This window comes from Paraflavisolibacter caeni (assembly GCF_025628885.1).
Lineage (GTDB): Bacteria > Bacteroidota > Bacteroidia > Chitinophagales > Chitinophagaceae > Flavisolibacter > Flavisolibacter caeni.
On sequence record NZ_JAOTIF010000002.1, the window covers coordinates 115,343 to 230,685 of the forward strand.

The window sequence follows — 115,343 nt, forward strand, 5'->3', positions numbered from 1 at the left end:
CTTTTGGTTCTATTGCGCCTGATATACAGTTTACCAACACCAAAGCTGTATACTTATCTAAACGTGGCGGCGGAAATATAGAAGTGCGTATTACCAACGTTCCAAAAGTAAAACTGATTATATCCAAGATCTATGAAAACAATTTGCTGATGGCCGAAAGGAATGGCTATTATCCGGACGATGAATATGATGAAGAAGAAGAAAATGAATATAGTGAGAGTGAATACGCTAGCTATCGCAGCGAATCCATCCAACCAACAGCTGGCGATATCATCTACTCTAAAGAGATTGATACACGAACGCTGCCTAAATCAGGCGCAGGACGTATTTTAAATCTTTCCCAATTCGAAGACAGGCTCCCTGAAGCTGGCGGTATCTATCATGTGAAGATCCGTTCTGTAAAGGATTACTGGGTATCCGACAGCCGCTTTATTTCTCTCTCTGATATAGGCCTGATTGCCAAACAAGGTGCTGATAAAATGTATGTGTTTGCTAACTCCATTAAAACGGCAACTGCTCTTGATGGTATTACCATCAATGTATATGGCTCCAACAACCAGCTAATTGGAACTGGTGCTACCAACAGCGATGGTGTAGCCGAAGTGCAAGTGGAGAAAAGAGACTTTGCTGGCTTCAAACCAGCTATGGTCATAGCGAAAACAGCCAATGATTTCAATTACCTTCCTTTCAACAATACAAGGGTAAATACATCCCGGTTTGATGTAGGGGGAAAACGTGATAACCCAACAGGCTTCGATGCTTTCATTTATGCCGAAAGAGATATCTACCGCCCGGGTGAAAAGGTGAACTTTTCCGTATTGCTGCGCGACCGGAAATGGAAAAGCCCGGGAGCCCTCCCTATTAAAATGAAATTCTTACTTCCTAATGGCAAGGAGTTGAAATCTTTTAGAAAGAACCTGAACGAGCAGGGTTCTGTTGAGGGAAATGTAGATATTTCAACAGCAGCTATTACGGGTAGTTATTTGTTGGAAATATATAGCTCCAATGATGTATTGCTGGCATCTAAAAACTTTATGATCGAAGAATTTGTGCCGGATAGAATTCGACTGACTACCAAACTTGATAAACCTTATTTGCGGCCTCAGGATAAAGCTACGCTTTCCATCAACGCAGTCAACTTTTTTGGTCCCCCTGCAGCCAACCGGAACTATGAAACAGAAATACAGATCAAGCAGAAAAAGTTTATTGTAAAGAGTTTCAATCAATATGATTTTGATCTGGACAACCAGCAAACATTTTTTGACAAGGATGTGAAAGAGGGAAAGACAGACGCGAATGGGAATGCTATAGTTACCCATGAGATCCCAGGCATGTACGCAAACATCGGCCTCCTCCAGGCAAGTTTTTATTCAACTGTTTTTGACGAAACCGGCCGTCCCGTTAGCCGCATGGCTTCTGCCGACGTCTATACTCAGGATGTGTTCCATGGCATTAAAGATGATGGCTATTACTATTATGCCTTGAACCAGCCGGTAAAGTTTCAGATGATTTCTGTAAATCGTGATGGCGTTCCAACAACGGCAACAGCAAGAGTAAAGGTGATCAAACACGAATACAGAACTGTGCTGGCGAAAAGAGGTACTTACTTCCGTTACGATTCCCAGGAAGAAGACAAGCTTTTGGCTGATAAAGAAATGGTGATCGGCAATGGAACAGATTTTATTTATATACCCCGTTCGCCTGGCGACTATGAGGTCCGTATATATCGTCCGGGCGCCAATGCTTATGTAAGTAAAAAATTCTACAGCTATGGATCCTGGGGTGCTAATATTTCATCTTTTGAAGTGAATACGGAAGGACAGATCGATATCAGCTTGGATAAGGAAAAATACAATGCTGGTGAAACTGCAAAGGTGCTGTTCAAAACTCCATTCAGTGGACGCATGCTGGTAACAACAGAAACGGACGGCGTACTCACCCATCAATACCTCGACGTTGTAAAACGCATCGCTAGTATTGATTTAAAACTAACCGGTGAGCATGTGCCGAACGTTTATGTGACCGCAACACTGTTTAAGCCGCACGAAATTTCCGACATCCCGCTCACTGTGGCCCACGGTTTTCAGAATATAGCGGTAGAGGATAAGGGCAGAAAGATGCCGGTTGCGATCACCGCACAAAAATCTGTTCGTTCCAAAACACATCAAAAGGTAAGAGTAAAAGCTGCACCGGGCAGTTTCATTACACTGGCGGCTGTGGATAATGGGGTATTGCAGGTTTCCGATTTCAAAACCCCAGATCCATACCAGTACTATTATCAGAAGAAGGCTTTGTCAGTAGCCGCTTTTGACCTTTATCCATTATTATTCCCCGAAGTAAGGCCGAGACTAAGCAGTACGGGTGGCGACATGAGTATGGAAAAAAGAGTGAACCCTATGCCTGCTCGTCGCTTCAAGATTCTTTCCTATTGGAGTGGCATCAAAAAGGCCAATGGCAGCGGTGTTGCTGAATTTGAATTCGATATACCCCAATTCAGTGGAGAAGTGCGCCTGATGGCCGTTGCCTACAAGGACGAACAATTTGGTTCTGCCGAAGCGACAACAACGGTGGCTGATCCTGTAGTGCTAAGTTCGTCCCTGCCTCGTTTCTTAAGCCCGGGCGATACTGTCCTCATGCCGGTGACCATCAGTAATACAACTACCAAAGTTGCCAACGGCCAGGCGACTATTTCCGCCACAGGTCCCATAAAACCAGTACAAGGCAACATCCAAAACATCAGTCTCAATCCCAATAGCGAAACACAAACAATATTTAAAATTGTTGCAGATCAGGGCATTGGCGTGGCAAAGGTCTCAGTGAATGTATCTGCAATAGAAGAGAAGTTCACAGAAGAAACGGAAATCTCCATTCGTCCTCCTTCTACCTTGCAGAAAGTGGCCGGTAGCGGCTCGATGGCAGGTGGAAGCATACAACGGATAGCCATACCTGCTAATGACTTTCTTCCGGGCAGCTCCAGTTATGAATTGGTGGTCAGCCGGTCACCTGTAACCGAAATTGCCGATCAGATTCGCTACCTGGTTCAATACCCGTATGGCTGTACAGAGCAGACAATTTCTGCAGCCTTCCCGCAATTATACTTTGCTGATTTTTCTGACCTCCTGAACTGGAAGAACAATAGCGGCCGGAACGCCAACACAAATGTGATAGAAGCTATTCGCAGGATTAAAATGAGACAATTATACAATGGTGCTGTAACGCTCTGGGATGGGGAAGGTGCCGAGAATTGGTGGACGACTGCCTATGCTGCTCACTTCCTGATAGAAGCCCGGAAAGCCGGATTTGATGTCGATAACAGTCTTCTGGAAACCATGCTTGGTTACCTGACTGAGCGACTGAAGACAAAACAAACCTTCAACTATATCTACAACCGAAATCAGCAAAGAAAGATTGCACCCAAGGAAGTGCCCTATAGCTTGTATGTTCTGGCTCTTGCTAATCGTTCCCAGGTGTCGGCTATGAACTATTATAAGGCCAACCAGCAGTACCTGGCGCTCGATGGAAAATACCTTTTATCCGCTGCTTATTCAGTTTCAGGCGATAGAAGATCATTTACTGCTTTATTGCCTCGTTCTTTCAGCGGTGAGGAATCTGTTCAACAAACGGGCGGTTCTTTTTACAGCGCCACCAGGGATGAGTCCATAGCCCTCAATGCTCTGATAGAAGTGGATCCCGGTAATGCACAAATACCCGTCATGGCCAAACATATCACACAGCGATTAAAAACAGAACCTTATCTCAATACCCAGGAGCGTTCATTTGCTTTCCTCGCTTTAGGTAAGCTGGCTAGGAGTGATGCCAAATCTAACGTTACAGCTGAAATCAAAAGCAATGGTAAGACCATTGCCAAGATAAATGGCAATGACTGGCGTGGTGGTAAAGACTTATTAAAGTCTTCCTCTTTGGAAATTGCTACAAAAGGCTCTGGCCGTCTGTATTATGCCTGGCAGGCTGAAGGCATCAGTAGGAGTGGGGCTTACACCGAAGAAGATAATTTTATCAAAGTACGCCGCACATTCTTTGACCGCTACGGCAGGGAGATCACCGGCAAAACCTTTGCACAGAATGATTTGATCATTGTCGGCATTACCCTGGAAAAAGCCTATAGCAACACGATCGAAAACATAGTCATTACCGACTTGCTGCCCGCAGGCTTCGAAATAGAAAATCCCCGGACCAAAGAGTTACCAGGTATGGACTGGATCAAGAATGCTTCAGAGCCCTTAGCTCTTGATGTCCGTGACGATCGTATCCACTTTTTTGTCGATGCCCGTTCACCTAAACAAACCTATTATTACGCCGTCCGCGCCGTTTCTTTGGGGCAATTCAAACAAGGCCCCGTTAGTGCCGACGCCATGTACAACGGTGAGATCCACTCATACCACGGAGCCCAATCAATAACCGTAGTCAAGCGATAAGTAATAGTAATAATCATCTAATGCGTGATGAGTTCACATACTCATCACGCATTTCTCTTTAAAAGGCATAGTCGCTCTCTGTTTACTACCTTCTCTACCACCCCGCCCGTCTCCGCGTCACTACCTGCGGCTTTTTGGTAACAAAAAACTTGACAAGTATAAGCCCCGCAATAAAACCCCCTATATGGGCTGCATAAGCAATGCCTCCGGCCGCTTCAGTCCCGCCCAAAGCTCCTAGGCCATTGACAACCTGGAACACAAACCAAAGTCCGACAGCTAAAAAAGCAGGAACAGATATAATGCTCCACAAAAGCCACACATGCACCGCCCTGCCTGGAAATAGGAGTATGTAGCCGCCTAAAACGCCTGATATAGCGCCCGAAGCACCAAGGCTCGGTATAAGCGGGTTCTGGCCAAAAAATGCCGTAGCAAATACATGGCTTAGTGCTGCAAGGATACCACACAACAGGTAAAAAATAAAATAATTACGATGTCCCATAGCATCCTCCAGGTTATCACCAAATATCCATAAGTACATCATGTTCCCGGCAATGTGTGCAACCCCGCCGTGCATGAACATGGAAGTAATCAAAGTGAGATAAACAGGAATCGGCGTGGGTTGAAGTCCTGGCATTTCTACTTGCTGTCCGGTAATAGGATCTTTAATGATCTGCGAATCCGTAATAAGATCATTACCGGTCAGGATCTCTCCGGGAACCGTAGAAAATGCAAACGTGAAGTGCATATTCCGTCCTATTTCCTGCCAGAAAATAAATACGAAAATATTGATGGCTATAAGAAGGTAATTCACATAGGGAGTAATGTGTCGGTCTCTGTTATCGTCGCCAATTGGAAACACCATGCTTTTCTGATTTTTAGTTGAACAGCTGCATTTCTCATACCAAGGCCGATTGAATCAGAAATGATCTATTGAATCCCTCCAATCCATGGTCAAAAAAAAGTCTGGCTTTTGGCCAGACTTAAAATTATAAGATCAATATGTGTTTAGTAGCTATCTCTGTAACCGCCGCCGCCGCGATTGAAACCACCGCCGCCGCCTTTTTTATAGCCGCCGCCGTTTCCGCCACGGTTGAAACCGCCGCCACCGCCGCCACGGTTAAATCCGCCGCCGCCTTTTTTATAGCCGCCACCGGATTCTTCTTTTGGACGGGATTCATTAACGACTAGATTCCTGCCGTCAATTTCGCTTCCGTTTAATTGGTTAATTGCAGCTTGTGCTTCCTCTTTGTTGGTCATTTCAACAAAGCCAAAGCCTTTACTGCGGTTAGTAAATTTGTCCATTACAATCTTGGCTGAAGTAACCTCGCCGAAGGGTGTAAATAAGTCGGCTAAATCCTGATCTTTCAGGTTCCAACTAAGGTTTCCAACGTAAATGTTCATTGTGAAAGGTTTAAAGAAAACAAAAAACGCTAGTTTTTTAACAGCCAACAAGAAACAAGGAACAAAAGGTTCAATGATATTGCGAAACTGTACTGATGACTAGACGATAACGAAAATAAAGGAATTATTTTACAAAAAACCAAATTCTTTTTAAAGAAAAATTGTTCTTATTTGATTTTTGACAGGAAATCTAAGCGGAAATTGAATAAATGCGCATGAGAAAGCTTATATAGAAAACCTCAAAATCACCGCTGGAGCAATTAAATAACTTGATAGAATTCATTAAAAAGAAATTCTTTTACTTCACAAATGACACTTCTGACAAAAAAAGAGGGTGTCTCTTACTTTTGAGACACCCTCCATATAAAAAAGAAATAACGTTATTATTCAGCAACAACTTCAAATTCAACTTCAGCGGATTGTCCATTACCAAAGTCGATAGCTGCTTTATAAGTACCTAATTCTTTTACTTCATCATTGATAGAGATCTTTCTTCTATCAATAGTGTAACCTTTCTGATCTTTAATAGCACGGCTGATTTGCAAAGGCGTAACGCTTCCGAAAATTTTGCCGCTGGTACCAGTTTTAGCACCAATTTTCAGCGGAGATTCTTGCAGCTTGCTTACTACGCTGTTGATTTCCGCCAGCATTTTTTCTTCTTTCTTCTTAGCTTGCTTCAGACGCTCTTCCAGTTGTTTGCGGTTTGAAGGGCTAGCTTCCACGGCAAAGCCTTGTGGAATTAAGTAGTTACGGGCATAACCGTTTCTTACTTTTACCAGCTCGTTGCTTCCGCCAAGGTTATCAACGTCTTGTATTAATATTACTTCCATTTATAACCTCCTTTACTTTAAAAGATCTGTTACATAAGGTAACAAAGCCATTTGACGTGCTTTTTTCACTGCATCGCTCACTTTACGCTGGTATTTCAAAGAATTACCAGTAATACGGCGAGGCAATAATTTACCTTGTTCGTTTAAAAACTTTTTCAGGAACTCTACATCTTTATAGTCGATGTAGCGGATGCCATATTTCTTGAAGCGGCAGAATTTCTTAGGGCGCTTCTCGCTTTTAATGGCCGTCAGGTATTTAATTTCATTTGCTTTAGCCATGATTAAACCTCCGTAGCTTTTTCAGTTCCTGTAGGTACGCCACTTCTCTTCTTTGCATTGTACTCAACGGCGTATTTATCGAGTTTTGTAGCCAAGTGACGCAATACAGATTCGTCACGCAGAAGCTGTATTTTCAGCTTCTCATTGAAGTCGGATGGCGCAGTAAATTCCACAACCCAGTACAAACCAGTGGTTTTTTTCTGGATGGGATACGCCAGTGATTTTAATCCCCAAGGATTTTCAGCCACAATCTGACCACCGTTTTCGGTAACCAGGCTTGTGTACTTTTTCTGAGCATTTTTAAACTCGTCATCGCTCAGAACAGGGGTAAAAATCACCATCAATTCATAATTGTTCATTTCCCTGCGTATTTTGTTAAAAAATAAAAATTGGAGCGCAAAGGTAATAGGAAACGAGTATATGTAATATTTTATTTGTGATTTTAACCCTAGATTGGCAACAATAAACCCTTTACCATATCCCAATAAACCCTCTATCATCTCTCATCTACCATATTTTCTCCCCCAATCGTCATTCCACTCATTTACCTTATAGTAATCTTATAGGAAACTTACCGTAAAGTTATAGTAAACATATAGTAGAGTTATAGTAAACATTAGCCGTACATCCTAACTACATCCTCCCTATATACTCCTCGACCACTCCTATACTACTCCGGATCAACCCCGTATCTACCATATACCTACGCCCTACTATCCCCTTATCTAACCCACTCATACCTTCTGGATAGCTGAAGCATACCGGAAGCACACCTGAAGCATACTTACAGCATACCTGAAGCACGAAACAGATTTTTACTCCCCCAACCCCAAGCTTAGACATCATTCTCATCATCTTCCGGCGTTTCCCTGATATCCAGAACCTTAAGTTGCAGGTTCTTCTCGCCATTCCAGTCGTTCTCATCTATTTTAAAAACAATATCAACAGGGTTTCCTGTTAAGAGTAGGGGCATTTTGTCGGCCATGCCAAAACCAATGCCTGTAAAAGTGATGTTGTCCTGTTTGACAACAAAACGGAGGTGGGATTCTTTGACCACTTTACTATAGCCGGTATTATATATATATCTGGCCACAAAGGTGGGACGTACATTATCTGGCCCAAATGGCTCCATCTGGCAAAGAATATCATAAAAGGGCTGCCGGATGTCACTAAACTTGATTTCTGCATCAATGACAATTTCCGGGATCAGCAATTCAGGGTGTATGGAGGCCTGAACTACCTCTTCAAATTTTTGACAGAAGGCATCTACTTTATCGAGTTCCAGCGTCATGCCGGCTGCATAAAAGTGGCCGCCATAGCCTAAAAGCAGGTCTTTACACTGGTGGACAGCTTCGTAAACATTGAATCCGGCAACGCTCCTGGCAGAGCCGGATACATAATCCCCGGACTGGGTAAGGATAATCGTAGGCCGGTAATAATAATCTATTAACCGTGAAGCCACAATGCCAACCACCCCTTTATGCCAGTGTGGTTGAAATAGAACGGTACTTTTGCGGTTAACCAACAAAGCATCGCTCTCAATAAGAGTAAGGGCTTCTTCAGTGATGCTGCTATCAGCCTCTTTGCGGTGGCTGTTATCCACATGAAGTGCTTCTGCCCATTGCATAGCCTCATCCAGGCTTTCTGCTACAAACATTTGCACCGCTTTCCGGGCATCATCCATTCTGCCGGCAGCATTTACCCTAGGAGCAATGATAAATACAAGGTTTTGGATCTGGATAGTCTTTAAAAAACCACTCAGGATACTCAACGCCTTTATACCAAAATTCGGGTTGTCATTCGCCTTTTGTAAGCCATAATAAGCTAAAACCCGGTTCTCTCCGGTAATAGGGACAATATCCGCCGCAATTGCAGTTGCTACAAGGTCAAGAAAATGGAAGGCTTCCTCCTGGGGTAGCCCCATTTTTTGACAGAGGGCCGAAATAAGCTTAAAACCTACGCCACAGCCACAAAGATCCTTATAGGGATATGGACAGTTTAGTTGTTTGGGATTCAGAATAGCCACCGCTTCGGGCAGAATTTCATCCGGTAGGTGATGGTCGCAAACAATAAAATCAATGCCTAGTTCTTTGGCATATTGGATGAGGTCCACTGATTTAATGCCGCAGTCCAGCGAGATAATTAATGTATAATCCTGCTCAAATGCAAAGTCCACACCGGCCTTGCTAATGCCATAACCTTCCTTATAGCGGTGGGGAATATAAAATTCTGTATGGGAATAAAACTTTTTGATGAATTGGTACATGCACGCAACAGATGTGGTGCCGTCAACATCATAGTCTCCGAATACAAGTATTTTTTCTTCGTTAGCGAAAGCCTGCAAGATGCGGTCAACAGCCTTGTCCATGTCCTTCATGAGCCATGGATCATGCAAATCACTCAACTGTGGTCTAAAGAACTTTTTAGCCTGGCCAAAAGTTTCAATACCCCTCTGCACAAGGAGATTACACAAAACAGGGTGTATCTTCAATGCCTGGTAAAGAGCATCAACCTTTTCCTTTTCAGCGCCACTAACCCTCCATCTTTTTTGCTTGCTCATGATTAATATTTACGATCCGTAACGAAATTGACCAGGTCTTCAAAACCGTCCCTGATTTCTGAAGGTGGAAATGTATGCAATATTTGCAAAGCTTGCTGCTTATATGCGTTCATTTTATCAATTGTGTAAGAAATACCTCCGCTTTTGATAACCACATCAACCACATAATCAACTTTGGCCTTCCGGGTATTCTCATTCTTTATAATGTAAATCAACTCCCGGCGCGTCTTCTTATCAATGGTATTTAAAGTATATATGAGCGGTAAAGTGAGCTTCTTTTCTTTAATATCATTACCGGTTGGTTTACCAATGTCTTGAGCAGTATAATCAAAAAGGTCGTCCTTCATTTGAAAAGCAATGCCCACCTTTTCGCCAAATTCCCTCATTTTCTCCGTTTGCTCTTCATCCTGTGTCGATGACCATGTGCCAGCAGCGCAGGCTGCAGCTAATAAAGACGCAGTTTTATTGCGGATAATATCAAAATAGACATCTTCATCCAAATTCAATGATCTTGACTTTTCCATTTGCAGCAATTCCCCTTCACTCATTTGGCGAACAGCGTTAGATAATAGCTGCAGTATGCGAAAGTCATTATTGTCCAATGAAAGCAACAATCCCTTGGCAAGCAGGTAATCGCCTACTAACACGGAAACTTTATTTTTCCACAAAGCATACACAGAAAAGAAACCCCTGCGTTCCAAAGAATCGTCCACCACATCGTCATGCACTAAAGTAGCTGTATGCAATAGCTCTACTAATGAAGCTGCTCTATAGGTAGAATCGTTAACTTGACCTGATAATTTAGCGGCCAGAAATACAAACATAGGCCGCATCTGTTTCCCTTTACGCTTTACAACGTAGCGCATTACACGATCTAACAAGGGAACATTGCTGTTGACTGCATCTTTAAATTTATGCTCAAAGATGGCCAATTCTTTTTCTATTAATTTAACTGGTAATTCCATTCGTAAATTCTGGGAGCAAGTTACAACTGACTTTAATTAAAACAACCTGAAGTGTAATAATTGACTTGGCAGGATTTTTATTATATCTTTGATTTACGTGTAACCTTGTCAGTAATAATTTTAAAAATTTGGTAATTGTACGTCAATATTTATTTTTGCCTCTGATTAGGACATTGTTTTTCAAAAATCAATCAAAAGTTATGGCAAGCAAAAAGTACTCTTTTCTTCTGGGCATTTTATGCCTATTGGCTACGTACGGCTTCTCGCAGGAAGCGGGAGGTGGTTACTCAGCCTCAGATTCTTCTATTGTCCCCGACAAAAGAATGCCTCAGCACACCGAGTTTTTAAACGGTACATATAACTTCCCCGCAAAACCAAGAAACCAATGGGAAATAGGTATCAAAGGTGGTATGTTCAATATTAGCGGTGACGTATCCACTAAATTTGATGGCGGATTCGGAGTCCATGTTCGTAAAGCAATGGGTTATGTATTCTCAATGCGTTTAGAATATATGTATGCTAATGCTAAAGGTTTGAACTGGAGACCTTCAGGCAACTACAGTAGCAATGATCCTTGGATAGCAGCTGGCTATACAGGTGATATTTATTACAATTACAAAACAAACATTCAGGACCTGTCTTTAGAAGGTCTCATAACCCTGAACAATATCCGTTTTCACAAAGCTAAAACTGGATTCAACCTTTATGGTATCTTTGGTATTGGCGGTATGATCTACGATGCGAAAGTGAACGCATTGAACGGAAGTACCCCTTATAACTTCAGTGGTGTTTCCGGTGGTGTTTATGAAAACAGAAAAGATACTAAAAACGCTATTAAAGATCTGTTAGACGATTCTTATGAATCTTCTGCAGAAAACCATGGCGACACTCGTCCAAAACTGTTCGGCAGCACATTTAAGCCTGTAGGACATGTTGGTGCAGGGGTTGCTTTCAAACTGAACAACCGCTTCAACCTGGCTCTGGAAGATCGCTTCTCAATTACTAAAGACGATTTATTGGACGGTCAGCGCTGGTCTGAGCAAAGCAGCTCTCCAACAACTCCTGTTCTTACCCAAGACTACGATACTTACAACTTCTTATCTCTTGGCCTTAACTACAACATCGGTTCTAAATCTATTGAGCCTTTGTGGTGGGTTAATCCTTTGGATTATGCTTACAGCGAAATCCGCAATCCTCGCCTGATGCGTTTACCAAAACCTGTTTTACCTGATGCTGATGGTGATGGCGTAACTGACCAGTTTGACTTGGAACAAACTCCTCAGGGTGTTCCTGTTGATTCTCACGGTGTAAGCCGCGATACAGACGGTGACGGTGTTCCTGATGCTCGCGATAAAGAATTGGTGACTCCAACTGTTTGTCAGCCTGTTGATGCTGATGGTGTTGGTAAATGTCCTTGTCCAGAAGGTTGCGGAAGAATTGATTCTAATGCATGCGCTACTGCTTTGGGTGCTTTACCAAGTGTTACTTTCACTGGTAACTCAGTTCGCCTGACAGAAGATGCAAAAAGCCTGCTCGCTAGTGTAGCTAGCCGCCTTCGCAACAATCCTGAATGTCGTATTGTTGTAGTAGGTTACTGCGCTTCTACTAAATCTGAACAACAAAGAAGCTGGGATCGCGTAAATGCTGTGATCAACCATCTGGTAGAAAAAGAAGGTATCAGCGGCGACCGCCTGATCTTCCAATACGGTATGGAAGGTGGAGATTGCAACACTGTTGATCTGCGTGCTGCAGCTTCCGGTGAGCAAGGTCCAAACAACGTTCCTGCTCCTCACCCAAATCTGAGAAAACAATAATTTAGATTATATGAAATAAAAAACCCTCCAAAATGGAGGGTTTTTTATTTCTTGGATAAACATTAACTCAAAACTTTTAGAAAATTGAAAGAATTATAGAAATTTTGCTCCAACTGATTAATTTTGCAAACTTTTATGCGCTTTTTATTAATTGCCTTTATCTCGCTGTTTTTGGTTAGCTGTCAGGGGATCAACAAGGTTTTAAAAAGTAAGGATCCGGAGTATAAGCTGAGAATGGCTGAGCAATACTATGCTAAAAAGAAGTATACTTATGCCCAACAGCTTTACGAAGATGTGATCCCTTTCTTTAAAGGCCGCCCGGAATTCGAGGATATTTATTATAAATATGCCTATACCGCTTATAACCAGCACGATTATTTAAACGCTGAGAACCTCTTTAAAACCTATCTGGAAGCGTTTCCAAATAGCTCCAGGGCAGAAGAAATCGAGTTCATGCGTGCATATGCCTTTTATATGCAATCTCCAAAACCTTCACTGGACCAGACAAATACTTTGAAGGTGATAGGCATGATGCAAACTTTTATCAACACCCATCCAGGCTCAGAGCGCAACAAACAAGCTGCAGACATTATGGAAATATGTCGTAATAAGCTGGAAACCAAGGACTTCAGCGCTGCCCAGTTGTACTTCGATATTGGTCAGTTTAGGGCCGCTGCCGTTTCTTTCAGCTCGTTACTGAACTCCTATCCGGATTCTCCTAAAGGCGATGAATATAAACTGATGACAGTGAAGTCTTATTATCGCTTTGCTGAACTGAGTGTAGAAGAAAAGAAAGTAGAGCGCTTCGAAAAGGTAATTGAGGAGTGTAACGACTTTATGGACCGCTTCCCTCAAAGTCCTTTAGTGAAGCAAGTAGAGAATTATTTAACTTTGACCCAATCAAATATTAAAAACATTACAAATGAGCCGTCTAAGAAGACAACTTAGTACTAGCACTACCAATAATGTAGAAACACGTAATTTGAATGACCTGAAGGAAAGAACAGGGAATTTATATGAATCAATTTCCATTATTGCAAAAAGGGCTAACCAGATAAACATCACCATCAAAGAAGAATTACACAATAAACTCGAAGAGTTTGCTACCCATACAGATAGCCTTGAAGAAGTTCATGAAAATAAAGAGCAAATAGAAATTTCTAAGGCTTATGAACGTATGCCAAACCCTGCATTATTAGCAACCCAGGAGTTTTTTGAAGAAAAGATCCACTTCCGTAAAGGTGAAGAGGACCTGTTCCAATAAATTGTAACTGGTTGAATTATATCAGTTTATATTAATTTTAGCAACACCAAATAAACTATTGTTTATTTGGTGTTCTTTTTTAATTATAGGCTTAGGGCAAGCTTTTAAACCAAAACAATGTTAAAAGGAAAGAAGATAATAATTGGCATAACAGGTAGTATTGCTGCATATAAAAGTATATTGATTGTACGTCAACTGATCAAGGCTGGCGCAGAGGTAAAAGTAATAATGACACCTGCAGCAAAGGACTTCGTTTCTCCGTTAACATTATCTACACTTTCCAAAAACAAGGTTTTGATTGATCTTTTTAACGAAGATGCCTGGGAAAACCATGTTTTTTTGGGGCGTTGGGCTGACCTTTTTCTCATGGCGCCACTTAGTTGCAATACATTGGGCAAGATGGCTCAAGGCCTTTGTGACAGCTTACTGATGGCAGTTTACTTGTCTGCAACCTGCCCTGTAATGATTGCTCCGGCAATGGATGAGGATATGTGGCATCACCCCTCCACCCGCAGGAACCTGCAAACCTTGGAAAATGACGGTTGCCTGTTGCTCCCGGTCGAGCATGGAGAGCTCGCTAGCGGGTTAACAGGAGAGGGGAGAATGGCTGAACCTGAAACGATTATTCAGTTCATGAGCAGCTTTTTTCAGCAAAAAATGCAGTTAAAAGGTAAAAAGGCCTTAGTAACTGCCGGGCCTACATACGAAGCGATCGATCCGGTACGTTTTATTGGCAACCATTCTTCAGGTAAAATGGGATATGCGCTGGCAGAAGAGCTGGCAAACCGTGGAGCTGAAGTCGTTTTGATTTCAGGCCCTGTTTCCCTGAAGCCTAATTCGCAAAACATCCAGTTGATAAAAGTAACGGCCGCCGAAGAAATGTACAATCAGTGCATGAAACATGCTCAGGATTATGATATTGCTATAATGTCTGCTGCTGTTGCAGATTATACACCTTTGCAAAAGGCTGAAGAGAAAATTAAAAAAAGCAGTAGTGAATTGGAGATAAAGCTAAAGAAAACGAAAGATATACTCGCTAGCCTTGGGAATTTGAAAACTGATAAACAAATACTGGTTGGTTTTGCCCTGGAAACCGTTGACGAAGAGCAATACGCCTTAAAGAAATTGGAAGAGAAAAATGCAGACATGATTATTTTGAATTCTCTTAAAGACGAAGGGGCTGGCTTTGGAAAGGATACAAATAAAATTACACTCTTTAAAAAGGGGGGCGAAAAAATGACCTATCCCACTAAATCTAAAGAGTTAGTAGCGAAAGATATTGTTGATTCTATAATTGAAATGGTTCATTCCATCTGGCCAATTTGAAAAATGAAAATATTTCAGATGAAGAAGATCATTCTCTTTTTTTTATTGTGTGTATTGGTAAATAGCAGTTTCTCTCAGGAGTTGCAGGCTAGGCTAACTGTGGTATCAACTAAAGTAGGTACACAGGTAGATAAGAAAGTGTTTCTAACACTCCAATCCGCACTTTCTAATTTTTTGAACAACAGGAAATGGACTTCTGAAAATTTCTTGCCCCAGGAAAAGATTCAATGTAATTTTTTGATTAACATCGATCAGGTTCTTAGCGATAACGTCTATAAAGCTTCCTTGACAGTACAGGCTGCTCGGCCAATCTACAACACAATCTACCAGTCACCTATACTAAATTTTCAGGATAATGACCTGGTTTTTAAATATATCGAGTTCCAGCCAATAGAATTCAACGAAAACCGCATACAGGGTGCCGATCCCATAGTGGCAAACCTGACCGCAGTTTTGGCTTATTATGCGAACATTATTTTAGGATTGGATTATGACTCCTTTTCACCACGCGGCGGCGATCCCTTTTTTCAGAAAGCTTTCAACATCGTTAATAATGCTCCTGAGGCCAGGGAGATTTCCGGCTGGAAACCCTTTGATGGCATGCGCAACCGTTTCCGCCTAACTGAAAACTTTACAGATAATCGATTCAACCTTATTCATGAAGCAGTCTATTCGTATTATCGCCAGGGGCTGGACAAGTTTTATGAAAAAGAAGATTCTGCAAGAACTGGTGTTTTAAATGCCTTAAAAACTTTGAATACCTTAAATCAAAACAATCCCAATTTGATGTCAGTTCAAATGTTTTTCCAGGGAAAAAGCACCGAATTAGTAAACATCTTCAGTAAAGGCGATGCCAATGTTAAAGCCCAGGCGCGAGAGTATTTAAGTAAACTGGACGTTACCAATGCTGCAGCTTATAAAGAAATCAAATGAGTAGAATCTTAATATTAGCTTTTTTATTTTTAATCATTGGTTGTAATGCTGGCCCCGAAATCCCCAAAGGAATTTTACCTCCTCAGGAAATGCAATACATAATGTGGGATATGTTGCAGGCAGATGGGCTTGCTTCATATAGCCTGGATACCGTGATGCGGAGGCCTGCTAAACGAATGGAACTCTATAGCACAGTTCTGGCTACTCATAAAATGTCGCAGGGAACATTTCGCAAAAACATTCAATTTTACGAATCTCATCCCGATTTGCTTAAAATCGTGTTAGACTCATTACAGCAAATGGCTCTGAGAGATACTGCTACTATTGTTGTCAAACCTCAAAAAGTAACTACAGACACTGTAAAACGGGATACAACGAATAGACGGCTCGATTCGGTCAAATCTAGAATACTGCCGCCTATCGAAAAACTCAGAGCGCTGAAAAAAGAAAAGCCTGTGTAAAAACTTACTATCTAAACTGCAATAAAAATTATATGCCCCTCTTTACACCTTTGTAAATAAGCCATAAATTTAGTACATGAACAAGGTTTACAAGAACGCATTGGATGCAATGCACGATGTAAAGGATGGCTCAGTATTAATGTTAGGAGGATTTGGACTTTGTGGCATTCCCGAAAATTGTATTAAAGCCCTTGTGGAAAAAGGTGTCAAAGATCTAACCTGCATTTCAAATAATGCCGGAGTTGATGGCTTTGGCTTAGGGTTGTTGCTGCTCACCCGCCAGATCCGGAAGATGATGAGTTCCTATGTTGGTGAAAATGCCGAATTCGAAAGGCAACTACTCCACGGCGAATTAGAGGTGGAGTTGATGCCTCAGGGCACTTTAGCCACTCGTATTCAAATGGCAGGCATGGGAATTCCCGCTTTTTTTACACCGGCTGGTTACGGTACTGAAGTCGCGGAAGGTAAAGAGGTAAGGGAATTTAATGGTAAAATGTACCTCATGGAAACTGCTTTACTTGCTGACTTTGCCTTGGTAAAAGCATGGAAAGGCGATAAATATGGCAATCTTGTATTTAGAAAAACAACCCGCAACTTTTCTGTTCCCATGGCTAAGGCTGGTAATATAACCATTGCCGAAGTAGAGCATCTGGTTGAGCCCAGCGAACTGGACCCCGATCATATTCATGTAGCTGGTATTTATGTGCAACGCATCTTCCAGGGCCGCAATTATGAAAAAAGAATAGAACGGCGAACAGTACAAATGAGTAAATGAAATGAAACAATGTAAATGGGTATTTGAGAAATAGTAAATTGTAAATCTTAAATTCTTATGGCTTTAGATAAATATGGAATTGCTAAACGAATAGCACAGGAACTCCAGGATGGAATGTATGTAAATCTTGGAATTGGCATCCCTACACTCGTTTCAAACTACATTCCTGAAGGTGTTTCCATAATGCTTCAGAGCGAAAATGGGATGCTGGGTATGGGACCTTACCCTACAGAAGAAGAAATAGATGCAGATTTAATTAACGCCGGTAAAGAAACGGTAACTCTTTTACCCGGCGGAGCTTTTTTCGACAGTGCAGAAAGTTTTGGAATGATCCGGGCGGGCAAAGTAGACTTAACGGTTTTAGGAGCGATGGAAGTAAGTGAAAATGGAGATATTGCCAACTGGAAAATTCCCGGTAAAATGGTTAAAGGTATGGGAGGTGCAATGGATCTTGTGGCTAGCGCTAAAAACATTATTGTAGCCATGATGCATACCAACCCTAAAGGAGAGTCCAAACTGTTGCCCCAATGTACATTACCCCTTACAGGTGTGAGCTGTGTCAAAAAAGTAGTGACTGAACTTGCAGTCTTAGATATTACCCCAAACGGTTTTGAGCTGATCGAAAGAGCACCTGGAGTCAGTGTTGAAGAAATAAAGACCAAAACTGCTGGTAAGCTGATCATCCGTGGTGATATTCCGGAGATGAAACTCTGAATACTCAGAAAATTGAATGTAGCCTCTTCATCAACCACTAATCTTCTAAAGAACAAACGGCTTAGTCTACTAAATTATTCTTTACTGCAAAGAACACCAATCCTGCCGTGTTTTTACTGCCAAAACGCTCCATCAGGCGGTTCTTGATAGCTTCCACTGTGCGGGGACTGATATCCATTTTTTGGGCTATTTCCTGGGCTGTAAACTCAAGGCAAATGAGTTTCAATACGTCTCTTTCCTTATCATTAAGAGTGATTTCATTATTTAAGGAGGGAACTACCTTCTGTCTAGCATGTGACCGCTTGAGCAGTATTTTATTCACAAAGTTGTTGAGGTAATATCCCTTTTCATATACATCCATAATAGCCCGGCGTAGCTCCTGTGGTTCGGCATTCTTCAGCAAATACCCATGAGCCCCGTTTTCCATCATATGATAAACAAACCGCTCGTCTTCATACATGCTCAATACCAGAACGTGGATATGAGGATATTGTGTACTTAAAATTTTAGTGGTCTCAATACCATCTTTTTGAGGCATACGCAGATCCATTAAAACGACATCCGGCTCAGCGGAAGGGAGTCCTGCCAATAATTCATCTCCATTATCGGCTTCTAATACAAATTTTATGTTTGTATACGGCCGTAATGAAAGTATAACTCCTTTTCTGAAAATTTTATGGTCGTCTGCTATCGCTACTTTAATTACTTCCATAAGTTAAGCTCTGAAGCTACAATTGTTTTAAAAATCCTAGTGGATCATCAACTGGAACTTCAATGGTTATTTTATAATAAGATTGGTGGGTGTCTTTGTCAAACGCAATGCGACCGTTGGCAACCTGTATGCGACTGCTAATGTTTTTCAAACCTAAACCTGTTGTGCTTCTGTTTAATCTTTCAAAATCAGCTTGTGCTAGCCCTCTGCCATCGTGGTGAATCCTGATCACAAACCTGTCCCCTTGAACATTTTGTATCAGGTGAATAAAGCTGGCATTGCTGTGTTTTAAAATATTATTGACCAATTCCTGTATGACACGGAATATATTTAATTCCTTTTCAGACTTCATGCGCTCTTTATAATCATGGAACCGGCTGGTTGCACTAATACTCCCAGAAGCACTGATTTTTTGAAATAAGTCGTTTACAGCCGACTCTAAACCAAAGTTCTTTAAGGTCGGAGGCATCAGGCTATGGCTAATATTCCGGATTAGCTGAATGGTATCATCTAGAATTTGACGTACTTGGAAAATTGACTGAAGTTGGGTCGACTTATCCATGTTGACTAGGTTCTCACTCAGGTAAAGACGGGCTGTAGCTAGTAAAGGACCAGCATCATCATGCAGGTCTGCTGCAATGCGTTGTCTTTCTTCTTCCTGAGAATGTACTGATGCACTTAAAAGGATCCTCTGTTGTTCCTCCTCCATTGCTTTCATTTTCAACTGGTAGCGGATAACCTTTCTCTGGTGGAAAATAACAAACCCTACTAGGCAGCCAACTACCAATATCATACCCAGTGTGCCAAGAAGTATAAAGAACTGAATAGAAGCTGTATTAGTTGATTGCAGTAAAAACATTAGGCTTGCCGGGTAAGATTATGATGAAAGCGTTTAAATTTAGTTTTTTTAGATTCAAGTTGCAAAACAAATACAAGTATACCAATAGAAAAGAAGATATTTTTAAGAATTGAGAAAATATTAATAATAAGCCAAAATGATCTTAAATCTTTACGAGGTATATAACCTGCAAAAAGGTAGATAAAAAATGACCCCGACAAGTAAATGATGAAACCTGTAATGATCCAGAAATGATATGTATTATAAAGAAATGCAATCTCTGGCTTGTTGATCTGCTCGTAAAGAAAATAGAAGGAGAAAAAAAGGATGAGGATCGTTTCTATTCCAATGGATACAGAATCGAATTTCAAGTTCGGTGTAAAATAAGTAAAAATAAACTGGTATAAACTAAATCCTATAATAGAAAAAAGAATAATTCTTTTAATAGTATTACTTGTTACATTTAGAAAAATAAAATAGCTAAAAAGAGCATATTCAAAAACAGTAACGAAGCTATAGAAGTAAATCTTTTTATCAGAAGATGGAATTAATTCATATACATCTATTAACTCACTAAGGAAAAAAAATAGTGAATAAATAAGCAGCACTTGAAGAGATCTTTCCTTTTTCACTTTTTTGAAATGAAAAAATAAAAGACAAATAGGTAAAAGTTCAGAGAAAATAGCTGTATAAATAAAAAGGTTTTCTATAGTTGTATTATTTTGCCAAATATAGAAAACCTGAAATGCTCTTACATTATTTTTTTAGAGCTCCCACCAAGTTACTTCACCTGCAATATCGAAATCAGGTGGAACATTTCTAAAAGTTTTGTTGCGTACCATTTTCGTAAGTTTTAGTTATTTGATAGTGTAAATTTTATTCACCCGCTTTCCTTTACCAACAGGAAGCATGATCAGTGAAAACACTTAGAGGGAACTCAAATCTGTGCCAGTTAAATGTTTGAGGATTGAATTGCGTAAAACCGCGTATTGTAAAAGAGTAAAAACTCTTTTTGAAAATAGTAAAAATACTATGTTAGATTTGCGGCTCTGAAAGCTGGCGAGTGAATGAAGCTATATTTTTAGAATAGATTTAAAGATGTTGATATGTCAATATGGTTAATTATCAATGTTAAAACATCCGTTTCAAAAGAATGATATTGAAAACAACATACATTATACTATAAAAATAATTTAGTTTAAAAAAAGTAGAAATGCTGTAGGCTGATTTTAAAAAGAAAATGTATGGTTCGTAAAAATACGATGGGTGATGGTTAAAGGAATTTTGAGATTGTACACTTTTGATTTCCTTTGGAGATGTTATCTTTTATCTGTACAGAAGATTTCGCTGCTTAAAAACATTTAAATTTGTTGCCATTTAAATGTTCAGCTTTAAACTTTTAATTCCAATCTGACTGCATGAATGTCAATCAAATAAAAGTGGCTATCGCGGATGATCATAAAATTTTTCGCGATGGATTGAAAATGGCTTTAAAAGATAAAGATTATCTTAAAATGCTATGGGAGGCGGAAGATGGTAAAGACCTGTTGCACAAGCTGAGAATCAAACAGCCGGATGTGTTGCTGATGGATATAAGGATGCCAAAATTAGATGGCACCAATGCTATTAGCCTGATTCGGAAAGAGTTTGAAGGGATCAAGATCGTTGTGCTGACAATGTACGATCAACAGGAGATGATCACCAAAATGATGGAAATGGGTGCAAATGCCTATCTGTCTAAAACTACAGATCCTGATGAAATCTATAAAGCCATCTTGACCTGCATGAATGATGACTTTTATTTCAACGACTTGGTAAATAAAGCGGTATTATTAAAATTACAGCACAAAAGAACTGTACGTCAGTTTTACCCGATGCCGGTCAAGTTCAATGAAAAGGAACTGAATATTCTCAAACATATAGCCCTGGATAAGACTACTGAGGAAATCTCTAAAGAAGTATTCCTTAGCCCTCGCACAATAGAAACCATTCGCCAGAAAATGAAGGAGAAAGTGGGCGCTAAAACAATTGCTGGCCTGGTAATGTATGCATTAAGAAATAAATTGATTGATGAAGTATAAGAATATAGAATTTTAAATTTCAATTCATGTACCTACTGGGTTCAATTCCCAAATCTTGAATAATGAAACAGAATATTAATGATATTTTCTTTGGTGGGATTTATAAGGAAATTTGGCGGAAACTGATCCCCAAAGGCCTTACAGAGGCAGAGGTGGATTTTATTGAGGATATATGTAACCTTGAAAAAGGAAATCATGTTTTGGATTTGATGTGTGGTTATGGAAGGCATACCCTGGAGCTGGCAAACCGCGGATATAAGGTGACAGCCTTAGATAATTCATCCGACTATATTGCAGAAATTAATGGCAAAGTAAAAGATGGTGGTTTATCAATAGAGTGCCGCGAAGCCGACGTCGCTAATACCGTTTTTGAAAGAAGCTTTGACGCCGCCATTTGCATGGGTAACAGCTTTGCTTTCTTTGATGAAGAAGCTGCATTGCAATTATTGAAAAACTTGTCTGCAGCACTGCCTGTAGGTGCAATCTTTATTATTAATACTTGGACAATCGGGGAAATTGCCATCAAGTACTTCCAGGAAAGAACATGGATCAATGTAGAAGGTGGCTATAAATATTTAACTGAAAATAAATATCTATTTAATCCAACTCGGATCGAGGCTGAAAGTTTCATCGTTTCACCTGGGGGAACAACCTTAGAAGTAATCAACGGCATTGATTATATATTTACCATTTCTGAGCTTCAGACTTTGTTGAAAAAAGGTGGCTTTGAGCTGAGAGAGGTATTCAGCACACCCAGAAAGCGGAAATTTGTCCTTGGAGATGCTAAGGCATATATAGTCGCTGAAAGAGTGTAAATGGCTTGATCTTAAGAATTGTTAGAGCTAAACAAACCGGTTTATTAAAAGAAAACGTATTTATACGATTATTGATAGTAATTATCTGCTGCTGGTCGGTGATTTTATGCAGTGATAAATTCTGTAAAAGCTCAGTTGTTAATTCAGAATTTTACTGAGTAAAATACAAATGCTTATTCGCAATTTTGCAGTTGATAAGTTCGTGTTATAAAATTTCTGCTATGAAGAATCTTGATACTCCCATAAAAGTTATCATTACTGACGATCATGCGCTTTTCCGTACAGGCGTAAAAACTTCCTTGTTTGGCCGCAAGGACATACAAATGATCGGGGAGGCTGAAAATGGCATGCAATTGTTGAACCTGCTGAAACACATGAAGCCTGATGTGATTTTGCTAGATATCTCCATGCCTATAATGGATGGCATTACCACATTACCAGAGATCAAAAAAATCGATCCAGAGATAAAGGTGATCATGCTTACAATGCACAACGACCACTCCATGATCACTAAAATGATGGAAATTGGTGCTAATTCCTATCTTACTAAAGATTCTGATTCGGAAACAATCTATCAGGCCATCCGGACCTGTTTTGATGATGAATTTTATTTCAACGACCTCACGAATAAAGCGCTCCTTAAAGATTTGCGCAGTAAACGGGAACCGGAACCACAAGTGACCAGTTCTGAAATTCACTTGAACGAAAAGGAAACCTCAATTTTAAAGCTGATGTGCGAGGAAAAGAGCACAAAGGAAATCGCTGAAGCTGTTGAACTGAGTCCGCGCACGGTTGAAGCGATCCGTGATAAATTAAAAACAAAGACCGGCGCTAAATCTCTTGCCGGCTTGATCATGTATGCTGTAAAAGCCGGTATCGTAGAACAAAAGTAATCTCAAAGAAATTATAGTTTTGGGGTTGAACCATCATTGCTGCAACCTCTCCACATAAACTATAAATGATAAACTCTTTATGGTTTTTGTTTCTTTTAATGGTAAACTTTACCCGTCTGATGCTCCACTGTTTCTAGCCCAGAATAGAAGTTTTCGTTATGGGGATGGTTTATTTGAAACATTGAAAGTGCTTAATGGGCAACCGGTCCTTTCTGCTTTCCATTTTGACCGCTTGTGGCTAGGCATGCACATGCTGCAAATAAGTCAGCCTGTAGGTTTTACAAGGGAATTCCTGCTGGAAACAATAATCGGTTTATGTAAAGCAAATGATCTGCTGCAGGCCGCTAGAGTCAGGTTAGCTGTGTTTAGAAATGATGATAACATTGCAGAATTCGTAATAGAAACAATACCATTGCCCCCTGATGCAAACCTGCTGAATGAAAAAGGATGGAGTTTAGAACTTTACCCTTTCGCACGAAAGAGTTGCGATGCATTAGGAAATCTTAAAACAGCAAATTATTTGATTTATATATTGGCTGGACTCTATGCAAAAGAAAAAGCTGTTGATGAATGCCTGGTGCTGAACACAGAAAATAATATTTGTGATGGTTCAAAAGCAAATGTTTTTCTGGTGCATCATAATGAGGTTTATACACCCGCATTGCACCAGGGTTGTGTCAATGGTGTGATGAGACGCTATTTGGTCGAGCAATTAAAAGATATTGGAATTACTGTACACCAAAGGGAAATCAGTGAGCAGTTTTTATTAGAAGCAGACGAAGTCTTTGTTACTAATGCTATTACCGGCATGCGCTGGATCTCTTCTTACCGCAATAAGCAATACCGCAATGAAATAGTAAAAGATATCTACCAAAAAACCGTAGCAACTTTATTCAAATAACTTTTCCCTTCTTTAATTTTTAATCTTCGATGATGAAATGAACGCCTCTAAATGAAAGCCCCTTTCCTAAATTCGTCATTCGAATTATTCGTTATCCCAAAAACAGTTTTCCTTCCCATTGCCCCATATACACCTTATAAAGTTGCGTGATTGCTGCTTCCCCTTCTTCTCCTAATTGAAGTGAAAAGTTATTTACATAAAGATCTATATGTTGACGCATGACACTTTTATCCATTGCCTGTGCATGCGTTTCTACATATGCCGATATTTCAGGGTAATGGCTAAAAGCGTACTCTAGGCTCTTGCGGATCAATACATCCAGCTTTTGTTGAATAACTGGATGAATGCTTCTTTTCACTGCAATGCAGCCGAGGGGAATAGGCAAGCCTGTTTTGCTTTCCCAGTATGCTCCTAGGTCTAATACTTTATTCAGACCTTTTTGTTGATATGTAAAACGGTTTTCATGTATGATTAGGCCCAGGTCAGTTTTACCTTGCAGCACCGAATCTTCGATAGAAGAAAATAAAGTAGGTGTTCTATTTTGCGCTTGAGGAAAAGCAAAGCTGAGGAGGAAGTTGGCTGTAGTGTTTTCACCAGGAATAGCAATGCTTAAATTGGACACTTCTTTTGTTTCTACTTCCTCTTTTGAGATCAGGAGCGGACCAACACCTTTGCCTAATGCAGAACCGGATGATAATATGGTGTACTGTGAAACGTTGCGGAACAGCGCAGGAAAACTTAGCTTGGTAGCATCGAGCCGGCCTTCAATAGCCCATTGATTGAGAGTTTCTACATCTTCCAGGTATACCTCGAACTCAAGACCATCCGTATCGATCTTGTGATTGACCAATGCATCAAAAATGAATGTATCATTGGGACAGGGAGAGAATCCTAAGCGTAGTTTCATAGTTTTTTGGTTTTAAAGAATTTGTCCTCCGATGGCTGATAAATTACTCATTTCAATCATTGGCAAGATCCGTTGCAATTCTTTATTCAAATTAGAAATGGCTCCTTCAAGCATCCATTTGGACTTATCTCTTTCTCCTATATAGTTAGAGATCGTACGGATCTGAAGAAAGGCAACTTTTTCTTGTATAGCTACATAATGTAGGGCAGCTCCTTCTAACGACTCTACCTGTGCATTCCATTTTTCTTTATAATAATTAATACGCTGCACATTGGTCGATATTTCATTGACAGTAATTCCCTCTGCAAGTGAAAGCGTAGTCTTCGCCAGCAGCAGGAAAGAGGGATTTACCAATTTACCATGATTCCAGGGTTGACGATTCGCATCCGCTAGCTTAAGATCAAAAAGAGTTTTAAAGGAATTATTTTCCTCCACACCAGAGTCGGCAATACAATCACTGAGAAGGGCGAAAGTTTCACCTAGAGGGATGGTTGGATCCAATGAGCCGCCAATGCCAGCCTGGATGATCAGGTCTGGTTTGCTGGTTGAAAGATACTTGGCAAAACTATAGGCTGCTGGTAGGATTCCCGCACCCGTAATTAAAAAATCAAGCTTGTGATCTTTCAGTGGGTTTTCCTCAAAATATTGTTTAGAGGGCGCTATTTCAAATTCAGTAGCAGCACTAAGAAGAATTTGCATGTCGCAAAAATAAGGTCAGATCAGCCCAGATATTTCCAACTCGAAGTCTCAAATGCCTAATTTTGCACAAATTTCACCCTGAAATGGTGTACGTCACCCGTGTAGAACATTTTAACGCAGCTCATAAATTATTTAACCCTGACTGGAGCCGGGAACAAAATGATGCCGTTTTTGGAAAATGTGCCAATGATAACTGGCATGGGCACAATTACGAACTGTACGTAACCATTAAAGGAAACCCAAATCCTGAAACAGGCTTTGTGTACGATGCTAAAAAACTAAGCGATCTGATTAAAGAGCAGGTTACTGAAAAGCTGGATCATAGAAACCTGAATATAGATGTTGATTTCATGAATGGAAAGCTGTGCTCGACTGAAAACCTGGCCATAGGTATCTGGAACCAGTTGCAACAGCATCTACCACAGGATGTTTATCTTCACTGTATCAAACTCTATGAAACGCCAAGAATTTTTGTGGAGTATTACGGGGAATAAATCTAAATGAATCTATGAAGAGAGTGGCAGTTTACAGGAAGGAGCATTTTAATGCGGCTCACAGGTTGTTCCGTCAACAATGGAGCGATGAAGCTAATGCTGCAACTTTTGGCAAATGCAGCCTGCCACATTACCATGGCCATAATTATGAAATAGAGATCAAAGTTGTGGGCGAGCCAGATAAGGAAACTGGTTTTGTGATGGATATGAAGAAACTCTCCGACCTGGTACAGGAAAAAGTGATCAGTAAGTTCGATCATAAGAACCTGAACCTGGATACGGAAGAATTCAAAACGTTAAATCCTACAGCAGAGAATATTGCCATAATTATTTTTGAACTTTTGAGGCCTCATATCGATCCGTCTTTGGACCTGTTTATCAGGCTGTATGAAACACCAAGGAACTTTGTGGATTACCCGGCTTAAAGTAAAATGTAGTAAATCGTAATTTATAAATCATATATTGAATGGCTTATCACAAAAAAGAGGGTTTTGATAAAGAAGCAACAGAAGGTCTAATTGAAAACTATTCAAGCATTTTAAAGCTTTTGGGTGAAGATCCGGAGCGGGAGGGGTTGGTCAAAACTCCGGAACGCATGGCAAAAGCTATGCAATACATGACGCATGGATATCACCAGGATGGAGTAGCTATTTTGGATTCAGCTAAGTTTCGTGAGGATGTAAGTGAAATGGTGATCGTTAAAGACATCGAGCTTTATTCTATGTGCGAACATCATTTATTGCCATTCTTTGGTAAAGCTCATATCGCATATATACCTAATGGATATATTACCGGCCTGAGCAAGTTGGCCAGGGTTGTGGATGTATATGCCCGTCGGCTGCAAGTGCAGGAAAGAATGACCACCCAAATATTGAAAGCAATAAAGGAAAGCCTGAATCCTCTGGGGGCTGCTGTTGTTATAGAAGCCAAACACCTGTGCATGATGATGCGTGGTGTGCAAAAGCAAAACTCTGTTACGACAACCTCGGCTTTCGATGGTGAGTTTTTGAATAATAGCATTACCAGAAACGAATTTTTGAAGCTGATAGCTGCACGTTTGAGTTAGGTTTTTGATTATTTAATGAGTTGAACAAACCAAACACAAAACTTTTTAAATTCATATAATACATTGAATTCGGTAAACCTTTAATGAACCTATAAACCAAGCAGACTAACAACTAATAAACATTTTTACATGAAGCATGCATTTGTTTTCCCTGGTCAGGGTGCTCAATTTCCTGGAATGGGAAAATCATTTTATGAGAATAGCTCGTTTGCAAAAAAGATTTTTGAACAGGCCAATGAAATATTGGGCTTTCGAATTTCTGACGTGATGTTTACCGGTACAGAAGAAGACCTGAAGCAAACAAAAATTACACAACCTGCCATTTTCCTTCATTCTATTTTAGCTTATAAAAGTATTGAAAATGCAAGACCAGAAATGGTAGCAGGCCACTCTCTGGGTGAATTTTCCGCCCTGGTAGCCAATGGTACCCTTAGCTTTGAAAACGGTCTTCATTTGGTAAGCCTGCGGGCTCAGGCCATGCAGAAAGCTTGTGAGCAAAACCCGTCTACCATGGCGGCAGTTTTGGGATTGGCTGATGAAAAAGTAGAGGAAATTTGCCGCCAGGTACAGGAGCAAACCGGTGAAATAGTTGTTCCTGCAAACTATAACTGTCCGGGGCAATTGGTTATTTCCGGTAGCATCAAAGGCATCGAAGTTGCCTGCGAACAATTAAAAGCAGCTGGAGCTAAAAGAGCTTTAGTATTACCCGTAGGTGGTGCTTTCCATTCCCCACTGATGGAACCTGCTAGAAAAGAATTGCAAAACGCAATCGAAAACACCAATTTCCACAATCCTTCTTGTCCTGTATACCAGAACGTGGTTGCAAAAGGTGTGATCGATAAAGATGAAATCAAGCAAAACCTCATTGATCAATTAACAGGTGCAGTTAAGTGGACCCAATGCGTTCAGGCGATGATCGCTGATGGTGCTTCTAGGTTTACTGAAGCCGGCCCAGGTAAAGTACTGCAAGGATTGATTCAGAAGATCAATAAAGAAGTAAGCGTTGAAGGCGTAAGCTAAATGTTGAATGATTTAAATGACGAATAAGAAAGGTTTATCCAACCTGAGCTTATTCGTCATTCTATATTTGGATTATTTGTCATCCCTTCCATTTGTTATGGACACCGAACAGTTCACCCACTCCCCATCAAAACTGGGATTATACTTTTTATAGAAGTTGATGGCAGGCTCGTTCCATTCCAATACCTGCCATGCAATACCCGTAAAGTAGCGGCTTTTAGCTTCTTCAAAAAGCTGCTCGAACAGAAGTTTTCCTAATCCTTTTCCACGCATCTTTTCTGTTACATAGAAATCTTCAAGATACATTCTCTGACCCTTCCAGGTACTGAAGCGTATATAGTATAGGGCAAAGCCTTGCACAATGCCATCTACTTCGGCCACAAAAGCCCACCAAACAGGGTGTGCACCAAACCCACTATCTACAAAATGATCCATGGTAATAGTTACTTCATGCGGTGCTTTTTCATAAACGGCTAATTCATGCACCAACTCCATCATTCTTGGGCAGTCTTCTTTTACTGCTTTGCGTATTTTAACATCCATATTTTTCTAATAATTGAATATTCCCAATATCCAAATAAAACCCAATCCCAAAATCTCAAAATTTCGATATAGCAATACCTGGTCATCCCAACGCCTCTTCCAAATCTGCAATGATATCCACGGAATTTTCAATTCCTACATTCATGCGAATGAGACCATCGGTAATGCCATATTGTTCTCTTTGCTCTTTGGGAATTCCATAGTGCGTCATCGATGCTGCATGGCACAGGAGTGTGTCACAGGTACCCAACGATACAGTGCGCACACACATTTGAAGGCGATTCATAAACCGCACACCTGCGTTGAAGCCATCTTTTAATTCGAAACTCAACATGCCGCCGCCTAGCCGCATTTGCTTTTGAGCCAAAGCATAGTCCGGGTGAGAAGACAAGCCTGTATAGTTTACTCCAGACACTTTGGGATGCTGTGCCAGGTATTCTGCCACAGTCATTGCATTGCTGCAATGACGCTCCATGCGCAGTTCCAATGTCTTTAATCCATTGTTCAAAAGAAATGCATCAAAAGGATTGGCATTTCCTCCCAGTAGCTGCTGTGTTTTGGTCACTTTCGCTTTCATGAAATCAATATCTCTGCCCAGCAAAATGCCGCCGATCATGTTGCCATGCCCGTTCAGGAATTTGGTAGTAGAGTGAATCACAAAGTCAACACCATAACGGAAAGGTTGCTGCAAGTATGGTGTCGCAAATGTATTGTCGCAGGCCACCTTGATCCCGTACTTCTTGGCTAAGGTGGTCAATGCTTCTATATCCACACAACGGATAGTGGGATTGGCCGGTGTTTCCAGGTACATCAATTTAATACCCTTGTCTTGCTTCAGGATATGCTCAGCTGTCTCAAGGTCGCGTAGATCCGAAATAATGGCTTCAATACCAATCTGCGAAAGCACTTTAAGCACCAGTTCTTCTGTTCCGCCATAAAGAGAGTAATGGGTCAGTATCTTGTCGCCTGCTTTGAGATTGCTCAGCATTAGCGTGGTAATAGCTGCCATCCCGGATGCGTGAAGAAGGCCTTTTACATGCAGATTCAAACCGAAGGCTTCTAATACCGCTATTTTATTTTCTGCTTCTGTAAAAGTAGGATTGCCCCAGCGAGAGTAGATGTATCCTGGTTCTTCTCCGGTAAAACGCCTCATACCTTGTTCTGCCGTATCAAATCGAAAAGTGCTGGTTGCATAGATTGGGGTAACATGTGCATGACGCGGATCTTCTTCATGCCCGCCATGTACAGCTGCCGAACCAAAACCACTAAAAATGAATGGATGGTCTGCCATAGTAATAATTTGAATGAAAACGTGAGGCAAATGTAATAATGAATTGCCCGAACCGGTTTCTGCTCTTTACAAATACATTGGGAGGGCTTCTTTATTCATGTGGCATGAATAATAAAAAAAGGGATTATTTTATTGAATTGTGTACCAATTTTGCTTTGAATTTTAATCATGAAAGAATTACTCCTGCAATACGCTGCTTATAATACCTGGGCAAACCAGCAATTGATGGCTGTAATGAATACATTGCCGCCTGAAAAGCTGACTGCTATAATTCCCAGCAGCTTTAATAGCCTGCATCAAACTGTTCTGCATCTCTTGGACGCAGAAAGTATCTGGTGGCAACGATTGAAATTACAGGAGCGGATTGATAGACCGAGTGACACCTTTGATGGTAATACTCAGGAGGCGTTACAAGCCCTTTTACAGCAAAATACCCAATGGCAGCAATGGGTGCAGGATGCGACGGAACGAATGCTGGAACATGTTTTTCATTATAAGAACTCCAAAAGAGAACAGTTCAAACAGCCCGTGTATCAAATGCTGTTGCACCTCTTTAATCATGGTACGTATCATCGTGGGCAAATAGTTAATATGCTACGGCAGTTAGGCGTTGAGAAATTGCCAGCAACAGATTTTATTGTTTGGAGCAGGAAAAATGGCAGCAAGTAAACTTCCCCCAACTCCAAACTTCCAACTATAAACTCAAACTCCCTCTATCTTTGCGGCAAAAAATATGTCTTTCAGAATAGGATTTGGTGTTGATTTTCACCAGTTGGGAGAAGGAAGGGACTTAATGATCGGTGGTGTTCATATCCCACACGATAAGGGTGCAATTGGTCATAGCGATGCAGATGTTTTGCTGCATGCAATTTGTGATGCAATGCTGGGAGCTGCCTGCCTCGGTGATATTGGTGTCCACTTCCCGGATACGGATTCAACCTATAAAAACATTGACAGCAAAATACTCTTAAAAGAAACTGTAAGGATAGTAAAGGCAGAAGGTTACCAATTAGTAAATATCGACAGCTCCCTTTGCCTTCAGGAGCCTAAGATCAAGCCCTTTGTCCCTCAAATGCAGCAAACGATTGCTTCAATCACAGGCATTTCTGAAAAAGCAGTTTCTATAAAAGCGACAACCACCGAGAAAATGGGCTTTGTTGGACGCAAGGAAGGTCTGGTTGCATATGCTACTGTACTGCTTCAGGTAATTTAATTTTCACTCCCGAACTCTTTATCTTTGGCCGATGCCGATAGAAGTAAAGATCATCAACCGCTCAAACAATCCTTTACCCCATTATGCCACTGAGGGGGCAGCTGGTATGGATATTCGGGCATTCCTGGAAACGTCGATAGAAATGCAGCCATTGCAACGAATGTTGATACCTACCGGCTTGTTCGTGGAGATACCTGATGGTTATGAGGCACAGATCCGGCCCCGCAGCGGCCTGGCTATTAAGCATGGGATTACCTGCCTGAATACGCCTGGAACGATTGACAGTGATTACCGGGGAGAAATTAAGATTATCTTAATTAATCTTTCCAGCGAAAAGGCCGTCATTCATGATGGAGATCGGATTGCTCAGATGGTCATTCAAAAAGTAGAAAAAATAACGTGGACACCCGCAGAGGAGCTTTCTCAAACTTCAAGAAGCGAAGGCGGATTTGGTTCAACAGGAAAAATATAAATCATGATGCGAGTTTTAAGCGTTCTTTTAGCGGTATTGCTCTTAGCTTCCTGCCGGTCAACAAAAAAAATCCAAACAGCGATAGCCCAAAAAGATACAACGGAGGCCGTAAGGATAGCCCCGCCTGTGGAAACCTTCGATTCAGCTGCCTATATGAAAAGTCTTTTAAGCTCTATTGATTCAGAACGGATAGACTTTAAAACTTTTTCAGCCAAGATTAATGTAGACTACCGCGATGCCAGTGATAAAAAATACGACCTCAATGTAAATGTGCGCATGCAGAAAGACAGCGTTATCTGGATGTCGGTAAATGCCGTGTTGGGTATAGAAGCTATCCGTTTAATGGTGACTAAGGATTCGGTTAAAATGCTGAACAAACAGGATAAAGTATATACTGTACGTAGCATTGACTATTTGCAGGAAATAACTACACTTCCGCTTAACCTTACCGTTCTGCAGGACCTGATTATTGGTAATGTAATTTTTCTGGACAGCAACCTTGTTTCTTTTACCAAAGCAAACGACAATACTATTTCTTTGTTAAGCCTGGGCAAATGGTTCAAGAATATGGTAACTATAAATGAAAATGACAAGAAATTATTAAGAAGCAAGTTGGATGATGCCGATATTACCAGGAGCAGGACTGCAGATCTTACCTACAACAATTACGAAAACAAAAATGGTGTTTTGTTCGCTGAGAAAAGAAAAATTACTGTCGTGGAGAAAAAGAAACTCGATGTAGGGCTTGAGTTTAAGCAATATGAGTTTAATGGAGATGTAAATTTTCCATTCTCCATCCCCAAGAATTATAAACACAGTAAAATTTAAACTCAGTTATTACGTTATAAGATTCTGGTTTGAAAATTTGAGTTTAGAGTTGCCTTAACAACTTAAAAGAGTGCTCTGTGTAATAAAAATTTCAAATTTGTAGAAGGATCCAACTATCCACGATAAATAGAGACCAAACTTTATTAAATATATTTTGAATGAAAAAAGCTATTGTTCTAACTGCCAGTTTATTTGCTGTCCTTTTAAGCTTCGGGCAGGTGGCACAGGACAAAGCCAAAATGGAAAGGGAACGCCAGGCTATTCAAAAAGAGCTTAGTGAGATACAGTCTGTCTATGAAAAAGTGAAAGGACAGAAAAAGGAAACCATTGGCCAGTTGACCCTGTTGCAACGCAAAATGAACCTGCAGGGGCAGTATATTAATAACATCAACAAGGAAATCAGGATCATTACAGATGACATTTATCTCAGCAACCTCGAGATCAATCGCCTGAAAAAACAACTTGATACTTTAAAAACCCAATATGCCCGCAGCGTGGTGTATGCATATAAAAACCGCAGCAACTACGATTACTTGAATTTCATCTTCTCTGCCAGTAGCTTTAATGATGCACTAAAAAGGGTGACCTATTTAAAGTCTTACCGCTCTTATCGCCAACAGCAGGTAGCTAATATCTTGGAAACACAGAGGCTCATCGAGGATCGAAAAGACCAGCTTTTAGGGAAAAAGACCCAAAAGAACTCCGCCCTCCAAAACCAGACACAGCAAATGAGAGTTTTGGGAGACCAGAAGAAGGAGAAAGATGCTGTGGTGAGCAAACTGAAGTCCCAGGAAAAAGATCTGGCCAAACAAATTGCTACTCGTAAGAAACGTGATGCTCAATTAAAGGGTGCCATCGCAGCCGTAATCCGTAGGGAAATAGAATTAGCGAGAAAGAAAGCTGAGGAAGAGGCTAGAAGAAGGAGGGATGCTGAATTAGCAGAGGCAAGACGTTTGGCCGAGGAAAAAAGAAAAAGAGATGCTGATACCAAAGCTGCTTCTGGGGCCAAAACAGGTACAACAACCACTAAACCAACAACTGAAGAGCCTGCTGTCGAGAACCCGGTAACCACAGCGCCTGGTAAAACATCTGGTAGCTATTTGACGCTTAATGATAAAGACGTAAAGTTGGCAAACGATTTCGCTGGTAGCCGTGGCCGCCTGCCGTGGCCGGTAGATAATGGCAATGTTTGTATCCCATATGGTACCTATACTGTACCTGGTACTAAACTGACAGGCGACAATCCTGGCATTACGATTTGCACACCTTCCCCCGGAACAACGGTAAAAGCCGTGTTCGATGGTGAAGTGAGCTCGGTGGCTAACATGGGTGACGGTATGACAGTGATCATACGACATGGTAAGTATTTTACCATTTACAGTAGTCTGGGTTCTGTAAGCGTAAGTAGGGGGTCTACAGTTAGAACAGGCCAGACAATTGGCCGTGCCGGAACAGATGATGAAGGCGGTAGTGGCGGTAAAGTCGACTTCCTGCTGATGGTAGAAACGAGAAATGTAAATCCTGAGCCTTGGCTTAGATAGGCTTCTGAATAATTGATATTGAAAAAGGGTATGCTAACAACATACCCTTTTTTATGTACATGTTTTGCTTAAAAGATATCAATAAATAATTCAACTTACCGTGGCTTTCTCCAGGAAGCGTTCATATAGCTCTTCATAAAGAGGCACAATGTTATGGATATCGAATTTTTTAGCATGCTGGGCCGCAGCTTCCTTGAATTGCTGTAATATTTCATCATTTTGCAAAATAGAAATAGCCTGCTCACTCATGGTCTTTACATCGCCAACATCACCCATGTAGCCTGTTACACCTTCAACAATCACTTCTGGCAACCCGCCAGCATTGGTGGAAACAACAGGTACGCCAGCAGCCATGGCTTCTAGTGCAGCAAGTCCAAAACTCTCATATTCAGAGGTCAAAAGGAAAAGATCCCCAATAGCCAGTATGTCTTCCATTTGTTCCTGTTTACCCACAAAGCTGATGGATTCATAAATACCTAAACAACGGCTGAGGTCTTCGGCTGTTGGTCTTTCTGGGCCATCACCGACAAGCAGCAATTTGCTGGGGACTTGTTTATTTACCTCGTTAAAAATTTTCACTACATCCTGCACCCGCTTGATCTTGCGGAAGTTGGAGGCATGAAGCAAAATACGCTCCCCATTGGGGGCAATCACCTTGCGGAAGGCATCTAGTGGCTTCCGGTTGAACCGGTCCACATCCACGAAGTTGTGGATCACCTCGATGGGTTTTTTAATATTAAAGGTGCTATAGGTTTCATCGCAGAGATTCTTGGAAACTGCGGTAATGGCATCACTCTGGTTGATCGAGAAAGCAACTACCGGTGCATAGGTTTTATCCTTGCCCACCAATGTGATATCTGTTCCGTGCAGGGTGGTGATCACTGGTATGTCCAAGCCTTCCTGCTCCAGTATTTTCTTTGCCATATAAGCGGCAGAAGCATGGGGAATGGCATAGTGCACGTGTAATAGTTGGAGGTGGTTGTTTTTAATAACATCAACCATCGTGCTGGCCAACGCAGTTTCATATGGTGGGTAATCAAACAAAGGGTAAGTCGGCACTTGTACCTCGTGATAAAAGATGTTGGGGACAAAACCATTCAGCCTTACCGGTTGCTGGTAAGTAATAAAATGTACATGATGCCCTTTCTGGGCTAAAGCCTTCCCAAGCTCCGTTGCCAAGACTCCACTGCCCCCATAAGTTGGGTAACAAACTATCCCTATGCGCATAAATATATTTTTCGAGGGCTAAGGTAGTTCAAAATACCTCATACACACATGCCGGGTCGATCACTGTGAGGGCAGTTGGATGAAAAATCTGGCATACTCGCCCTCTTTAGTCTCAACGCTCAAGTCTCCTCCATGTTCTTTGGTAATAATATCATAACTCAAGGACAGGCCTAAGCCCGTACCTTGTCCTGTGGGTTTCGTGGTAAAGAAAGGCTGAAAGATTTTGTCTACTACTGTATCGGGTATGCCTGTGCCATTGTCCAGAATACTGATTTCGGCCATGCCGTTTAATTTCTTTGTACTGACGGTAACAGTTGGTTCATATGCCTCATTGATCTGTTTCTTTTTCTCATTTACAGAGTAAAAGGCATTGTTAAACAGGTTGAGCAACACTCTGCCTATAGCCTGTGTATTAATGTTTAAAGCTCCTAGGTGAGGGTCAAAAAGCGTCTCTACATTGGCATGAAAGACATTGTCTTTTGCTCTCATTCCATGATAGGCAAGTCTTAAGTATTCGTCCACCAAATCATTTACATCGGTGAGTTCTTTCTGTTCCGGAGTTGTACGGCTGTGTTCCATCATGCTTTTCACAATAGAGGCTGCACGTTTACCATGTTGATGGATTTTTTGTTCGTTAACTTTAATATTGGCAGCCAATGCTCCTAACTCGTTCGGGTCATTTACCCCTTTGGTCAATTCTTCAATCAGTTCTAAATTAATTTCCGAGAAATTATTGACGAAATTGAGTGGATTTTGGATCTCATGAGCAATACCGGCAGTAAGCTCACCCAAAGATGCCATTTTTTCCCTCTGGATCAAATATGCTTGCGTGGCTTTGAGTTCCGCATATGCTTTTTCAATTTCTTTTGCTTGTGCCAGTTCTCTTGCCCTGGTCTTTTCTCTCTCTTTTTGGATAAGCCGCTTACGCTGGTAATGATGCACAGCCAACACACCGCCTATAAACAATAAGCCATATAATGTATATGCCCACCATGTGCGCCACCAGGGCGGCGAAATGACGATACCTATACTTTTTTCTGCCCATATCCCATCACTGTTAGCAGCTCTGATACGGAAAGTGTAATGACCAGGAGGTATATTATAATAATATGCTGTTTTTTCTTCTCCTGCTCTGCGCCAGGTGTTATCCAACCCTTCCAGCATAAATAGGTGCTGGTTTGATTCAGGATCCCTGAAATGAATGCCCGCAAAGTCAAAAGAGAAAGTATTCTGATTATGATGAAGCTGAATTTCCTTTGTATGCCATAGCGGCTGCTTTAATGGGCTTTCTCCGCCGGGAATGATACTTTGATCACCCAGCCGGAATGCTGATAACACAACCTCCGGAGGTTGTGTGTTGCCTGTTAGTTGCTCGGGCAAAAAGGCATAGTAACCATTGGGCCCTGAGAAAAAAAGGTCCCCGCTCTTTCCTTTATAACAACCCGCTCTTCGGTAATCAAATAGTCCTTTATGCCTGCTAAAAGGTATTACTTTGTTTCTCGTGCGATTAAGTCGGTATATCCCATCGGATGCATTGATCCACAAGGCTTTTTGGTTGTCTTCCAAAATTCCATTTACAAATACATCTCCCCCTAGCTCGGCATTAGGGCCAGTAAATCGGGAAAAGCTATTCAAAGCAGCATTGCTTCGGTAAAGGCCGTTGGATGTTCCTAACCAAAGGATGCCATCCGAATCCTGAACTAGACTGCTAATCCAGACTCCGTAAAGAAATCTTTGGATACGATCAGCTTGTGGCGATAACAGGTTCAAGCCTCCCAGGTAGGTTCCGATCCAGATATTACCAGACCTATCCTCATAAATACAGCGAACAATATTATTACTAAGGCTATTAGTATCAGTAGGATGATTATGATAGTGCTTGAACGAACCATTCTGAGGGTTGATCCGAAAAACTCCTGCGCCAGCTCCACCAATGCCAATCAGTAACGATCCTTGCCGGCTTTCATAAATGGAGGTGATCGTACTGTTCATCAAACTGCTATCTTCATCGCTACTTGATACATAACGCTTGAATGTACCCGTCTTCCGGTCAAAACGATTTAAGCCTTTATCTGTACCAATCCACAGTTCTCCTTGTCGGCCTTCGCAAATAGCATTGACCCGGTTATTACTGATTGTTCGAGAATTGTGGGGATCAGAAATAAACCGCTTTTCAGTTCCGTTCTTTAGGTCTTTACGAATAAGTCCCTCAAAAGTGCCATACCACAACACCTTGGAAGTGTCTTCATAAATACTGTAAACCTGCCCTCCGGTAGCAAAGTAAGGAATACTCTTTTGCGATGGATCAACACGAAACAAGCCCTCCCAATAACCAATCCATAACACGCCTTCTCGGGATACACAAGCTGCTCCTCCGATAACATTGGTCATCACACCCGTTTCAGTATCCTTAAAATTCGGGAAGTAGGTTATTTTTCTGGTTTTCGGATCGTAACGGTTAATTCCGTTAGTCATCGAGCCAATCCATAATGCCCCGGTTCTGTCCTCTGTAATAAAAGTAACATGGTCATCCGCCCATGGAAAAATATTTCTTAGAGGTGGCCGGCTTATCTTTTCAGGATGTGCTGGATCGTAACAGTGCCGTTCAAAGGTCCCTTTATTTCTGTCCATCGTATGCAGTCCATCGCCGGCTGTACCTACCCAAAAAGTGCCGCGGCTGTCTTCAAACATGGCTCGTACGCGGTTATCAATAAGGCTTTGTGGGTTTTTCGCATCATGTAGATACCGGGTAAAGGTTCCCTTTTTCTGATCCAATCGGTTTAGACCTCCTTTTTTCATCTGGTTTTCTTCATTCCATATGCTTCCGCAACCTACCCAAATGGTTCCCTGCCGGTCCTCGTATAGGGCTCGCACTTGGTTACTGCTTAAAGTTGTTGGATCAATTGGGTTGTATTGAAATCGCTTAACTGTTTCTGTCTTTGGATCAAAGCGGTTCAATCCATTGTGTGTGCCTACCCAGATGATACCTTTTTGATCTTCTATGATGGCCGTAACTGTATCGGTACTCAGGCTGTTAGGATCTTTTGGATTATGGCGGTAATGAGTGAACTTGCCTGTTGCAGGATCTAAATGATCGAGTCCGTAACCGAACGCACTGACCCATATTGTCCCGTTTCGACTGGCACAGACGGCCTCCACCCGGTTATCCGGTAAAGAGTTCGGATTCATGGGATCATTGTAGTAAGAAGTATAGCGGTAGCCGTCGTAGCGGTGCAATCCGTAATTTCCAATCCACATATAACCCTGTGGATCTTGTACTATGGTAACGGCGGCGGTCGAAATTGCACCTTTGGGCGATGGCACATGATGAAAGGTCAACTGTCCATTCTGTGCTGAACTTATCTTTACCGATAAGAGGAAAAGGGAAATCATTATAAATAGCAGAAGAGCCTTCATGCACAATGATTTGAAAGAAAACTGAAGAGTTCCTCATCAAGCACGTCAAAACTGTTATAGCATAGTAGAAATATACTAAGGTTTGCTCAGATGTAGCGAAGAAACTTTCCTGTCAATAGGGTCTTTGTATATGAATCTAATGATCTCAAAGATTTCCTGCATACATCAGGAAGATGGCGGGCCTCTTATGCAACTGTGGAATGGCTGATTTCCATTGTTGGGCTGTTTTGGTTTGCACCATTTCGCTCGGAGCTGTCAGGTCAACTGCTACGCAGATCTTTGTTTGTGGATGGCAGGTCTTGGTAATGGTTTCGAGCAACTGGTTGTTGCGGTATGGCGTTTCAATAAAGATCTGTGTGCAGGATTTCTGACTTGATTCAGCTTCCAGGCTTTTGATCGCCTTTATTCGTTGCGCCGCATCTATAGGTAAGTAACCCACAAATTGAAACTGCTGTCCGTTCATGCCGCTGGCCATGAGTGCCAACAATATAGAGTTAGGTCCTACCAAAGGTTTTACGGTTATGTTCATCTCCTGTGCCGCTGCCACCAATACTTGTCCTGGATCTGCTACCCCTGGACAACCGGCTTCGCTGATAATGCCTACTGTCTCACCTCTCTTCAAAGTTTCTTTAAATGCCGAAATGGTCTCTGGCCCTGCTTCTTTCATGTTGTGCCAGGTGTATTGATCAATTACCATTTCCTTCCAAAGCAGTTTTAAGAAGCGTCGCGCTGTGCGTTCGTTCTCCACGAAAAAGGTTGTGCATTGCTTTACGGCATCTAAAATATAATGGGGTAAGCAGTCTGTTTGTCCTTCGTGTAAAACTGTAGGTATCAGGTAAACGGCCATTGATAAATGAAAATTAGGTGCACAAGGTACAAGTTTCAGGATACAAGGGACAACTTCTAACTTCTGGCTTCTAACCTCGTACTTGCCTCTGGAGTTAGTTTTACTTCATATAAGCTTAGTGTAGCAGCAACTACTGCATAGGCTGGCGCTAATACCCAGCCAACCAGGATAAACCCGTGCATTAGGTAAAATACCATTCCATTCCCAACAGCTAGGCCGCGGTGCTTGCTTATGAAGTCAATACTTTCGGCAGATGATAGCCTTTTGCGCTCGAAACTGTAGTCAAGCATGGAAAAGCCATAATAATAACATTCAATGAATAAGGCAATGGCGGGGGCCAGCCAGCCAAATACTGGAACCAGTGAAAGAATGATCAACGTGGTTGTATAAACGGTTTGCCAAAGCGAATTGCGAAGCGCCAAACTGATGCCGCGTATGATGTCCTTCATCAACTGTTTAAAACTGAAAGGAAAATCCCTTCCTTCAAGGATGCTTTCAGTTTTCTCGCTTAGATAGGCAAAGACCGGCGAGCCGATAATAAGGAAAAGAAACTTGAAGAGCGAAAAGTAAAATAATAGGAGCAATAATTGCAGCGCCACTCCTGCCATCATAAAGAGGAAGCTCAAAAACTCGCTGCGTTGCTTTTGGAGCCATGCCTGCAATCCTATCTGTCGACTCAGCCAGTCAACAGCTTCACTGGACGATACAATGAAAAAATACATGCCGACAATAAATAAAATGGTATAAATAATGCCGGGTATGAGTATCCACTTCCATAAGCGATGCTGCCGAATGAACTTGTGCGCTTCGAAATACGATTGAATGGCTATGATGATCTCTTTTAGCAAGCGGATAGTTTAATATAGTGATTAGTTATTCCCGCAATGCGGAACAGGTTGACCTGGTATTGTAATGTGAAAATAGGAAACTGAGGCTGTAAATTCTGAATTTCGTTGCAGTGAATTTTATTTTGGGAGAGTGGTCTAACAAAAATTATGAATCATAAATGAAGATTCTTCCTGTTTCGTTTTACCGCCGGCCGGATGTGCTGCAAATAGCCAGGGAACTGCTGGGCAAAGTTTTGGTGACAAACTGGAATGGAGAATATACTTCAGGACGGATTGTGGAAACTGAAGCTTATGCTGGAGAATTGGATATGGCCTCGCATGCTTACAGGGGTATAACACCTCGAACCACAGTCATGTTCGGCGATGGCGGCGTGGCCTATGTGTACCTGTGCTATGGCATCCACCAAATGTTCAACATTGTTACAAATATGAAAGGAACGGCACATGCTATTCTTATTCGAGCCGTTGAGCCAATGGAAGGTGTGGAGATCATGCTGGAACGTACTGGTAAAAAGGTATTGGATCATGCCCTCACCAGGGGGCCAGGCAATGTCGGAAAAGCATTTGGCTTTCATACCTCCCAATGTGGCTTGTCCTTGCAAAGCAAAGAACTCTTTATAGCAGATGATGGCCTTATTCTGGATCAAAAATTAATTGTTACTTCACCCCGGATCGGTGTGCATTATGCTGGTGATCATGCTTTGCTCGATTATCGCTTCTATATTAAAGGCAATCCATATGTAAGTGGAAAAAAGAAAACAGTTTGAATCATTCCAGATTGCTAAAGAATATATCCAGTAAGCTACCGCAACTCCAAACTTCAAACTTCCTATACCTTTGCCGCATGTCTCAAGATTCAACGCTTTGCCTTGACTTTGGCAATACAAGGCAAAAAGGCGCACTGGTAAATGGCGGCGATGTGCAAGAGGTTTTTTATTTCAATGAAGATCCGGTAAGCCAGCTCCAGGCCATTTTAGAGCAGCACAAACCTAAGGCTAGCATTCTTTCATCGGTCATTCACCACGATCCTGCTGTAGAAAGCCTGCTGCAAAGCAAAACGCGTTTCCACCTGCTCAATAAAGATTCTGTGCTGCCTTTTCGGGTCGCTACCAATAAGCCTGAAACAATCGGCGCCGACCGCCTGGCATTATTAGCTTCGGCGGTGCACCTTTTTCCAAACAGGAACACATTGATAATAGGTTTAGGCTCCTGTATTACCTATAATTTCATCAATAAGTTCGGATTGTTCCTTGGTGGTTCCATCTCTCCGGGTATGGAAATGCGCTTTAAAGCCATGCACCAGTTCACGGCCAAGCTTCCATTGGTAAAAGGCGACTGGAATGTGCCTCTGGTAGGATATGATACAGCTACCAACCTGCAATCGGGTGTCGTATATGGAATGGCAAAAGAAATAGACGGCGTGATTGATGAATACCGTAGCAGGTACACCAACTTTAACGTGCTTTTAACCGGGGGGGATATAGCCTTTTTTGAGCCCCATTTGAAAAATAAGATATTTGCAAGTTTTGATCTCATATTTAAAGGATTGTATGCAATCAGCCAAGTCAATAATGTTTAGCTCTATAAAAAGATACTCAGCCAAAATCATCTGTACCACGCTACTGTTCAGCGCCTTTCAGGCAAATGCACAGAACAATTCACCTTATTCGCGCTACGGTTTGGGCGATCTGGTGCCTACCACCAATGTGGTAAACCGTGCTATGGGGAACATCTCGGTAGCCTATTCGGACTTTTTGACCTCTAACTTCAACAATCCGGCTTCTTATTCTTCTTTCCGTACATTTCTTGAGGATAAGTCAAAAAAGCCTGTATCAGGCCGGGTATTGCTGGATGCAGGTATCAACATCGAAAGCCGTACCTTGCGTAACCCCAACCAGCCCGAAAAGTTTAGCTCCACATATGCTAACTTTTCTTACCTCCAGTTAGGTATTCCATTGAGGAATAACTGGGGCTTGAGCTTTGGCCTTCGTCCCGTTTCTAAAATCAAGTATAAAGTTTCACGGAGAGAGTTATTATTTGAAAATGAACTGAATGATAGTGCTTATACTGAATTTGATGGTGAGGGCGGCACTTTTTTGCCTACAATAGGTACTGGCTTTGCTATCAAGAATCTGAGCCTTGGTGTCAATATGGGATATATGTTCGGAAATAAAGAGTTTAGTTCCACGAGATCTGTGTTCAACGATTCTGCTGTTTATAATACTTCCAAACATTCGACATCTTCTTCTTTTGGCGATCTGTTTTTTAATGCCGGTGCTCAATATCTGGTAAAATTGTCCAAACAGACAAGTTTGCGATTGGGCCTGGCCGGCAATTGGAAGCAGAATTTAGGTGCCACCCAGGATATTACTGTACAAACAGTTGTCCCCAATGCTAACATTGGTGTGGCAATTCAGGACAGTGTTTATGAGCAAAAAGGCATCAAAGGGGATATTGTTTTTCCTTCATCTTATACGGCAGGTTTTGTGTTGCAGCGTACAAAGGCTAAGGGAGATGGATGGTTACTGGGCGCAGAGCTTATGCAGAGCAAATGGAGCGAATACCGCTTTTTCGGTCAGGTAGATTCTGTGCAGGATAGCTGGCAATTCCGTGTCGGTGGTCAAATCCGTCCGGAGCCTACGCGTAACTATTTTAGTAATGTTACCTACCGCGCTGGCTTTTACTTTGGTCCTGATTATGTCAATGTCGGCAGCGACCTGCCTCAATATGGTATCACTTTTGGCCTTGGCTTGCCGATTGCACCCAGCCGCCTGAGTCCTTACCAGTATACGATCATTAATCTTGCATTAGAATATGCTAAAAGAGGAAATAATGATAACTCGCTGAAAGAAAATCTCTTCAAAATTTCTTTAGGATTGAACTTCAGCGACCTTTGGTTTAACAAGAGACGTTATGAATAAGAAAGAGGGTAGGAACTTGTTGGCATTGCTGTTCATCAGTCTTTTCCTGATAAGTTGTGAGAATGATGAAAACCTGGTTCGTGCTTTGAATGAAAAGAGGGTAATGGTTGAAGAGGCTCGTAATGTTGTGAGTCTTTTCAGTCAGTCAGGCCGGATGAAAGCAAAGCTGTCTGCTCCTATCATGCTTCGTTATCAGGTGGATACTTCTTACATCGAGTTTCCCAAAAAACTCCATGTCGACTTTTACGACAGCACGGGCAAAAAGGAAAGTGAACTTGATGCCCTTTATGCAAAATACATGGAGTCGAGTAATAAGGTCTTGTTGCGCGATAGTGTAGTGGTGGCCAGTGTCAAAGGCGATACACTTCGTACCCCGGAACTTTGGTGGGATCAGAACACTAATAAATTCTTTACCGACAAACAGGTGCGTCTGAAGACCGTCGACAAAACTATCTATGGGGGCAAAGGCCTAGAAGCCCAGGAGGACCTTAGTCTCTGGACTATATTTGAACCAACCGGAACAGTGACCATGCCGGAAAACATGGCTCCTTAAGAATTTTATAGGTATATCAAACCATTAGCTGATAAAGCAAGTTCACCCAACTCCGACTTGCTTTATCAGCTAATTTTTTATCTACTTTCTCAAATCGCACTTCCTAAAATCTCCAATCCCCGCATTCATCCTACGTTGCTTAAGTGTACCTGCAGTATAGATACTCCATACCAAAGGCATATCAAAGGCATACCAAAGCCTAGGATAAAGTATGAAAATGGTAAATTTTACTCCCTCCAACACTCTATCAACTTCCAAATCCGAAATCCCAAATCTTCTCTCTTCCATAGGTCAAGTATAGATCAAGCATACTTACCCCATACTTACTCCCTACCTACTCCGTACTTGAGCCATACCTTAGCCGTACTTAAGGTTAGACTACTTCGACCATCCTTCGATCATCCTTCGACTATCCTTCGACTATGCTTCGATCTGAATGCAGCAAATGCTCATAAAGAAGGGGAAAACAACCTACAGGCAGAACGCCCTAAAAAGCCCAGAACGGAGGCAGTGGAACTGCGCCTAAAGGTACAACACAAACCCCCCACTTTCAAAGTTTTGACCCCCCTCACTTTACCTTTCTCCCATTCGTCATTCGAATCATTCGTCATTCCCTAAACCTGTTGTATCTTCCATTATAGAGCACTCATAAATCATAATTCGAAATCTTCATTGTATGGAATACAGACGCATGGGAAAAACTGGCTTGCAGTTGAGCGTATTATCTTTTGGCAGCTGGGTAACCTTTCATAAACAGATCGATGATGGTATTGCTGATGAACTGATGGGACTTGCATATGATAACGGCGTGAACTTCTTTGATAATGCCGAAGTGTATGCTCGTGGCGAAAGTGAAAAGCAAATGGGCCGCGTCTTAAAGAAAAAAGGCTGGGACCGTACTTCCTATACCATTAGCAGTAAAGCATTCTTTGGCAGTCGCGGACCTGAGAACAAACCCAATCAAACTGGCCTTAGTCGCAAACATTTAGTTGAGGCATGCCATGAAGCCTTAAAGCGTTTTCAAACTGACTACCTGGATATTTACTTCTGTCACCGTCCCGATAAGAATGTGACTATAGAAGAAGTCGTGTGGACTATGAACATATTGATGCAACAAGGGAAGATTTTATACTGGGGCACATCTGAATGGAGCGGGGTGGAAATTATGGAAGCCCACCGGGTAGCACAGGAATACAAACTGATAGGTCCGGCTGTTGAGCAGCCCCAATACAACCTATTAGAACGGAATAAAATGGAAAAAGATTTCCTGATGATCTTTAAAACTGTGGGTTTGGGCACTACAATATGGAGTCCCCTGGCATCCGGACTGCTGACAGGTAAATACAACAAAGGAATTCCCGAGAATAGTCGCTTTGCCCTGGAAGGTTTTGACTGGTTGCGCGATCAGTGGATGATGGAGGACAAGTTGATGAAAGTTAGAAAGCTCACCGACTTTGCCGGCGAACTGGGCATACCGGTTGCCACTCTGGCCATTGCATGGACTATTAAAAACCCCAAAGTCACTACTGCCATCCTTGGAGCTACCAAAAGGGAGCAATTAACGGAGAATTTGAAAGCCCTGGGCGAAATGAATAAACTGACCCCAGAAGTAATGCAGCAAATAGAAGATATTATGCACACCAAACCCAAATTACCAGATTTCTAATACAATTCACTCTTTAAGAGTTGTGATCAATGCCAGAGCATTGATATGTTTTATTGATTTTCCCTTCTAATGAAATCATATGAGTTTACAAACACAGTTTGATGCAGTTGCTCCCTTTAGAGGGACTGGTGCAGTATTGATTACAGGTGCTTCACGCGGCATCGGTAAAGCCATTGCCCTCCGTTTAGCAAAAGAAGGAGCAAGGATAGCCATTGCTGCCAAAACCACAGAACCGCACCCCAAACTGGAAGGCACGATCTATGAAACAGCAAAAGAAATAGAAGCATTAGGCGGCAAGGCGCTACCCCTCCAGGTAGATATCCGCTTTGAAGACCAGATCATGGCTGCAGTGGAAGAAACCGTAAAAACCTTTGGTGGAATTGATATCCTAGTCAATAATGCCAGTGCCATTAGCCTTACTCCTACAGAACAAACAGACCCTAAGCGCTACGACCTGATGCATGACATCAATGTGCGCGGAACATTCTTTATGAGCAAGGCTTGTATTCCTCATCTCAAAAAGTCTGCGAACCCGCATATTTTAAATCTATCCCCTCCATTGGATCTGAACCCTAAATGGTTCGCTCCTCATTTAGCTTATACAATGAGCAAGTATGGCATGAGCATGGTTGTAAATGGGCTGGCAGAAGAACTACGGCAGCTCCATATTGCTGTCAATGCGCTATGGCCCAAAACCACAATTGCCACTGCTGCTGTACAAAACCTGTTGGGTGGTGACTTTATGGTGCAGAGAAGCCGGACGCCTGAGATTGTTGCTGAAGCGGCATATTACATCTTACGCAGGCCTTCGTCTTCTTGTACTGGTAATTTCTTTATCGATGAAGAGGTGCTGAAGGAAGAGGGTATTACTGACTTGAGCCAATATGCAGTAAATCCATCAGAAAGTCTAATGCCTGACTTGTTTATTGGATAAAAGGCACTTACCTTAAATTGAGTGCCCTTAAAATAAAATACCCTTTACAAAAGACTAGGAAAACATATCTTTTGTAAAGGGTATATAGTGTATTAATATTTAACAGGAAACATCTTTATCCTCTTCTGTCTCTACTTCAAACTTCTCTGGTCTCATTTGCGGGAATAACAACACATCCTGGATAGAAGGCTGGTTGGTAAGTAGCATGCACAGGCGGTCAATTCCAAAACCAATACCAGATGTAGGTGGCATGCCGTATTCCAAGGCACGGAGGAAGTCATAATCAATGTACATGGCCTCAACATCGCCACGTTCCATCAAACGCACTTGCTCTTCAAAACGCTCACGCTGGTCGATAGGATCGTTCAACTCACTATAAGCGTTGGCAATTTCTTTACCATTGATGATCAATTCAAAGCGCTCTACCAGTCCGGGTTTGCTGCGGTGCTTCTTCGTCAGCGGGCTCATTTCTACAGGGTAGTCAGTAATGAACGTAGGCTGCACATAGTGGTGCTCACAACGCTCACCAAAGATCTCGTCAATCAGCTTGCCGTGTCCCATAGTTTCGTCTACTTCAATGCGCAATTGTTTACACACGTCACGCAGAGCTGCTTCATCCATCTGGCTCACGTCAAATCCTGTATGCTCTTTGATAGCATCATAGATAGAAATGCGCTTAAAAGGAGCTTTAAAGCTGATGATGTTTTCTCCCACCTGTACATCGGTGGTGCCAGTAACATTATCTGCCGCATTCTCCAGCAGACGCTCAGTGACATTCATCATCCACAGGTAATCTTTATACGCAACGTAAAACTCAAGAATGGTGAACTCTGGATTGTGTGTACGGTCCATACCTTCATTGCGGAAGTTGCGGCTGAACTCATACACCCAGTCAAAGCCGCCAACGATCAGTCGCTTTAAATACAATTCGTTGGCAATACGCAGGTAAAATGGTACATCCAGGGCATTATGATGGGTAATGAACGGACGGGCCGCTGCACCCCCAGGAATGCTTTGTAATACAGGCGTATCTACTTCCAGTGCACCATGGTTGTTCAAAAAGTCCCGGATCGAGTTAATCAGCTTCGTACGTTTTAAGAACGTTTCTTTAATAGAAGGATTAATGACCAGGTCTGCATAACGCTGGCGGTATTTAAATTCCGGATCAGTAACGGCATCAAATACCTGACCTTCAGCTTCCTTCACAATCGGCAATGGTCTGAGTGATTTTGCCAATACAACCAATTCTTTTACATGCACGGAGATTTCACCGGTTTTAGTGCGGAATCCAAAGCCTTTCACTCCAATAATATCACCGATATCCAATAGTTTTTTCCAAACCTGGTCATAAAGAGAAGTGTCTTCCCCTTTGGCCAGGTCATCCCTGCGGATGTACAACTGGATACGTCCATGTGAGTCTTGCAAAACGGCGAAGGATGCTTTACCCATATCGCGCACACTCATGATGCGGCCTGCCAGGCACACATCTGCGAACTCTTCCTTCCTGTCGTCGTGATATGAATTCTTAATGGTTGTTGAATATGTATTTACGGGATATAAGGCGGCAGGGTAGGGGTCAATGCCCATTTTTTGCAATTCTGCCAACTTTTCTCTGCGTACAATTTCCTGCTCTGATAAATGCGTAGACTGCATACTATAAAAACTTGTTGCGCAAAAGTAGGGAAGCTAGGAGAAAAAAGGGTGGGAATGCTTTGTTTGAGTATTTCTTTGGTCATTTTTGAAGGAATTTATCCTATGCAGAAGCCCTATGTAAAGAATATTGAGGTATTTATTCCTGATAATCGCAATATGATCTCATTATATGATCATGATCAGCAAACTCATCCCATTGTAACCGAAATGAAACTGGCAGGTATTTTGGAAATAACAAATAAACTGAACCTTATGTTTAAAGCTATATTCCTTTCCTTTATGATAAGTGTTGGATTGATGTCATGTGATGTATTGTCTAATGTTTCTGGCAGTAGTCCTTTAATTAGTGAGGAAGAGGCAGCTCAGGGAATCCGAGAAGCCCTGGATCAGGGGGTAGGCAGGGGAATCCAAACGCTCAATGTGACCGATGGATTCTTTGGCAACCAGGCTTATAAGTTATTACTACCACCAGAAGCCCAGAAAATTGAGAGTACCATGCGGCAACTGGGAATGAGCCCTTTGGTAGATAAAGCCGTTCTTCAGATTAACCGTGCTGCAGAGGATGCAGTAGGCTTTGCCCGTCCTGTTTTTCTGGATGCAATCAAAGCAATGACCATCAATGATGCTTTGGGTATTATCAAAGGACCCAAAGATGCTGCCACACAGTACTTCAGGCTAAAGACAACAGACAATTTGATCAATGCTTTTACGCCAGTGATCAAGGGGTCCCTGGAGAAGTTTAGTGCTACTAAATACTACGATGAACTGATTACTACTTACAATCGTTTCCCGACAACTGTAAACAAGTTAAATCCAGATCTTACAGCGTACGTCGCAGATAGGGCTGTTGCCACATTATTCGACCAGATAGCTAAAGAGGAGGCCAACATTAGGGAAAATCCTGCGGCCCGCACGACAGAGATACTGAAGAAAGTATTTAATAAACGGGTAACAGCTGGATCGCCTGTGGCAAATGGACAGTGGTAGATTTTGTAATAAATTATTGATTACTGATGATGCATCATCAGTAATCAATAATTTCTCAACTATTCAACTTCAACCATCGCTTTAATGACGCCAAACTCTGGTTTGAGCCAGTTGGCAAATTCATCTTTCACCTGGTTGAACTGTACACGGTGTGTAATATAGGTAGTGGGTTTCACCCATCCCTTTTTCATGCATGCCACCACGTGTTCAAAGTCGATCCTGTTGGCATTTCTGCTACTCATAAGAGTCGCTTCCCGCTTGTGAAACTCTGGATGGCTTACCACCAGTTCTCCTTTTTGTAATCCTACAAGTACATAACGGGCACCATGAGCCATATACAGGAAGCCTCCATTGATGGCATTCCGGTTGCCGGTAGCATCGATCACTACTGTGGGAAAATCACCGCCGGTAATTTCCTTCAGGCGTTCGCTAACATTCTCCTTAGCTGCGTTGATCGTATAGGGTACCTCCAGTTTATCCTTACAAAACTGAAGCCTTTGATCATTAACATCGAGGGCAATCACCTTGCCACCCGCAATGCGTGCAAACTCAATGATGCCGAGGCCTATAGGACCTGCTCCCATTACTAATACAAACTCGCCAGGCTGTACATCCGCCCTACGTACCCCATGGGCGCCAATGGCCAGGGGCTCTACCAATGCCAGTTCATCATAAGAAAGTCCTTCCCCATGAATGAGCGAGTAAGACGGTACCCTAAGATATTCTGTCATACCACCATGAATATGCACCCCGCACACCTTTATGTTTTGACAGCAGTGCTCTTTGCCGCTGCGGCAGGCAATGCATTTACCACAATAGAAGTAAGGAATAAATGTTACGGCTTCTCCTGGTACAAAACCTTCTGCGTCACCTGCTACATATTCAGCAGCAAGTTCATGCCCCAGTATACGGGGGTATTCAAAATAAGGCTGTGTGCCTTCAAAAGCATGTAGGTCAGTACCGCATATGCCGATGCGTTTAATCTTTAAAAGGGAGTAACCTTCTTCTAATACCGGGTGTTCAATATCCTGGTATTCAAACTGACCGGGTGTGGTGCAAATCAAGGATTTCATCATAATCAACTAATCTTGAATCCCGCAAGCGGGATGTTTTTTTATGTAAGGGTAATTCTTTTATGCATTTGCCAATGCCCTATCCAGGTGTACATAACCGCCATCAACATGAATGATCTGGCCTGTGGTATGACTTGACTTTTGCGATAAGAGGAAAGCTGTCATGTTGGCTATTTCTTCCGCGGTAGTCATGCGATTTTCCAAAGGAATCTTGGAAGTGATCTCTTTGAGCTTTTCTTCCGGATTAGACAGGGTTTTGATCCATGTATCATAAGCTGGTGTCCAGCACTCAGCTACAACAATAGCATTGACCCTGATACCGTATTTAAGCAATTCTACAGCCCATTCCCTGGTCAAAGCATTTCTTCCGCCATTAGCAGCAGCATAAGCAGATGTATTTCCCTGCCCTGTTTCAGCTGTTTTGGAAGTAATATTGACAATAGGACCTTTTGATTTTTTGAGTTCTGGTAAGGCATACTGAGCCATCAGGTAATAATGTACTACGTTGCGGTGCAGGCTTTCCATGAACCTTTCGTAAGTGCCATTTTCCAGGCCAACACCGTCATTAACACCAGCATTGTTTACCAGTCCGTCAATGCGGCCAAACTGATCGACAACTGCTTTTACCGCTTTTTCACAATCCTCAGGCTTGGTTAATTCTGCAGCTACGGCAAAGGCTTTTCCGCCAGATGCGGCAATGCTATCAACTACTTTTTGGTTGTCTGCCTGCGATCTGCCCACAACTACAGCGACGGCTCCTTCTGTAGCGATTACCTTGGCAATGCCTTCGCCAATTCCCTTGGCAGCACCTGTCACAATTATAACCTTATCTTTTAAACCTAAATCCATAATTTCTTCTTTAGTCAACGGCTCAACTAAGACCGTTGATTGAATAAATGAATATTATTTAATGGGTCATTACAGATCATAAAACTGCCAGGCATTACCACCAAAAAACAGTTTTTGTTCTTCTTCAGAAAATGAAGAAAAGTAATCTTTAACGATCCCCAACATGCGCTCGTAAGGGGCAGCAACCAGACAAACCGGCCAGTCAGAACCATACATCAGTCTTTTGATTCCAAATGCCTCCACCACTGCGTCCAGGTATGGAGTGAATTCTTCTTTCTTCCAGTTCTTCCAGTCTGCTTCAGTTACCATACCCGATACTTTGCAAAACACATTTTCAAATTGTGCTACCATCGCAATATCCTTCTTCCATTCGTCAATCTTTTTGTCCTTTATATAAGGTTTGGCGATATGATCAATGACAAACTTCTGATCAGGAAAAGCAGCAACAAATTCTTTCGTAAATGCGAGTTGGTCCGGGAAGATGAGGATGTCGTAAGTTAAGTTGTATTTTTTTAACAGGCTGATGCCATTCATAAAGGTAGGGCGCAACATGAAATCACGCTGCGGTTCACCCTGGAGCACATGGCGGAAGCCCTTCAACTTTTTAAACCCACTATAGTAAGATAGGCGTTCTTCTATATTCTCTGCCTGCAAGTCAACCCAGCCTACCACGCCTTTGATAAAGTCGTTCTGGTCAGCATTGGCCAGCTGGAAGTCATTTTCTGCTTCCGTTTGGTCAGACTGCACTGTAACGCATCCTTCAAATCCATTGGCCTGAAGAACAGGATACAAGTCCTGGGGAAGAAAATCCCTTTGGATCACCTTCATTTCATCATTGATCCAGCTATCCCTTACAGGGTCAAATTTCCAGAAATGTTGGTGGGAGTCAATACCCCCAACATTTCTGGCCGAACCTCCAGTCTCCAAAGGAGCGTACTGAAGTCTTTTATTATTTGTAGATTCCAAAGTCTGAGGATTATTTGGTAAAGGCAATCACTTTTTGTTTGGAGGTGCCGAGGCCATCGATACCCAGCTCTACTACGTCTCCTGGTTGCAAATACACCTGGGGATTGAAGCCCAGCCCTACACCTGCTGGTGTACCGGTAGAGATCATGTCTCCAGGTAAAAGGGTCATAAAGCGGCTCACATAAGAGATCAGGAATGGTATTTTGAAAATGAGGTTGGCGGTGGTGCCATCCTGCATCATCTTCCCATTCAAGGACAGCCACAGGCGCAGGTTGTCCACATCCGCGATCTCCTCTTTGGTGGCCAGAAATGGTCCTACCGGTGCAAAGGTGTCGCAGCCCTTACCCTTATCCCAAGTGCCATTTCTTTCTAGTTGGAATTCCCTTTCACTGACATCATTATGCAGTGCATAACCAGCCACATAGTCCATAGCCTCTGCTTCTTCCACATAGCTGGCCTTTTTGCCTATGACAACCGCCAATTCCACTTCCCAGTCTGTTTTTTGGGAGTCCCTGGGGATCATCACCTCATCATTGGGACCTATCAAAGCGGTAGTCGACTTCATGAATATTACGGGTTCTGCAGGTATGGTAGCGCCGGTTTCTTTGGCGTGATCAGCATAGTTGAGGCCAATACAAACAATCTTGGAAGGACGGGCAATAGGACTGCCTAAACGTTCGTCTGCCGATACCTTGGGAAGTTTTCCCTTATTGGATTCCACAAATTGTTGCAGGCGCTTCAGTCCGTCATTTTCAAAGAACTGTTCATTGTAGTCTTCTCCGAAAGCGGATACGTCATAGATATTATTGTCAATTATCACTCCTGACTTTTCTTTGCCAACTGCACCGAAACGAATAAGTTTCATAGTAATGATTTAATAGTAGAGGTTTATGGTTTATTAATTATTCAGTTTTATAAATCCGCCATCAATGGGGTAATCACAGCCGGTGATGAAAGAGGCTTCATCAGAACAGAGATAGAGAATGAGGCCAGCAATCTCTTCAGGGTTGGCCATACGGCCAATGGGTTGTGTTTTAGACAGTTTTTCAAACATTTCTGCTTCCTTGCCGGGATAGTTTTTTTGCAAGAAGCCATCCACAAAGGGGGTATGCACCCGGGCAGGGGAAATGCAGTTGCAGCGGATGCCCTCAGTGATATAATCTTTAGCAACCGAGAGCGTCATGGCAGCCACCGCTCCCTTACTCATCGAATAGGCAAAGCGGTCGGGAATGCCGACATTGTTGGCTATGGAAGCCATGTTGAGGATCACTCCTTCTCCCTTTTGTTTCATCAGGGGCAGGGCCTCATGCAAACAATTATAGATGCCTTTTACATTGACCTGGAATACCCGGTCAAAGTCTTCTTCCGAAGTGGTATCGCACTTGCCAATATGGGAGATGCCGGCACTGTTGACAAGGATGTCAATAGTGCCAATGCTTTCAAAAACTGATTTAACAGATGCTTGTTTAGTGACATCACAGGTGTGGGCTTTCCCGGATCCTCCATCGGCCAGGATCTCTTCCTGGGTGTCTTTGAGGGCGTCTTCATTCAGGTCGATGATGTGTACCTGGGCACCCTGGCGGGCAAACAGGATAGCTGTGGCTTTGCCGATACCACTGCCGGCACCAGTGATCACAGCAGTCTTATTGTGGAGAAAAAACATGGCTTGTAATTCGTTTAAATCGTTCAAAATTATTCGTAAAAATGACAGTGTGCCCTTTTTTTATAAAAACAATTGATTCTTTTGGTGTTTGCGAGTTTATGGATAGACGGATAAGGGGTTAGGAAGATGATAAATGAAGGAGTAGATATTAGATACTGGGATAATAGGATATTGGGGTATTGATTTTGTGAAAAATGGTTTTCTAGACTCAAGTACGGCTATAGTACGGCTAAGGTACGGCTCAAGTACGGCTAAGGTATTGATTAAGGGTCAAGAGTTAGGGGAGCAGAGAGGGGTCAAATTCTATTTCGTGCACTAAGTGTACTTGAAGTATGCTTGATCTATACACTATCCCTACTTAAGGTAGGTTGAAGAGAGGAGATTAGGGGGATCGTAGGGCGTAGATATATGGTCAATACGATGTTGGATAGGGGTAGTATAGGACTGCTTGAGTAGTTTGTAAGTGATTGATTTGCTGTGAGTTGTATGTAGTATTGCTGTAGGCGGAAGGTAGAAGGAGGGTTGAGTGGCGTAAAAATCAGTTTACGCAAAATTGTGTTTGTATGGGGCTGGTGTGAAATAATAAAAAGGGGTTGATTCTTTTTGAATCAACCCCTTTTTATATTAATTATAAAAGTTCATTGGAATTTATTCTTCGCTGCCTCCGTCCAGGTCAAATGCCAAGGAAAAGCGTAACGTATTGGCTAGAGGGTTTTGGTTGACGCCAGAACCGGTTGGAGCCAGGTACGAGAAATTCAGATTGAAGACGTTGTAACGTAAACCAACGCCAGCTGTCAAGTAGCGACGGTTTCCTTTGTCTTTATCTTCATAGAAATAACCTGCACGAAGGGCAAATTGGTTGTTATACCAGTATTCACCGCCTATTGAAAACTGGAGCTCTTGCAGTTCTTCCGAAAAACCGCCTGGTGCATCGGCAAATGAAGTAAACCAACTGCTCACTACACTTTTATTGCGGTATTCATCATATTGAGCAGGATCTAAAGGGGGCGTCGGTACCATTAATTTATTCATTTCCAATCCAAAGCTGATCTTGTTACTTTCATCCATCACTTTAGTATAATTGGTACCTATACTGAAGTTGGCTGGAATGTAATCTTTCTGATCGGCGTTGTTTGTATAGCCAATTTTAGTACCCAGATTGGTAAAAGCAGTACCCATAGACCATCCTTGTCCTGCTTCATCCTGAGCATTGAAATAAAATCCCAGGTCGGCAGCAACGGCATTACCAGCTTTATATGTAGAGCCACTGCTTGCAACGCCAGAAACCAGGTCAGAATTGATATATTTTACACCGATTCCAATGCCTATATAATCTGATAGTTTCCTGGAATAGCCTACGTCAACGCCAAATTCACGCGGACGGCCCTCTCCAACAGGTTCGCCAGACGTCCCGGTAAACTGGATGTTACCTAAGTTGAAATAGCGGAAAGAGGCGGACAATGCCTGGAGCTCGTCTAATTTGTAAAAACCGGACGCTGCAGCAAGGTAAACGTCGTTTACGATGCTTTTAAGCCATGGTGTATATGATACATTAATACCACTGTTAGTGGGGTTAAAAGGAACTTTGCCCACATTGAAAAAAGAAGAACTCGCATCGGGGTCTGTTGCTACCCCAAGGTCACCCATGCCGCCTGAGCGGGCATCAGGTGAAATTCTTAGAAAGGGAACAGCAGTCGTTACGATATTTATTTTGTCTTGAGCATAGAGTGACGGAACAGCTGTAATTAAAAGTATAAATGCAGTTGTGATCTTCAGTGCAAATGCCTTCATGTTAAAATTTAAGATTGTGTGCGAAATTATTGAGTTTTGGTTTATATGGTAAGGATTTTTAAGGTATAATTTAAAGCGGTGCAGTCGGTTTAATGTTTACTCCTGCCCAGCCGCAGTTCTGGATTTTTATTGATTTCCTATCAAACGCTTTTTGGGGCTCTTTATTGCGGGGAGATTAAAACAAAGTGGTAAGTGTTTTTCTTATATATTATTTCTTTTAACAAACTTGTAAACCCATTATTTTCGCAACTGTGCCCAATTTTTCAAAAACGGATCACAATAATTCATTTTTGTCTTCGTTTATGTAATTCGAAAACTGGGTCCGAGCGCAACCATTTATATGTGTCTCATAGAATGCAAATTTTTTAAACATGCAAGTGAAAAATTTTTTAATCCTCTTATCCTCAGCTGTTCTTCTGGCATCCTGTAAGAACGGTGGCTTATTTGCCAAAAAGAAAGAGAAGTCAGAAGTTACCGGCTGGAACTATAACGACAAAAACCAAGGTGGTTTCCAGGTTGCTAAATCCAGAGATCAGGCAACTGGCCCCGGTTTGGTGTTTGTACAAGGCGGTACATTTACTATGGGACAAACAGAAGAAGATGTAATGGGCGATTGGAACAATATTCCACGCCGGGTTACAGTACCTTCTTTTTATATTGACCGTACGGAAGTTGCCAACGTACACTATAGAGAATATATTTACTGGCTGACAAGGGTTTTTGATCCTGAGGCTGACGAAAACAATAAAAAAATTATCGATGCGGCTTTACCGGATACACTGGTTTGGCGAAGCGAGTTGAGTTATAATGAGCCTTTGGTTGAATACTATTTCCGTCACCCAGGCTTCAATGACTACCCGGTAGTGGGTGTTTCCTGGAGGCAAGCATATGATTTCTGTCTTTGGAGAAGCGACCGCGTAAATGAAGGTGTTCTCATGGATAAAGGCTTTGTTGCTCCCCAGAGCATACAAGGTCAGCAGCAGGAAAATAACTTTACAACAAAGTCTTACCTGTTAGGTTTATATCAGGCACAACCGGGCAAAGGTGCCCGTTCTAAAAAGAACCCGTTGAAAACTCCTCAGGGAACTCCTCGTACCAACGTAACTTTTGAGGATGGTATCTTAATGCCAGATTACCGCCTGCCTTTTGAAGCAGAATGGGAATATGCCGCTTATGGTTACATCAACAATAATCCACGTCCTTCACTTAAAGAAGGAAAGCGTGGTGAAGAGTTGATCACTCAAAAGCAAGTATTTCCATGGTCTCACAATCCTAACGGTTTGCGTGATACCAAACATGGCAGCTGGCAAGGTCAGTTCCTGGCCAACTTCAAAAGAGGTTCAGGTGATAATGCCGGTGTGGCTGGTGGTTTGAACGACCGTGCCATTTATACGGCTCCTGTAAAATCTTTCTATCCTAATGGTTTTGGCGTATACAATATGGCCGGTAACGTAAGCGAGTGGGTATATGATGTTTACCGCCCGCTGACAAACCTGGATGCGGATGACGTAGCTCCTGTTCGTGGTAACAAATTCATGAAAATGTACAAAAACGAAAGCGGAGAAGCTGAAGTGGATAGCACCGGCCGTGTGAAAATGACCGAAGTGACCGACGCAGAAAGCCGCAACCGCCGCAACTATCAACGTGGTAATGTCATCAACTTCCTGGATGGTGATAGCTTGTCTTTGGCATCTTATGGATATGGTCAAACTACATTGGTGAGCGATAAATCAAGAGTATTCAAAGGTGGTAGCTGGAACGACCGCGCTTACTGGCTGAGCCCTGGTACTCGTCGCTACCTGGAAGAAGATCAGGCCAGCAGCACCATTGGTTTCCGTTGCGCAATGGACCGCATGGGTAGCCCTGAAGGTAACAAGAGAAAAACTGGTAACTTCTGGAAAACCAGAAAACAAACAAGATAATCGCTGGTTCAGCAATAAAAAAGCCCTCTGCACAAGAGGGCTTTTTTATTGCTGAATAAAGACAAACAACAGGTTGTTAACTTAAATTGATTCGTCATTCGAAACATTATTTTTGCCAGATGAACGTCGAACAACTTTATTCCATTTACCTCCAGCATCCATCCGTACAAACCGACACCCGGAAATTAGGTCAGGGCGACCTATTCTTTGCTTTAAAGGGGCCCAGCTTCAATGGTAATCAGTTTGCTGCAAAAGCTATTGAGAGTGGAGCAGCTTATGCCATTATTGACGATGTGGCTTTTGAAGTTCCTGGGAGAACAATATTGGTACAAGATGTTTTACAGACATTGCAACAATTGGCCAAATATCACAGGCAACAGCTCTCTATCCCATTTTTAGCCATTACCGGCAGCAATGGCAAAACAACAACCAAAGAGTTGATACATGCCACTCTTTCCAGCACATACAAGACCTATACTACTGAGGGTAACCTGAATAATCATATTGGTGTTCCTCTTACTATCTTAAAGATCAGAATGGATGCAGAAATGGCTATTATTGAAATGGGCGCAAACCACCTTGGTGAAATAGCTTCCTATTGTGACATCGCATTGCCAACACACGGATTGATTACCAATTGCGGCAAAGCCCACCTGGAAGGATTTGGAGGAGAAGAAGGGGTTCGTAAAGGCAAGGGAGAGCTTTATGATTTTTTGAGAGATCACCAAGGTACAGCATTCGTGATGTGGGACTATACCTATCTGCGAGAGATGAGTAAAGGGATTCCACGAATTATTCAATATGGAACAGAGGAGGGCGATGTGATCGGGAACCTATTGGATAGTGATCCTTTCCTGTCTGTTCAATTCAATAAAGGTTTTTCGGGCAGCATACAAACTCAATTAGTTGGCAGTTACAATTTACCTAATGTGTTGGCCGCAGTAGCAGTTGGCCGGTTTTTCAATGTTGCCGAAGAAAGTATCAGGCAAGCTATTGAAGGTTATGTTCCGTCCAACAGCCGTTCACAACTGATGCTTAAAGGATCCAACAAGATCATTCTGGATGCCTATAATGCCAATCCTAGTAGCATGAAGGCTGCTATTGATAACTTCTCGAAAACAGATGGCGACAATAAGGTGCTGGTGTTGGGAGCAATGGCTGAACTTGGCGCAGAAAGTATCCAGGAGCATCAAACATTAATAGAAGAGATCGGGAAACAAGCCTGGAAAGAGGTCATCCTGGTAGGAGGAGATTTTTTAAAACTGCAACATCCTTACCGTTCATTTCAATCTTCAATTGAGGCCGGGCAATGGTTTAAAGAACAAAATGTACAGGATTCTTATTTATTAATTAAAGGATCGAGAAGTGCACAAATGGAAAAAGTATTGGAATACCTCTAACTTTTAATCATATTTCAGCTGTTTTTAATCATAAAATCCAAATATCAAATTTCCATACCTTTCCCGATACTCTTAATTTATGGAACATCAAAAAACACATAAGCGCGGGTATCTGGCTACAGTTTTGGGCTGTTACTGCCCAAGGTGCAGGGAAGGTAAATTGTTCAGGAATCCTTTATCTGCAAAAATCACAAAGAACATGGAAATGCATGAGCGGTGCCCTGTATGCGGTCAGCGCACAGAAATAGAAGTGGGCTTTTATTATGGTACTGGTTATGCCAGTTATGCGCTTGCGTTGATATTTAGTGGAGTGTTCTTTTTTGTCTGGTGGTTGCTCATTGGGTTTTCATTTAATGATCATCGTTTTTTATGGTGGCTCTTTATCAATGCGATTGTCCTGGTTTTATTGCAACCATGGGTAATGAGGGTATCTCGAAGTCTTTGGATCTCCTGGTTCGTTCATTATAATCCACATTGGAAAGAGCATGAGCCTAACAACTACGAGCGGATAGTGGAAGAACAAATGAATAATTGGTAACAGTAAAAATTATGTCCTGCTTAGTGGTATGTCAAGTGGTCAAATTTGTTTGAGGTATGACAAAAATCATCTTTTCGTCTGCATTTAGTAAGGTTTTAACAAGTTTCTGATTTCCAAATTTGCATCAGAAACAAGTTAAAGAAAACGAAAGACAAAATGAGAACGAAAACCACCTTGCTTGCCGCGATTTTACTTATTTCATCTACAATATGGGCAAAACCAACACCCGAAGAAGGTAAAACGATCTTCAGTACACGCTGTGCTGGGTGTCATAATGTAAATAAAGTTCTTACGGGACCAGCTTTGGCTGGTGTTGACCAGAGGCATACCATAGAATGGATTGTGAACTTTGTTCATTCGTCACAAACCGTGGTAAAGAGTGGAGATAAAGCTGCTGTTGCTCTGTTTGAGAAATTTAACCGTATTCCGATGCCCGACCACCCTGACCTTACAGATGATAACATTAAAAGTATTGTTGAATATATAAAGAGTGAAAGTGCTGGTGCGGCTAAACAAGCCGTTGCGGTGAAAGATGTTGATAAGCCTTCCGAGTCTCTTTCATCTTTTTTCAGTCCGGGGATTATCTTGACTTTTGTTGTGCTGTTTGCTTTGTTGGTTACTACGATTCTTTTTGCAGTGCGTGTAAAAAGTCTCGAGCGTGAAATCCTCAAAAAGAAAGGATAAGCTCCAAAACTATCTAAGTTCCAGATATGCAAAGAATCATGTATCTGCATCTTAGAAAATAACAAGATCATTAATATAGTATTTGTCAATATAGAATATATCAATCTAAAATATAAGCCACATCAATCGATGTCGCATTGTTTAAGCGAACATTGATTTTATCAGGAAGATAAAGTGGCAGACATTACTAATTGCTTTATCGTTGGTTTTCGTTTCAATGGCGGCGCCCCTTTCCAGGGGTGCTTTTTTTTGTTAGTAAGTTTATCTTTGTTCCATGCGTATTGATATTATTACAGTGTTGCCAGAGTTACTGGAAAGTCCGTTATCGCATTCAATAATGAAAAGGGCTCAAAACAAAGGCCTTCTGGAAGTGCATCTACATCATTTGCGTCAGTGGGCTGTAAATGAATACGGGCAAATTGATGATTACCAGTATGGCGGCGGTGCTGGTATGGTTATGATGTGCGAGCCTTTAGCCAATGCAATTGAGCATCTTCAGAAAGATAGGAAGTACGATGAAATAATATACCTCACACCTGACGGTGAAAGATTGGATCAAAAAATTGCGAATCAGCTTTCTTTAAAGGAAAACCTCTTGTTCATTTGCGGTCATTACAAAGGAATAGACGAAAGAATAAGGGAACATTATGTTACTAAGGAAATATCAATTGGTGATTACGTGCTTAGTGGGGGAGAACTGGCTGCAGCAGTGTTGGTAGATACTGTTGGGCGCTTAATTCCTGGTGTATTAAATGATGAGACTTCTGCTTTGTTCGATTCATTCCAGGATGAGCTTTTAGCTCCGCCGGTATATACAAGGCCCGCAGACTTTCGTGGTTGGAAAGTTCCTGACATCTTATTGAGTGGCGATTTGAAGAAAGTAGAAGAATGGCGTTATGAACAAGCCTTAAAAAGAACAGAAGAAAGGCGCCCGGATCTGTTGAAGTAAATTACTCACTCCTTCCTTTAATAAAAAGCATCCTGTAGAAACAGGACGCGGATGATTAGGACATTGCTTTCCTTTGCTATAGCAAGTGGGGAAAGCTGTTCAAAAAAGTTTTTGGTGGGGCTTAAAAAAAAATTGCCCCGCTAAGAATAGCAGGGCTTCACCCTTAACCATACGAAACCAAGTCGTTTATAAAGAAGCTTTGTACAAAGCTTTTATGTTTGAATTATGGCGTAAAGCTAATGCGAAGAAGGTCGCTCATGATTCTCGTTTCGATGAAATCCCGCGTTTTGTCGGCGAAGTATGAATAACTGTGGATTTGCCGGTTAATGAGTAGGTAATTTTACTATTGCGAGGAAGGGGTTTGTCGCATTTCGATATCTGCTTAAATGTAAAGTAGGAGATTAATATTAGAAGAATTCCTAGTTAGTTGTATTGATTGAACTTAGATTTCAAATTCAACCGCATCTTGGCCCCTGAATCAAACTACATATTTTGTAGAAGTGTATGAACTTCTTTTACTGCCTCAATTGTAACTTGCTTTACCTGAATGAAATTTTCGCTCATAACTTCAAGATTAGCTGCCAGAGCAGATTTTTCAATGCGTTCCAGGTTTGGATGTAATTCATCAGCGAGTCCAATATAACCTACGGTAGACTTTAGACTATGTGCGATTTTTTTTGCATTGATAAAATCTGCTGATTTAATGGCTTGTTCTAATTGATCAACTTCCATGGGAGCCTGCAAAGTAATTTGTTGCAACATTTGTTTTTCAAACTCTTTATCATTACCGGATAACTCGTGCAGGTAAACAAGGTCAACATATTTCAACCCCGTTTCCTTGTCATGGACTATTTCATCTTTACGGGAATTATTATTTTCATTGTTAGGCTCTCCATCCTGGAATTGAGCAAATTGAGCTGTCATATTGAAAAAAATATTTTCGTTAAGGGATTTAAAATCATCATCGTGTAATCTACAGAAAATGCATCATCATGAACAATCGTGCCAGCTTCGGCTTCGGCATTTTAGCATCTAAATACTCAAGTACCATGCTAAAAATAGGGCCTTTTCCTGGCAACTGAATCGTTTGAAAATAAACCTGTAAAATAATGAAAAGATTGACTAGCCACAAAGTAAAGGCCATCAATTTGGAAAAAGAGGAAAATAGGAGATGATTAACTTTTTATCAGAAAAAGGCAAAAGGTGGTGTTTAAATAAGTCGGCCGGATATTATTGGAGGAACCTGTTCAATTCCATGGGTGATGATCCATGGAAAAGGTTTGAGAAGGTTGAATGAAACAACGCTCCCAACCTCAGAAAACCAACCGAGTCTTTGGTTGGCTTTATTATAATAAATTCAATTTCTTATTTAAAGATGCTTTGTATGTCTCAGCCACCGGAATACTTGACTTTCCTATACTGATAACGCCCTCTTGTATAAAATCAATTTTGCTTAATGCAACAATATAACTGCGGTGTACCCGGACGAATTTATTTGCGGGAAGCTTTTCTTCAATAGACTTTAACGTGGAATGAAGCACATGGAATTTTTGACCTGTATGTACTTTTACGTAATCTCCCATTGCTTCAAGAAAAAGGATTTCATCAACATTCAGTTTTTTAAGAACACCATTGTCCTTAACAAAAACAAACTCCTTTTCTTCAAACTTTACTTCTTGTTTATTACTATCCATTACTTCTCTTGCCCTGCTTACAGCTTGCAAGAATCTGGGAAGGGAAACTGGTTTCAGCAGGTAGTCCACTACATTCAATTCAAAGGCTTCTAACGCATAATCACTTTTAGCTGTAGTAAATATGATCAGCGGCTTGGTTTTGCCTAACTGTTTAGTTAATTCAATACCGGTCATACCCGGCATTTCTATGTCAAGAAAAAGCAATTGAATGTTTTCTGTCTTCAGAAAGTTAAATGCTTCTATAGCACTGCTGCACTCTGCTACCAAGTTCAACCATTGAACCTGGCTTACAAGTTGCTTCATTGCCATACGAGCCACTTCATTATCATCAACAATCAAACAATTCATGGTGAAAGGTTAGCTACAAATATAGAGAACCATGACTTAACAGTAATAAAAAACTAATAGTTTATAGTTTGTTATGGGAAATAAGCGTTCAAACTTCAAAAGGTTTAGGTTTGCTATCCCAAACTGATGCTTTCACAAGCAAATGCCTAAAATATTTATATGACAATTACAGGGAACCTGGTCGACATTTTACAAAGAAGGATATTTCCTGCAGAACTTATTATAGAGGATGGTTATATTAAATCAATTACATCCAACCCCGGCCTTCAAACTTCAAATTACATACTTCCTGGCTTTATAGATGCACATGTTCATATTGAAAGCTCTATGCTGATACCTTCCCAATTTGCACGTTTGGCAGTTGTACATGGAACAGTAGCCACCGTCAGTGACCCGCACGAAATTGCGAACGTATGCGGTATGCCAGGTGTTGAGTTCATGATTGAAGACGGAAGGCGTACACCATTTAAGTTTTATTTTGGTGCTCCTTCCTGTGTGCCAGCCACAACTTTTGAAACTGCCGGTGCCAGCATTGATGTAAAAGATGTGGAAGAATTGATGAGCCGTGATGAGGTCAAATATCTAAGTGAAATGATGAACTTTCCTGGTGTTCTGAATGGTGACCGGGAAGTATTGGAAAAGATTGCAACAGCAAAAAAGTGGAATAAACCAGTTGATGGTCATGCCCCCGGCCTGATGGGAGCGGATGCAAAGAAATACTTTGCGGCAGGCATTTCTACAGACCATGAGTGTTTTACGAGCCAGGAAGCCCTGGATAAATTAAATGCCGGAGCAAAAATTTTGATACGTGAGGGAAGTGCCGCTAAAAATTTTGAAGCTTTGATCAACCTGCTCCACGACCATTTCGAAAATATGATGTTCTGTAGTGATGACAAACATCCTGATAGTCTTGAGGCAGGCCATATAAATGAATTGTGCGCAAGAGCAGTAGCAAAGGGTATAGATGTTTTTAAAGTGCTCCAGGCAGCATGTATCAATCCTGTACAACATTATAAGCTGGATGTAGGTTTGTTGAAGGAAGGCGACGCTGCAGACTTTATTGTGGTGAAAGACTTACAACATTTTGAGGTAATCAAAACGTACATTAACGGAAGGATAGTGGCTGAAGAGGGCAGGACGCTTATTGACAATGAACAGCAAACCACCGTTCAGGATGTCAATAATTTTAGCTGCACCCAGAAAAAAACAGAAGATTTTGCTGTGCACGCAACCGAAGCTTCTCTGCACGCTCCAATTCCGGTTATAGAAGCTCTTGATGGTCAATTGATCACTAACAAGCTTTCATTAGTGCCAAAGCTTGAAGGAGGATTGATCGTGAGTGATATAGAGCGGGATATTTTAAAGATTGTTGTAGTCAACCGTTATTTAGATGCCCCTGTCGCCAAGGCATTCATTAAAAACTTTGGATTAAAACGGGGGGCTATAGCTTCATCAGTAGCCCACGACTCGCATAATATTGTGGCCGTAGGCGCGGATGACGAAAGTATCGCACGAGCCGTCAACCTTTTGATCAGCAGTAAAGGTGGTGTCAGCTGTATTGATGGAGGAAATGAAATGCTACTACCACTTTCTGTAGCTGGCTTAATGAGTGCGGAAGATGGTTATAAGGTGGCTCAGCAATACACTGCAATCGATGCTGCAGCTAAAGTATTAGGAACAACACTTGCTTCTCCTTTTATGACACTTTCCTTTATGGCTCTTTTAGTCATACCTCATTTAAAATTGAGTGACAAAGGCCTGTTTGATGGTGATAGGTTTGAGATTATGAATTAAAATAAAATAGAATTACCGGTTGCCAGTCCTGTGGAACAGCAACCGGTAATTCCTTTTCTTAATCATGACCAATCCAAACCGCGCCGCCTACACTATCGCGTGAAGCACCTGTCACAGATGAAAGCACGTTGTATTCCTGCCTCCACCTGAGAACGCCGATTAGCGCCATTGCCAGGGCTTCTTTATATTTTATAGTAGTCGCATCCGGTACTACAACTTCAATACCTATCGATTGCAATTCTGTGCTAAGTCTGTTCACCAAAAAGTCGTTGAAAGCGCCTCCACCAGTGACCAACAGCTTTTTGTTTGACGCCTGTTGCCTATTGCTAATTGCTAATTTTATTTGTTGTACGATGTGTTCTACGTAGGTCCTTAGGGCATCTGTATGGGGCAGGCCAAATGATTTGATCAAAGGCAAAATGGTATCTGTGCCAAAGCTGTTGGCAAGTGACTTGGGAGCAGGCTGTGTGTAGTAGGCCTGCTCGTTTAATTTTTGCAGCAGCCCATTGTGTACATTTCCTGAGGAGGCCATTTCTCCTTTATTGTCATATTCTTTTTGGACGGAGGCCGCCAATGCATTTAATATGCCATTAGCCGGACAAATATCAAACGCAACATATTCGCCTCCCGAATTGAACGAGATATTCGCTATGCCACCAAGGTTCAGGAAGTGGGTATATATAGGAAATAACAGTTTTTCTCCAATCGGAACAATCGGTGCACCTTGTCCACCAAGCGCTACATCGAGGGCTCTGAGGTCACTTACAACAGGCAAGCCTGTTTCTGCAGCAATAGCAGCGCCGTCGCCTATCTGCGCAGTCATGCGTTGCGCCGGAAGGTGAAAAGTTGTATGCCCATGGGAGGCAATCAGGGCAACTTTGTAGTGCAGGTTATTTTCATCAATGAATTTGTTTACCTGTTGACCAAGATAATGTCCGTATTCTGTGTGGAGCAATTGGTAGTCCAACGCATTTAAAGATGTGGCCGATTGAAGCCTTGCAGCCCATGCCTGTTCGTAGGCATAACAACCGGATGCAATAATATTATAACTCCACATGCCACCATTTTCGTGCAGTTCTGTATAAACTATATCTAATCCATCGAGCGAGCTTCCGCTCATAAGTCCAATAACTTTGTAAACCATAAAAATGCAAGGTGTAACCTCAATAATTAGAGGTATTAATTTAAAATGTACAAAAGAAGGCAGGTGAACTGCCCTTCAATAATGGTCAAATCATCGACAGGAAATTCAAATCATTAATATCAAATTTCAAATCTCTAATTTTGGCGAAGGTAGAAATTGAAATTTCATGATTAATAATTTAAGTAAAGAACATTCGCTGGTTAGTGAATGGATTGCGGAAATCAGGGACGAACAAGTGCAGGCAGATCGTATGCGCTTCCGCCGCAATCTGGAACGAATTGGCGAAATAGCTGCTTTTGAGATCAGTAAAAAGCTCTCCTACGTGCGCAAAGAAGTGCAGACACCATTGGGTATTGCCAACTGCAAAGTGCTGGAAAATCAGCCGGTGCTGGCGACCATATTAAGGGCTGGACTTCCACTGCACCAGGGATTATTAAATTATTTCGATAAGGCAGACAATGCTTTTGTTTCAGCCTACCGTAAGCACAATAAAGATGGAAGCTTCGATATTAGCCTCGAATATTTATCCTCTCCGGATCTTGAAGGGCGTGCCTTGATTATTTCAGATCCCATGCTGGCAACCGGCTCCTCATTGGTGAAAACCATTCAGTATTTGCGGGAAGAAGGTGAGCCTTCTTCTATCCATATCGTAACCGTTATAGCCTGCACCGTTGGTATCGAATATGTAAGAAGAGAGTTTCCTCAAGCTGTTATCTGGTGCGGCGATATCGACGACGAACTGACTGCAAAAGGTTATATTGTGCCTGGCTTAGGTGACGCCGGTGATCTATCTTATGGGAGTAAAACACAGGTTTAAGTAAGATTGTCTTTGTATTTTTTGTAAATTACCTGACTATTCGTGCAAATGAGGAAACTTTATTTATGCATAGGCTTTTGCCTTACGCTTTGGAGTGCGATGGCACAAGATCCTAACTTTTCGCAGTTTTTTGCGTCTCCCTTAACTTTAAATCCTGCATTGACCGGTAAGTTCGATGGTGATATGCGCTTTGCTGCCAACTACCGGAACCAATGGCCTACCATAAATAATGCTTTTACTACCTACACAGCCTCCCTTGACTTTGGCATATTAAAAAACAGGATACCGGTGATAGACCAGTTTGGCGTAGGATTCCTGGGTTTTAGCGACCGGAGTGGAAACGGCATATTGCAAAGCAATGCTATAGGAGTGTCTACTGCCTATCATAAAGGATTAGATGAAGATGCTTACAACCAGTTGGGTTTAGGCTTTCAGGCCGTTTACGTGAATAAGCGTCTCGATGTTACTAAACTCGACCTGGAGGATGAATTAACGCCTTTTGGCTTTACAGGAACTACCCAGGATGTTTTCCCTGCCAACCAGGTGAATGTTTCCTATTTTGATGTCAACGCAGGTATCCTGTATAACGGAACCACCAACGGCCTGAACAATATTTATGCTGGAGTTTCTGTATACCATATCAACCAGCCGAAAGAAAGTTTTAAGAATAGTGACTTTGTTCTTGAACCAAGAATGACCTTCCAAGCCGGTTATATGCATCCGATCAATAGTATGGATGCGCTTCACCTCAGTGCCAATTACAGCCGCCAGGCAAATGCCACAAACACTGTAGTAGGAGGGGCCTTTATGAAAAATCTGAATGCTGACGTTTCAAATCCGACCAACTTGTACATGGGAAGTTGGATTCGTTTTGGCGATGCTATTATTCCTTATGTTGGTCTTGAAGTTGGTGAGTTTCACTTCGGCTTCACATATGATGTGAATATTTCAAGCCTCAAACCTGCTTCTAATACGCGTGGGGGTGCAGAAGCTTCCCTCATTTATATACGCAAGCATCGTGATCCTAATGCGCGCAAATTGAATTGTCCCAAGTTTTAATGCATTGGTATTTTAAAGTATCTGTTAGGTGACTGGTGCCCTTTTACTTTCTATAAAAAAAGATTAATTTTCCATAGACAGTACTAATGAGCTCTTTTAGCAAGGAGCAAAAGGAATTTAGAAAAGGAAAGCCCTTCTCGTTTATTTTTGTGCAGTGGCTTCACCCTGACCCTGGGTTCCGGCAAAGCTACAATTGATTTAAACCATGCGAAAAACCAGTACCGAAGCATATGTAATGCTTGATGCGCAGTTTAATATTGTGAGGGCGAACCAGACCTTCGTAGATACTTTTCCTGTATTGCCGGGAAGAGATGTGCGCATTGGCGAATATTTGCCGGGCCTGGTGGATAATCACCTGAAAGAAATGCTGGAATCCAACTTGCAAACAGTACTTAAAGGTGAGCAGTTGGAAATTGAGCAGATACGTCATACTGATACAGGCGATATCACATTGTGTGTTACACATTTCCCAATTATAGAAGGTGATAAGGTTACCGGTATTTTGGTAACAGTTCGCGATATAACAAAAAACAAGCTAGCTGAAAAAAATCAGGAAGCCTTGCTTAAACGTTACAACCTGGCCACCAGTGCAATTAAGTTGGGCATTTATGATTTGGATGTCGTTGCAAACGTTGGCCACTGGGATCATAATTTATACCAGATATTCGAATTGGACCCTGAAACTCCGGTCAATATGGAGTTGTGGCAGTCATTTATACATCCAGCTTGTAAAGAAGCTGTTATTGAAAAAGTTCAGAACAGCATTAAAAATAAGGATTCAGAACTAGAGCTTGATCTACGCATCATAACCGCTAAAGGAAATCAAAAATACCTCCTGAATAAAATGCTATTTCTACCTGATGAGAAAGGTGAAATCACCCGTATCATCGGTGCTAATTGGGATGTGACAGAAAAAGAGAAGGCAAAAGAGGAATTATTGAATTCTGAACGAAAAATGCGGGCGTTATTGCAAAGTACAAGGGAAGGATTTTATCTCTATGACCCTGATCTGAATTTAATATTGATCAACGAGCAGGGTGAGAAGTTTGCAGAAATGAGGTCCGGAAAAGTGCCCCGCATAGGTCAGCATGTAACAGAGTTTACGCGTCCGGATGAAATTGAAAGCGTCATAGGTATTTTAAAAAAGGTGCTTGCCGGGAATGCTCATGATATTGAAAGACATGTTCAGGCAAATGGCAGATCCATATGGCTGCATTTGACCTATAATCCCGTAAGGGAGGACGACCGGATCATTGGTGTATGTCTTGTAGCCCGCGATGTTACCGACTTGGTTCACACTCGTGAGGAAATGACCGCTGCCCGGACGAGAGCCGAGCAAAGCGAACAGTTGCAGGAACAATTCCTGGCCAATATGAGCCACGAGATCCGCACGCCATTAAACGGTATTGTCGGTATGAGTAACCTGCTGCTGAATACTCCTTTAAACGAGGAACAGCAGGAGTTTCTTAAGACAATTCTCCATTCTTCAGATACATTGCTGTTTTTAATTAATGATATTCTTGACCTTTCTAAAATCAAAGCCGGTAAGTTCAAAATAGAAAAGATCCCGATGAATATCTTCCAGGTCGTAGAAGAAGCTTCGGCTCCCTTCCGGGCCAAAGCCCAGGAAAAAGGAATCCGGTTCTCTGTAATGATGGATCCGTTTATCCCTAAGACCCTTTCCGGCGATCCACACCGCCTGATGCAGGTACTGAACAACCTGCTCAGTAATGCAATTAAGTTTACAAATGAGGGGACTGTAAAACTTGAAGTTGAAGTGGTAGATAAAGATGATGATACCGCCTGGCTTGATATTGCTGTGAGTGATACAGGTATTGGTATTGATGACGAAAAACTTCAATTTGTTTTTGAAAGTTTTGCACAAGAAGGTAGCGATACAGCAAGGCGATTTGGCGGCACAGGCCTAGGTCTGGCTATAACAAAGCGCCTGGCAGAACTACAGGGCGGAACGATTTCTGTTCATAGTACCAAAGGCCAAGGCAGTCGTTTCATTGTAAGGGTTCCTTACGATATTATGAAAGACACTAAATCTGAAGTACAAACAATCGTAGCGCCTAAAAAGGAGAACCTGGACTTTAGGGGAAAGAGAGTGATGGTGGTAGAGGATAACCAGATCAACCAACAGGTATTCTCACATCTTTTAAAGGATTATGGTATTCAGGTAACAATCGCTGGAAACGGAAAGCAGGCAATTGAAATACTGGAAGCAGGGGCCTCGTACGACCTGATCCTATTAGACCTTCGTATGCCGGAAATGGATGGATTTCAAACACTTGCTTATATGAGACAAAAATTGAAGCTGGAAACTCCAATTATTGTGTTGACGGCAAGTGTGTTGAGGGATGAAAGACAGCGGTGTTTGGATTTAGGGGCGACTGATTACCTTTCAAAGCCCATTCCAAGGCCCATTTTACAACAGCGTTTATCGCAATTGTTTTCAACTCCCTCTTCTGTTGATGCGGCTTCCTCTACTCCAGCTTTAGCCCCATCCAGCCAGGCTGTAAATGAGCCGCAGGCAGAAGTCAATACTTCTGTGCGGGAGCAGGGCCGGGAAATTGATATGAAAACACTTTTATCCCTGACAGATAAAAAGGTGATTAATGATGTTTATAATAATTATATCCAAGTGGTGCCTGCTGCCTTAGAAGAAATGAAGAAGAATACTTTACAACAAAATTGGGATTTGGTGAGTGAACAGGCTCATAAACTAAAAAGCAGCCTCAATGTGATCAATATCAAATCTTTGACGGCTTTGATTAATGAAGTGGAGGAAAAGGTAAACAAGCATCAGAAGCCGCAGGATATTTTACCAGCACTGGAAAATGGAATCAAAATTTACCAGGAAGCCCTGCCAGAAATAACGAGGAAAGTAACTGCAGCCCTGGCCTGATCCCTTCCAGACCCTTCCAATCAGAGGTTATTCAAACCCCAACCCAGAAAGGTTTTTGAAATGACCGTTTTGCTTGATTTTTTCTTTTAGTTGCTCCATTTCTGCAACAAGTGGGATTACCTTAGTAAGGTGTCTTTTAATATATTCCTGCCGCTGACGTTCATCCATCAGGTGCAGCACTTCATATTCTTCTTCTAAAGAAAGTCCGACATGATGGGCAATGTCATATACTTTTAAAACGTCTTCATTTTTGTCAAAGTCCTTCTTTACATTCAATAAGCGGTGTAATTCACGAATACTGTTCAGTAAGCGGCGCATGACCTCCGGGTTGCCGTGTTCATGGTTATGTGGGTAGTTAACAATAGCACCACTGTACAATTTTTCAGGAATTTCCTTGATTACTTCTAATATCCGGAATACCTGGCTGCCTTTTGTCTTAATATCCATCTCCCCGTCTTCATAAACCTTGGTGATTTCAACAATCTGTATTAGTGTTCCATAGTCTTGGAGTTTCTGGTTGATGACAGCAGGAATGCCAAACAATTTGCTTTGGGCATAACATTCCGCTATCAGTTGCTTATACCGTGGCTCAAAGATGTGAAGGTTCAGTTGCTCTCCTGGATAAACAACTATCCCCAATGGGAATATCGGGATAAAATTGGTCATAGCGGGTAAGTACTGCAAATTTGATGCACAAACATTGTCAAAGGACCCTTTCCTGGAGCAAAAATTGCTTCAAAGTCAAAGAAAAAGGATCAGGTAAACCCCAATCCTTTAAAACAATCTATTCGAAGAAATTCTTGCATTAATAAAATAAAACATCCTTTCTTCTATATACACAGTGGTGGCTATTCTTGCACCACTAACCTGAACCCGTTGCCATGTATGTTCACAATCTCAATATTGGGATCATCCTTTAAATATTTCCGAAGCTTGGCAATATACACATCCATGCTTCTTCCATTAAAGTAAGTATCGCTACCCCATATCTTTTTCAAAGCCTGTTCGCGGGGAAGCAAATCATTCATATGTTCAGCAAGCATTTTCAGCAACTCGTTTTCCTTAGGTGAAAGCGTTTGCGTTTTACCGTTGTGCGACAATTCGCGCAGCTTAGGATTGAAATGATATGAAGCCATATCGAACTCACGGCTTTCAGCCTCCTTGTTCAACTCTTCATTGCGTTTTAAAATGGCCTTTATTTTATGCAGCAACACCTCGCTGTCAAATGGTTTGGTAATGTAGTCATCAGCGCCCAACTTATAACCCTGAATAATATCTTCTTTCATGGTTTTGGCACTCAGGAAGAAAAGTGGAATGTCCGGGTCAACATCGCGAATTTCTTCAGCTAATGTAAACCCATCCATATTCGGCATCATCACATCAAGCAGACACAAATCAAACTTTTCACGTTGAAACGCAGCAAGCCCTAAGCGACCATCGCGTTCAAGAGTAACATCATAATCATTTAATTCCAGATAATTCTTCAGAACAGAGCCTAAGTTCGGATCATCTTCGCACAACAAAATTTTGGGTTTCTTACCGTCCATGATTTATGTTTTTTGTAGGAATAAAATTAACGCATTTGGTTTAACACATACAACCCTTCATTTCAGTGTATGCAAAAATTCTTCCACGCTCTCTACATTTGCAGCTTGAAGCAGTTTGAAATTCTGCAATAGCCTTTTGTAACTATGGAACTTAGTGGTTCAAAATTTGGGACTGCTTAAGCCTGATAATTTTACATTTTAGATATAATACAATATATCATGCATATTACTCCTGATAACAAATTAAAGAAACTCATCATTATTGGCGATAGGGTATTGATTCGCCCTACACGCCCAAATGAGAAAACTGAAAGCGGCTTATATCTGCCCCCCGGCGTCCAGGAAAAAGAAAAGGTACAGCAAGGTTATGTCATCAAAACAGGACCCGGTTATGCTATTCCGTTACCTCCGGAAGATGAGCCGTGGAAAAGCACAGAAGAACAGGTACGATATCTTCCTCTACAGGCTCATGAAGGAGACCTCGCTATTTTCCTGCTCAGCGGCGCTACAGAAATCATGTACCAGGAAGAAAAATACTTCATTGTTCCCCAAAGCGCCATTCTCATGCTGGAAAGAGAAGAGGATCTTTGATCCTGTTGGCCCTGGCAAGTTTTTGGCAATCCAACTTGCTGGAGTTTCAACCTCAAAGTTGTTTTCATCCTCCAGTAAAACTTTAGAAGATGAAGAGGTTTATTAGTTGGGTAAACGTGAAGGAAGATTCTTTCTGCCCTATTAAAATAATGAATCCCGAGTTAAATGCGGGAAGCCCGGGGCATGGAGTATATTGGGTCCCGTTCCGCGGGATTTGCTAATTTGCGTTATGGTCATTCACTTTCAGTACAATAAAAAACAGGTGCTACAGGCATTGCGCTATCACTTCCTTTCACGTCCAGAAATACGGATCATGATTATTGTAGTGAATGTTTTTGCATTCTTCTCTGCGGCCTTGTATTATTTTGAAAAGATCACTCCAATGGCTTTCCTTACAAGCTCGGCCCTGTGGTTCTTCCTGATGATTACATTCTGGTTTTTGTTGCCAGGATCAGTTTATCGCCGTACGGCTACTTTTAAAGATCACTTCACCATGAAATTTGAGCAATATTCCTTTTCTGTTGGTAATGAAAGAGGATCCCGTTCCTGGCCCTGGGAAGCTTTAAAAACTTTTATAGAGACCCCTCACTTTTTTCATTTGTATTTTGACACCCGTTCTTTTTTCCTGGTTCCCAAGAATGGATTCTCCAGCAAGGATGAAGTCTATGAAATGAGACAACTATTGAAAGAAAAGATCAAAAGGTAAATAGGCGGTAACAGGTAAATAGGCGGTAACCGGGTTACATTTCATTTGTAAACAGGCTTTTTTCCATCACATAATGGGGGATCGTGATTTCAATAAATTCATCGCCGATCACTCTATAGCCCATTTTTTCATAAAAGCCAGTGGCATTTTTGCGGGCATGCATAGTTATTTTTTGGTATCCCCTGTCCCTGGCTACATTTTCCGCAAACTGCATCAGGGCCTTTCCGATCCCCTGCCCTTGTAAATCATTGAGCACGGCCATCTGTCTAAGCCGCACTGTTTGCGGGTCTTCTTCAACAAGCATGCAACAAGCCAGCATTTTATCGTCGTCAAAAGCCGCCATCAATAAATTATCCCTTTCTTTTTCCAATTCTTCCTGGGAGAGATGGAGTCCAAGGGGTTGACGGAGGATATCCTCCCGCAACTTTAGCATTTGCCGGTATTCTTCAGTTCCGTAATCAATTATTTTCAATGCCATTGCTATTCTGTTGAACGTTTCCAAGATACAAATATCCTGCATTCAAAAAAATTGAATTTCCTTGTTAGTTTTTAGAACATGTCGAAAATCATTTCTAACATTTTCGCCTGAAATTTGTTTTATATCAAAAACTTCTATTTTTGCACCACAATAACCAATAACCAAATATTTACAAAAATGTCAGACATTGCAGCAAGAGTAAAAAAGATCATTGTAGACAAACTGGGAGTTGATGAAGCGGAAGTAACTAATGAGGCTTCTTTTACCAACGACTTAGGTGCCGATTCTTTGGACACCGTTGAACTGATTATGGAATTTGAAAAGGAATTCAACATCTCTATTCCTGACGAGCAGGCAGAAACAATTACTACAGTTGGACAAGCTGTTACTTATTTGGAAGAACACGCCAAATAAATAATATTAAAATCGTTCGTCCTTTTAACGGAATAAAAGCTTACCCGCCTTTGACTGTTACTGCAGCAAAGGCGGTTTTATCTTTCATCAATTCAAGAGCAGGCCAATAAATATGCAATTAAAACGCATAGTAGTAACTGGAATAGGGGCTTTAACGCCATTGGGAAATTCAACTACTGAATACTGGAACAACTTACGTAATGGAGTAAGCGGAGCCGATTTTATTACGCAGTTCGACGCATCCAAGTTTAAAACAAGGTTCGCCTGCGAAATAAAAAATTTCGACCCTACCGATTTCATTGATCGTAAGGAAGCCAGAAAACTGGACCGTTTTGCCCAAACGGCTGTTGTAGCCAGCGACCAGGCTGTCCAAGATGCTGGTATTACAGCCGAAAACGCCAATATGGACAGGGTAGGTGTAGTGTTTGCCAGTGGCATAGGCGGTTTGATTACTTTCCAGGAAGAGGTAACAAACTTTGCCAAAGGAGATGGAACACCTCGTTTCAATCCCTTCTTTATTCCAAAAATGATCCTTGATATTGCCGCCGGGCATATTTCTATGCGTCATGGTTTCCGTGGACCTAACTTCTCGGTGGTAAGTGCTTGTGCTTCGTCTACCAATGCGATGATGGAAGCTTTCAACCTGATTCGTTTAGGCAAAGCGGATATTATTATTACGGGAGGCTCCGAAAGTGTAGTAAAAGAGGCCGGCGTGGGTGGTTTTAATGCCATGAAAGCCTTGAGCGAGCGTAATGATGATCCAAAAACGGCTTCCAGGCCTTACGACAAAGACCGCGATGGCTTTGTAATGGGCGAAGCTGCCGGTGTATTGGTTTTTGAAGAGCTGGAGCATGCTTTAAAGCGTGGCGCAAAAATTTACTGTGAAGTTGCTGGTGCCGGCGCTACTGCTGATGCTCACCACATTACAGCTCCGCATCCTGAAGGACTGGGCGCAAAAAATGTGATGAACCAGGCATTGGAAGATGCTGGAATGCAGCCTTCTGATATCGATTATATCAATACCCATGGTACGTCAACACCGTTGGGTGATATCGCTGAGGTAAAGGCTATTTTGGACGTTTTTGGCGAACATGCCTACAAATTGAACATCAGTTCTACAAAATCTATGACTGGGCATTGCCTTGGAGCCGCTGGCGTTATTGAAGCAATTGCTTGTATCATGAGTGTTCAAAACGACGTGGTGCCTCCAACTATCAATCACTTTACAGACGACCCTGAACTGGACTCCAAACTTAATTTTACTTTCCACGAGGCGCAACATCGCACTGTTAATGCTGCCCTGAGTAATACCTTCGGATTTGGAGGCCATAATGCCTGTATGATATTTAAGAAATTTTCTGCTTAATTTCAGATATTAAATTATATATCAGACCTTGAGAAAGCGGGCTTTGGCCTTTTGGGCATCTCTATTTAAAAAACATTCTGGTTCGGCTTTCAACAATCAGTTGAAAGCCGTTCTGGGTTATACCCCAGGGAATATTACACTTTATAAAATCGCATTAACGCACCGTTCAGTGAAAGATTCCAGCCACGAAAACAATGAACGGCTAGAATATTTAGGCGATGCTGTACTCAGCGCCATCATTGCCGATTATCTTTTTAAGCGTTACCCCTATAAAGAAGAGGGCTTCCTGACCGAAATGCGCAGCAAAATGGTCAACAGGCAGCAGCTGAATGACATTGCAATCAAAATGGGCTTGAAGAAAATAACTGTATTCAATAAATCTGATGTGGCATTAAAGGTCAGTCAGATCTTTGGCAATACGTTAGAAGCCCTGGTTGGAGCCATTTACCTCGATAAAGGGTTCAAGAAAACAAGCAAATGGGTAAGTGAGCGCATGATCATGCCGCATATGTTTGTTGACGACCTGGAGGTTTTGGAGATCAACCACAAAAACAAGCTTTATGGCTGGGCAAATAAAAATGGCAAGGTCCTGGAATTTGAAACTGTAAACGAGCACCTTGAAAATGGCCGACGCCTGTTTACTATTGCAGCTGTTGTCAATGGAAAAACGATTGCCCAGGGCAAAGCCTTCAATAAAAAAGATGCTTCTCAAATCGCTGCGCAACTGGCAGTTGAAAAATTGGGTATCGCCAGTTCTGACTCTCCCGGCAATACAGAATAATAAGCAATCAACAAGTTTGTCGTATCACCAGTAATACTTCTCCTGGTGTAATTTCCGCATCCGTTTACCCTCCTCAACCTTTCCTGTTATCCTGAAATCGCAAATATTTTACAGGTTATTTATAACTAAGTAAGAAGATAGTAAAAAATGCTTAGGATTATTGATAAGTGAACTAAGGGTATTGTTTAGTTTGCTTACTATAATATGATTGCTAAGTGATGGGTATTTTTCCGATATTTCCCGCCTTTCCAATTGGTTTTCATCCAGTAGTAATGCTGCTATTAGTCGTATATGTTATGTATAAGCGTTTGGTCATTAATGTTAGTATCTTTTGGTGGCCAGTAATTTGCGCGATTCGTCGAGAAAATAGTAAAAATACTATTCTGGAATAAATTGACTCCCTATATTTGCTGAGGCTAAATAAGAAAAATCCCTTAGAAAACACTAGTTCGAATATTTAGCTTGGTTAAGTGAAATTTTAAAATCTGTACCATGAAACACATCTACCTGCTTATACTTTCATCCCTTCTTTTCTTCGTAGCTTTCGCTGGTACAAAGAAACTTGTTGTTAACAACGGCGATTTTTCCACAGCAAACTCATGGTTGCCATCTGTTGTTCCTGCTGATGGTGATGTATTGATCGTTCCAGCGAATTATACATTGATAGTTGCCAAGAATATTAATGTGGCTCCTAATAATATAACCATCATTGTAGATGGTACTGTGGATTTAACAAATGGAAAATTAATCTTGGGATCAGGAAGTGCTATTTACCTTTCCAGCAGTACGGCTGCAATTGTTTCCTCTAAAGGTAATCCTGCTGATAAAATCACTATTGGTGGATCTGAAAAGTATAATGGCCAGGTTGGCGACATTGCTGGTCCAGCATTAGCAGATATTTCAACTGCTACCACAAGTACGGCAACATCAGGTTTTGTATCTCCTTCTGTTTCTACAATCACAACATATGAGCTTTTAGCAGGAAGGTCATCATCTTCTGATTTTACGGTTTTACCAGTAAAATTCCTCAGTTTCATTGTGTCTAAAGCCTCTACTGGTGTTACGGTACAATGGTCAACAGCCCAGGAGATTAATGCAAGCGTTTTTCACATTGAGCGAAGTGAAGATAGTAGGACCTGGAGAACTATCGCTACAGTAAAAGCTGTTGGAAATTCTACAAACGTTCAGAGCTACTCTTATACCGATAAGACTATTTTAAACAAAGTTGCTTACTACCGTATCAAAGAGGTTGATACTGATGGCCAGTATACTTATACTGATGTGAAAAATGTAACTAATCAATCAACCCAATCCGTGGCAGCTAATAATGTGACCATTATTGCCAACGGTAACAATGTAATGGTTAATTTTTCAAAGCAGGTTGCCGGTACTGTTGTGGTAAGGCTGATTAATTTTGGCGGCCAGGTATTAACTCAACAAGCTTACAGCCAGGCTTCCCAACAAATTGTTTTTAACAAGACTTACGTGAATAAGGGAAATTATATCATATCTGTTAGCAACAACAGCGATCTGAATGTCGCCAAGCAGGTTGCCTTATAATTCGATGTAGCTCATTAATTTATTCCAGGCACTCCATATCTTCCGGATGTGGAGTGTTTCTTTTTAAACCCTCCCTCTCATCCTTATGGTATACCTACATCTTTCCTTTAGATATGGTGATATTTGTTAATAGATAGCTCGTTACCTTAGTAATATTGTAAAATTACGATCATAAAAAGCTGTGCTTCTTTTATTGCACTGTTTTTGGGGTAATTTTGCTATCTGAAGGGCAAGATCATCATGTTGGAACTTCCTGTTTATCTCGATCATAATTCGACTACACCCTGTGATCATAGGGTGGTAGAGGCTATGTTACCCTTCTTTACCCGGGATTTTGGCAATGCCGCCAGCCACAGCCACGCTTTTGGCTGGAAAGCCAAAGAAGCTGTGGATTATGCCCGTGAACAGGTTGCAAATTTGATAGGAGCCAGTTCCGGTGAAATTATTTTTACTTCGGGGGCTACTGAAGCCGATAACCTGGCTATTAAGGGTGTTTTTGAAATGTATGCCGGCAAAGGAAACCACATCATTACCAGCGGCATTGAACATAAGGCGGTCCTTGATACCTGCAGGCATTTGGAGAAACTGGGTGCGGAAATCACTTATTTGCCCGTAAGTCCTGAGGGTTTCGTGGATTTAAACAAACTGGAATCAGCTATCAAGCCTACGACGATATTGATTGCAATTATGTACGCCAATAATGAAATTGGCACCATAATGCCCGTACGTGAAATTGGTTTCATTGCCCGTAAACATGGTGTGTTGTTTTTTACAGACGCTACGCAGGCTGTGGGTAAAATCCCGGTACATGTGGATAATGACAACATTGATTTATTGGCAATGACGGCTCACAAGCTGTACGGTCCAAAGGGAACAGGCGCTTTATACGTGCGCAGGAAAGGTCCGCGGGTAAGATTGACCGCTCAAATGGATGGGGGCGGGCATGAAAAAGGTTTACGCAGTGGTACCTTGAATGTACCGGGGATTGTCGGTTTGGGTAAGGCATGCCAAATTTGCCAGCTGGAAATGTCCCGGGAGGCAGAGCGCCTTAGCAAACTGCGCGATCAGCTGGAGCAGGCATTATTGGGCCTGGGGCAAGTTTTTGTAAATGGAAGTAAGCAGAACCGTTTACCCCAGGTTACTAACCTTTGCTTTAAAGATGTAGATAGCAATGGTTTAATGATGGCCCTTCAAAAAAATATTGCTGTATCTTCAGGGTCGGCCTGCACTTCTGCAACACCAGAACCTTCGTATGTTCTAAAAGCATTAGGACTGAGCGATGAACTGGCACATAGTTCGTTACGTTTTAGTTTGGGAAGAAAGACAATGGAAGAAGAAATCGATTATACCATTGAACAAGTTTCAAAAACTGTACATAAATTGAGAGGTGAGTTGACCTGGAGTATCACATAAATGGAAAATAACCATTTTCAAATTTTTAAATAATAATCATGTTCGCAACAGATAACGCAATACAAGTAACTGATAAAGCAAAAGAAAGAGTACAACAATTACTGGCAGAAGTTGGTAACGGTAACGATCCTTCTTATTTCTTAAGAGTAAGTGTTGTTGGGGGCGGCTGTTCTGGTCTAAGCTATAAAATGGATTTTGATAATGAGCTGAAACCTGCCGACCAGGTGTTTGAAAACAACGGGATTAAGGTAGTTACCGATTTAAAAAGCTTCCTGTACCTGGTAAATACCGTACTGGATTTTTCGGATGGTTTGAACGGTAAGGGGTTCTTTTTCCAGAATCCGAATGCAAGCCGCACTTGTGCTTGTGGTGAAAGTTTCGCCGTGTAACCGCATTCCATACAGTAAAATAATATGACCCCGCATTATGGCGGGGTTTCTTTTAACCCAGGTTTTGGCTTCACTTCCCTTACTTTGCATTCAATATTTTACATTTTACATTTTACATTTCCATGTGGTCAGTATGCAAAAAAGAATTAGCACAGGCTTTTAGTTCGCTTACCGGTTATATTGCGATCGTGGTTTTTTTGTTGGTGAACGGTTTGGTCTTATTTGTCTTCCGCAACAATATATTGGAAAGTGGCTTTGCAACATTAGATGATTTTTTCAGCTTTGCCCCCTGGGTGATGCTATTCCTGACTTCGGCGATCACTATGCGTTCTTTTGCCGATGAATATAAAGGAGGTACATTCGAAGTCTTGCGCACCCGTCCTTTATCAGCCTGGCAGATCGTTAGTGGTAAATTCCTGGGAAGCTTCATCGTGGCTATCATCGCATTGTTGCCCACACTTGTTTATTATTTTGCCATCAATCACCTTGCGTCCACAACGGGCATAGATTCGGGGGCTGCAGTTGGTTCCTATTTGGGATTGTTGTTTCTAACCGCTGTTTTTACAACCATCGGTGTATGCAGTAGTAGCTTTACCAACAATGCTGTTGTGGCATTCATCATCAGTTTACTTGCCTGCGTATTGCTATATTTCGGTTTCCATGCATTGAGCCAGCTGCCTGTCTTTAGTAAAGGGGCCGATTACTATATTGAAATGTTAGGGATCGACTTTCACTATCAGAGTATCAGCCGGGGCGTACTGGATACAAGGGACCTGGTGTATTTTTTAAGTCTTATATTTTTCTTTCTATTGGTGACCAAACAAAACCTTCAGCATAAATAAAAGAACCTGCCTGTAAAGTTTTCAAAACCTTATGGGTGTCTAGACGAAACATGAAAAAAAGCACAACAACTAAAGTAACGTGGATTGTTTTGATTGCGGGTCTTGTTGCAATTAACTTACTCGCATCACTTTTACATCAACGATTTGATCTTACGGAAGAGAATAGGTATTCACTCAGCAAGCCTACAAAGGAATTATTATCAGGTCTTGATAGTACGGTTCAGATCGATGTGCTGGTAGCTGGTAATGATCTGCCCTCGGTCGCCAGGAAATTCAGGAATGCTGTGGGTGAGTTTTTGTTTGAAGCAAAAGAATATGGTGGCAACCGGCTGCAGTTCCGTTTTGTGAATCCTTATGAAGGGGCAACTGATACTGCTGGAACCAAAGTCAAAGCAATAGAAGATTCCCTGCTAAATAACTATGGGTTGTTTCCTGTATATCTGAATGCGCCCGGAAAAGTCGGTGATGAGTTGACCGTCAAGAGATTGATCCATGGGGCCGTGGTCCATTATAAAGGGCAGAGTGCAGGTATTGACTTCCTGAAAGGGGCTAAGTCCTTTGGTACAGAGCCAGAGCAACTGGCAGCTTTATATAATAATGTAGAAGCTTCCCTGGAATACAATTTTGCCAGTAACATTCAAAAGCTCACAGCTACAGAAAAGCCAACAGTAGCTTATGCGCTTGGTCATGGCGAAGGCTGGGGTTATAATGTAGATGATGCAGTGCGTACTTTATTTAATAATTATAACTGTGACACTTTAAATGTAAGGCAAGTACCATATATCCCTTCGCAAATCAATGCGTTGGTTGTTTTAAAGCCTACACAACCGTTCAGTGATGCAGATAAATTGAAAATTGACCAATACATTCTCAATGGGGGAAAAGTATTTTGGATGATTGACAATATGTATGCTGAATTTGATAGCCTTTATAAGAGTAATGGCTTTATTGCATATGACAGAGGCTTGAATTTAGAAGACCTGTTGTTTACTTATGGGGTGCGGATCAATCAGACCCTTTTACAGGATATGCAGTGCGATAAACTGCCCCAAGTAAGAGGTGAAGGACAGGCTCAACAGCAACGACTGGTCGATTGGCCCTTCTTTCCAATTTTAAATGGTACAGAACATCCTATTAGCAAAAACCTGGATGGCGTGCGCAGTATGTTTCCAACAACATTAGATACTGTGGAGGCTGCCAATGTACGAAAGACCTTTCTGTTGCACTCCTCTAATAATTCCAGGTTGCTTAATGCACCTGCCAAGATTGATTTTGAATTCCTTCAAATTGCTCCTGATGAACGGCAATTCCGTCAAAAGAACGTTCCCGTAGCATTACTGTTGGAGGGCAGGTTCCGGTCCTTGTACACCGGACGTGTGCCTAAAGCCATGGCTGATTCCTTAGCTGCAGCCAACATGCCTATTAAAAATGTTTCAGAGCATGACAATAAAATGATCGTGGTTGCTGATGGAGATATTGCTATGAATCAGGTCAGTCCTTATGAAGGGCCTTTACCTATGGGTACGAATTTATTTACACGTTATACTTTCGCTAACAAAGATTTTTTCCTGAACTGCCTTGAATATTTGGTGAACCCAACAGATATTTTGCAAACCCGGTCCAAAGAATACAGCCTCCGTTTGTTGGATCCCAAGAGGGTTGATGATGAAAAAGCTATATGGCAGTTTGTAAATGTTGGACTCCCTATAGCCTTAATCATATTGTTTGGTGTTATTTACCAACAATTACGCAGGCGCCGGTATAGTAAGGTCTGGTAGCTTTTTAAACCCGGTTAGGTCTTTGCTCCTGTATCTTTGCGACCTAAATAAAGTTTTTTTAATGACACAGGAGCAAATAACGTATTTGGTTTTTGGAATTGTATTAGTAGTTGCATTGGTTCTCGACTTGGGGCTGCTCAGCAAGAAGTCTGCGGAAATAAGCATTAAAAAGGCCTTGTATCAAACACTTTTTTGGGTTTCGCTGGCATTTGCCTTCTTTGGCTTCATGTGGTGGGTGGAAGGATCAAAGATGGCCTTTGAATACATTAGTGCCTACCTGATGGAGTGGAGTTTAAGCATAGATAACATTTTTGTGTTCATTCTTATATTCACTTTCTTCAATATCCGTGCAGATCACTATGCACGAGCTTTATTGATTGGTATTTTAATGGCCATTATATTCCGGGTCATATTTATTTCTGTGGGGATTGTATTGGTTGAGCGTTTCCATTGGTTGCTCTATATATTCGGCGCTTTCCTGGTTTATACTGGTATTAAAATTTTTTCTGCCAACCAGGATGAGGAGTACGACCCTGCCAACAATCCTGTATATAAGTTCCTGAACCGTTTTTTACCAATTGTTCACGAAGATGTAAGTGGAAAGTTTACCGTTAAAAGGGATGGCAAAAGGTATTTCACCAATATGTTCGTTGTCATTGTATTGCTGGCTACCACTGATATCGTATTTGCCTTAGACAGTATACCTGCAGTATTTGCTATTTCCCAGGAAGAGTTGGTCATCTATACCAGTAACATTTTTGCTGTATTGGGTCTTCGCTCGCTCTTCTTTTTGCTGCGTGGGGCTGTGAACAAATTCGAGTACCTGCAGCAGGGTATTGCGATCGTGCTCATCTTTATTGGTATTAAAATGCTGATCGAGATATTTCACATTAAAGTACCGGTTTACGCTTCCCTGTCTGTTATTGTCATCTGTCTTTTCGGCTCCATGGTTTATTCTGTACGGGTGGCAAAGCGTAAGGAGCGCCAGGAATTGAAAAAAATGACTGAAGGATAGATAAGTTACCAGGTTTTATATTTTAATTATTCATTCTACATTTTAAATTTCCAGTGTACCCAATCAATACCATTTGCGACGTAGTGAAGGGAAAGCCACTGCAGCTGTTCTCTGATGTGGAAATTACTGAACTGGTTTACGACAGTCGTAAGGTCCAGTCGCCTGCCAGTGCTTTGTTTTTTGCATTGAAAACAAGCCATGGCAATGGGCACCTTTTTTTGCAGGATGCTTACAAAACAGGGATCCGGAATTTCATTGTAGAAGAAGATGTCGATCTAATGCTCCTGCCTGAATCTAATGTGATCAGGGTGGAGAGCAGTCTGGATGCGTTACAGCAATTAGCCATTTTTCATCGTTCGCATTTTCATGTGCCGGTAATAGGCATTACCGGGAGTAATGGAAAAACGATTGTAAAGGAGTGGTTGTTCCAGCTATTGGATGACGAATACAACATAGTTCGAAGCCCTAAAAGTTATAACTCGCAGATTGGCGTTCCTTTAAGTGTCTGGCAGATGGCTGATGCGCACACACTCGCCATTTTTGAAGCAGGTATTTCACAACCTGGCGAAATGGCCGGCCTTGAAAGGATCATTCAGCCTTCTATTGGAGTTTTAACCAACATTGGTGAAGCGCATAGCGAGGGTTTCTCTACTTTGCAACAAAAGTTATCCGAGAAACTAAACCTGTTTACAAATTCTGAAGTTCTCATCTTAGAGGAGAAGAATGCCGCTGGTATTTCTCTGCCGGCAAAGCTCTTTACATGGGGAAGCAGCGAAAATGCCACATTAAAGGTAGTGTCTATAGAAAAGAGGGGAGGAAAAACGAGTATTCATTTACAGTTTTCGGGCTCTGGTTTTCAGGTTACTATCCCTTTTACAGACGGCGCCTCAGTACAGAATGCCATTACCTGCTGCTGTGTTTTATTATACCTGAACATTGACATAGACAGAATTAAAGAGCGTTTTAGCCAACTACATGCTGTGGATATGCGCTTGCATTTTGTGCATGGTATTAATCATTGTACCATTATCAATGATAGTTACAGTGCTGATCTCACCTCATTATATATTGCACTGAATTTTTTAGCGCAGCAGAGCGCAGCTCAAAAACGCACTGTGATCCTGTCCGACTTTGTGGAAAGCGGTAAAAGTGATGAGATCCTTTATAAAAATATCGCGAGAGCTTTCGAAAAGTTCGGGGTGAAAAGGGTAATCGGCATTGGTAAGCACATCGGGGAAGTCTTGCCCAGGTACCTCAAAGGTGAGATCCAGGCCCAGTTTTATCTTTCCACAGACAATTTTGTGCAGCACTTTCGTACGTCCTCTTTCCTGGATGAGGTAATACTGGTCAAAGGGGCCAGAATATTTGCATTTGAACGGATCGCTCTATTGCTGCAGCAAAAGGTGCATCAGACTGTTTTGGAAATAAACCTCAATGCTATTGTCAATAATCTCAAGCAATACCAGCAGATCGTAAAGCCTGGTACAAAGCTTATGGCAATGGTGAAGGCTTTTGCCTATGGGAGTGGCGGTGCTGAAATTGCCAGCGTACTGCAGTATAATAATGTAGCTTACCTGGGAGTTGCTTATACAGATGAAGGTGCGGACTTACGCAAGGAAGGTATTAGCCTGCCTATTATGGTCATGAATGCGGATGAAACTTCTTTACCATCTATTGTTGATTATAACCTCCAGCCAGTTATCTATTCTTTTGAGCAACTGCATCTTTTTGAACAGTACATTAAAGACCAGGGATTGTCTGCCTGGCCGGTGCACCTGGAGGTAGAAACGGGTATGAACCGACTTGGGTTTGCGGTTTCAGACATGCCTGAGGTTGGTGCCTACCTGGCTAAATCCCCTTACTTAAAAATTGTCAGTATGTTCAGTCACCTGGCGGCCAGTGAAGATTTTGCCCAGGATGCCTTTACTGCACTCCAGGCGGGGCGGTACCAGGAAGCTGTACAGGAAGTAAAAAAACACATTTCTTATTCTTTTATTCAGCATATTGCCAATTCTGCCGCCATCGTGCGCCACCCGGACCTGCAGTTTGACATGGTACGCCTGGGAATTGGGCTATATGGTGTAGAGAATGAAACCCATCGGTTACATCTGCAACCTGTGGCTACCTTACGCACCACCATAGCACAATTGAAAACTGTAAAAAAGGGTGAGACAGTAAGCTATAATCGCCGGGGAGAAGTAAAAGAAGACGCCATAATAGCAACAGTACGGATTGGATATGCCGACGGTTATTCCCGCCGGTTGAGTAATGGAAAAGGAAAAATGTGGGTAAACGGCCACTTGGCCCCTGTTATAGGGACCATTTGTATGGATATGACCATGATTGATGTGACCGGGATTCCAAATGTGAAAGAGGGAGATGAGGTAATCGTATTCGGGAAAGAACTGCCTGTACAACAGGTGGCGGAATGGATGGGTACAATTCCCTATGAGGTCATGACTTCTGTTTCTCAACGGGTAAAAAGGGTTTATTTTCAAGAGTAAAGTGCTGCCCTTACCCTTATCTTTGTCAACTTAACTGTTTCAAGTGAAGCTTCGTTCTGCTGTACTAATTATTGTATTGATTATCATTGCCGATCAGGCGCTGAAGGTCTGGATTAAGACCACTTATCCTTTTGGTCATATTGTTGATGTGCTGGGTTTATCCTGGTTCAAGCTGTACTTTATTGAAAATGAAGGCATGGCGTGGGGATGGAAGTTTGGAGGTGAATGGGGAAAAGCCCTGCTTACGCTCTTCAGGCTGGCAGCCGTAATTTTTGGTTCCTGGTATCTTGGCAGGATTGTAAAACAGAAATACTCTAAAGGATTTATAATCTGTGCTGCTCTCATCTATGCAGGTGCTTTAGGAAACCTGATCGATAGCATGTTTTATGGGATGATCTTCGAGAACAGCACGTACTCATATGTTGCTAAGATGTTTCCTAAGGAGGGCTATGCGGGGTTTTTGCATGGTCATGTTGTGGATATGCTCTACTTCCCTATTATTCACTCTACCTATCCTGATTGGATTCCATTCATAGGCGGTAAGGAGTTTGAGTTTTTTAGCCCTATTTTCAATATCGCTGATGCATCCATCTCGATCGGCGTTATTATATTGCTGTTATTTCAAAAGCGTTTCTTCAAAAAGGAGGACGGGGCGGAAGTTCATGCTGCTAAACCTTCCAAAGCTGACATAAGCAGTAATTATGAGTTAGGAAATATCGAATAGTTTACAGAATTTCTGATCAATAAAAAAAGGAGATGTCTATGGGCATCTCCTTTTTAGTGCAAGCAAATCAAAGATTTTGCAGTTATTCATAATTTTCAAACCAGCTTGCATCCCAATCTGCATTTTCTCCTGCAGGCACTAATTCCATTCCGCTGCTATTATAGCTGAACATGCCTCCTTTCGTAAACACCTGTACGGCAGCTATTTCTTTACTATCCGTGTAAACAAGTTCTATTTTTAAAGGCTTTATTTTTTCAGTCTGTGCAGACGTATAAATTGTTTTGTTTTTCATAGTCCTTTTTCTCTTTAGATATACGTAAAATTTTGAGGTTTAGAAAGTTAGTTATAAAGTTTTTTTAAATAACTTTTTATAATAAAAAAGAGAAGCTTTTTAGCTTCTCTTTAACAAACTGAGCAGTAAATCGTTATTCAGACCATTTAATTCAGTTTTCCGACCATATTGCTCGGATCTACCCACTGGTCGAATTCTTCAGGTGTAACATATCCCAGTTTCACCGCCATTTCTTTAAGGGTTGTTCCCTCTTTATGCGCTTTTTGTGCAATTTCAGCTGCTTTATAGTATCCAATCTTGGTATTCAGGGAAGTTACCAGCATCAGTGAATTGTCCACATGCTTTTTGATATTTGCTTCGATAGGCTCAATACCAACGGCACATTTATCATTAAAGCTTACACAGCCTTCTCCAATCAGGCGTGCGCTGTGCAGGAAGTTGTAAATCATGACAGGTTTGAAAACGTTCAATTCAAAATGCCCCATAGAACCGCCAACATTGATAGCTACATCATTACCCAGCACCTGGGCGGCAATCATGGTCAATGCCTCACATTGGGTTGGGTTTACTTTACCCGGCATGATAGATGAACCAGGTTCATTGTCCGGGATGAAAAGCTCGCCGATACCTGACCTGGGACCGGAAGACAGTATGCGGATGTCATTAGCAATTTTCATCAGGCTCACAGCAACTGTTTTTAAAGCGCCATGCGCTTCAACAATGGCATCATGGGCAGCCAGTGATTCAAATTTGTTTTCTGCTGTTATAAAAGGCAATCCTGTTAGTTGAGCAATGTGTTTTGCTACATTTTCAGAGTAGTTTTCAGGGGTATTGATGCCGGTTCCTACTGCTGTGCCACCTAAAGCCAGTTCTGATAAATGTTCCAGGGTATTTTTGATCGCTTTGAGGCCGTGATCCAGTTGAGACACATAACCACTGAACTCTTGTCCAACGGTCAGAGGCGTAGCGTCCATGAAGTGTGTACGGCCAATTTTTACAACATTCATGTATTGCTTGCTCTTTTCTGCCAGGGTATTGCGCAGTTTCTCAATGCCAGGAATAGTTGTCTCAACCAGCATTTTGTAGGCTGCAATATGCATAGCGGTTGGGAATGTGTCATTAGATGACTGTGATTTGTTCACGTCATCATTTGGGTGCAGGACTTTTACAGTATCCGATAATTTTCCTCCGCTCAGCACGTGTGCACGGTAAGCAATTACTTCATTTACATTCATATTGCTTTGGGTGCCGCTACCTGTTTGCCAAACCACAAGAGGAAAATATTCATCCAGCTTCCCTTCTAAAATCTCATCACACACTTTTCCGATCAGGTCACTTTTTTCTTCGGGTAAAACACCTGCTTCAGTATTAGTAATTGCCGCAGCTTTTTTCAAATACGCAAACGCCCTGATAATTTCTTTGGGCATCCGGTTGATATCTTGTGCAATCTTAAAGTTTTCGATGCTTCGCTGGGTTTGGGCGCCATAATATGCATCAACTGGCACTTTTACCTCACCCATAGTATCTTTTTCAATTCTATAGTCCATAAAAAAACTTGGTTTGGGGGCTAAAGTTAGCGTGAAAATTGTATGGATTGGGAGGGAAATAATGAGTTATGAATAGATATCCCTTTTTTCTGATGGCTGTTATTCTCTATATGTCCTGTGATTTTACTTCATTGAATCAAAAAGAGACACCCAAAGACACCGTTTCTTCTACTCTTGATGACTCTGTTGCTATCGATTCTGCAAAAATTAAAGACAGTGCCGTAGAAGTCAACACCAGAATGCTGGACACGGCTGTTCTTCCACCCTCAATAGCTATTGATACAAAAAATGTGCATCCTGAAGAATTGGTTGAATTTGCTGAAACATTGATTGGTACTCCTTACCATTATGCATCTACCGACCCTAAAATAGGGTTTGACTGTTCAGGCTTTATTACTTATGTTTTTAATCACTTTGGAATAGCAGTACCCCGTTCCTCTATTGATTTTACAAATGTTGGCAGAGTGATACCAGTTGATTCTGTAAAAAGGGGCGACTTGATCCTATTTACCGGCACCGACAGCACAGAAGAATTAGTCGGTCACATGGGTATTATCGTTTCAGGAAAGGATAGCGTACAATTTATTCATGCTACATCGGGCAAGGCATATGGCGTAACCATTACTCCTTTAAATAAATATTACCTGAGCCGATTTGTAAAAACCATCCGGGTATTTCCGGAACGGCAATGAATAAACAATTCTTGTTTACCTCTTCCGGCTTATCTTGGCGGAAAATAGCTATTGTGAAAAGTTGCATACTCTCTCTTATTGCTCTCATGTATTGCTTTGGACTGTCTGCTCAATCCAACTATGATGCAGCAACACTTAAAAATGAATTAGATACGCTCAACCGTCAGATAGACCATTGGGTTGTTCAGAAAAATACCGGTCTCCTTAAAAAATATTATGCCGATGATTTCGTGTTCACGCATGGCACAGGGCATGTCGATTCTAAAGCATCCTGGCTGGAGAACGTAGCCAAACCAGGAACGCAATTTGTTTCAAGGCTACATGATTCAACTGCGGTAGAATTGCATCCAAACCTGGCAATTGTAACCGGCACTTTAACCGTAGTACGGAAAACAGCCGCTCCGGGCAGCAACTATGCGGTACGTTATGTACGTGTGTATGCAAGACAAAAAAAGGATTGGCAAATGGTGTCGCACCGTACGGTTTTGCAATGGAGTCTTTGAGTGAGGCAAGCATCTGTTACTCGTTGTCACATGCCGGTACCTGGTAACTATTTATCATTCAACACTCATTATTCTGCATTGACGATTAGCAATTGTTTCTTAGGTTTGCGCCAAATTTTACAAAAATGAAGTATACTGTTCAGGTGAAGGTAATGCCGTTGAAAGAGTTGTTGGATCCTCAGGGAAAAGCTGTAATGGGTGGCTTGAGCAACCTGGGTTTGAAAGCTATTGAAGACGTACGCATCGGAAAGAACATTACCCTGCAGGTAGAGGCCCCTTCAGTAGATGAAGCTCGCCAGGTAGCCGAAGAAGCTAGCAAAAAACTGTTGGCAAACCCGGTTATGGAATACTTCGAAGTCTCTGTCGCTGAATAAGTATCAGGTTAAAATAACTTCATATTGATGCTCTACCTCGTTCCTTCACCTATCGGGAATTTGAAAGACATCACCCTTCGGGCACTGGATGTGTTGCAAGAGGTGGATGTTGTCCTGGCCGAGGATACCCGTACTACATCACGGTTACTCACCCATTACCAGATCAATAAGCCATTGACGCCTTACCATCAGCACAACGAGCATAAGGTTTTGCAACATTTGGTGGAACAAATGATGGCAGGCAAAAAGATGGCTGTTGTTACCGACGCAGGCACGCCGGGTATTTCCGACCCTGCTTTTTTACTGGTACGGGAATGCGTGAAGAATGATATTAAAGTGGAGTGCCTTCCGGGCGCTACTGCTTTTGTTCCCGCTTTGGTGAACAGTGGCCTGCCGATCAATCGCTTTGTATTTGAAGGATTTTTGCCAATAAAAAAAGGCCGCCAGACGTTATTAAAACAACTGGCAGAAGAGGAGCGTACCATGGTGTTCTACGAATCACCGGTACGGCTGGTAAAAACACTGGAAGAGCTCGCTCTTTACTTTGGCGATGATAGGCAATGTTGTGTAAGCCGTGAGCTGACGAAAATGTTTGAAGAAAATAAAAGGGGGCCTTTAAAAGAAGTTGCAGCATATTTTAATTCCAAAACTGTAAAAGGCGAGATTGTGATTGTTGTACAGGGAAAAGAATAAGTGTGTAGTTTATAGTTTTCTTGACGATTAGTGGCATTTTTTATGATCAGAGAAATTTCAAAATATAATTTATGATGCGCAGGATTTTTTCTTTATTGTTACTGCTTTTTCTTTTGAACGCTGTTTCGTTTGGCCAGATCCGTGAAGTACCTGAAGCTGTGCAAGAAGCGTTTGATCATCAGTATCCGGATGCAGACAGTGTAAAATACGAGGACAATTTTGTGAGTGTACAAGTTCATTTTACGCTGAATGGTGAAAGGATGAAAGCTAGTTATACAAACAAAGGCCGCTGGAAAGAAACTGAAAAGGTGTGGAACTTTGAGCAGCTTCCTGCAGATGTGAAAGATGGCTTTGATAAAAGCAAGTATGCTGATTGGCAAATATCTGAAACTAAGATCGTTTACCGTCCTGATGGTGTAGAAAGATACCGTGTTAAAGTTGGAAAGAATGACTTACAGAAGAAATATCTCTTTTTTAATAAGACTGGCCGCTTAGTGGAAGAACTGATTACAATATAATGATCCTGTAATTCTTTATTTTAAGTTTTCAATATTCGAAGACCTATAAGGATTTAAAAACCTTATAGGTCTTTTGTTTTGAGCGAATCTTAACCATATTTTCAATGATTTCATAGCATCGAACAAATTCCTTGTTTACACATTTTTTCGATATTTACCGCTTCATAAATGAACACAGATATGATGATTAAGAAAACGTTGTGCCCGAGTGCTCTACTGCTATTTTCACTAATAATATCACTTAGCCTATTTGCTCAACCTGATCGCTGGCAGCAAAAGGTGAAGTACACAATGAACATTGATATGAATGTTCAAACCAACCGCTATAAAGGAATCCAAAAGTTGGAGTACTGGAACAATTCCCCCGATACTTTAGATCGTGTTTTTTATCATCTCTACTGGAATGCTTTTCAGCCGGGAAGTATGATGGATGCCCGCAGCCAGAGGCAGGGAACTATTGTTTTAGGCCGTGACAAGAATGGTAATATCATCCAGGACTGGGATACAAGGGTGAGAGATCGGATTGCAAATCTGAAAGAAGACGAGATCGGCTACCAGAAAATAGCTTCTATTAAAATGAATGGTCGCTCTCAAAAGATAACCGTTTACGAAACAATTTTGGAAGTAACACTTGATAAGCCCATTTTGCCCAAGACCAAAGTAACCTTTGATATGGAATGGGAAGCGCAGGTGCCATTGCAGATACGCCGCAGTGGTCGTGACAACCCAACGACCAACGTTCGCTACTCCATGAGTCAATGGTATCCTAAAATGGTGGAGTATGATTATGAGGGATGGCACCCAACTCCATATGTAGGCCGTGAATTTTATGGAGTCTGGGGCGATTTTGACGTGACCATAAATATTGATAAGACCTATATTCTTGGTGGCACTGGCTATCTGCAAAATCCTAATGCGATTGGATATGGCTATGAAGACAAGGGGGTGAAAGTTGTTCGTCCGGCTGGCAATAACCTAAGCTGGCATTTCGTAGCGCCTAATGTGCATGACTTTGTTTGGGCCGCAGATCCCGAATTTGTGCACCTGTCTAAAAAGATAAACAACAGGACTACCATACATGTTCTGTATGATGCTACAGACAAACGCAAAGCTGATTGGGAGACCATTATTCCGAGAATGGAAAAAGCATTTCCATTCATTGAGAAGAATTTTGGAGCCTATCCCTACCAGCAATATTCCTTTATACATGGTGGTGACGGAGGGATGGAATACCCTATGGCGACCCTGGTGAGTGGTCCTGGCGACGGTGTGATTTATCACGAATTGATGCATAGCTGGTACCAAGGCATGCTGGGTACTAATGAATCATTGTACCATTGGATGGATGAAGGTTTTGCAACATTCGCAGAAAACAGGATTGTTGGATACATGAATGGTGAACAAGATGTGCAGGCTGGCGAATATGCTGCTTATTTTAATATTGTAAAAAGTGGGAAGGAAGAACCCATGATCACACATGCGGATCACTTCAATACTAACTATGCTTATAGTACTGCGTCCTACAGGAAAGGTGCTATATTCCTGGAACAATTAGGCTATATTGTTGGAGCTCCGGTACGAGATAAAATACTCCTGGAGTATTACCGCCAATGGAGATTCAAACATCCGAACCCCAACGATTTTCTGCGTATTGCTGAAAAGGAAAGCGGGATCATTTTAGACTGGTATAAACAGTATTGGGTAAATACGACCAACACGATTGACTATGGTATTGATAGCCTTTGGGAAGCATCCGGCGCTACCAACATCCGCCTGCGCCGCATAGCGCCAATGCCGATGCCAATCGATGTAAAGGTTACCTTTAAAGACGGGAGCAGTGAATGGCATTATGTACCTATGTACTTGATGTTTGGATCAAAAAGTGCGGAAGAAGGCCAGTCACCACGCAAAACATATGATGCCTGGAAGTGGACGCATGCTACTTACCAGGTATCCACTACACACCGCCTTACAGATATCGTTTCTGTAGAAATTGATCCATCGCAGCGCATGGCAGACCTGGATCGCAAGAATAACCGGCTGGAGCTGAAGTGGTAAATGGTATTGTTGGTCATAAAAAGAACGGTCCGCCTCTGGCGGACCGTTCTTTTTATTATGATACATACAGCAAATACTTCTCCTTAAAATACTCCTCATCAAACAAATGATTGATCTCGATGCTTTTTGGCCTGGCATTGCTTTCCGAGATTTCCTGGGCCAGATCCCCACCTTTCAGGCAAATCAGTCCTGATCTGTAAACTTCTTCTTCATCCTCAGAACTCTTGATGACAAACCTTGAATGCTTCAATAAGGGTTTGCTCCACCTTAGCAGGTCTTTCAAAGGAGCAACAGCACGGGAGACGGCAAAGTCAAACTTCCGGTTTTTGATCTCCTCTGCGCGTGTATGCTGGGTTGTGACATTTTTCAATTCAATGGCATCAGCTATTGCCTCTACTACTTTCAGCTTTTTGCCAATGCTGTCAACAAGGTGAAATTTGATTTCAGGAAAAAAGATAGCCAGTGGTATACCCGGAAAGCCGCCCCCTGTTCCTATATCTATGATCTCAATGCCTTTAGGAAAGTCAAAAGCTGCAGCTATAGCCAGTGAATGCAACACATGCTTTTCATAAAGCCCCTCTATATCCTTTCTTGAAATGACATTTATTTTTTCATTCCAGTCTTTATATAACCCCTCCAGTGCTGCAAACTGCTGCATCTGTTTATCCGTAAAATCAGAAAAATACTTTAGTAAAATATCCATGAATAGTACCTTTTACTTCCATCTCTTCGCCGGTCTCTTCCAGAGCGAAGGCGCAAAAATGATATAGTAGAAAAACATCCAGATGTCCAATACCCAGAACCAACGGAAAAGATCTTCTTCTCCTAATCTCTTCATTGCTTTTTTCCAGATAATGCCAACTACCAGCAAACGTAAGCCAATTGGGATCAACGACCAGCGCCAGTCAAAGAAAATCGCTGACAAGGTGAACAGCGGGTAAAAAAGAAAAAATGAAGAAGTATATAGGCCCAGCAAAAACTTATGGGACGTCTTATAAAATTTGCCGGTCGTATAGTGCCGCGACTTTTGCCGTGTCCAGTCTTTCCACGACTTTTTAGGTGTAGAAAGCGTAAACGCCTCCGGGTCTATCATGATCGCGGTATTGTCCTTGGTGGCTACTTTATTCACAAACAGGTCGTCATCGCCACTCGGAATATGATTGATAGAGGAGAACCCTTTGTTACGGAAGAAAAGGCCCTTACGGTACGCCAGGTTTCTTCCAACTCCCATGTACGGCTTACCCGCCAGTGCATAACTGAAATATTGCAAAGCCGTGTGAAAAGTTTCAAAGCGAATCAGCTTATTTAAAAATCCAGGCAATTTGCGGTAAGCCCCATAACCCAGCACCACCTCAATGCCCGGGGTGAACATATCCTGCATTTTATGCAGCCAGTTTTCGGAAGCTGGTACACAGTCCGCATCTGTAAGCAGAATCACTTCATGTTTTGCTTCCTTGATACCCATCGAAAGCGGAAACTTTTTTCCTTGAATCAGCTTGGCTTCCTGGGATAATTCAATGACCTGCATTTTTCGGAACGTTTTTTGCAGATCAGCGAGCAGGTATTTTGAATCATCAACTGAATTATCATTAACAACAATGACTTCGTTTGTTGTTGGATATTCCTGGAGCAAAACACCTGGAAGATGACGGGCAAGATTCTCATCTTCATCCCGCGCACAAATAATTACTGAGACCGCATGCGTTTGCGACTGCAGTTTGTGCTTTGGTTCATAAACTGCCAGGCGGCGGAAAAAAAATAGGTAATAAAAAAGCTGTATGAGCGTTACAGCTGAAAATGCGTAAAAAATAAAATACTCCCAACGGACGGCGACCATACGGAGGCGAAGATAATACGAAGAAAGTTACAAGTACAGAAGTTCGGCAAATACCGCCCATCAAACGGCTAAATAGAGTAAACCTATAGATATGACCCTATTTGTTTTCCTGTATTCATGCCTATGCTTCAATTCGTATCTTGCGCCCCTTATGCCAGCTTTAGCGTTCGAATTATTAAAAACAGATAGTGGTAGTGCAGCCCGTGCAGGAAAAATTACAACAGACCATGGCGTGATCGAAACGCCTATTTTTATGCCAGTCGGTACCATTGGCAGTGTAAAAGCCGTTTCGCAGCATCAATTGAAGCAGGATGTCAATGCCCAGATCATCCTTGGCAATACCTACCATTTATACCTGCGGCCCGGTATGGAAACAATGCAAGCTGCAGGCGGACTGCACCGCTTCATGAACTGGGATAGACCAATTCTTACCGACAGTGGCGGCTTCCAGGTGTTTTCACTGGCGGCCAACCGGAAGATCAATGAGGAAGGGGTGATGTTTCAAAGTCACATCGATGGCAGCAAGCACCTGTTTACCCCAGAGAAAGTGATGGACATTGAGCGCAACATTGGCGCCGACATCATGATGGCCTTCGATGAATGCCCTCCGGCCAACAGTACTTACAAATATGCTTTGGATTCAATGAAGTTGACCCATCGTTGGCTGGACCGCTGTTTCACTCATTTCAACGCAACTCCCGATAAATGGGGGCATACACAAAACCTCTTTCCTATTGTGCAGGGCGCTGTTTACCACGACCTGCGTAAGGAATCATGCGAATATATTGCTTCCAAAGGGGCTACCGGAAATGCCATCGGCGGCTTAAGTGTAGGCGAACCGGAGCCGGTAATGTATGAGATCTGCCAACTCTGTTGCGAAAACCTGCCTCAGAATAAACCCCGCTACCTGATGGGAGTGGGCACGCCCTGGAATATATTGGAGTGTATTGGATTAGGTATCGACATGTTTGATTGTGTAATGCCAACCCGCAACGGCCGCAATGCCATGCTGTTCACAACAAAAGGTATTATCAATATTGACAATAAAAAGTGGGAAACAGATTTTTCTCCTATAGATGATGGCCTGGATTCTGAAGTAGGCCACTATTATAATAAAGCTTACGTGCGCCATCTGTTTAAAGCTGGGGAGATTCTCGGGCTCACGATTGCATCACTTCAAAACCTGGCCTTCTACCTATGGTTGGTAAAAGAAGCAAGAAAACACATCCTGCAAGGTGATTTCAAGAGCTGGAAAGACGAGATCATTCCGGTACTGAAAACCAGGTTATAAAGATTTCCGACTGATTACTGTAACTGCACTGGGTCTAGGGTTGTAATTCTTTCCTGGGCCTGGTAATGAATCCGTCCATTTGCTTGATACACTACTACAAGCTCATTTTGTTTCGCTAATTCTGCGCCCTCTTGATTTTGGGTTGGTGATGTTTGTACAGGAATCAACTGTAAAACTTTTCCTTCTATTCGGGGTACAAGAATGATGACTGAGTCATTCGTGATCAGCCGTTCAACCGGTGTCGCCGTTTCCTTGGCTTTAACTCCAAACTGTTTCCCTTTTATCCAAAGCGATGTTGGATGTCTTGTAATGCCAGGGGGGACTGCGATAAAAATATAGTATTGCACCTCTGGCTCAGTCGCTTTCCTCACAACTGTTCCTCCCTCTTCCACATCGCGGGCAGGAGCTATGCCCGGAATAACTTTTTGTTCATAGGCATATAAAGTGATGCTGTCTTTCTGCGCATAGCCAGCCAGCTGCAATAAAAGAAGAAGCATCACCAATACATAGTTCATGATATATAGACGTGCGCCATGCAAAAAAGATAAGTCCCTTCCTGTTAAAATATTTTCTATCCGTACATCCTCCCCAAATTCTTCATTCTCCTCATCTCTTCACTACCCTTTGCACAAACTTTTCCTTCCCATCCGAACTGATAATCCGCACTATATACACCCCTGCTGCATACCTGGCCATATCAATGATATTATTTTGGTAGGCCCGGTCCTCCCTGTATACTTCCTGCCCATTAACACTAAATAGCTGTACAGTGATTTTTGTGACCGGCAAAATACCCACCCTGTACCGGACTATGTTGGTAGTTTGAGTAGGGTGCAGGGAGACAATAAAGTCATTGCCATTCCTTGGAGGCTCGGGAATATCACTAGTGTATGAAACAGAATTGCCAATGTCTGCCAAAAAGGCTCCATTACCATGTGTCCCGATCAAAAAACTATTGTCTTCTGGCCGGTTGACCAGGGAGCGGATGATGGCCGTTTTCATCATACCGCTGCCTTCTTTTAACCATTGTGTATTGTTGCCATTAGGTGCGGTGGTGCTATAAAGTCCTACTGATGTACCTACATAAAATTCAACGCCGGTTGTTTTGACAACGATGGCACAACTTTGCGAGGAAAGAGGTGCCAAAGCCCCATCCAGGACACGCCAGGTAGGGTGGTCAGTGGTTGCATTTTCTGTGAAAAATATATTGGGAATATTATTGTTGGCATCATCATAATTGGAAACTACCACTAAAACAGAATCGGGGTTTCTTGGGTTGACCGCGATGCCTGAAACATAGCTTTTGTTGATCATTTGAGAAGGAGTGATGTCGATGGGGAGCTGTGTTGATGCTGCTTTATGAGCACTGTCCAGGCGATAAACACGCCCTTGGTTGGTGCCAAGGAACAAGTATTTGGATCGATGTGGCAACTTACTGATGGCTATGGACGAAAAGTCGTGACCTGATGGTACAGACGTGCCTATGCCAGTCATTTCTGTCCAGCTGGATGGAGTAACCGTAGTAGTAACATTGTTTGTAACAGAGGGCGCATTCTTCGTTCTGAAAAGCTTGTTTCTATTGGTATAATATAGATGTTCAGATGAATCCGGGTCGTTTAAAAATAACGTAAGCCATTGCCCTGATCCGCTGAAGCCACTCGGTGTGATATCACTTAGATCATTATTAACAAAGTCAAGTTTATTAGTTGAAGTATTATACTTCCATGTAAAAGTGCTACGGCTAATATTGCCATTAGAGGTAGAAAAATACCATTGTTGCGTCCATGTGTTTCCATTTTTGGAAAAATTACTCATGGCACAGGCTGCACCATCCCCTGAGCCAATTGATTTATGGCTGCGCTCTGGGAAATCAAGGTTGTACGTCGTACCATTATCCTGTGCACCGCCGATCATCCAGTTAAAGGCTGTATCTGGTATGAGGTTTACAAATTGATATTGCATGGTTTGCAATTCTGCGACATGTGGTGTCCATCGCACCGTGTCTGCTATGTCTGTAGTTCTGCTTTTATGAATCCCTCCGTCATCAGCCGTATATAAAGTGCTGTTATTGCCCGGCGCATAATATATGCCGTGAATGTCAGGATGATGATCGGGGTAAAAGAAACCTGTAGAAAAAAATCCCCTGGCATAGCCTCCGATTCTTCTGAATTTTCTGGCAGGGTTGGTCTCATTCAAGTGCACCCGGTGAACGTTAGTGCCTCCAATAAACAAGATGTTATCATTGTCAGGCTTGGCTGCAATCGACATATTAAACCCGTTGAACTGTGTTGTATAAGGATCGATACCAGACTCCTCGTAGTTGGGTTCATCTGGTACATAGTCGCTTAGGTTGGTCCATGCAAAAATGTCTGTACTGCCCAAAGTGATGTTAGCCCTGAACAAATCGGCTTCAGGTGTTCCTTCTTCAGCATCTTTACCATTTTTATACAGAACAAAAAGTTGGTTGTTGTTACCGTTCATGTTCATAACAATACGGCCCCATTTGCCATATGGCTGCCAGCCACCAACTGAATCTGGCTGTCCTGATTGCCCCCCGGCAATTCTTATCCATGCGTTATTGTTTGCAGTTAATGAATCGCCAGTTGCTGACTCCCAAACGCCTGCTATTTTCCTGTCTGCATTTTCCCCTGTGAAAGCGGCATAGATCCTCGAGCCATCGGAAGGGATAACAATCTCGGTAAGACCTCCCAATGCCCGGTTACCACTACTGGACGATAGAACTGTCTGCCAGCTTTGTCCACCATTGACCGAACGTACGATCCGGTTGTGTATAGCGGCATAAATATGTCCTGTTTTCGGATGAACGGCCAACCGGTGCACCAGGTCAAAGGGAAGATCAAACCGGTTTTGGTTGCCGGTTGCTGTTGTATTTAACTTCGACCAGGTTACTCCGTTATCTGAGCTTTTAAATACCCCAAAGCCAAAAGTTCCGGCAATATCGGCGGCGCTGGTTGGGTAAAATACTTCACCCGAACCGCAATACCAGGTATCTGGTTCGGTAGGGCTTTGTACAATTGTATTAACGCTGCGGATATCATTTTCAGGTGATACAAACGTCCAGGAAGAACCACCGTCTACGCTGCGGAAAATACCGCCGGTAGTTCCGCCTGAGATCATAATGTTGGGGTTGCGGCGGTCAAAGGCAAGTGTACGGCTGCGCCCGGCTATGTTGTTGGGACCAATACTGTTATAGTTATTCAGTACTGTTACATCCTCAGTCCCTAAAATATCAGTCATCCATGGGTTATGTACTTTTATGCGGGACGGGATTTTACTTGCTGCTTCCAATTCCTTCTGGCGGTAGTCTTCTGGAATTTTCCCGGTTATCGGGTTGCGTAGCATCTCGAATTCATGCATCCATCTTTCAGCCGTATAGTCTGCTTTTTCTGCTTCCTCCTTTTCTTCTTCAGACTCTTCGTCATCCTCTGATGCTATCGTAAAGTCCGAAACTGAAATTTTGCCTCTTTCATGAAGCGGGCGGTATAACAAAAATGTTGAGCTAATGGAAAGTGCCAAAAACAAACGGAGAGCCAGCAACTTAAGTTTCATGAAGGTTAATTGAACAGTAAAAGTACTAACCATTTAAAGTACTTAAAAGTAAGTTATATGATTAATAATTGATGTATGCATCCTTCGTTGCTTCAGTATACCATCAGTATACCTTCAGTATACTTAAAGTAGGGCTAGAGTATTCCAACAGCATCCCTCCATTCCCCCTTTACTTATATCTGAACCATACTAACTCCGTACTTGAGCCGTACCATAGGCATACCTAAGCCGTACCATAGCCGTACTTAAGGCTAGGCTACTTCGATCATCCTTCGACCATCTTTCGACTATGCTTCGATCTGAATTGAGCAAATGCCCATAAATAAGGGGAAAACAGCCTACAGGCAGAACGCCCTGAAAGCCCTGAACGGAGTTAGGTGGAGCTGTGCCTAAAGGTACAAAACCAACCCCCACCTTCCAAGTTTTGCTCCCCAACTTCCAACTCCAAACTCCAAACTTCAAATCTCTCAGTCCCGAAATCCCCCAATCCCTCCTTATATTTGCCGTTCGAATGAAGCCGGTGGAGTTATTAGAGATTTGGAAAAATTCACGCTGCCTTTTTAACCTGGCGGACAGACTTACTTTTGCCCAACCCCAACATATTGCAGCAAAAAACCTTCGTGGAAGTGCCTCACAGTTTGTAGCAGCAGCTATATTTCTTCATCCTGCATGCAGTCAGTTGAACCATGTGTTTGTATGTAATGATGAAGAAGAAGCAGCCTATTTCCACAATACGTTGGAGAACCTGACAGAAGCCCTCAATATATTATATTTTCCTTCTTCCTTTAAGAACAGGAAGAACTATCGTTTGCTCAACTCTTCTCACGTTATGTTGCGAACAGAAGCGCTGACAAAGTTTTCTGCGGGCACAGGTAACCGTGTGGGGGCGTTGGTAACCTATCCCGAAGCTCTTTTTGAAAAGGTGGTGATTCCCAAAGCCATTTCCAGCAATATTATCAGCATCAAAACCAATGATGTCCTGGACACTGACGAGTTGTTTGAAAAGCTAGTAAACTTTGGCTTTGAACGCACCGATTTTGTTTATGAACCCGGTCAGTTTGCTGTTCGTGGTGGCATTCTTGATATTTACTCTTTTGGTAATGAAAAGCCTTACCGTATAGAATTGTTCGGTAATGATGTTGACTCAATACGTATTATCGATCCTGAGACACAGCTTAGTGAACGTCGCCTGTTACAGGTAAGCATAATTCCCAACGTCGACACGCAGTTTGAAGACGAGGATAAAGTTTCTTTGCTGGAGTTTTTGCCAGAGAATACTGTCTTTTGGATTCAAGACCAGGAATTGACTATTGAAAAGCTGCTGACCAGTGAAGAGGATCTGCAGTTGTTTCTGGAAATGTTGGCATCAAAGGCTAAAGATCAGGGGCCGAAAGGCAAGGGAAAAGGCAAAGAGCAGGAGGAAGAAGAAGATGAAAAACTGGTAAAGAAATATGTTTCCCTTGATGAATTCATAACAGCCAGCGACTTTGAAAAGCTACTGCAGCAAAAGCATACTGTTCAATTCGGGCATCAATCTGCAAACAGCCATCAGCTTTTTGAAATAGAATTCAATACAAAAGAACAACCCGCCTTCAACCGCCAGTTCGACATGTTGATGAAAGACCTGAAAGGGTGGGAGAGCAGGGGCTTTCAGTTGAACCTGTTTGCGGAAAATCCTAAGCAACTGGAACGGCTATATACCATCTTCACCGACCTGAAAGAAGAAATCCATTTTAACCCGGTAGCAACTGCCATTCATGAGGGTTTTATTGATGAAGACCTGAAAGTGGTTTGCTACACTGACCACCAGATTTTCCAGCGTTATCACAAATACAAGGTCAAGCAGGCATACAATAAGAACAAAGCATTAACCCTCCGTGCTTTGCGGGAATTGCAACCCGGTGATTATGTGACGCATATCGATCACGGTGTAGGGGTGTACAGTGGACTGCAAAAGATTGAAGTAAACGGAAAGCTGCAAGAGGCGGTCCGTATTATTTATAAAGACAGCGATATTCTGTATGTCAACATCAACTCGCTGCACAAGATTGCCAAATACACAGGCAAGGAAGGCTCTGTCCCGAAAGTGAATAAGTTAGGTTCAGATGCCTGGACGAAACTGAAAGAGAAGACCAAGACTAAGGTGAAGGAAATCGCCTTCGACCTGATCAAGCTGTATGCCCAAAGAAAAGCAGAGCAAGGATTTCAGTATGCTCCGGATACCTACCTGCAAACGGAGCTTGAGGCATCATTCATATACGAAGACACGCCAGATCAAAGCAAGGCTACTGCCGATGTAAAGAAAGATATGGAGTCTCCTTCACCTATGGACCGCCTGGTTTGTGGTGATGTTGGCTTTGGTAAAACTGAGATTGCTGTTCGGGCGGCTTTTAAAGCAGTAACCGACGGCAAGCAGGCTGCTGTACTGGTGCCTACAACGATCTTGGCCTTCCAGCACTATAAAACTTTTAGCGAACGTCTGAAGGACTTCCCGGTAACGGTAGATTATGTCAACCGCTTCAAGTCTGCCAAGGACAAAAAGGAAACTTATAAAAAGCTGGAAGAAGGTAAGATCGATATTATTGTAGGTACGCATGCACTTTTGGGTAAAGAAGTAAAGTTTAAAGATCTTGGTCTGCTGGTAATTGATGAAGAGCAGAAGTTTGGCGTGGCGCACAAGGAGAAGATCAAAACCCTGCGCACCAATATTGATGCATTGACCCTGACGGCTACGCCAATTCCCCGGACCTTGCAGTTTAGTTTGATGGGCGCCAGGGACCTTTCCATCATGAACACCCCGCCTCCTAACCGTCAGCCCATTCAAACTGAGGTTAGGGTGTATAATGAAGATTTTGTGCGAGATGCTATTTACTTCGAAACGGAACGCGGAGGACAGGTATTCTTTATTCATAACCGCGTTCAGGGGTTAGGCGAAATGACGGCCATCATTCGCGGCTTATGTCCCGACCTGAGCGTAGGCCTTGCCCACGGTCAAATGGAAGGCCATGAACTGGAAGAGCATATCCTGGACTTTATCGATAAGAAATATGATGTGCTGGTTTGTACCAACATCGTAGAAAGTGGCGTGGACATCCCGAATGTGAATACAATTATTGTGAACAATGCCCACCAATTTGGTCTGAGTGATCTGCACCAGTTGAGGGGGCGTGTAGGACGCAGCAATAAAAAGGCTTTCTGTTACCTCGTGGCTCCGCCCATGAGTACATTGCCTAACGATTCCCGCAAACGCCTGCAAACCCTGGAGCAGCACAGCGAACTGGGCAGCGGTTTCCAGATCGCTATGCGTGACCTGGACATTCGTGGCGCCGGTAACTTGTTGGGTGGTGAGCAAAGTGGCTTCATGGCCGAAATTGGCTTTGAGATGTATCAGAAGGTTCTAAATGAAGCTATCCGTGAGCTAAAGCGTTCCGACTTTAAAGAACTATTCAAGGAGGAAATTTCAAAGCAGGATGATTACGTTCAGGATTGTACCATAGACACTGACCTTGAAATTTTGATTCCTGATAGTTATGTAGAAAATATTACAGAGCGCCTTTCTTTGTATTCCCGCCTGGACAACTGTGATACAGATGAAGAATTGAAAGAAATGGAGCACGAACTGCACGATCGTTTTGGGGCTTTGCCTTCCCAGGTGAAGGACCTGTTTGTTACCGTGCAGTGCCGTAAGTTGGCCATAGACCTGGGGTTTGAGAAAATGTCCCTGAAAGAAGATACCCTCCGTTGTTATTTCATCAATAGACCAGACTCGCCGTTTTTTGAATCAGAAACTTTCCATGCTATTTTGGGTTACCTACAAACCGGTACGAATAAAGCAAGACTGAAGCAGGTAGGTAAGTTGTTTCTACTGATAGCCGAACCCGTTAAAAGCATGCAGGAATTATACGATTTCTTGAAGCGTATGCACAACGAAGTGAGCCAAAAAAGGATGGTTACACTCAATAATTAATAAGGTCTATATACTTCTATAGAAATTTTTTAAGCCTTTGCGGTTTTAAATATCTTGTACTTGCCTTAGTTTTTTGCTATTAACAATAAGTATTATTAATGAATATTATTATTCTTATTGTGAAGTGCTATGAACCCAGGCATAATATTTATATTTTCATGCCGCATCCGTACTCTGTCAGGTTGCATTAATGGTGCAGTATGAAATCATTTTCACTTATAATTCTCTTTTTATTTCTTTATGGTTTTGTTTTTGCTCAAAGGCAGGACTTTACCATACAACTGAGAGCAGGAAAACTTGCTGTAGCGTCAAATATTACAGCTGCCAATGTGGAAAAGATCAACCAAAAGGCTGCCCGGTTTGGTCAAAAGATTTTTGCGCTCATTCAATTTGAAGACTTACCCACAGAGGAAACAAAAAAGATACTTGCAGCTCAAGGCATTACATTGTTGGAATATATACCCAAAAATACCTACACTGTTACCGTTAAAGGAAAATTGAATCCTGCTCTACTAAAAAAAGTAAGAGCAAGAGCCGTACTGGAGCCGGTAGCTCAATACAAGATGTTTGCTACATTGGCCGAGGAAAGCATGAGACCTGCGGCCAAAGGCAATAAAGCGGTTTGGGTCAGCTTTCCGAAGAGTTTTACTGCTGATGACGTGATCCGCCAGTTAAAAGCACTGAATTTTGAAGTGACTTCCGGCGAGTTGGATGCTTACAGGGTTCTTAGCCTGAAAGTTGCAGCCTCTCGTTTAAGTGAATTAGCTGAACTTCCTTTTATAGAATACATACAGCCAGCCCCCCCAAAAGATGAACCTTTAAACTTTATTACCCGTTCTTTTTCAAGAGCCAATGTTCTGAATGCATCTGTTGCCAATAATGGCAGAGGACTGAATGGAGAAGGGGTTGTGATTGGCGTTGGTGATAATGCGAATACGCTTTCTCATATTGATTTGTCAGGTCGTATCATAGACCATACTTCATCCAGTAGTGATCAAACACTTCATAGTATACATGTGACTGGTACAGTAGCAGGAGCAGGTAATTTAAATGAGTTGTACCGGGGGTATGCTTCAAAGGCAACAGTGATTTACCAAGCTTTTTCTAATATTATCTATTATACACCTACCTATGTAAAGCAGTATGGTATGGTGACCACTAATAACTCTTATGGCAATGTGCTGGGTTGCAATTATACAGGTACTTATGATTTGAATTCCCGCATCTTAGACCAGCAAATGATAGATTATCCCCATTTGCAACACGTGTTTGCTGCAGGAAACAGTGGATCCCTCACCTGTTCCCCTGCTCCTGCAGGATTTAGAACAGTTTTAGGCGGTTACCAGTCAGCCAAGAATGTTATTTCTGTTGGTAACCTGGATGCCAATGAAAATATATACGGGGCCTCAAGTAAAGGCCCGGTTAGGGATGGCCGTATAAAGCCGGAGATTGCAGCCTTTGGCAATGGGGTAGTTTCTACTTTCCCCAACAATACGTATGCAGGTTTGAGTGGCACCAGTATGTCAGCGCCCGGAGTCACAGGCGGTTTGGCATTGTTGTACCAGCGTTACCGGCAGTTGCATGGTAATGCTGATCCCAAAAGTGGACTGATGAAGGCTCTGATCTGTAATGGTGCTTCAGATAGGGGCAACAGTGGGCCCGACTTTAGTTACGGTTTTGGATCTATGAACCTCCTTCGAAGCGTGGATATGCTGGAACAAAATCGCTTCATTGATGATAGTGTTGCCAACACGGGGGTAAAGCAGTTTACGGTTTCTATACCGGCAAATACTGCCCAACTGAAGGTGATGCTTTACTGGCATGACCCGGCTGCATCTGCACTCAGTGCCAAAACTTTAGTGAATGACCTGGACTTGCAAGTGGGATCTCCGGCATCACAAATTTTATTTCCTAAAATACTCGATACGTCCGCAGCCGGCATTACAGCTGTTGCTACCACAGGCCCTGATCATATGAATAACATAGAACAGGTTTCCGTAGATAACCCGCAATCAGGGACCTATACAATCCGTGTGACGGGAACGGAGATCGGTCAAAATCCAATGCAGGAATTCTTTGTCGTATATGATGTGATTCCCAATTCTGTTGCGGTAACCTACCCGGCAGGTGGGGAGGGATTGGTACCGGGCGAAAACACCAGGATTAGTTGGGATGCATTTGGTGATGCCACCAGTACCTTTTCTTTAGATTATTCAATAGATAACGGTGCTACCTGGACAAGAGTTGTTAGTGGACTACCTCAAGGAAGCCGCTTTTATAACTGGCTAGTGCCGGCCACTGTTACGGACAAAGCTTTGGTAAAGGTTACCAAAGAAAGCTCCGGTCAAAGTGCATCCTCGGGCGCTTTTAGTATTATTGGCGTACCTGTTGTTTCATTGTCTTCAGTTCAATGTGAAGGATACTTTAATATCAATTGGACAGCCGTTGCCAATGCTACTGATTATGAAGTGATGATGCTAAAGGGGGATGAAATGGTGTCTATGGCTTTTACGCCTTCAACTACTTATACATTCAATGGTTTATCCAAAGACAGCATTTACTGGGTAAGTGTAAGGGCTCGGATCAATGGGAAAACAGGTAGAAGGGCAGTTGCTGTATGGCGTAAGCCAGATAGCGGAGCCTGTGACGGTTCTATTTCAGATCTCGACCTCGCACTTCAGGCAATTGTAAGCCCTGTTTCAGGAAGAAAATTTACATCATCTGCATTGAGTAGTGCTACACAAGTGAAAGTGCAAATCAAAAACCTGGATAATGAAGCCGTAAATGATTTTACAGTAAAGTATTCTATAGATGGAGGTAGTACCTGGACGCCAGAACATGTGACCCAATCCATTGCGCCATCGAGTGAATACACGCATACTTTTTCAGTTCCAGCTGATCTTTCTGCTTTGGGCACTTACCAGGTAATAGCAGTTGTCAAGGCAACTGGCAGTGACAACAACGCCAACAATGATACCTTGAGAAAGGAAATAAAATATCTGGATAATCAGCCTATTGAACTGCCTTTTACAGATAACCTGGAATCAGCCCTGCCCGAAACCTATATTGATTCAGCTATGGGTCTCAAAGGACTTGACCGGTACGACCTGGTGGCATCAACACCTTATGGACGACTTCGCACCTCTATTTCAGAGTTTGCCTCGTCAGGAACAAAAGCTATTAACCTGGATGCTTATCGCCTGGTTACTCCTTCAAACGTTAATTCATTGATTGGAACGTTCAACTTATCTGCTTATGATGTGAAGCAGCACGAACTCAGGTTTGGTTTCCGTGTACTCAGCCATGGGCAGGATGAGTACGCAAACAATAAAGTGTGGGTGCGGCAAAGTGATACTTCTACCTGGATAGAAGTCTATGATCTAAATATAAACTCAAACAAGTTCTTCAATCAATTTGGTCTGGCAAGTAATATCGAGTTTGGCGATTCCCTGCTGAAATACGGTCAGAATGTTTCTTCCGCTTTTCAGATAAAGTGGGGACAGGAAGGGCAGAGCGCCACCATCGATGGCACTGGAAATGATGGATACTCTTTTGATGATTTCTATATTTACCAGGCACAAGACGATATTCAACTGGTAAGTATAGATACTCCAAATACGGTTCATTGTGACATTGATGCTTCTGTGCCTTTGAGAATTACTCTTCGCAATACCACTAATCAAGTCATCACGAATATTCCGGTCAGGTATTCTGTTAATAATGGCAGTTGGGTAACTGAAACGATCCCTTCAGTAGCCGGTAATACAACGTTTTCCTACGCATTTGTAAATGGCCTGAACCTGCCTGAGCCTGGTAATTATAACATCAGGGTAATCGCAGATGTGGCCACCGATAATTACAGGCTGAATGATACCGCTGTTATTACGGTACGCAAACTGCCATTGATTACATCATTCCCTTACTTGGAAAACTTTGAAAAAGATAATGGAGGTTGGTATTCTGAAGGCGATAATAATTCATGGGCGTATGGGCATCCGGCGTCTCCACAAGTGAGCAGTGCTGCCAGCGGCTCTCAGGCCTGGAAGACCAACTTGACTGGTACCTATAACAACTGGGAGTGGTCTTACCTCTATTCTCCTTGTTTCAATGTAAGTGGCATGCAGAATCCAACATTAAGTTTTAGTGTTGCCCTTGATTTAGAAAACTGTGGATCAACAGTATGCGATGCTGCGTGGGTGGAATATTCTGTAGATGGTATGAATTGGAATCGACTGATGAATAGTGATGCTTTTAACTGGTATGAAAATGGTTTTTACTGGAGCGTTGAAAACAAGACTCGCTGGCATGTAGCTACCATACCATTACCGACTGGTTTGAATAGTTTACGTATACGGTTTGTTTTAAATACTGATGAGTTAGTGACCAGGGAGGGCATTGCTATCGATGATATCCATCTATATGATAAGGTAAATGCTATATATGATGGGGAGACTCTTTCTGTGCCCATTACACAAACAATCAATGGCGGAAACGGATGGATGCATTTTGTAAGCGGGGGCAAGCTGGTCGCTTCTATCCAACCAAATAGCCAGAGCCTGGCTGCTACAGATGTGAAAGTGTATATTAATACGGATAACGTTCGTCATCTGAATAACCAATATTATCTTGACAGAAGTTTTACGATCAATCCAACTAATACAGATCTGCAGGATTCCGTAACAGTCCGCTTATACATCCTTGATAAAGAAGTTGATGCTTTACTCAATGCAACAGGCTGCAGTTGCTCCAAGCCTGCAGATGCTTATAGTCTGGGGATTTCAAAGTACCATGATAGTGCTGTTTATGAAAACGGTACTGTTGATGATAATAAGAAAGGACTTTGGTCTTTCTATCCAAAAAATAAGGTTGTTATAGTGCCTTATGATAAAGGATATTATACAGAATTGAAAATTAAAAACTTCTCAGAATTTTGGTTTAGTAGTGAAAATATGGGCGGTGATATAGCGCTGCCAGTTAGGTTAGTAAGCTTTGCTGTGCGCAAAGAGGGGCGGAGTGATGCGGTCATTTACTGGACTGTTGGTGAGGAATCAAATGTTGATCGGTATGAAATTGAGGTGGCAAATGGAAATGGCAGTGGACAACAAAATGGTTTTGAAAAGATTGGACAGGTTGCAAGTTTGGGGAATATATCACAGCAAAGGCAGTACGCATTTACCGATCAGGAGTTTCCAAAGTCAGGTATTAGATATTACCGGTTGAAAATAATCGATAAAGATGGAACTTTTACTTATTCTGATGTAAAATCGCTGAGGTTTGCTGATACGAATAATTGGATTGTTTATCCCAATCCTTCAAGGGATGGTAAGTTTTATTTTGTTTACCAGATGGAAAGAACAGATGAAGCAACGGTGCAATTGATAGATGGTATTGGACGGTTAGTCAAAACTTACCAAATCAGGGGCAGTGGTTATGCAGAAAAGTTGTTGGTTGATCTGTCTGCAGGTACGACTGCCCAAGGTATTTATATGCTGAAAGTTGTAAGTGGAGGAAAAGAACAAGTGTTTAAGATCTATAAACAATAATCTGTAAGAATGGATAGTTTCTGGGGCGGGAGAGGGATGAGAGTAGTCATAGTTCATCGATGCCAGGTGAGAGGAGGATTATAGACCAAGTTCTTTAACCGGATCCCAGAACAATTTTTCAAAGTCCTGCACCTGGTCATCAATTATTTTTACGCCTTCTTTTTCTAAAAGTTCCTGCATTTGCTCAGGATAGGCGAAGTGCATTTTACCAGAAAGTAATCCTTTTCGATTTACAACCCGGTGTGCAGGCACCGTTGGGCTTACATGGTGCGAGCTATTCATAGCCCAACCTACCATGCGTGCAGATGATCTGGTGCCTAAAGCGGCTGCTATTGCGCCATAGGAAGTGACCCTGCCCTTGGGTACTTGTCTTACAATTTCAAAGACAAGGTCAAAAAAAGAATCATCCTTTAAGCCAGAAGGCTTTACACGACTGATTTTATCTGAAGATTTCTTTAATGGCATGTTTTGAGTGATCAAATATTGAATAGCGATTGTCTTGAATTACAAACTATTATTTAGTGAATCAGATATGGTCAAACATCTTCCAATTATTCGTCATTCGAATTACTCGTTATTCTCTTGGCTTTTAGTTCAGAGCGTCTGGGTTCTTTTACTGCTTCATAATCAAATGGACAATGTAAACATCCGCATCCGCAGCAAAACCCACGCTTTTTATGATAAGCCTCAGTAAATACCAACAATCCACGCTCATTTTGGTAATAATATATTTCTTCTGTCTTATGTTCCATCTTTAGAAACTCAATAACAATAAACTCCTTCGATCTAAACTAATTCGTCATTCAGACCGTTCGCAGCTTCGTTTTTTAGTTCTTCATGCAATAGTGCATCGATCTCTTTCCCTGCAATTTTCTCTGGAAGAGAAAAGCATAAGTAATGAATGCGGTTACTCTGGGCTATATCGAGCGATTCGTAGTATGTTTTGATCTGCAGCTCAGGTTTGATATAATCCTGGGCATAAACATTCTCAGAATCTTCATGCAGTGTACAGTGGTAAAGATTGATTACCTTTTTGGTAAACCAGTAGAGATCAGGACTGTCTGTTTTCAAATGGATCTTCCCTCCTTTTTTTAGAAGATGCTGGTACATCCGCAAAAACTTAGGGTGCGTTAATCGCTTTTTAGATTTTGAAATACGAAGTTGAGGGTCAGGAAAAGTGATCCAGATTTCATCTACTTCATCCCTGTCAAAGTATTCGTTGATACCGTCAATCTGTATACGCAGGAAGGCTACATTCTGCAACCCATTCTGGTTAGCCTTTTTTGCGCCAACCCAAAGCCGGTTGCCTTTTAAGTCAACACCAATATGATTTTTTTCAGGGTGCATTTGTGCCAGTCCCAAAGCATACTCGCCCTTGCCGCATGCAAGTTCCAAAACAATGGCGTGATTATTCCTGAAGAAAAGATGCCACTTTCCGGCCATGTCTTCAGGATATTGTAAAACGTTTGAAAATGTCTCTAGCTCAGCAAAACGTATCAGCTTTTTTTGACCCATATAAAATTGAAGTACTTCAGAGTACGAACTGCGAAGTTAGAAATATGAAGTAAAAGAATATGAATCTTACTTATACATCAGCTCATTTACTTTTTCTTTATCTTCTTTTTCTTTTCTAAGATCAAACATGGTCCCGAAAACATGATCCCAAATGGTTGAGCTTACACCAAAGCCTTTGTGTTCATCTTTGTAGTGGTGCAGGTGGTGATTGCGCCAAAGGGGCTTCATCCATTTGAATGGCGGGTTCCAGGCATGAATTGCGTAGTGCATAGAACCATACATCAAATAGCCCAATAAAAAGCCTGGGAAAAAGGCAAAAGCATTTACTCCCATAGGAAGGAACATAAGGCCAAAAATGGCAGAAGCAAGGAGGATGCTTGGCAATGGTGGCATAAAAAGACGTTCACGGTCACGAGGATAGTGGTGGTGATTGCCATGCATGATATATATAAACTTCTGGGCTCTTTCACTCTCTGCAATCATGTGGAAGATCCAGCGGTGCATAATGTATTCAAAGAATGTCCAGAAGAACATGCCTAAAAAGAAAAACAATGCAATTCTGCCGGCACCAAGTTCAAAGCGGGCAGAAGCGAGGTATGGAAAACCAATAACAATTGGAAGGTACATGCCCCAGATAACCAAGGGATGTGCCTTTGTAAGCATTTCGAGGTAAGGGCTCCTGAATAGCCTAGCCTGGCCTTTGTTGTGAATTTTTTCAAACTTCATAGATTCAAAAGTTAGCCTAGACAAAATTACAAGAATCGTTGATGAGGAAATGCAAAAAGAATTTCAACAGGGGGCTATTCATTTTACGTGTATTGAATCCTGTTTGATGCCATCATGTGTTTATGGTAATAATGGCAACACATTAATGATTAACTTGGTTGGATACATCAAACAAAGTATTATGAAACTGGTTTCTTTTATAAGAGATGAACAAGATCATCTAGGCGTATTGGTTGACGATACTATCTTCAGCATGGACGTGTTGCATCCTGACCTGCCCAACAGTATGGGTTTGTTTTTAAATTATTGGGAAGATTTCGTTCCTGTGGCGCAAGCAGGTATTGAATTGATTAAAAGTGGAAGGATCAGCCGGGAGAAGGGCATACCATTACAATCTGTGCATTTGCTGGCGCCTGTACCATTCCCTCCTTCCTGCAGGGATGGTTATGCTTTCCGGCAGCACGTCGCTGCAGCAAGAAGGAACCGTAAAGCAGAGATGATACCCCAATTTGACCAATACCCCATATTTTATTTTACCAATCACCACTCCATTACAGGGCCTGGTGAAATCAGCTGTATGCCTGACCATTTTGAAAAACTAGACTTTGAGTTGGAAGCTGCCATTGTTATCTGTAAACATGGTCGTAATATAAAAGCAGAAGATGCTGGTGAATATATTGGCGGATTGATGGTCATGAATGATTGGAGTGCACGAGGTTTGCAAATGGAAGAAATGCTGCTCAACCTGGGACCTGCAAAAGGAAAGGACTTTGCTACATCCTTCGGCCCTTACCTGGTGACATTGGATGAATTAGAGCAGTTTGCCATAGATCCCAAAGAAGGTCATATAGGCACCAACTGGAACCTAAAAATGACTTGTAAGGTGAATGGCATACAAGTAAGTGAGGGAAACCTTGGAGATATGGACTGGACCTTTGCGGAGATCATTGAACGAGCTTCTTACGGGGTGGACCTTTTTCCAGGTGATATTATTGGCAGTGGTACAGTAGGTAAGGGGTGCTTTTTAGAGTTGAATGGTACCGGTAAGTTCAATAATCCTGATTATGAAGAACAATGGCTTAAAAATGGCGACGTAGTAGAAATGGAAATTGAAGGAATTGGTATATTGAACAATACTGTTGTTGCTGAAGATACTGATTGGAGTATCTTAGGAAGGAAGAAAAATATTTGACTATGCTATTCCATCTTAATGATCTTAAAACCGTTGAAAAGCAATATTATTTGCAACATGTGGTGGCGCCTCGCCCTATATGCTTTGCATCTACTATAGACAAGAACGGAGCGGTGAACCTGAGTCCCTTTAGCTTTTTTAATATGTTTTCTTCTCAGCCACCTATTGTTATCTTTTCACCATCCCGGAGAGTGCGTGACAATACCACAAAGCATACACTGCAAAATGTGCTGGAGGTTCCTGAAGTTGTTGTCAATATTGTGACTTACGACATGGTTCAGCAAACCTCTTTAGCCAGCTGTGAATTCCCAAAAGATATAGATGAGTTTGCAAAAGCCGGTTTTACAAGGGAACCTGCGGTTTTGGTAAGACCACCGATGGTAAAGGAAAGCAAAGTAAAATTGGAGTGCAAAGTACTGGAGATAAAACCGTTAGGCGAAGAAGGGGGAGCTGGTAATTTGGTAATATGTGAAGTGCTTTGTCTGCATATGGATGATTCCCTTTTAGATGCTGACAAAAAGGTAGATCAAAGAAAACTGGAACATGTGGCACGGTTAGGTGGCGATTGGTATTGCCGTGTATCGCCAGAGAATCTTTTTAAAGTGCCGAAACCAAATACCCAGTTAGGAATTGGCGTTGATGCTTTGCCTGAGAGTATACGATTGAGTAAGATACTAACCGGTAATCACCTGGGGCAATTGGCTAATGTAAACGAACTTCCGGTAGTAGAGCCTTCATATGATGATGAGCAGCTAAAGAGTATCATACAATATTTTTCTGTCGATCCTACTGAGATGGAAAAAGAAATTCACAGTTATGCTGCCAGGCTTTTAAACGAGGGCAAAGTTTATGAAGCCTGGCAGGTATTGTTGGCGTCAGAAAATTTAGTCTGAATTATCAGTGTTTGGTAATCCTATTAATTTATTGTCCATATCAGCGGTTATACTTTTCTTCTGCCTCTTTGGCTTTCTTAAAATCAAGTATAACGCCATTAATGCAATAACGCAAACCTGTTGGCGGTGGGCCATCATCGAATACATGACCCAGGTGTGCCTTGCAGCGGCCGCACATCACTTCAGTGCGACTCATGCCATGTGTGTGATCAGGAGCATAAATGATGCTGCTTTTGCTTATAGGCTGATAGAATGAAGGCCAGCCGCATCCACTTTCAAACTTCGTATCGCTGATGAACAGAGGATTGCCACAGGCAGCACAGTAATAAGTGCCCTTCTCTTTAGACCCTTCAAACTTACTGCTCCAGGGCCTTTCTGTGCCTTTCATGCGGGCAATGTTATAGACATCTTCGGGCAAAATCTTCTTCCACTCGTCCTCCGAAAGGTTTACTTGCGAAGAATCTGTGTTGGAATAAACGGGGTTGTTTTTATTGGTAGACTCCATTTTTTTAGGTTTAGAACTTTGAGAATAACTGCACGATTGCAACAGGAATGCCAGTAACAGGAAAACTATGGATCGTTTCATAAAATGGCTTTATCAAAATTACGAAACCGGGCGAACCGTAGATTTGCATGATTTGTTAAGGATCAACCCAATTATTTGTAATTGGCGGGGCAGCCTATCTTTTTAGACTTCAGTACTTTACCAACTCTCGTCTATTGGACTTTCTTATATTTGCTGTTCAGTTTAGCATTATGTTTAATTTAATATTATTTGGCCCTCCGGGAAGTGGCAAGGGCACACAATCGGATAAGATTGTAGAGAAATATGGCCTCGTTCATCTTTCCACGGGCAATTTGCTGCGTCATGAGATTGCAACAAAAACTCCTTTGGGCCTGGAGGCGAAGAGTTTTATAGATAAAGGCCAGCTGGTTCCCGATGAAGTAGTGATTGGTATGATTGATACCTGCTTGCAACAAAATGCCGATGCGAAAGGCTTTTTGTTTGACGGTTTCCCTCGTACTGCAGCTCAGGCAGTAGCACTCGATAAGTTGCTGTCCCTGCGCAAAACCAGCATCAGCAAAGTAATTGCTTTGGAAGTTACCGAAGAAGAATTGGTAAAACGTCTGTTGAAACGTGGTGAAACTTCAGGCAGAAGCGATGATACCGACGAAGCAATCATCCGCAAGCGTTTTGCCGTTTATAAAAATGAAACAGAGCCTGTTGCAGACCACTATAAAAAATTGGACAAGTTTGTAAGCATTAAGGGCGAAGGTACTATTGATGATATCTTCC

104 protein-coding genes (2 of these 104 running past the window's edge) are annotated in these 115,343 nt (G+C 42.0%); 63 read left to right on the forward strand and 41 right to left on the reverse strand.

Annotation, left to right across the window (positions count from 1 at the left end):
* Positions 1–4,436: the 3' portion of an alpha-2-macroglobulin family protein gene (locus tag OCK74_RS04565; RefSeq protein ID WP_279295821.1), read on the forward strand. It extends 976 nt beyond the left edge of the window; 4,436 of the gene's 5,412 nt are visible here — the last part of the coding sequence; its start codon lies beyond the left edge, outside the window; the stop codon is at positions 4,434–4,436.
* Positions 4,437–4,530: 94 nt separating this feature from the next.
* Here OCK74_RS04565 and OCK74_RS04570 read toward each other — a convergent pair whose 3' ends face one another.
* From OCK74_RS04570 to OCK74_RS04600, 7 genes are all read right to left on the reverse strand, one after another.
* Positions 4,531–5,298 carry a rhomboid family intramembrane serine protease gene (locus OCK74_RS04570; RefSeq protein WP_279295822.1) on the reverse strand — a complete coding sequence of 256 codons (768 nt, stop codon included), beginning with the start codon at positions 5,296–5,298 and terminating at the stop codon, positions 4,531–4,533.
* Positions 5,299–5,441: 143 nt separating this feature from the next.
* Entirely contained in the window at positions 5,442–5,837 is a 396-nt protein-coding gene (locus OCK74_RS04575) for an RNA recognition motif domain-containing protein (RefSeq protein ID WP_279295823.1), read from the reverse strand.
* 383 nt (positions 5,838–6,220) lie between these two features.
* Complete coding sequence (rplI, locus tag OCK74_RS04580) at positions 6,221–6,667, reverse strand: 50S ribosomal protein L9 (protein ID WP_279295824.1); 447 nt, start codon at positions 6,665–6,667, stop codon at positions 6,221–6,223.
* Between the two features lie 12 nt (positions 6,668–6,679).
* Positions 6,680–6,946 (reverse strand): 30S ribosomal protein S18, encoded by a 267-nt coding sequence (gene rpsR, locus OCK74_RS04585; protein WP_279295825.1) that lies wholly within the window; start codon positions 6,944–6,946, stop codon positions 6,680–6,682.
* Between the two features lie 2 nt (positions 6,947–6,948).
* Positions 6,949–7,305 carry a 30S ribosomal protein S6 gene (rpsF, locus tag OCK74_RS04590; protein WP_279295826.1) on the reverse strand — a complete coding sequence of 119 codons (357 nt, stop codon included), beginning with the start codon at positions 7,303–7,305 and terminating at the stop codon, positions 6,949–6,951.
* Between the two features lie 476 nt (positions 7,306–7,781).
* On the reverse strand, positions 7,782–9,506 hold the full coding sequence (gene recJ / locus OCK74_RS04595; RefSeq protein WP_279295827.1) for a single-stranded-DNA-specific exonuclease RecJ: 1,725 nt from the start codon (positions 9,504–9,506) through the stop codon (positions 7,782–7,784).
* Positions 9,507–9,508: 2 nt separating this feature from the next.
* Positions 9,509–10,471 (reverse strand): polyprenyl synthetase family protein, encoded by a 963-nt coding sequence (locus OCK74_RS04600; protein ID WP_279295828.1) that lies wholly within the window; start codon positions 10,469–10,471, stop codon positions 9,509–9,511.
* A gap of 200 nt (positions 10,472–10,671) precedes the next feature.
* Between OCK74_RS04600 and OCK74_RS04605 the strand changes: the two genes are divergently transcribed.
* The 8 genes from OCK74_RS04605 to OCK74_RS04640 all read left to right on the forward strand — a co-directional run bounded on the left by OCK74_RS04605 (position 10,672) and on the right by OCK74_RS04640 (position 17,758).
* Positions 10,672–12,285: an OmpA family protein gene (locus OCK74_RS04605; protein WP_279295829.1), complete on the forward strand. Its 1,614-nt coding sequence runs from the start codon at positions 10,672–10,674 to the stop codon at positions 12,283–12,285.
* 135 nt (positions 12,286–12,420) lie between these two features.
* The gene (locus tag OCK74_RS04610; RefSeq protein WP_279295830.1) at positions 12,421–13,233 is read left to right on the forward strand and encodes an outer membrane protein assembly factor BamD; all 813 of its coding nucleotides are present in this window, start codon (positions 12,421–12,423) and stop codon (positions 13,231–13,233) included.
* Positions 13,208–13,549, forward strand: coding sequence for a DNA-directed RNA polymerase subunit omega (locus tag OCK74_RS04615; RefSeq protein WP_279295831.1), 342 nt, complete (start codon positions 13,208–13,210; stop codon positions 13,547–13,549). The genes OCK74_RS04610 and OCK74_RS04615 overlap by 26 nt, the downstream gene beginning before the upstream one ends.
* Positions 13,550–13,666: 117 nt before the next feature.
* Positions 13,667–14,875, forward strand: a complete 1,209-nt coding sequence (gene coaBC / locus OCK74_RS04620; protein ID WP_279295832.1) for a bifunctional phosphopantothenoylcysteine decarboxylase/phosphopantothenate--cysteine ligase CoaBC — start codon at positions 13,667–13,669, stop codon at positions 14,873–14,875.
* A gap of 18 nt (positions 14,876–14,893) precedes the next feature.
* Positions 14,894–15,808 carry a type IX secretion system protein PorD gene (porD, locus tag OCK74_RS04625; RefSeq protein ID WP_279295833.1) on the forward strand — a complete coding sequence of 305 codons (915 nt, stop codon included), beginning with the start codon at positions 14,894–14,896 and terminating at the stop codon, positions 15,806–15,808.
* Complete coding sequence (locus tag OCK74_RS04630; RefSeq protein ID WP_279295834.1) at positions 15,805–16,269, forward strand: DUF4296 domain-containing protein; 465 nt, start codon at positions 15,805–15,807, stop codon at positions 16,267–16,269. Before porD ends, OCK74_RS04630 begins: the two co-directional genes overlap by 4 nt.
* A 76-nt stretch (positions 16,270–16,345) precedes the next feature.
* The gene (locus tag OCK74_RS04635; protein ID WP_279295835.1) at positions 16,346–17,044 is read left to right on the forward strand and encodes a CoA transferase subunit A; all 699 of its coding nucleotides are present in this window, start codon (positions 16,346–16,348) and stop codon (positions 17,042–17,044) included.
* Between the two features lie 57 nt (positions 17,045–17,101).
* The gene (locus OCK74_RS04640; protein WP_279295836.1) at positions 17,102–17,758 is read left to right on the forward strand and encodes a CoA transferase subunit B; all 657 of its coding nucleotides are present in this window, start codon (positions 17,102–17,104) and stop codon (positions 17,756–17,758) included.
* Positions 17,759–17,819: 61 nt separating this feature from the next.
* On the opposite strand, the gene OCK74_RS04645 is transcribed toward OCK74_RS04640, so the two are convergent.
* Entirely contained in the window at positions 17,820–18,470 is a 651-nt protein-coding gene (locus OCK74_RS04645; RefSeq protein WP_279295837.1) for a response regulator, read from the reverse strand.
* Positions 18,471–18,486: 16 nt separating this feature from the next.
* Positions 18,487–19,329 (reverse strand): sensor histidine kinase, encoded by an 843-nt coding sequence (locus OCK74_RS04650; RefSeq protein WP_279295838.1) that lies wholly within the window; start codon positions 19,327–19,329, stop codon positions 18,487–18,489.
* Between the two features lie 1,397 nt (positions 19,330–20,726).
* Between OCK74_RS04650 and OCK74_RS04655 the strand changes: the two genes are divergently transcribed.
* The 4 genes from OCK74_RS04655 to OCK74_RS04670 all read left to right on the forward strand — a co-directional run bounded on the left by OCK74_RS04655 (position 20,727) and on the right by OCK74_RS04670 (position 23,998).
* Positions 20,727–21,389: a response regulator gene (locus OCK74_RS04655; protein ID WP_279295839.1), complete on the forward strand. Its 663-nt coding sequence runs from the start codon at positions 20,727–20,729 to the stop codon at positions 21,387–21,389.
* Between the two features lie 62 nt (positions 21,390–21,451).
* Positions 21,452–22,204: a class I SAM-dependent methyltransferase gene (locus OCK74_RS04660; RefSeq protein ID WP_279295840.1), complete on the forward strand. Its 753-nt coding sequence runs from the start codon at positions 21,452–21,454 to the stop codon at positions 22,202–22,204.
* Between the two features lie 221 nt (positions 22,205–22,425).
* Positions 22,426–23,097 carry a response regulator transcription factor gene (locus OCK74_RS04665; RefSeq protein WP_279295841.1) on the forward strand — a complete coding sequence of 224 codons (672 nt, stop codon included), beginning with the start codon at positions 22,426–22,428 and terminating at the stop codon, positions 23,095–23,097.
* 79 nt (positions 23,098–23,176) lie between these two features.
* Positions 23,177–23,998, forward strand: a complete 822-nt coding sequence (locus tag OCK74_RS04670) for an aminotransferase class IV (RefSeq protein ID WP_279295842.1) — start codon at positions 23,177–23,179, stop codon at positions 23,996–23,998.
* Positions 23,999–24,089: 91 nt separating this feature from the next.
* Here the strand turns inward: OCK74_RS04670 and OCK74_RS04675 are convergent, their stop codons facing one another.
* Positions 24,090–24,905, reverse strand: coding sequence for a 1,4-dihydroxy-6-naphtoate synthase (locus tag OCK74_RS04675; protein WP_279295843.1), 816 nt, complete (start codon positions 24,903–24,905; stop codon positions 24,090–24,092).
* Positions 24,906–24,917: 12 nt separating this feature from the next.
* Positions 24,918–25,604, reverse strand: a complete 687-nt coding sequence (mqnB, locus tag OCK74_RS04680) for a futalosine hydrolase (RefSeq protein ID WP_279295844.1) — start codon at positions 25,602–25,604, stop codon at positions 24,918–24,920.
* An 83-nt stretch (positions 25,605–25,687) separates the two neighbouring features.
* Between mqnB and OCK74_RS04685 the strand changes: the two genes are divergently transcribed.
* From OCK74_RS04685 to fabD, 4 genes are all read left to right on the forward strand, one after another.
* Positions 25,688–26,098, forward strand: coding sequence for a 6-pyruvoyl trahydropterin synthase family protein (locus tag OCK74_RS04685; RefSeq protein ID WP_279296222.1), 411 nt, complete (start codon positions 25,688–25,690; stop codon positions 26,096–26,098).
* 14 nt (positions 26,099–26,112) lie between these two features.
* The gene (locus tag OCK74_RS04690; RefSeq protein WP_279295845.1) at positions 26,113–26,523 is read left to right on the forward strand and encodes a 6-pyruvoyl trahydropterin synthase family protein; all 411 of its coding nucleotides are present in this window, start codon (positions 26,113–26,115) and stop codon (positions 26,521–26,523) included.
* Positions 26,524–26,564: 41 nt separating this feature from the next.
* Entirely contained in the window at positions 26,565–27,164 is a 600-nt protein-coding gene (gene folE / locus OCK74_RS04695) for a GTP cyclohydrolase I FolE (RefSeq protein WP_279295846.1), read from the forward strand.
* A 129-nt stretch (positions 27,165–27,293) separates the two neighbouring features.
* Positions 27,294–28,184: an ACP S-malonyltransferase gene (gene fabD, locus OCK74_RS04700; RefSeq protein WP_279295847.1), complete on the forward strand. Its 891-nt coding sequence runs from the start codon at positions 27,294–27,296 to the stop codon at positions 28,182–28,184.
* 72 nt (positions 28,185–28,256) lie between these two features.
* Here the strand turns inward: fabD and OCK74_RS04705 are convergent, their stop codons facing one another.
* Together OCK74_RS04705 and OCK74_RS04710 are read right to left on the reverse strand one after the other, a co-directional pair.
* A complete protein-coding gene (locus OCK74_RS04705; RefSeq protein ID WP_279295848.1) occupies positions 28,257–28,727 on the reverse strand; it encodes a GNAT family N-acetyltransferase in 471 nt (156 codons plus the stop codon).
* Between the two features lie 82 nt (positions 28,728–28,809).
* Positions 28,810–30,018 carry a trans-sulfuration enzyme family protein gene (locus OCK74_RS04710; RefSeq protein ID WP_279295849.1) on the reverse strand — a complete coding sequence of 403 codons (1,209 nt, stop codon included), beginning with the start codon at positions 30,016–30,018 and terminating at the stop codon, positions 28,810–28,812.
* A gap of 168 nt (positions 30,019–30,186) precedes the next feature.
* Between OCK74_RS04710 and OCK74_RS04715 the strand changes: the two genes are divergently transcribed.
* From OCK74_RS04715 to OCK74_RS04735, 5 genes are all read left to right on the forward strand, one after another.
* Positions 30,187–30,687 (forward strand): DinB family protein, encoded by a 501-nt coding sequence (locus OCK74_RS04715; RefSeq protein ID WP_279295850.1) that lies wholly within the window; start codon positions 30,187–30,189, stop codon positions 30,685–30,687.
* A 64-nt stretch (positions 30,688–30,751) separates the two neighbouring features.
* Entirely contained in the window at positions 30,752–31,231 is a 480-nt protein-coding gene (gene ispF, locus OCK74_RS04720; protein ID WP_279295851.1) for a 2-C-methyl-D-erythritol 2,4-cyclodiphosphate synthase, read from the forward strand.
* Between the two features lie 31 nt (positions 31,232–31,262).
* A complete protein-coding gene (gene dut / locus OCK74_RS04725; RefSeq protein ID WP_279295852.1) occupies positions 31,263–31,703 on the forward strand; it encodes a dUTP diphosphatase in 441 nt (146 codons plus the stop codon).
* Positions 31,704–31,706: 3 nt separating this feature from the next.
* Positions 31,707–32,531 (forward strand): lipoprotein insertase outer membrane protein LolB1, encoded by an 825-nt coding sequence (gene lolB1 / locus OCK74_RS04730; protein WP_279295853.1) that lies wholly within the window; start codon positions 31,707–31,709, stop codon positions 32,529–32,531.
* 158 nt (positions 32,532–32,689) lie between these two features.
* On the forward strand, positions 32,690–34,072 hold the full coding sequence (locus OCK74_RS04735; RefSeq protein ID WP_279295854.1) for a murein hydrolase activator EnvC family protein: 1,383 nt from the start codon (positions 32,690–32,692) through the stop codon (positions 34,070–34,072).
* A gap of 90 nt (positions 34,073–34,162) precedes the next feature.
* On the opposite strand, the gene bshA is transcribed toward OCK74_RS04735, so the two are convergent.
* From bshA to OCK74_RS04755, 4 genes are all read right to left on the reverse strand, one after another.
* On the reverse strand, positions 34,163–35,299 hold the full coding sequence (gene bshA / locus OCK74_RS04740) for an N-acetyl-alpha-D-glucosaminyl L-malate synthase BshA (RefSeq protein WP_279295855.1): 1,137 nt from the start codon (positions 35,297–35,299) through the stop codon (positions 34,163–34,165).
* A 60-nt stretch (positions 35,300–35,359) separates the two neighbouring features.
* A complete protein-coding gene (locus tag OCK74_RS04745; RefSeq protein WP_279295856.1) occupies positions 35,360–38,716 on the reverse strand; it encodes a two-component regulator propeller domain-containing protein in 3,357 nt (1,118 codons plus the stop codon).
* 145 nt (positions 38,717–38,861) lie between these two features.
* Positions 38,862–39,563: an SAM-dependent methyltransferase gene (locus OCK74_RS04750; RefSeq protein WP_279295857.1), complete on the reverse strand. Its 702-nt coding sequence runs from the start codon at positions 39,561–39,563 to the stop codon at positions 38,862–38,864.
* 56 nt (positions 39,564–39,619) lie between these two features.
* Positions 39,620–40,411: an EI24 domain-containing protein gene (locus tag OCK74_RS04755; RefSeq protein ID WP_279295858.1), complete on the reverse strand. Its 792-nt coding sequence runs from the start codon at positions 40,409–40,411 to the stop codon at positions 39,620–39,622.
* A 158-nt stretch (positions 40,412–40,569) separates the two neighbouring features.
* On the opposite strand from OCK74_RS04755, the gene OCK74_RS04760 reads away from it, so the two are divergent.
* The 6 genes from OCK74_RS04760 (at position 40,570) to OCK74_RS04785 (ending at position 46,485) form a co-directional block, all read left to right on the forward strand.
* Entirely contained in the window at positions 40,570–41,178 is a 609-nt protein-coding gene (locus tag OCK74_RS04760) for a DNA-3-methyladenine glycosylase (RefSeq protein ID WP_279295859.1), read from the forward strand.
* Between the two features lie 77 nt (positions 41,179–41,255).
* The gene (locus tag OCK74_RS04765) at positions 41,256–41,990 is read left to right on the forward strand and encodes a type III pantothenate kinase (RefSeq protein ID WP_279295860.1); all 735 of its coding nucleotides are present in this window, start codon (positions 41,256–41,258) and stop codon (positions 41,988–41,990) included.
* Complete coding sequence (gene bamG, locus OCK74_RS04770; RefSeq protein ID WP_279295861.1) at positions 41,962–43,332, forward strand: BamG family beta-barrel-assembly machinery protein; 1,371 nt, start codon at positions 41,962–41,964, stop codon at positions 43,330–43,332. The genes OCK74_RS04765 and bamG overlap by 29 nt, the downstream gene beginning before the upstream one ends.
* Positions 43,325–43,885, forward strand: a complete 561-nt coding sequence (gene lptC / locus OCK74_RS04775; protein ID WP_279295862.1) for an LPS export ABC transporter periplasmic protein LptC — start codon at positions 43,325–43,327, stop codon at positions 43,883–43,885. Before bamG ends, lptC begins: the two co-directional genes overlap by 8 nt.
* A 676-nt stretch (positions 43,886–44,561) precedes the next feature.
* Positions 44,562–45,551 carry an aldo/keto reductase gene (locus OCK74_RS04780; protein WP_279295863.1) on the forward strand — a complete coding sequence of 330 codons (990 nt, stop codon included), beginning with the start codon at positions 44,562–44,564 and terminating at the stop codon, positions 45,549–45,551.
* Positions 45,552–45,630: 79 nt separating this feature from the next.
* Positions 45,631–46,485 (forward strand): SDR family oxidoreductase, encoded by an 855-nt coding sequence (locus tag OCK74_RS04785; RefSeq protein ID WP_279295864.1) that lies wholly within the window; start codon positions 45,631–45,633, stop codon positions 46,483–46,485.
* 99 nt (positions 46,486–46,584) lie between these two features.
* On the opposite strand, the gene lysS is transcribed toward OCK74_RS04785, so the two are convergent.
* Positions 46,585–48,138, reverse strand: a complete 1,554-nt coding sequence (gene lysS, locus OCK74_RS04790; protein WP_279295865.1) for a lysine--tRNA ligase — start codon at positions 48,136–48,138, stop codon at positions 46,585–46,587.
* 54 nt (positions 48,139–48,192) lie between these two features.
* Here lysS and OCK74_RS04795 point away from each other — a divergent pair, with 54 nt between their 5' ends.
* Positions 48,193–49,125 (forward strand): DUF4197 domain-containing protein, encoded by a 933-nt coding sequence (locus tag OCK74_RS04795; RefSeq protein WP_279295866.1) that lies wholly within the window; start codon positions 48,193–48,195, stop codon positions 49,123–49,125.
* A gap of 59 nt (positions 49,126–49,184) precedes the next feature.
* Here OCK74_RS04795 and OCK74_RS04800 read toward each other — a convergent pair whose 3' ends face one another.
* The 6 genes from OCK74_RS04800 to porV form a co-directional block, all read right to left on the reverse strand.
* The gene (locus OCK74_RS04800; protein ID WP_279295867.1) at positions 49,185–50,201 is read right to left on the reverse strand and encodes a zinc-binding alcohol dehydrogenase family protein; all 1,017 of its coding nucleotides are present in this window, start codon (positions 50,199–50,201) and stop codon (positions 49,185–49,187) included.
* 57 nt (positions 50,202–50,258) lie between these two features.
* Positions 50,259–51,047, reverse strand: a complete 789-nt coding sequence (locus OCK74_RS04805) for an SDR family oxidoreductase (protein ID WP_279295868.1) — start codon at positions 51,045–51,047, stop codon at positions 50,259–50,261.
* Between the two features lie 69 nt (positions 51,048–51,116).
* Positions 51,117–52,013: an amidohydrolase family protein gene (locus tag OCK74_RS04810; protein WP_279295869.1), complete on the reverse strand. Its 897-nt coding sequence runs from the start codon at positions 52,011–52,013 to the stop codon at positions 51,117–51,119.
* A gap of 10 nt (positions 52,014–52,023) precedes the next feature.
* Positions 52,024–52,878 (reverse strand): fumarylacetoacetate hydrolase family protein, encoded by an 855-nt coding sequence (locus OCK74_RS04815; RefSeq protein ID WP_279295870.1) that lies wholly within the window; start codon positions 52,876–52,878, stop codon positions 52,024–52,026.
* Between the two features lie 33 nt (positions 52,879–52,911).
* The gene (locus OCK74_RS04820) at positions 52,912–53,676 is read right to left on the reverse strand and encodes an SDR family NAD(P)-dependent oxidoreductase (RefSeq protein WP_279295871.1); all 765 of its coding nucleotides are present in this window, start codon (positions 53,674–53,676) and stop codon (positions 52,912–52,914) included.
* Positions 53,677–54,324: 648 nt separating this feature from the next.
* Complete coding sequence (gene porV, locus OCK74_RS04825; RefSeq protein WP_279295872.1) at positions 54,325–55,467, reverse strand: type IX secretion system outer membrane channel protein PorV; 1,143 nt, start codon at positions 55,465–55,467, stop codon at positions 54,325–54,327.
* 371 nt (positions 55,468–55,838) lie between these two features.
* Between porV and OCK74_RS04830 the strand changes: the two genes are divergently transcribed.
* The 5 genes from OCK74_RS04830 to trmD all read left to right on the forward strand — a co-directional run bounded on the left by OCK74_RS04830 (position 55,839) and on the right by trmD (position 60,960).
* Entirely contained in the window at positions 55,839–57,389 is a 1,551-nt protein-coding gene (locus OCK74_RS04830) for an SUMF1/EgtB/PvdO family nonheme iron enzyme (protein WP_279295873.1), read from the forward strand.
* 119 nt (positions 57,390–57,508) lie between these two features.
* Entirely contained in the window at positions 57,509–58,789 is a 1,281-nt protein-coding gene (locus OCK74_RS04835; protein ID WP_279295874.1) for a UDP-N-acetylmuramoyl-tripeptide--D-alanyl-D-alanine ligase, read from the forward strand.
* Between the two features lie 79 nt (positions 58,790–58,868).
* On the forward strand, positions 58,869–59,327 hold the full coding sequence (locus tag OCK74_RS04840) for a DUF983 domain-containing protein (RefSeq protein ID WP_279295875.1): 459 nt from the start codon (positions 58,869–58,871) through the stop codon (positions 59,325–59,327).
* A 156-nt stretch (positions 59,328–59,483) separates the two neighbouring features.
* On the forward strand, positions 59,484–60,011 hold the full coding sequence (locus tag OCK74_RS04845) for a c-type cytochrome (RefSeq protein WP_279295876.1): 528 nt from the start codon (positions 59,484–59,486) through the stop codon (positions 60,009–60,011).
* Between the two features lie 274 nt (positions 60,012–60,285).
* A complete protein-coding gene (gene trmD / locus OCK74_RS04850; RefSeq protein WP_279295877.1) occupies positions 60,286–60,960 on the forward strand; it encodes a tRNA (guanosine(37)-N1)-methyltransferase TrmD in 675 nt (224 codons plus the stop codon).
* Between the two features lie 483 nt (positions 60,961–61,443).
* Here the strand turns inward: trmD and OCK74_RS04855 are convergent, their stop codons facing one another.
* On the reverse strand, positions 61,444–61,884 hold the full coding sequence (locus OCK74_RS04855) for an Hpt domain-containing protein (RefSeq protein WP_279295878.1): 441 nt from the start codon (positions 61,882–61,884) through the stop codon (positions 61,444–61,446).
* Positions 61,885–62,306: 422 nt separating this feature from the next.
* Entirely contained in the window at positions 62,307–63,002 is a 696-nt protein-coding gene (locus tag OCK74_RS04860) for a LytR/AlgR family response regulator transcription factor (RefSeq protein WP_279295879.1), read from the reverse strand.
* A gap of 159 nt (positions 63,003–63,161) precedes the next feature.
* On the opposite strand from OCK74_RS04860, the gene ade reads away from it, so the two are divergent.
* Positions 63,162–64,796 carry an adenine deaminase gene (ade, locus tag OCK74_RS04865; protein WP_279295880.1) on the forward strand — a complete coding sequence of 545 codons (1,635 nt, stop codon included), beginning with the start codon at positions 63,162–63,164 and terminating at the stop codon, positions 64,794–64,796.
* 58 nt (positions 64,797–64,854) lie between these two features.
* On the opposite strand, the gene OCK74_RS04870 is transcribed toward ade, so the two are convergent.
* Positions 64,855–65,940: an anhydro-N-acetylmuramic acid kinase gene (locus tag OCK74_RS04870; RefSeq protein WP_279295881.1), complete on the reverse strand. Its 1,086-nt coding sequence runs from the start codon at positions 65,938–65,940 to the stop codon at positions 64,855–64,857.
* Positions 65,941–66,106: 166 nt separating this feature from the next.
* On the opposite strand from OCK74_RS04870, the gene upp reads away from it, so the two are divergent.
* From upp to OCK74_RS04885, 3 genes are all read left to right on the forward strand, one after another.
* On the forward strand, positions 66,107–66,757 hold the full coding sequence (gene upp / locus OCK74_RS04875) for a uracil phosphoribosyltransferase (protein ID WP_279295882.1): 651 nt from the start codon (positions 66,107–66,109) through the stop codon (positions 66,755–66,757).
* A 48-nt stretch (positions 66,758–66,805) separates the two neighbouring features.
* A complete protein-coding gene (locus tag OCK74_RS04880) occupies positions 66,806–67,816 on the forward strand; it encodes a PorP/SprF family type IX secretion system membrane protein (RefSeq protein WP_279295883.1) in 1,011 nt (336 codons plus the stop codon).
* Between the two features lie 205 nt (positions 67,817–68,021).
* The gene (locus tag OCK74_RS04885) at positions 68,022–70,727 is read left to right on the forward strand and encodes an ATP-binding protein (protein ID WP_279295884.1); all 2,706 of its coding nucleotides are present in this window, start codon (positions 68,022–68,024) and stop codon (positions 70,725–70,727) included.
* A gap of 27 nt (positions 70,728–70,754) precedes the next feature.
* Here OCK74_RS04885 and OCK74_RS04890 read toward each other — a convergent pair whose 3' ends face one another.
* Both OCK74_RS04890 and OCK74_RS04895 read right to left on the reverse strand, forming a co-directional pair.
* The gene (locus OCK74_RS04890; protein WP_279295885.1) at positions 70,755–71,393 is read right to left on the reverse strand and encodes an LON peptidase substrate-binding domain-containing protein; all 639 of its coding nucleotides are present in this window, start codon (positions 71,391–71,393) and stop codon (positions 70,755–70,757) included.
* A gap of 182 nt (positions 71,394–71,575) precedes the next feature.
* Positions 71,576–72,274, reverse strand: a complete 699-nt coding sequence (locus OCK74_RS04895; protein WP_279295886.1) for a response regulator transcription factor — start codon at positions 72,272–72,274, stop codon at positions 71,576–71,578.
* 219 nt (positions 72,275–72,493) lie between these two features.
* Here OCK74_RS04895 and OCK74_RS04900 point away from each other — a divergent pair, with 219 nt between their 5' ends.
* Positions 72,494–72,865: a co-chaperone GroES gene (locus OCK74_RS04900; protein WP_279295887.1), complete on the forward strand. Its 372-nt coding sequence runs from the start codon at positions 72,494–72,496 to the stop codon at positions 72,863–72,865.
* A 229-nt stretch (positions 72,866–73,094) separates the two neighbouring features.
* Entirely contained in the window at positions 73,095–73,571 is a 477-nt protein-coding gene (locus OCK74_RS04905; protein ID WP_279295888.1) for a YcxB family protein, read from the forward strand.
* Positions 73,572–73,605: 34 nt separating this feature from the next.
* Here OCK74_RS04905 and OCK74_RS04910 read toward each other — a convergent pair whose 3' ends face one another.
* Entirely contained in the window at positions 73,606–74,049 is a 444-nt protein-coding gene (locus OCK74_RS04910) for a GNAT family N-acetyltransferase (protein WP_279295889.1), read from the reverse strand.
* Positions 74,050–74,226: 177 nt separating this feature from the next.
* Here OCK74_RS04910 and OCK74_RS04915 point away from each other — a divergent pair, with 177 nt between their 5' ends.
* The 11 genes from OCK74_RS04915 (at position 74,227) to OCK74_RS04965 (ending at position 86,835) form a co-directional block, all read left to right on the forward strand.
* The gene (locus tag OCK74_RS04915; RefSeq protein ID WP_279295890.1) at positions 74,227–74,463 is read left to right on the forward strand and encodes an acyl carrier protein; all 237 of its coding nucleotides are present in this window, start codon (positions 74,227–74,229) and stop codon (positions 74,461–74,463) included.
* A 112-nt stretch (positions 74,464–74,575) separates the two neighbouring features.
* Positions 74,576–75,829: a beta-ketoacyl-ACP synthase II gene (fabF, locus tag OCK74_RS04920; RefSeq protein ID WP_279295891.1), complete on the forward strand. Its 1,254-nt coding sequence runs from the start codon at positions 74,576–74,578 to the stop codon at positions 75,827–75,829.
* Between the two features lie 28 nt (positions 75,830–75,857).
* A complete protein-coding gene (gene rnc, locus OCK74_RS04925) occupies positions 75,858–76,610 on the forward strand; it encodes a ribonuclease III (RefSeq protein ID WP_279295892.1) in 753 nt (250 codons plus the stop codon).
* 492 nt (positions 76,611–77,102) lie between these two features.
* Positions 77,103–78,170 carry a hypothetical protein gene (locus OCK74_RS04930; RefSeq protein WP_279295893.1) on the forward strand — a complete coding sequence of 356 codons (1,068 nt, stop codon included), beginning with the start codon at positions 77,103–77,105 and terminating at the stop codon, positions 78,168–78,170.
* Between the two features lie 240 nt (positions 78,171–78,410).
* Positions 78,411–79,583: an IscS subfamily cysteine desulfurase gene (locus OCK74_RS04935; RefSeq protein ID WP_279295894.1), complete on the forward strand. Its 1,173-nt coding sequence runs from the start codon at positions 78,411–78,413 to the stop codon at positions 79,581–79,583.
* A 38-nt stretch (positions 79,584–79,621) separates the two neighbouring features.
* Positions 79,622–79,972 (forward strand): HesB/IscA family protein, encoded by a 351-nt coding sequence (locus OCK74_RS04940; RefSeq protein ID WP_279295895.1) that lies wholly within the window; start codon positions 79,622–79,624, stop codon positions 79,970–79,972.
* Positions 79,973–80,094: 122 nt separating this feature from the next.
* Positions 80,095–80,814 carry a gliding motility-associated ABC transporter permease subunit GldF gene (gene gldF / locus OCK74_RS04945; RefSeq protein ID WP_279295896.1) on the forward strand — a complete coding sequence of 240 codons (720 nt, stop codon included), beginning with the start codon at positions 80,095–80,097 and terminating at the stop codon, positions 80,812–80,814.
* 35 nt (positions 80,815–80,849) lie between these two features.
* Positions 80,850–82,592: a gliding motility-associated ABC transporter substrate-binding protein GldG gene (gene gldG, locus OCK74_RS04950; protein ID WP_279295897.1), complete on the forward strand. Its 1,743-nt coding sequence runs from the start codon at positions 80,850–80,852 to the stop codon at positions 82,590–82,592.
* A gap of 61 nt (positions 82,593–82,653) precedes the next feature.
* Complete coding sequence (locus OCK74_RS04955) at positions 82,654–83,607, forward strand: TerC/Alx family metal homeostasis membrane protein (protein WP_279295898.1); 954 nt, start codon at positions 82,654–82,656, stop codon at positions 83,605–83,607.
* 53 nt (positions 83,608–83,660) lie between these two features.
* Positions 83,661–86,111, forward strand: a complete 2,451-nt coding sequence (locus OCK74_RS04960) for a bifunctional UDP-N-acetylmuramoyl-tripeptide:D-alanyl-D-alanine ligase/alanine racemase (RefSeq protein WP_279295899.1) — start codon at positions 83,661–83,663, stop codon at positions 86,109–86,111.
* A gap of 43 nt (positions 86,112–86,154) precedes the next feature.
* Complete coding sequence (locus tag OCK74_RS04965) at positions 86,155–86,835, forward strand: lipoprotein signal peptidase (RefSeq protein ID WP_279295900.1); 681 nt, start codon at positions 86,155–86,157, stop codon at positions 86,833–86,835.
* 82 nt (positions 86,836–86,917) lie between these two features.
* Here OCK74_RS04965 and OCK74_RS04970 read toward each other — a convergent pair whose 3' ends face one another.
* A complete protein-coding gene (locus OCK74_RS04970) occupies positions 86,918–87,127 on the reverse strand; it encodes a hypothetical protein (protein ID WP_279295901.1) in 210 nt (69 codons plus the stop codon).
* Between the two features lie 146 nt (positions 87,128–87,273).
* Entirely contained in the window at positions 87,274–88,674 is a 1,401-nt protein-coding gene (gene fumC, locus OCK74_RS04975; RefSeq protein WP_279295902.1) for a class II fumarate hydratase, read from the reverse strand.
* Positions 88,675–88,742: 68 nt separating this feature from the next.
* On the opposite strand from fumC, the gene OCK74_RS04980 reads away from it, so the two are divergent.
* The 6 genes from OCK74_RS04980 to OCK74_RS05005 all read left to right on the forward strand — a co-directional run bounded on the left by OCK74_RS04980 (position 88,743) and on the right by OCK74_RS05005 (position 93,512).
* The gene (locus OCK74_RS04980) at positions 88,743–89,366 is read left to right on the forward strand and encodes a C40 family peptidase (RefSeq protein WP_279295903.1); all 624 of its coding nucleotides are present in this window, start codon (positions 88,743–88,745) and stop codon (positions 89,364–89,366) included.
* Positions 89,367–89,419: 53 nt separating this feature from the next.
* Positions 89,420–89,869, forward strand: a complete 450-nt coding sequence (locus tag OCK74_RS04985) for a nuclear transport factor 2 family protein (RefSeq protein WP_279295904.1) — start codon at positions 89,420–89,422, stop codon at positions 89,867–89,869.
* Positions 89,870–89,994: 125 nt separating this feature from the next.
* Entirely contained in the window at positions 89,995–90,243 is a 249-nt protein-coding gene (gene purS / locus OCK74_RS04990; RefSeq protein ID WP_279295905.1) for a phosphoribosylformylglycinamidine synthase subunit PurS, read from the forward strand.
* A 27-nt stretch (positions 90,244–90,270) separates the two neighbouring features.
* A complete protein-coding gene (gene rsmI, locus OCK74_RS04995) occupies positions 90,271–90,936 on the forward strand; it encodes a 16S rRNA (cytidine(1402)-2'-O)-methyltransferase (protein WP_279295906.1) in 666 nt (221 codons plus the stop codon).
* Between the two features lie 71 nt (positions 90,937–91,007).
* Positions 91,008–91,454, forward strand: coding sequence for a PepSY-like domain-containing protein (locus OCK74_RS05000; RefSeq protein WP_279295907.1), 447 nt, complete (start codon positions 91,008–91,010; stop codon positions 91,452–91,454).
* Positions 91,455–91,634: 180 nt separating this feature from the next.
* Complete coding sequence (locus OCK74_RS05005; RefSeq protein WP_279295908.1) at positions 91,635–93,512, forward strand: M1 family metallopeptidase; 1,878 nt, start codon at positions 91,635–91,637, stop codon at positions 93,510–93,512.
* Between the two features lie 55 nt (positions 93,513–93,567).
* On the opposite strand, the gene rsmG is transcribed toward OCK74_RS05005, so the two are convergent.
* Both rsmG and OCK74_RS05015 read right to left on the reverse strand, forming a co-directional pair.
* Positions 93,568–94,215: a 16S rRNA (guanine(527)-N(7))-methyltransferase RsmG gene (rsmG, locus tag OCK74_RS05010; RefSeq protein ID WP_279295909.1), complete on the reverse strand. Its 648-nt coding sequence runs from the start codon at positions 94,213–94,215 to the stop codon at positions 93,568–93,570.
* A 12-nt stretch (positions 94,216–94,227) separates the two neighbouring features.
* Entirely contained in the window at positions 94,228–95,349 is a 1,122-nt protein-coding gene (locus tag OCK74_RS05015; RefSeq protein ID WP_279295910.1) for a glycosyltransferase, read from the reverse strand.
* Positions 95,350–95,440: 91 nt separating this feature from the next.
* Between OCK74_RS05015 and tgt the strand changes: the two genes are divergently transcribed.
* Positions 95,441–96,640: a tRNA guanosine(34) transglycosylase Tgt gene (tgt, locus tag OCK74_RS05020; RefSeq protein ID WP_279295911.1), complete on the forward strand. Its 1,200-nt coding sequence runs from the start codon at positions 95,441–95,443 to the stop codon at positions 96,638–96,640.
* 14 nt (positions 96,641–96,654) lie between these two features.
* Here the strand turns inward: tgt and OCK74_RS05025 are convergent, their stop codons facing one another.
* A complete protein-coding gene (locus OCK74_RS05025; RefSeq protein ID WP_279295912.1) occupies positions 96,655–97,155 on the reverse strand; it encodes a hypothetical protein in 501 nt (166 codons plus the stop codon).
* A 91-nt stretch (positions 97,156–97,246) separates the two neighbouring features.
* Positions 97,247–100,210 carry a T9SS type A sorting domain-containing protein gene (locus OCK74_RS05030; RefSeq protein ID WP_279295913.1) on the reverse strand — a complete coding sequence of 988 codons (2,964 nt, stop codon included), beginning with the start codon at positions 100,208–100,210 and terminating at the stop codon, positions 97,247–97,249.
* Between the two features lie 511 nt (positions 100,211–100,721).
* Here OCK74_RS05030 and mfd point away from each other — a divergent pair.
* The gene (gene mfd, locus OCK74_RS05035; RefSeq protein WP_279295914.1) at positions 100,722–104,177 is read left to right on the forward strand and encodes a transcription-repair coupling factor; all 3,456 of its coding nucleotides are present in this window, start codon (positions 100,722–100,724) and stop codon (positions 104,175–104,177) included.
* A 200-nt stretch (positions 104,178–104,377) separates the two neighbouring features.
* A complete protein-coding gene (locus OCK74_RS05040; RefSeq protein WP_279295915.1) occupies positions 104,378–109,720 on the forward strand; it encodes a S8 family serine peptidase in 5,343 nt (1,780 codons plus the stop codon).
* Positions 109,721–109,798: 78 nt separating this feature from the next.
* Here the strand turns inward: OCK74_RS05040 and OCK74_RS05045 are convergent, their stop codons facing one another.
* The 4 genes from OCK74_RS05045 to OCK74_RS05060 all read right to left on the reverse strand — a co-directional run bounded on the left by OCK74_RS05045 (position 109,799) and on the right by OCK74_RS05060 (position 111,961).
* Positions 109,799–110,185: an MGMT family protein gene (locus OCK74_RS05045; RefSeq protein WP_279295916.1), complete on the reverse strand. Its 387-nt coding sequence runs from the start codon at positions 110,183–110,185 to the stop codon at positions 109,799–109,801.
* Positions 110,186–110,271: 86 nt separating this feature from the next.
* Positions 110,272–110,472, reverse strand: a complete 201-nt coding sequence (locus tag OCK74_RS05050) for a DUF5522 domain-containing protein (RefSeq protein ID WP_279295917.1) — start codon at positions 110,470–110,472, stop codon at positions 110,272–110,274.
* A gap of 34 nt (positions 110,473–110,506) precedes the next feature.
* A complete protein-coding gene (trmB, locus tag OCK74_RS05055) occupies positions 110,507–111,235 on the reverse strand; it encodes a tRNA (guanosine(46)-N7)-methyltransferase TrmB (RefSeq protein ID WP_279295918.1) in 729 nt (242 codons plus the stop codon).
* 66 nt (positions 111,236–111,301) lie between these two features.
* Positions 111,302–111,961 carry a sterol desaturase family protein gene (locus OCK74_RS05060; protein ID WP_279295919.1) on the reverse strand — a complete coding sequence of 220 codons (660 nt, stop codon included), beginning with the start codon at positions 111,959–111,961 and terminating at the stop codon, positions 111,302–111,304.
* Between the two features lie 181 nt (positions 111,962–112,142).
* Here OCK74_RS05060 and OCK74_RS05065 point away from each other — a divergent pair, with 181 nt between their 5' ends.
* Both OCK74_RS05065 and OCK74_RS05070 read left to right on the forward strand, forming a co-directional pair.
* The gene (locus tag OCK74_RS05065) at positions 112,143–113,153 is read left to right on the forward strand and encodes a fumarylacetoacetate hydrolase family protein (protein ID WP_279295920.1); all 1,011 of its coding nucleotides are present in this window, start codon (positions 112,143–112,145) and stop codon (positions 113,151–113,153) included.
* A 2-nt stretch (positions 113,154–113,155) separates the two neighbouring features.
* Positions 113,156–114,046, forward strand: coding sequence for a flavin reductase family protein (locus OCK74_RS05070; protein WP_279295921.1), 891 nt, complete (start codon positions 113,156–113,158; stop codon positions 114,044–114,046).
* Between the two features lie 40 nt (positions 114,047–114,086).
* On the opposite strand, the gene msrB is transcribed toward OCK74_RS05070, so the two are convergent.
* On the reverse strand, positions 114,087–114,632 hold the full coding sequence (gene msrB / locus OCK74_RS05075; RefSeq protein ID WP_279295922.1) for a peptide-methionine (R)-S-oxide reductase MsrB: 546 nt from the start codon (positions 114,630–114,632) through the stop codon (positions 114,087–114,089).
* A 170-nt stretch (positions 114,633–114,802) separates the two neighbouring features.
* Between msrB and OCK74_RS05080 the strand changes: the two genes are divergently transcribed.
* Positions 114,803–115,343: the 5' portion of an adenylate kinase gene (locus OCK74_RS05080; protein WP_279295923.1), read on the forward strand. It continues 53 nt past the right edge of the window; 541 of the gene's 594 nt are visible here — the first part of the coding sequence; the start codon lies at positions 114,803–114,805; the stop codon falls past the right edge of the window.

Excerpts from the sequence above, each read along its gene's own strand:
- OCK74_RS04600 (WP_279295828.1), bottom strand. The coding sequence starts at position 10,471 with ATGGAATTACCAGTTAAATTAATAGAAAAAGAATTGGCCATCTTTGAG.
- OCK74_RS04690 (WP_279295845.1), top strand. The coding sequence starts at position 26,113 with ATGAAGAGAGTGGCAGTTTACAGGAAGGAGCATTTTAATGCGGCTCAC.
- OCK74_RS04765 (WP_279295860.1), top strand. The coding sequence starts at position 41,256 with ATGTCTCAAGATTCAACGCTTTGCCTTGACTTTGGCAATACAAGGCAA.
- lysS (WP_279295865.1), bottom strand. The coding sequence starts at position 48,138 with ATGCAGTCTACGCATTTATCAGAGCAGGAAATTGTACGCAGAGAAAAG.
- OCK74_RS04890 (WP_279295885.1), bottom strand. The coding sequence starts at position 71,393 with ATGACCAATTTTATCCCGATATTCCCATTGGGGATAGTTGTTTATCCA.
- OCK74_RS04575 (WP_279295823.1), bottom strand. The coding sequence starts at position 5,837 with ATGAACATTTACGTTGGAAACCTTAGTTGGAACCTGAAAGATCAGGAT.
- OCK74_RS04605 (WP_279295829.1), top strand. The coding sequence starts at position 10,672 with ATGGCAAGCAAAAAGTACTCTTTTCTTCTGGGCATTTTATGCCTATTG.
- fabF (WP_279295891.1), top strand. The coding sequence starts at position 74,576 with ATGCAATTAAAACGCATAGTAGTAACTGGAATAGGGGCTTTAACGCCA.
- OCK74_RS04615 (WP_279295831.1), top strand. The coding sequence starts at position 13,208 with ATGAGCCGTCTAAGAAGACAACTTAGTACTAGCACTACCAATAATGTA.
- rsmG (WP_279295909.1), bottom strand. The coding sequence starts at position 94,215 with ATGGATATTTTACTAAAGTATTTTTCTGATTTTACGGATAAACAGATG.
- OCK74_RS04705 (WP_279295848.1), bottom strand. The coding sequence starts at position 28,727 with ATGGATGTTAAAATACGCAAAGCAGTAAAAGAAGACTGCCCAAGAATG.
- OCK74_RS04805 (WP_279295868.1), bottom strand. The coding sequence starts at position 51,047 with ATGGATTTAGGTTTAAAAGATAAGGTTATAATTGTGACAGGTGCTGCC.
- OCK74_RS05050 (WP_279295917.1), bottom strand. The coding sequence starts at position 110,472 with ATGGAACATAAGACAGAAGAAATATATTATTACCAAAATGAGCGTGGA.
- OCK74_RS04670 (WP_279295842.1), top strand. The coding sequence starts at position 23,177 with ATGGTTTTTGTTTCTTTTAATGGTAAACTTTACCCGTCTGATGCTCCA.
- OCK74_RS04815 (WP_279295870.1), bottom strand. The coding sequence starts at position 52,878 with ATGAAACTTATTCGTTTCGGTGCAGTTGGCAAAGAAAAGTCAGGAGTG.
- OCK74_RS04980 (WP_279295903.1), top strand. The coding sequence starts at position 88,743 with ATGAATAGATATCCCTTTTTTCTGATGGCTGTTATTCTCTATATGTCC.
- OCK74_RS04935 (WP_279295894.1), top strand. The coding sequence starts at position 78,411 with ATGTTGGAACTTCCTGTTTATCTCGATCATAATTCGACTACACCCTGT.
- OCK74_RS04910 (WP_279295889.1), bottom strand. The coding sequence starts at position 74,049 with ATGGCATTGAAAATAATTGATTACGGAACTGAAGAATACCGGCAAATG.
- OCK74_RS04715 (WP_279295850.1), top strand. The coding sequence starts at position 30,187 with ATGAAAGAATTACTCCTGCAATACGCTGCTTATAATACCTGGGCAAAC.
- OCK74_RS04660 (WP_279295840.1), top strand. The coding sequence starts at position 21,452 with ATGAAACAGAATATTAATGATATTTTCTTTGGTGGGATTTATAAGGAA.
- OCK74_RS04570 (WP_279295822.1), bottom strand. The coding sequence starts at position 5,298 with ATGGTGTTTCCAATTGGCGACGATAACAGAGACCGACACATTACTCCC.
- ade (WP_279295880.1), top strand. The coding sequence starts at position 63,162 with ATGACAATTACAGGGAACCTGGTCGACATTTTACAAAGAAGGATATTT.
- OCK74_RS05000 (WP_279295907.1), top strand. The coding sequence starts at position 91,008 with ATGATGCGCAGGATTTTTTCTTTATTGTTACTGCTTTTTCTTTTGAAC.
- OCK74_RS04640 (WP_279295836.1), top strand. The coding sequence starts at position 17,102 with ATGGCTTTAGATAAATATGGAATTGCTAAACGAATAGCACAGGAACTC.
- porD (WP_279295833.1), top strand. The coding sequence starts at position 14,894 with ATGAAGAAGATCATTCTCTTTTTTTTATTGTGTGTATTGGTAAATAGC.
- folE (WP_279295846.1), top strand. The coding sequence starts at position 26,565 with ATGGCTTATCACAAAAAAGAGGGTTTTGATAAAGAAGCAACAGAAGGT.
- upp (WP_279295882.1), top strand. The coding sequence starts at position 66,107 with ATGATTAATAATTTAAGTAAAGAACATTCGCTGGTTAGTGAATGGATT.
- rsmI (WP_279295906.1), top strand. The coding sequence starts at position 90,271 with ATGCTCTACCTCGTTCCTTCACCTATCGGGAATTTGAAAGACATCACC.
- recJ (WP_279295827.1), bottom strand. The coding sequence starts at position 9,506 with ATGAGCAAGCAAAAAAGATGGAGGGTTAGTGGCGCTGAAAAGGAAAAG.
- OCK74_RS05070 (WP_279295921.1), top strand. The coding sequence starts at position 113,156 with ATGCTATTCCATCTTAATGATCTTAAAACCGTTGAAAAGCAATATTAT.
- OCK74_RS04630 (WP_279295834.1), top strand. The coding sequence starts at position 15,805 with ATGAGTAGAATCTTAATATTAGCTTTTTTATTTTTAATCATTGGTTGT.
- OCK74_RS04785 (WP_279295864.1), top strand. The coding sequence starts at position 45,631 with ATGAGTTTACAAACACAGTTTGATGCAGTTGCTCCCTTTAGAGGGACT.
- ispF (WP_279295851.1), top strand. The coding sequence starts at position 30,752 with ATGTCTTTCAGAATAGGATTTGGTGTTGATTTTCACCAGTTGGGAGAA.
- OCK74_RS04940 (WP_279295895.1), top strand. The coding sequence starts at position 79,622 with ATGTTCGCAACAGATAACGCAATACAAGTAACTGATAAAGCAAAAGAA.
- OCK74_RS05065 (WP_279295920.1), top strand. The coding sequence starts at position 112,143 with ATGAAACTGGTTTCTTTTATAAGAGATGAACAAGATCATCTAGGCGTA.
- dut (WP_279295852.1), top strand. The coding sequence starts at position 31,263 with ATGCCGATAGAAGTAAAGATCATCAACCGCTCAAACAATCCTTTACCC.
- bshA (WP_279295855.1), bottom strand. The coding sequence starts at position 35,299 with ATGCGCATAGGGATAGTTTGTTACCCAACTTATGGGGGCAGTGGAGTC.
- OCK74_RS04800 (WP_279295867.1), bottom strand. The coding sequence starts at position 50,201 with ATGATGAAATCCTTGATTTGCACCACACCCGGTCAGTTTGAATACCAG.
- mfd (WP_279295914.1), top strand. The coding sequence starts at position 100,722 with ATGAAGCCGGTGGAGTTATTAGAGATTTGGAAAAATTCACGCTGCCTT.
- mqnB (WP_279295844.1), bottom strand. The coding sequence starts at position 25,604 with ATGCAAATTCTTCTTAGTGCTGCTACTGAATTTGAAATAGCGCCCTCT.
- OCK74_RS04780 (WP_279295863.1), top strand. The coding sequence starts at position 44,562 with ATGGAATACAGACGCATGGGAAAAACTGGCTTGCAGTTGAGCGTATTA.
- OCK74_RS04855 (WP_279295878.1), bottom strand. The coding sequence starts at position 61,884 with ATGACAGCTCAATTTGCTCAATTCCAGGATGGAGAGCCTAACAATGAA.
- lolB1 (WP_279295853.1), top strand. The coding sequence starts at position 31,707 with ATGATGCGAGTTTTAAGCGTTCTTTTAGCGGTATTGCTCTTAGCTTCC.
- bamG (WP_279295861.1), top strand. The coding sequence starts at position 41,962 with ATGCAATCAGCCAAGTCAATAATGTTTAGCTCTATAAAAAGATACTCA.
- OCK74_RS04840 (WP_279295875.1), top strand. The coding sequence starts at position 58,869 with ATGGAACATCAAAAAACACATAAGCGCGGGTATCTGGCTACAGTTTTG.
- OCK74_RS04665 (WP_279295841.1), top strand. The coding sequence starts at position 22,426 with ATGAAGAATCTTGATACTCCCATAAAAGTTATCATTACTGACGATCAT.
- OCK74_RS04750 (WP_279295857.1), bottom strand. The coding sequence starts at position 39,563 with ATGGCCGTTTACCTGATACCTACAGTTTTACACGAAGGACAAACAGAC.
- OCK74_RS04675 (WP_279295843.1), bottom strand. The coding sequence starts at position 24,905 with ATGAAACTACGCTTAGGATTCTCTCCCTGTCCCAATGATACATTCATT.
- OCK74_RS04745 (WP_279295856.1), bottom strand. The coding sequence starts at position 38,716 with ATGAAGGCTCTTCTGCTATTTATAATGATTTCCCTTTTCCTCTTATCG.
- OCK74_RS04635 (WP_279295835.1), top strand. The coding sequence starts at position 16,346 with ATGAACAAGGTTTACAAGAACGCATTGGATGCAATGCACGATGTAAAG.
- OCK74_RS04880 (WP_279295883.1), top strand. The coding sequence starts at position 66,806 with ATGAGGAAACTTTATTTATGCATAGGCTTTTGCCTTACGCTTTGGAGT.
- rpsR (WP_279295825.1), bottom strand. The coding sequence starts at position 6,946 with ATGGCTAAAGCAAATGAAATTAAATACCTGACGGCCATTAAAAGCGAG.
- OCK74_RS04955 (WP_279295898.1), top strand. The coding sequence starts at position 82,654 with ATGACACAGGAGCAAATAACGTATTTGGTTTTTGGAATTGTATTAGTA.
- msrB (WP_279295922.1), bottom strand. The coding sequence starts at position 114,632 with ATGAAACGATCCATAGTTTTCCTGTTACTGGCATTCCTGTTGCAATCG.
- OCK74_RS04655 (WP_279295839.1), top strand. The coding sequence starts at position 20,727 with ATGAATGTCAATCAAATAAAAGTGGCTATCGCGGATGATCATAAAATT.
- tgt (WP_279295911.1), top strand. The coding sequence starts at position 95,441 with ATGACCCTATTTGTTTTCCTGTATTCATGCCTATGCTTCAATTCGTAT.
- OCK74_RS05060 (WP_279295919.1), bottom strand. The coding sequence starts at position 111,961 with ATGAAGTTTGAAAAAATTCACAACAAAGGCCAGGCTAGGCTATTCAGG.
- OCK74_RS04835 (WP_279295874.1), top strand. The coding sequence starts at position 57,509 with ATGAACGTCGAACAACTTTATTCCATTTACCTCCAGCATCCATCCGTA.
- OCK74_RS04685 (WP_279296222.1), top strand. The coding sequence starts at position 25,688 with ATGGTGTACGTCACCCGTGTAGAACATTTTAACGCAGCTCATAAATTA.
- OCK74_RS04930 (WP_279295893.1), top strand. The coding sequence starts at position 77,103 with ATGAAACACATCTACCTGCTTATACTTTCATCCCTTCTTTTCTTCGTA.
- OCK74_RS04970 (WP_279295901.1), bottom strand. The coding sequence starts at position 87,127 with ATGAAAAACAAAACAATTTATACGTCTGCACAGACTGAAAAAATAAAG.
- OCK74_RS05015 (WP_279295910.1), bottom strand. The coding sequence starts at position 95,349 with ATGGTCGCCGTCCGTTGGGAGTATTTTATTTTTTACGCATTTTCAGCT.
- OCK74_RS05030 (WP_279295913.1), bottom strand. The coding sequence starts at position 100,210 with ATGAAACTTAAGTTGCTGGCTCTCCGTTTGTTTTTGGCACTTTCCATT.
- OCK74_RS04870 (WP_279295881.1), bottom strand. The coding sequence starts at position 65,940 with ATGGTTTACAAAGTTATTGGACTTATGAGCGGAAGCTCGCTCGATGGA.
- gldF (WP_279295896.1), top strand. The coding sequence starts at position 80,095 with ATGTGGTCAGTATGCAAAAAAGAATTAGCACAGGCTTTTAGTTCGCTT.
- OCK74_RS04795 (WP_279295866.1), top strand. The coding sequence starts at position 48,193 with ATGCTTTGTTTGAGTATTTCTTTGGTCATTTTTGAAGGAATTTATCCT.
- OCK74_RS05005 (WP_279295908.1), top strand. The coding sequence starts at position 91,635 with ATGATGATTAAGAAAACGTTGTGCCCGAGTGCTCTACTGCTATTTTCA.
- OCK74_RS05040 (WP_279295915.1), top strand. The coding sequence starts at position 104,378 with ATGAAATCATTTTCACTTATAATTCTCTTTTTATTTCTTTATGGTTTT.
- OCK74_RS04830 (WP_279295873.1), top strand. The coding sequence starts at position 55,839 with ATGCAAGTGAAAAATTTTTTAATCCTCTTATCCTCAGCTGTTCTTCTG.
- OCK74_RS04845 (WP_279295876.1), top strand. The coding sequence starts at position 59,484 with ATGAGAACGAAAACCACCTTGCTTGCCGCGATTTTACTTATTTCATCT.
- OCK74_RS04905 (WP_279295888.1), top strand. The coding sequence starts at position 73,095 with ATGGTCATTCACTTTCAGTACAATAAAAAACAGGTGCTACAGGCATTG.
- OCK74_RS05025 (WP_279295912.1), bottom strand. The coding sequence starts at position 97,155 with ATGAACTATGTATTGGTGATGCTTCTTCTTTTATTGCAGCTGGCTGGC.
- OCK74_RS05045 (WP_279295916.1), bottom strand. The coding sequence starts at position 110,185 with ATGCCATTAAAGAAATCTTCAGATAAAATCAGTCGTGTAAAGCCTTCT.
- OCK74_RS04735 (WP_279295854.1), top strand. The coding sequence starts at position 32,690 with ATGAAAAAAGCTATTGTTCTAACTGCCAGTTTATTTGCTGTCCTTTTA.
- OCK74_RS04645 (WP_279295837.1), bottom strand. The coding sequence starts at position 18,470 with ATGGAAGTAATTAAAGTAGCGATAGCAGACGACCATAAAATTTTCAGA.
- fumC (WP_279295902.1), bottom strand. The coding sequence starts at position 88,674 with ATGGACTATAGAATTGAAAAAGATACTATGGGTGAGGTAAAAGTGCCA.
- OCK74_RS04820 (WP_279295871.1), bottom strand. The coding sequence starts at position 53,676 with ATGTTTTTTCTCCACAATAAGACTGCTGTGATCACTGGTGCCGGCAGT.
- OCK74_RS04610 (WP_279295830.1), top strand. The coding sequence starts at position 12,421 with ATGCGCTTTTTATTAATTGCCTTTATCTCGCTGTTTTTGGTTAGCTGT.
- OCK74_RS04900 (WP_279295887.1), top strand. The coding sequence starts at position 72,494 with ATGCATATTACTCCTGATAACAAATTAAAGAAACTCATCATTATTGGC.
- OCK74_RS04760 (WP_279295859.1), top strand. The coding sequence starts at position 40,570 with ATGAAGATTCTTCCTGTTTCGTTTTACCGCCGGCCGGATGTGCTGCAA.
- porV (WP_279295872.1), bottom strand. The coding sequence starts at position 55,467 with ATGAAGGCATTTGCACTGAAGATCACAACTGCATTTATACTTTTAATT.
- trmD (WP_279295877.1), top strand. The coding sequence starts at position 60,286 with ATGCGTATTGATATTATTACAGTGTTGCCAGAGTTACTGGAAAGTCCG.
- OCK74_RS04885 (WP_279295884.1), top strand. The coding sequence starts at position 68,022 with ATGCGAAAAACCAGTACCGAAGCATATGTAATGCTTGATGCGCAGTTT.
- coaBC (WP_279295832.1), top strand. The coding sequence starts at position 13,667 with ATGTTAAAAGGAAAGAAGATAATAATTGGCATAACAGGTAGTATTGCT.
- OCK74_RS04710 (WP_279295849.1), bottom strand. The coding sequence starts at position 30,018 with ATGGCAGACCATCCATTCATTTTTAGTGGTTTTGGTTCGGCAGCTGTA.
- rpsF (WP_279295826.1), bottom strand. The coding sequence starts at position 7,305 with ATGAACAATTATGAATTGATGGTGATTTTTACCCCTGTTCTGAGCGAT.
- OCK74_RS04915 (WP_279295890.1), top strand. The coding sequence starts at position 74,227 with ATGTCAGACATTGCAGCAAGAGTAAAAAAGATCATTGTAGACAAACTG.
- purS (WP_279295905.1), top strand. The coding sequence starts at position 89,995 with ATGAAGTATACTGTTCAGGTGAAGGTAATGCCGTTGAAAGAGTTGTTG.
- trmB (WP_279295918.1), bottom strand. The coding sequence starts at position 111,235 with ATGGGTCAAAAAAAGCTGATACGTTTTGCTGAGCTAGAGACATTTTCA.
- fabD (WP_279295847.1), top strand. The coding sequence starts at position 27,294 with ATGAAGCATGCATTTGTTTTCCCTGGTCAGGGTGCTCAATTTCCTGGA.
- OCK74_RS04860 (WP_279295879.1), bottom strand. The coding sequence starts at position 63,002 with ATGAATTGTTTGATTGTTGATGATAATGAAGTGGCTCGTATGGCAATG.
- OCK74_RS04650 (WP_279295838.1), bottom strand. The coding sequence starts at position 19,329 with ATGTTTTTACTGCAATCAACTAATACAGCTTCTATTCAGTTCTTTATA.
- rplI (WP_279295824.1), bottom strand. The coding sequence starts at position 6,667 with ATGGAAGTAATATTAATACAAGACGTTGATAACCTTGGCGGAAGCAAC.
- OCK74_RS04895 (WP_279295886.1), bottom strand. The coding sequence starts at position 72,274 with ATGGACGGTAAGAAACCCAAAATTTTGTTGTGCGAAGATGATCCGAAC.
- lptC (WP_279295862.1), top strand. The coding sequence starts at position 43,325 with ATGAATAAGAAAGAGGGTAGGAACTTGTTGGCATTGCTGTTCATCAGT.